Raw genomic sequence first — 109,567 nt, 5'->3', positions numbered from 1 at the left:
CTTTGTGCGGTTTGAAAATAATTCCTGCAGAAAGCACGCGAAAGTGCGTCTGATTGCGCGGTTTCGAGCAAGTTTGATCTGAAACCGCACGAGTTTGTCCCTGCGCGCTATCCAGCAAAACCATATCGCCTATGATGCAGACCTCGCCTGTCCTGCATGCCGCGGAGCGTTTCAGTGTTTGTCCATGTCGAAACCCGCCGTCGTCGGCATGTGCAATGGGCAACCGTGCTCGTTGTGGTCGTGTGCGTGATCAGTTTTGTCGGCCTGGCCTTGATGCCGGGGCCGCAGCGCATGTCGATGTGGTTGGAATGGGGAACCGTGCCGGCGAACATCTTCGATCCCAAGGCCCCGCTGCTGCCGCAACTGCACGATCCTTCGCTGCTGCGCCTGTTCACCGCACTGTTCATCCATCTGGCCTGGCTGCATCTGCTGGGCAATCTGCTGTTCCTGGTGATCTTTGGCTTGCCCGCGGAGCGAGCACTCGGATCACTGCGTTTCCTGCTGCTGTTCGTACTGGGTGGCATCGTGGCGAACCTGGTGGGTGCGCTCTCGCTGACCGGTGTGCGCTCGCCGATCATTGGTTGCAGTGGCGCGGTGTCGGCCGTACTCGGCACCTATATCGCGCTGTTTCCGCGCGCGCGTCTGGGTCTGGTGCTGCCGCTGGGCCTCTATCTTGAGTTCGTGCGTGTCCCTGCCTTCCTGCTGATTGGCATCTGGGTCCTGCTGCAGTTGCTCTTCAGCTACGCCGGCCCGAGCTATGGCGCGGTGGTGTGGTGGACGCACATCGCGGGCTTCCTGTTCGGGGTGGCGTTCGCGCTGTTCTCGCGGGATGCGATCGCGCGGCGTTTGCGCGGATAATCGGCCTCATGCGTAACAAGAAACTCTACAAAGTCACCTTCCTGCACCTGGGCAAGTGCTACGAGCTCTATGCCCGCCATGTGGCGTCCAGCAGCCTGTGGGGTTTCACCGAAGTCGGTGAACTCGTGTTCGAACCCGTCGGCGAAGGCCTGCTGGTGGATCCCACCGAGGAGAAGCTGCGTGATGAGTTCAAGGACACGCGCGTGCTGCACCTGCCGATGCAATCGGTGGTACGGGTCGAGGAAGTGGAGAGCAAGGGTGCGCTGGTGATCCGCGATGCCAGCGATGGCCAGAAGATCACCCCGTTCCCGATGCCGCCGCGCGGGCGCTGAACCGTCGGCTAGACGTGGCGGATGAACGCGATCACGATTTCCACGGCGATCAGCAGGATGATGGCCAGCTCCATCAGCTCGCCGCGCTTGCTTGAGGCTTCGTCGTACAACGCCGCGTAGCTGTCGCGGATGATGGCCAGCTTGCGATCCACGGCCTTGCTGACATGAGGTACGCGGAACAGCTCAAGGGCTGCCGCGTAGACGCGCGCGAGATAGACGTCTTCGGTCACCTGCAAGGCGTTGTCCACCTTCTCGGTAATCTCGGTGACCTCCGCCACCAGCGTATACAGATGCCGTGCGAGATCCGCGTAGCGCCGCGCTGCGAAAGGGTTGGCGACGTTGTGCGTCGCTTCGACCAGGTCGTACATGCGAGGCAGTTCGGCGTCGAGCCATTCGTCGTAGTAGCGCAACTCCAATAGCTGAGCATTGGCCACTTCGAGGATGTCGACCACATCGGACTCGCCACGCGGTTCATAGATGAAGGCACGATCCCAGGTGACCACGGCCAGGTCATCGGTGTAATACGAAAAGCGCTGCCGCAGCAGCTCCTGTCGCGCCGATTCCGAGAGTGGTCGCGATTCGCCCGCAAGCAAGGGCACCAGATCGAGTTCGTCATGCAGCGTCGCCGTACTCTCGACGCCCTCGAGCGCATGCACCAGGCCGAGCAGATAGTCTTCATGCAGGATGGAGGGACTCGGGCGCTGCAGCGCGGGTCCCACGATGTCCGTGATCTGCGCGAGCAGGCGCGTCCAGGCGTCCGAATCGGAGGCCAGGCCGAACGCGGCATCCACGGCATTCACGCGCGCGCTGAAATCGATCCAGGACAGATCATCGGCAGGCACGCTGATGGATAATGCAACGACGCCGAACTCATAGAGCCGTGCCAGCGCGGTGGCCTGCAATGCGTGGCCGCCAATCACGATGTCGAGCGGTCCCAGCGTCAACTCCACCGGCGGCACACCAAAGGTCAGTGCCTTCGTCGGCGCCGTGACCAGTCGACTGCGCGCGGTAGCGGTGCGCGCCCGTTGCGCCCACAATGACTCGGCTGCCGTCAGATCAATCGTGTCGGCGACGTCCATCAGCCGCATCGCCATGACCGATGCGCGGTGTACATGCGGTTGTCGACCCATGGTGTTCGTCCATGTGGCGGCGCCTGCTTCCTCACGTTCGCGCCGATGGACCGATTCTAGACCGTGTGCGTGACAGCCATGTCAGCCGGCGGCCAGACCGTGATGACGCGAAAACTGCCGGAACAGACGACGCGCCAGCGGGGTCGGGGCCACCTGCTTGAAGGTGTGGTGCGGATCGAAGCCTTCGCGCTTCATGTCGTGGTGTTTGCGATCGATGTAAGCGCGCATCACATCCGCATTGAATTCGGGATGGAACTGCGCGCTCATCGCGTTCTTGCCATAGCGCACGAGGTGATGCGGGTCGCGCGAGGAACTGGCCAGCACGGTGGTGTTCTTCGGCAGCTCGAGCACGCTTTGTTCATGCGTGGCATGGGCACGAAATGCCGACGGGAAACTGCCGGCCAGCGGATCGTTCTTCGCCGCGTCGAGCATGTTGATCGTTACGGTACCGATCTCGCGACCGCCTGGCAGATAGTCGACGCGTCCACCCAGCGCATGCGACATCAGCTGATGGCCGTAGCACACGCCGAACATCGGCAGTTCCAGATCCATCGCGTCACGGATCCATCCCGCCGTGCGTTCGCTCCACGCAGCGCGCTCGGTGACCATCGCGGCGGAGCCGGTGATCAGTGCGCCGGCCACTTCGCTCGGTGCAGGAAGCTCCTCGCCCGCCTCCACGTCGACCACGCGGATGCGTTCAGGCAGCAGTTGTGCGCCGAGGCGGAACCAGTGCGGGAAATCGCCGTGACGCGCGCGGATGGGAGCGGGGGCGCGACCGGTGCGGATGATCAGGACAGGCTTCATGCGATGCGATACGACGAATGCGTTGAGTGAGCGGGCAGCGTCGTCAGACGATGCCATGTTCAATGGGTGGAATCACCGTCAGCACTTCCTTGACGGTGGTGACACCGCGCGCGACTTGCGCCGCCGCGGATATGCGCAAGGGACGCATGCCTTCGGCGAGCGCGGCATGTCCGAAGTGACCCAGGTCCAGCTGCGACGAAATCAAGCCGCGCAGCCGCGATGACAGCGGTAGCATCTCGTAGATGCCGGTGCGTCCCATGAAGCCGGTATTGCGGCACTCCAGGCAACCCACCGGTTTGTAGACCTTCTCGGGCAGCGGCACATCCCAGCCGTGCGTGAGCGCGGTCCATTCGTGCGGCTCCTGCTCGGTGGCCTGCTTGCAATGGGCACACAGTGTGCGTACCAGGCGCTGCGCCACCACGCCGGTCAGGGTGGACTGGATCAGGTAATGCGGCACGCCCAGATCAAGCAGACGGGTGATCGCGCTGGGCGCATCGTTGGTGTGCAGGGTGGAGAGCACAAGGTGACCGGTGAGCGAGGCCTGCACGGCCATCTGCGCCGTCTCCAGGTCGCGGATTTCGCCGACCATGATGATGTCCGGGTCCTGTCGCAGCAGCGTGCGCACGCCCATGGCAAAGTCCAGGTCGATCGCCGCCTGCACCTGCATCTGGTTGAACTCGGGGCTCACCATTTCGATCGGGTCTTCGACCGTGCAGACGTTCAACTCCGGCGTCGCCAGATGCTTGAGCGTGGAGTAAAGCGTGGTGGTCTTGCCCGAACCGGTCGGGCCGGTCACCAGCACGATGCCGTGCGGGCGCTCCACCATGGTGCGCCAGGCCTCGCCTTCCTCGGGCGAAAAGCCCAACTGCGAGAAATCCTTGGCCACGATGTCCGGATCGAAGATACGCATCACCACCTTCTCGCCGAACGCGGTCGGCATGGTGGAGATACGCAGTTCCACTTCACGTCCCGAAGCCGAGCGTGTCTTGATGCGGCCATCCTGCGGGCGGCGCTTTTCGGCCACGTCCATGCGCGAGAGGATCTTGATGCGCGCCGTCACCGCGGTCATCACCGGGGGCGGCAGCTCGAACACCTTGTGCATCACGCCGTCGATGCGGAAACGCATCAGGCCGGCTTCGCGACGCGGCTCGAGATGGATGTCCGAGGCGCGTTGTTCGAACGCGTACTGCAGCAGCCAGTCCACGATGTGCACGACGTGGCGATCGTCGGCGCCGACTTCGCCGCCCTTGCCCAGCTCCAGCAGCTGCTCGAAGTTGAGGATGGCGGAGGAGTCGTAGCCGGTGGTCTTGGCGTCCTGCGCCAGCTGGATCGAGCGCTGTACGCCGTAGAACTCCAGCAGGTAGCGGTTGATGTCGATCGGGTTGGACACCACCCGCTTCACGTCACGCCGCAACATCTGCGAGAGATCGGCGGCCCACGCATTGTCGAACGGCTCGCAGGTGGCGAAGGTCGCTTCGCCCGGCGCCACCGCCACCGGCAGGATGCGATGGCGCTCGGCGTAGGCGCGGCTGACCACCTGGGTCACCGCGGCCACGTTGATCTTCATCGGATCGATTTTGAGATACGGCAGCTGGGCGTGGCCGGCCAGCCACTCGGTCAGCGCCTCCAGGCTCAGCGGTCGACCGGGATCGCGCTGGTTGGGCAGCTTGGCGTTGGCCACCAGCACCAGCGGATGCAATTCCACCGTGGCGCGGCCGCTGCGCGTGCCCATGCGCACCTGCTTGGCGTCTTCGGCGAGCAGATACCCGTCGACCACCAGCGTGGCGAGCATTTCATCCAGCGCCAGCCGACTGCGGCGGCCGAGCAGGGACACGGTTTGCGGCGAAGCGGCCATGCGGCGATCTCTCCGATAGGCTTTATGCGCTGGATTCCAGCGGAGAAAGCGGTCCCGGCTATACTAACCCGCTTTATTGAAGCCCACGGAAAGCCATGTCCGCGCGCACCTTCCAAGATGTGATCCAGACCCTTAACCGCTATTGGGCGGCGCAGGGTTGTGTCCTGCTGCAGCCCCTCGACACCGAGGTCGGCGCCGGCACCTTCCACCCTGCGACCTTTTTGCGTTCGCTCGGCCCCGAGCCCTGGGCGGCGGCGTACGTGCAGCCCTCGCGCCGACCCACCGACGGCCGCTACGGCGAAAACCCGAACCGCCTGCAGCATTACTACCAGTACCAGGTGGTGATGAAGCCGAACCCGGACAACATCCTGGACCTGTACATCGGTTCGCTGAAGGAGCTGGGACTGGACCCGCTGGTGCACGACCTGCGCTTCGTCGAGGACAACTGGGAATCGCCGACGCTCGGCGCCTGGGGTCTGGGCTGGGAAGTCTGGCTCAACGGCATGGAGGTGACCCAGTTCACCTACTTCCAGCAGGCCGGCGGCCTGGAATGCCGTCCCGTGACCGGTGAGATCACCTACGGTCTGGAGCGCCTGGCCATGTACCTGCAGAACGTGGACAACGTCTACGACCTGGTCTGGACCGATGGCCCGCGCGGCACCGTCACCTATGGCGATGTGTTCCACCAGAACGAAGTGGAACAGAGCACGTACAACTTCGAACACGCCAACGTGCCCGAATTGCTGCGCTGGTTCGATGTGTGCGAAGGCGAGGCCAACAAGCTGATCGCCGCCAACCTGCCGCTGCCTGCCTACGAGCAGGTGATGAAGGCCAGCCACACCTTCAACCTGCTCGACGCGCGCCGCGCCATCAGCGTCACCGAGCGCCAGCGTTACATCCTGCGCGTGCGCACGCTGGCCCGCGCGGTGGCCGAGACCTATGTCGCGCAACGTGAAAAGCTCGGTTTTCCGGGCCTGAAGAAGAACGTGAAGGAGCAGGCTGCATGAGCGCCGCCACCAAGCCGCTGTTGATCGAACTGGGCACGGAAGAATTGCCGCCCAAGGCGCTGGACGAACTGTCCGCGGCCTTCCTGCGCGGCATCTGCGACGGACTGGCCAAGCGCGGCGTGGATGCCGGCCTGGACGAAGCGAAGCTGTATGCTTCGCCGCGTCGTTTGGCCGTCTATATCCCGGCAGTGGCAGTCAATCAGCCGGAGCAAAACGTCGAACGTCGCGGCCCGGCCGTCAATGCGGCACTCGATGCCGAAGGCAATCCGAGCAAGGCGTTGCAAGGTTTTGCGCAGTCTTGCGGCGTGACGGTCGAGCAGTTGGAAAAGCTCGAAACCGACAAGGGTGCGTGGTTTGTGTATCGCGCGGTCAAGCCCGGCCAGCCGGTGGCGGCCTTGTTGCCCGAGATCGTGGACGAGGCACTCAAGGGTTTGCCGATTCCCAAGCCCATGCGCTGGGGCGATCACGACTACACCTTCGTGCGTCCGGTGCACTGGCTGGTGATGCTGCACGGCGCGGACATCGTCGACGGCAGCGTGCTGGGCCTGACCAGCGGCCGCAAGTCGCGCGGCCACCGTTTCATGCACGGGCAGCCCGTGCACGTGTCCGACGCCGATATCTGGCTGGACTCGATGCGCGCGGCCAAGGTGCTGGCCGATCCGACCGAGCGTCGCCAGAAAGTGCGCGATGAAGTCGCCCGTGCGGCGAAGGAAACCGGTGGCGTGCCGCAGCTCGACGACGCGCTGCTCCACGAAATCGCCAACCTCACCGAATGGCCGGTGGCGATTGCCTGCACCTTCGATCGCGAATTTCTTGCGGTGCCGCCCGAGGCGCTGGTCACCACCATGGAGACCAACCAGAAGTTCGTGCCGGTGTTCGACGCGAACGGCAAGCTCACCGAGCATTTCATCGGTGTGGCCAATATCGAGAGCAAGCAGCCGTCGGAAATCCGCAAGGGCTATGAGCGCGTGATCCGTCCGCGCTTTGCCGACGCCAAGTTCTTCTGGGACGAAGACCTCAAGACGCCGCTGGCCGGCTACCAGGATCAGCTCAAGCAGGTCACCTACCAGCAGGCGCTGGGCAGTCTGTGGGACAAGAGCGTGCGCGTGGCCGAGCTGGCCCGCATCATCGCCGGCCGCGTGGACGTGGATGCCGGCGCCGCGACGCGCGCCGCCTCACTCAGCAAGTGCGACCTGCTCACCCGCATGGTCGGCGAATTCCCCGAGCTGCAGGGCGTGATGGGTCGTTACTACGCGGCGCATCACGGTGAGGCGGCCGACGTGGCCGACGCACTGGACAGCTATTACCAGCCGCGCTTCGCGGGTGACGCCATTGCCGCCGGCAAGGTGGGCCAGGTGCTCGCCGTGGCCGATCGCTTCGATACGCTGGCCGGCATCTTCGCCGTCGGCATGAAGCCCAGTGGCAACAAGGATCCGTTTGCCTTGCGCCGTGCCGCGCTCGGTCTTGCGCGTACCCTGGTCGAAGGCGGACTGGAGCTGGATCTGCGCGGCAGTTTTGTCGAGGCGCTGGAGCTGTTGCCGGAAGCGGCGCTGGCCGCCGGCCTCAAGCCGGGCAAGGACGGCAAGGCGCCCGCGCTCGACGCCGGCAAGCGCCGTGCGGCGCTGGCGGACGAACTGGTCGAATTCGTGCTCGATCGCCTGCGCGGCTATTACGCCGAGCAGGGCTTTACCAGCGAGCAGTTTGAGGCCGTGGCAGCCGTGTCGCCGTCCAGCCTGGTGGATTTCGACCGTCGCCTGCGCGCGGTCGGCGAGTTCGGCCGCCGTCCGGAAGCCCTGAGCCTGGCGGCGGCGAACAAGCGCGTGGCCAACATCCTGCGCAAGCAGGCCGAGGAAGCCGGCGCCGCGCCGGTGGGCACCACCGTCGACCCCGCGCATTTCGAGGCGGAGGCCGAACGCTCGTTGCATGCCGCCCTCGACGCCGCCCGCGCCGATACGCATGCGCCGCTGGAAGCGGGCGATTACGCCGCGGTGCTCACGCGCCTGGCGCAGTTGCAGGCGCCGGTGGATGCGTTCTTCGACAGCGTGCTGGTCAACGCGGAAAATCCGGCGGTGCGCGCCAACCGCCTGGCCTTGCTGGGCCAGCTGAAGGCGCAATTCGGCGCCATCGCGGACATCGCCCGCCTCTAAGACCGGCGTTCGCACCCATGCAAAAACGGCAGCCCTAGGGCTGCCGTTTTTGTTTCAGGCCGTAGGCACCGGTGCGTTTACGCGGCGACCTGACGGCCGCGCTTCACGCGTTCGTGCAGGCGCTGGTTGAACGAGACCATCGCGGTGGCGTCCACGTCGGTGCCGCCCGGACCAAGGATTTCATAGAGGTCGGCCAGCATATCGGCGTTGTCGGCCAGGGTCAGGCGGCTCTCGGCCAGGTCCAGCTCCGACTGCAGGATGCGCAGCGCCGTGTTGAGGCGGTTGGGATCCATCGCCAGGCCGCTGGCATGCAGCGTGTCCGCGGCGGTACGCAGCTTGGAGCGATGACGGTTCGCCATCGTCTCCGTGTTCGTCTGGTCTTCGCCCGAGGCCATCGCGTCGGTGGTCTGGATGGTCCCTTCGCCGGCCACCAGCCACACCAGGGAAATACCCAGGGTCTTGGCCAGGGTCACGCAGCGCGCGCGCGAAGGATCGGTATTGCCGTCCCGCCAGCTACGCACGACGCCTTCAGAAAAACCGCACATCCGAGCGATCTCGGTGACGCTGCCCACGCGCTGGATCAGCACTTTTATGCGATCGGCAAAGGTGGACGAAGACTCGTTAGTCGAAAGTTTTTGCATGTTCATCGCATTTTCCTGGCGGATGGCGACTTGTAAGGGGAGCGTGGCCCGAAATTTAGAAACGTCAGCGTGAAGCAAGCGTTACGAAATCGTTGACACTCGTAAGAAAATTCTCATATGGTCGTAAGTTCATGGTAGCGGGAACTCGTGGGGAGCAACTTCTACCGAGACCAAGAACGCAACGGCTGCGAATTGGTAATCAAGAATGCGCCGGGTTGTTCAGCTGGCAGACAGCAAGTTTCGAGGTGCAACGCCTTTGGAGCCTGCCACTTGCAAGCAAGTCGGCATTTTGGCGTCGGTTGGGGCCGGCGTCTTTACTGGGGAGTAAATATGCAGTTCCGCAAGAAAGTTGACAATAAACTTACGGTTGCCGTCCGCCTGGCACTTGCCGTAGGTACCTTCGCAGTCGTGGGTCCGGCCTTTGCGCAGAATGCGGGCGGCCCGGCAGCCAGCGAAAACGAAGCGAAGAAGCTCGAAACCGTCACCGTTACCGGTACGCGCATTCCGCGCGTCGATGTGGAAACCGCCCAGCCGGTGGTGACCATCGACCGCAAGCAGATCCAGAACCAGGGCTTCACGTCGGTTGCTGACATCCTGCAGAACCTGACCGAAGTCGGTTCGCCGCCGATCAGCCGCGCCAACGCGCTGTCCTCGGGCGAAGACGTGGGCGGCTACTACGTCGACCTGCGCAACCTCGGTCCCAACCGCACGCTGATCCTGATCAACGGCAAGCGCCTGGGCGCCAACACCTCCGGCCTGCAGGATCTGGGTCAGATCCCGGTCTCGGTGATCGACCGCATCGAAGTGCTCAAGGACGGTGGTTCGTCGATCTACGGTTCGGACGCCATCGCCGGCGTGGTGAACGTGATCACGCGCAGCAACTTCACCGGCGCCGAGGCCAATGCCTACGTCGGCCAGTACGACAACAACGACGGCAAGGGCCAGAGCTACGACTTCACGCTGGGTACCGCCAACGATCGCGGTTCGATCATGGCCAGCGCGCAGTACCAGAAGGACGATCCGGTCTGGGCGAAGGACCGCGAATTCAGCGCCTACCCGTCGGGCCCGTTCCACCCCACCGCCGGCTGGAGCGGCATCAGCCAGTACGGCTCGTTCAGCGGCCCGTGCGGCCCGGGCGGCGCCAAGGCGACCTGTACCCTCAAGCCGGGCACTGACCCGCGCGATATCGCCAACTATCAGCCGCTGACCTCGGCGCGCTACGCCAACTCCAACCAGGAGATGACGCTGGCCACGGGTCAGGAGCGCACCTCGTTGTTCGTGGCAGGCAAGTACAACCTGCTCGACAACCTCGCGTTCAAGACCGACTTCCTCTACAACAAGCGCGACACCCTGCAGCAGATCGCCGGCTATCCGTACCAGTCGGCCGCGTTCGGCACGCCGATGGCGGCCACCAGCTACTTCAATCCGCTGGGCACCACGCTGAACTTCGCGCGTCGTGGCTGGGAAGTGCCCCGTACCACCAACAGCGAACTGGAAACCTATCGCTGGACCGCCGGCTTCGAAGGCTTCTTTGAGCTCGGTGGCCGCAGCTGGAACTGGGACGTTGGCGCGATGACCAATCGCAACAACATGCTCAAGACCGGTCATGGCGACTTCAACCTGATCAATACGGAAGCTGCCGTCGGCCCGTCGTACATGGGTACGGACGGCAAGGTGCATTGCGGTACCGCCGCCAAGCCGGTCGCCGGCTGCGTGGTATGGAACCCGCTGCTGCCGTACGGCCAGGCTGGCGCCGGCTCGCTCGCCGATCCGGACCTGCAGGCCTTCCTGTTCCCGGAATTCCACGACACCGGCAAGACCACCACGACCGATTACACCGCCAATATCGCGGGCACCTTCCAGGGTCTGCCGGCGGGTGACGTCGGTGTGGCCGCCGGTATCGAGCATCGCCAGGAAGACGGCCGCTTCGTGCCGGACGCCTTCAACCAGGCGGGCCTGAGCTCGGGTCTGGCCGCGACCACGACTGAAGGCAAGTACTCGGTCAACGAGGCTTACCTCGAGTTCGACGTGCCGCTCCTGCGTGACGTGGTGATGGCGCGCGAACTGTCCATCGACGTGGCCAGCCGTTACTCCGATTACGACAACTTCGGCACCACCACCAACAGCAAGGCCAGCGTGAAGTGGAAGCCGATCGACGACCTGCTCGTCCGCGGCAGCTGGGCGCAGGGCTTCCGCGCACCGACCATCTCCGACCTCTACGGCGGTATCGGCAGCAGCTTCGAGTCGTACACCGATCCGTGCGATACCAAGAGTGGTTCGGCCAAGGGCAACCCGGCGGTGGCCGCGCGTTGTACCGGCGGCTTTGGCGGCCAGGCGGCCGTGGCGGCGAACTATGTGCAGCTGGGTCAGGCGCTCAACCCGTGCACGACCTATCCGTGCCAGACCAACTATCAGTTCACCACCGGCTCCAACTCCAAGCTGACCCCGGAAACGGCGACCACCCGTACCTTCGGCGTGATCTACAGCCCGCACTACGTCGAAGGCCTCGACGTGTCGCTGGACTGGTACAAGATCGACATCAAGAACGTGATCGCGCAAGACGCCGTGCAGGACATCCTGGACGACTGCTACGTGGCCGGCATCGCCTCGCGCTGCTCGGGCTTCACGCGTGATCCGGCCAATGGCGTGATCACCAACATGTTCTACGGCCTGACCAACAAGGGCTGGCAGAAGACGGCCGGCTACGACTTCGGTGTGAACTACCGCTTCACCATCGATTCGATCGGTCAGTTCGCCACGCACTGGAACACGACCTACGTCGACTACCTCAACGTCAAGGCCGACGACAATCCGGACACCACCGTGCAGCCGCTCACCGGCTACGGCGGCAACTTCCGCACCCGTTCCAACCTGTCGCTGGACTTCACGCGTGGCCTGTTCGGCATGACCTGGACGATGCGTTACTACTCGGGCATGACGGAGCGTTGCTCCTACGTCACGCCGGCCGAGTGCAACGACATCGACCACGTCGATCCGTTCAACGGCGCACAGGCACAGCGTCACACCGGCTCCACCACCTTCAACGACGTCCAGTTCCGCTGGACCATGCCGTGGAAGGGCGTGATCTCGGTCGGCGCGAACAACGTGTTCGATAAGCAGGGTCCCATCATGTACTCGAAGCCGAACAGCTCCTTCGTGTACTACGGCGGCTTTGACATCGGTCGCTTCTACTACCTGAAGTACAGCCAGCGCTTCTAATCGGCGCGGGTGCAAAACCCAGGGGCGGCCCGGTGACGGGCCGCCTTTTTTGTTCACTGGTCGTTTAGGCGGCTATCCCTGCTTTTGCATACGCAAGCGCATGGAGCCAACTTTTACAAGCCCTTACGTTTGGGCTATGCTCAAGGGCTCCCCCGTGTAGAGTCGAGGCGTGTTGGGCGCCTGTTGGTTCTCGCGCTAAGCCCTGACTATCGATAGAGGTTTTTCACATGCGCCGTCTTGTTTGGTCGCTGATGTCGGTCGCTGCTCTGGCACTCGCCGGTTGTGGCAATTCTTCCCAGTCGCCCGAGGGCGGCGCGCAGGGCGGTGACGCCGCGCAGACGCCGGCTCAGGCCAACCAGATCACCGGCCAGGTGGCCCTGCGCGATGCGGGCACCACCGTATCGCCGGCCGCGAAGCTCGATCTGACCCTGATCGACGTGTCCACGCCGGACGCCACCCCGCTGGCCACCAAGACGATCGAGTCGGCGAACACGCTGCCGATCACCTTCCAGCTGCCGTTCAACCCGGCCGACGTAAACCCGGCCGGCCTGTACGTGCTGAAGGCCACGCTGACCGACGGCGATCGCAAGTACAACCCGCCGCTGCAGACCCAGGTGCTGACCAAGGGCATGCCTACCCAGGTGAACATCCAGCTGGTGGGCGAGCAGACCCAGGGCGAAAAGGAACTGGCTGCCTTCACCTCCGTGCAGAAGCAGATCGGCGGCATGAAGATCAGCAACGGCACCAAGCTCGAAGACAAGGTCTCGCGCGGCTGGCAGGTGTTCCGTGAAGCGGGTGAAGTGAAGTTCATCCGCGAAGAAGTCGATTACGGCGACAAGGGCTTCACCAGCACCGACTACGCCTACAAGGACGGCAAGCCGTGGGTGGTCGTGCAGCAGAAGAAGTCCAGCAAGGATTCCAAGCCCAGCTCGACCGAGCGCGCGGCCTGGGGCCAGGACGGTACGCTGGTGCTCAAGACCAACGACCAGGGCAGCAAGAGCTCGCCGCTGTCCGACGATGAAGCGGCCAGCCTGCAGAAGCAGAGTCAGTCGATCCTGAATCTGGCGACGAACGGCAAGGGCAAGTAAGCCCCTCGCCGGCTCGACGCCGCGAAAAGCCGTCCGCGCAAGCGGGCGGCTTTTTTGTTGGGCGTCGTTTGGACGTCCATCCGTCCAAAGGTGACGTTGTCACTCTCGTCGTCAATGCCCTATCCCTCACCGTCATTCCCGCGAAAGCGGGAATCCAGTGCCTTTAAGGCGTCAGAGCAAAGTCGCTGGATGACCTGCTTCGCCGTTGTACAGCGCCTCCCGCTTTCGCGGGAATGACGGTGAGGGAGAATTCGAGTCGTGTCCAAGCCAACAAAAAAGCCGCCCGCTTGCGCGGACGGCTTCGTTGCGGAATGCAGGTAAGCCTTAGAAGGCGTACTTCATCCCCAGGTTCACGCTGTTGTACTTCTGGCTGTTGTCGCCGAAGCGGCCGCTGTAGCCCACCCAGCCGCTCAGGGCCTGGCTGAACTGGGCGCTCAGGCCGATGTCGCCGGTGCCCCAGGTCTTGTCCGGCGAGAAGCCGACCAGTTCGAACGAGCCGGGCATGCCGTTGAGGCCGGCGGTGACGAAGCGCGGGTCAGCCTTGCTGTCGTAGTTGAAGGCGAGCTCGGCGTACGGCGACAGCATGGTGTTGCCAGCCTGCCAGTGGCCTTCCAGGCGCCAGCCCAGGGTGGAGACCTGCGAATCGCGCTGCTGGCTGCCGAACCACATGGCCGTGCTGTCGCTGCCGCTCTCGTTGTAGCTGTCGACCTTGACCGTCTGCCATTCGAAGTTGGCGAACGGACCGGTGCGCAGCGTGCCCAGGTCGAACCAGTAGCCGCCGTTGATGCCGCCGCCGACGTGGTTGCCGTCAGCCTTGGCCGTTTCGCTGCGCAGCATGTTGCCGAGCTGGATCTTGCGCTCGATGTCCGAGAAGTTGTCCTGGCCGAAGTCCACGTAGCCGCCCACGTAGGCGCCTTCCTGGTGCCACATCATGTAACCCAGGCCCGACACGTCCTGCAGCTTGTAGCCGCCGCCGCCGGCGTAGTCGGCGTTGTGCTGGCCGATGTTCAAGGCGATGCCGCCGGACCAGTTGTCGTTGAAGCGCACGTCGACGCCGGTGGTCAGGTTGACGTTGTCGCTGGAGGTGCGCGGCGAGCCGGAGCTGGCGTCGAAGCGCTGATCGCCGTAGTCGATGTTGGCGAACACGCGGGTGTCGCTGCCCTGGCCATCGGCCAGCATCTGGTTGCGGATCGCGCGGTTCTGCGCCTGGATCGAGGCCAGCGGTGCTTCCGCCAGCAACGAGGCATAGCCCGGTGCGCTGAGGATGGAGACCACGTACTGGCCCAGCATCACGTCAGCGGCGGTGGTCGGGTGCACGCCGTCGGCGAACAGATAGGTCTGGTTGGCGCCCGCCGGGTAGGTGTAGGGCAGGCCCGAACCGGCCGGGCCGCAGGCGACCGAGCTGGAACCCACGCCGCAAGCTTCGTTGGTGACATTGGTGAAGCCGTAGGCGCCCGGGTTGGCGATCACTTCATTGAGCAGGCTGAAGGTGTCGACCGGGATGATGCCCTTGCCCAGCTGGGCGATGCCGGCGCTGAGCGTGCCATTGAAGATCAGGCTGAGGCCGGTCAGCGACGAGGCGGCGCTGGCGCCCTGCTCGAGCGCGGACGGGGTCAGGCCGATGTTGGGCAGGTTGAACACCAGGATGTTCTTGGCGCCGGCGGCCTGCATCTGGCCGATCAGCTTCACTTCCTGCTGCGCGGCGGCGGCCACGGAAGCCTGCGCCTGTGCGGCCGTCTGGAAGCCCGACACGCCTGCGGCAGCCAGCACCTGCTGGGTCACGGCGGCGGTCACTGCCTGGGTGATCTGCGGGGTCAGCGCGGCGATCTGCGCCGGCGGCACGCCAGCGGCCTGCAGCTGGGCAATCTGCAGCTGCACGTTCTGCTGGATCAGCTGCTGCGCGGTGGCGCCAGCGCCGGCGGCGGTGGCCGAATAGAAAATGTCATTGGCGCCGCCCCACACGGAGTACAGCGCCTTGCTGTCGAACTTGCCGGCAGCGAGGTAGGCATTGACCTGGGTGGTGATGGTCGGCACGGCCGACGGCGTGCCCGGCGAGTTGGTCAGCACGCCAGCGCCGCCCCAGGCGTAATCGCTGCCGCCCGCCAGTGAGGCGGTGAGGCTGTAGCCGTAGTGGCCAGCCACGTTCTGCACCGTCACGGCACCCGGGTTGGTGGTGAATTCCAGCGGCGGCTGGATGGCCGGATTGGTGGCCAGCGAGATGTTGCCGGCGTCGCTCAGGCTGTCGCCGAACACCACCACGCTATCGAACTGGGATTTGGCGGCGAACGCCGGAGAACTGATCAGCAACGCGGCGGCAATGGCGCCGGCAATGGTGCGAGTACGAAGCATCGGTAACACTCCTTGAACCGGGGCGGCTTTGTTATGGCTGCGTTACGGTAATGCATGCCCATACGTAAGCGCATGCTGCGCCGCACCGCAACGGATTGGGGCGAGTCCAGCCCTCAATCCTGTAGGAGCGCACCCTGTGCGCGACCGGGGCGATCGATGGGGATCGCTACGCGGTTCGCGCACAGGGTGCGCTCCTACAGAGGGCGGCTCAGCGCTTTTGGGCTTTGGAGAAGGCGTCGGCAAAGGCGCTGTTGGACGGCGCGGGCGCCGGCTTGGGGGCGCCGCCACCCGGACGCGGGCCGCGGTTGTCGCGCGGGCCGCCGCGGGAGGCGTCGTTGCCGCCGGCCGGGCGGGCGCCACGGACCTGCTGGCCCGGTTCGTCGTCCAGACGCATGGACAGGCCGATGCGCTGGCGGGGCAGGTCGACCTCCATCACCTTCACCTTGACGATGTCGCCGGCCTTCACCGCATCGCGCGGGTCCTTGACGAAGGTGTGCGAGAGGGCCGAGACGTGCACCAGGCCGTCCTGGTGGACGCCGATGTCGACGAACGCACCGAACGCCGCCACGTTGGTTACACGGCCTTCCAGCACCATGCCGGGGCGCAGGTCCTTCACGTCTTCCACGCCGTCGGCGAAGCTGGGCGCCACGAATTCCGGGCGCGGATCGCGGCCGGGCTTCTCCAGCTCCTTGAGGATGTCGCGCACGGTCGGCAGGCCGAACGTCTCGTCGGTGAACTGCTCGGCCTTGAGGCCGCGCAGGAAGCCGGTGTCGCCCATGATGGAGCGCACCTCGCGGCCGCACTGGGCAATGATGCGCTCGACCACCGGATAGGCTTCCGGATGCACCGCGCTGGTATCGAGCGGATTGTCGCCGTTGGGCACGCGCAGGAAGCCCGCGCACTGTTCGTACGCCTTGTCGCCCAGGCGCGGCACCTTCAGCAGTGCCTTGCGGTTGGCGAACGGGCCGTTGGCATCGCGATGCTTCACCACGTTCTCGGCCACGCTGGCGCTCAGGCCGGCGACGCGCGAAAGCAGCGCGGCCGACGCGGTGTTTACATCCACGCCCACCGCATTCACGCAGTCTTCCACGCGTGCATCGAGTGCACGTGCCAGCTTCACCTGGTTCACGTCGTGCTGGTACTGGCCCACGCCAATGGCCTTGGGCTCGATCTTCACCAGCTCGGCCAGCGGGTCCTGCAGGCGACGCGCGATGGACACGGCGCCACGCAGGCTCACGTCGAGATCCGGGAATTCCTTGGCGGCCGTTTCCGACGCCGAATACACCGAAGCACCTGCTTCGCTCACCACGATCTTGGAGAGCTTGTGTTCCGGATGCGTCTTGGCCAGGCCCTTGATCAGTTCGCCGGCAAGCTTGTCGGTTTCGCGCGAGGCGGTGCCGTTGCCGATCGCGATCAGATCCACGCCGTGCTTCTGGCACAGCCGTGCCAGGGCAGCGAGCGATTCGTTCCACTGGCGGCGCGGCTCGTGCGGATAGATCGTATCGGTGGCGAGCAGCTTGCCGGTGGCGTCGACCACGGCCACCTTCACGCCGGTGCGGATGCCCGGGTCCAGGCCCATCACGCTCTTGGCGCCGGCAGGGGCTGCGAGCATCAGGTCCTTGAGGTTGTCGCCGAACACGCGGATCGCTTCGTCTTCCGCGCCTTCGCGCACACGGCCGAACAGGTCGAGCGTGAGATGCAGGTGCAGCTTCACGCGCCAGGTCATGCGCACCGTCTCGCGCAGCCATGCATCGGCCGCACGACCGCGATCGAGAATGCCGGCGTGCGCTGCCACGCGGCCTTCGCCTTCGACGTGACCCTGTTCCTGGTCCAGCGCCGGCGACAATTCAAGTTCGATCACGCCTTCGTTGCGCGCACGCATCAGCGCGAGCAGGCGATGCGAGGGGATCTTGCCGATCGGCTCGATGTGATCGAAGTAGTCGCGGAATTTCGCGCCTTCGTTTTCCTTGCCTGCAACCACTTTGGCGCGAATCTGGCCCTTGTCCCATAGCCACTGGCGCAGCTCGCCGACCAGGCCGGCGTCCTCGGCAATCGATTCCATCAGAATGGCGCGCGCGCCATCCAGCGCGGCGCGCACATCGGCCACGCCCTTCTCGGCATCGACATAGGACTCGGCAGCGGCTTCCGGCGACTGCGTGGGATCTTCGCGCAGGCCCAGCGCCAGCGGCTCCAGGCCGGCTTCGCGGGCGATCTGCGCCTTGGTGCGACGCTTGGGCTTGTACGGCAGGTACAAGTCCTCCAGGCGCGCCTTGGTGTCGGCCGAGAGGATGTCGTTCTTCAGCGCATCGCTGAGCTTGCCCTGTTCCTCGACGCTGGCCAGGATCGCGCTGCGCCGCTCTTCGAGTTCGCGCAGGTAGCGCAGGCGCTCTTCCAGCAGGCGCAGCTGCGTGTCGTCGAGACCGCCGGTAGCTTCCTTTCGATAGCGCGCGATAAACGGCACGGTGGCGCCGCCGTCGAGCAAATCCACCGCGGCATGAACCTGATCCGGCTTGGCGGCGATGTCCTGGGCAATACGTTGTTCGATGCTGAGCATGGGGCTAAGACGATTCCTGAGCGTTCGACAAAACAACGGACCGCCACGCGATCCGCCGGACCGTCGATCATAGCAAGACGATGCGTGTTTACAGGTTGGCGGCCGGTCCCTGCTCGGGACGCAGCATCAGAAAGCCCGCCGCGCCGAGCTCGGCAGGCGTGGCGTCGCGATCGCCCGGATATTGCGTGGCCACGCGGTGGTAGTGCGGCCAGCGGCGCACGCGCATCGGACGCAACTCCTCCTGCTCGCGTGCCACCGGCATCACCGCAAGGGCCGGTTGCGGCGTCACGCGCGGCGCGCGCCCTGCATCCGCGGGCGCATGCCACAGGCTGACCGCCGCGAGCACGGCCACGATAAGCACCAGGGTGATCGCCGCGGCCACCCAGCGAGTGGAGGGCGGCGGGGCTGGCGTTGGCGCAGGCGCCTTCGCCGTGAGGGTCGAATCATCGTTGCTTGCGACGTCGGGCAGGGGATCGTGGTCAGCGGGCAATGAGCTCGACGGTATGCGATGCACCTCGCCGATGAATCGATAGCCCAGGCTATGCACGGTGGCGATGTAGCGGGGCTGCGCTGCGCAATCGCCCAAGGCGTGCCGCAAATGCGAAATCACGCGGGTGAGTACGCCTGGAGTGACGTGTCGATGTCCCCATGCGGCATCGAGCAAGGTGTCCTTGCCGACCACCTCTCCGGCTTGCTGCAACAGGACCACCAGCACCGCGTAAGCCTTGGGCTCGACGGAAATCGGGCTGCCTGCCCGTTCGAGACGGTGTGCGCGCGGTTCGACGACGAGGTCGTCACACTGGTAAATCCAGCCGCAATCAGGATGTGACTGGGCCATGAGCTTGCCTGGTACACGGCCCCCTGTATGACAAGCATGCGCTTCTTGCGCGAATACGCGCATCCGCCATAGGTCATAACGCGCGCGGACGTGCAAGCAACGCGCAGCGAAGCGATCGGACGTCCATTTGCCGATGGGCCATGTCGCCATCGACGAGGTGGCCCATTGGCCGAGCAGATGCAATGTGCGCGTGAACGTGATGTCCCCGTAACGTCAGTGCCGCCGTGTTGCCACGGCGGAACGTCTCACGGGGAGAAAGCCCCTACGACCAAAGCCCCTACCACCAAGGTTCGGTGTATCAGGCGTTGAACGAACTGTCGCTGTTGCCTGGGTCCGTGCGGCGCGTGCTCGTGGCGACATCCTTGGCACGGCCATTGAGCACCAGCGTCTTGGCGAGCATGTCGTGCAGACCTTGTTTGCGCTGAGTCCAGGCAATCATCAGGAAGCCGAAGCAAAAGATCATGACGCTGAGGATCTTGCCGAAATAGCGGCCGGTGGCACGCATGAAATCGATGCGATGGCCATCCAGGTCGGTGACGCGGATGCCCAGCGCCAGCTTGCCCAAGGTGCCCTGCCATGCCGAGCTCTCGCACAGGCCGAAATACAGCCAGACCAGGAGCGTCTGCGCGATCACGGCTGGCCACAGCGCGTTCATGTACGTATCGAGCGCCTGCAGCACCAGGTGCGGATCGTCGCCTGCCGCGAGCTTGGCCTGCACATACGCTTCGGCTGCCTTGCTGGCGCCAAGCATGTTGCTGAGTATCGTGTTGGGGATCCACAGCACCAGCGCATCCACGATGTAAGCCGCCAGACGCTTCCAGAAGCCGGCGTAGTCCTCCAGCGCGGCCACGGCGCTGCTGCCATACGATGTCGCAGGTGCTGCCGCATAGGGCGGTGCCGGCGGCGCGGGTGAAAATGCCGGCGGCTCGGCGCGCAATTCCTCGGGGAACAGGGACGATAGCGGCGCCCAGTCCGTCATGCCTTCATACCAGCCCAGATCGTCAGGGCTGATTTCTCCGCTGCGCAGCCACTGGCGGATATCCACTTCCTTGTAGGGGCCGTGTCGCTCGCCGTCCCGTCCGATCCAAACTTCCATGGTGCGCTCCGAGATGCATCGTCAGGCCCGCATGATGCCATGCGGGCACGTGGTCTTGGTGCAGCGAAGACGCCGAATCAGGCCGCGTCGCGGCGCTTGAGGTGCACCAGCAGCAGTGAAATGGCGGCGGGCGTGACGCCGCTGATGCGCGCGGCCTGGCCGATGGTTTCCGGTTGCACGCGCTTGAGCTTCAGCAGCACTTCGGCGGACAGGCCGCGCACCTTGTCGTAGTCGAAGCTGCCCGGAATCGCGGTCTGCTCGTGGCGGCGCTGGCGCTCGATCTCTTCGCGCTGGCGCTCGAGATAACCGGCGTACTTGGTCTGCACCTCGACCTGCTCGGCCACGCTGGCGTCGTCAACGGCCGGACCGATGCCCTCCACCGTCGTGAGCGTGGCGTAGTCGAGTTCGGGACGACGCAGCAGGTCCAGCACGTTGGTCTCGCGGCTCAACGTGATGCCAAGCTGCTGCGCCACGGTGGCGCCGAGCGCATTCGCGGGCGCGGCCCAGATGGCGCCGAGTCGCTGCGTTTCGCGTTCCACCGCCTCGCGCTTGGCGCGCAGCACGTCGTAGCGAGCCTGCGGCACGACGCCCAGACGATGGCCGGTTTCGGTGAGACGCAGATCCGCGTTGTCCTCGCGCAGATGCAGGCGGTACTCCGCGCGCGAGGTGAACATGCGATACGGCTCGATGGTGCCATTGCTGGTGAGATCGTCGATCAGCACGCCGATATAGGCCTCGTCGCGGCGCGGATACCACGGCGCTTCACCCTTCACGGCCAGCGCGGCGTTGAGGCCGGCGATCAGGCCCTGTGCGGCGGCCTCTTCGTAGCCGGTGGTGCCGTTGATCTGGCCGGCGAAGTACAGGCCCGGGATGGTCTTGGTCTCCAGCGACGGATGCAGGCCGCGCGGATCGAAATAGTCGTACTCGATCGCGTAGCCCGGTCGCGTGATGTGCGCCCTCTCAAAGCCCTTGATCGAGTGCACCAGCGCCAGTTGCACGTCGTACGGCAGCGAGGTGGAGATGCCATTCGGATACACCTCGAAGGTGTCCAGGCCTTCGGGCTCGATGAAGATCTGGTGCGAGCTCTTCTCGGCGAAGCGCACCACCTTGTCTTCGATCGACGGGCAGTAGCGCGGGCCCACGCCCTCGATCTGGCCGCTGTACAGCGGCGAGCGATCGAGCGAACCGCGGATCAGCTCGTGGGTGTGCTCGCTGGTATGCGTGATCCAGCAGCTGACCTGGCGCGGATGGTCCGCGCGCGAACCCAGGTACGAGAACACCGGCGCCGGGTTGTCGCCGGGCTGCTCTTCCAGGCCGGTGAAGTCGATGCTGCGCAGGTCGATGCGCGGCGGCGTGCCCGTCTTCAGGCGATCAGCCGCCACCGGCAGTTCGCGCAGCTTCTGCGCCAACGTGCTGGCCGGCGGATCGCCGGCACGGCCACCGGCGTACTGCGCGGGACCGATATGGATCTTGCCGGCGAGGAAGGTACCGGCGGTCAGCACCACGGCGCGGGCGCGGAACGACAGGCCCATCTGGGTCACCACGCCGGTGACGCGGCCACCTTCCAGGATCAGGTCGTCCACCGCCTGCTGGAACAGCTCCAGGTTCGGCTGGGTTTCCACCATGCGGCGGATCGCCGCCTTGTACAGCGAGCGATCGGCCTGGCAGCGCGTGGCGCGCACAGCCGGCCCCTTGGAGGCGTTGAGCGTGCGCCACTGGATGCCGGCCCGGTCCGCCGCCTGCGCCATGGCGCCGCCGAGCGCATCGATTTCCTTGACCAGATGCCCCTTGCCGATGCCGCCGATGGCCGGGTTGCAGCTCATCTGGCCGATCGTTTCGATGTTGTGGCTGAGCAGCAGCGTGCGCGCGCCTGTGCGGGCCGCGGCAAGCGCAGCCTCGGTACCGGCATGGCCGCCACCGACCACAATGACGTCGTAGGAAACTGGGTGAAACATAGAAAACTGCCCCGGAAGCGCAGGTTTGGACCAAGTTGGACGCTTATGGTAACCCCGTGACGGCACTTTGACCGTTGGCACGCTTCCTGCTTTTGCTTCCATGCACTTTCCACGGGCAGAAGCTGCGCTGCATGCGCGCCGAGATCGAACGACAGGGGTTCGATCGCGTGCCGGGGAGAGGAAGCAAGACGGCGCCCCTCGGGGCGCCGTCGCCTTTTCTAAGCCTTGTAGGGTCGCAATGAGCCTGCAAGCGCTCTGGATAAGATCTGGCGCCCGGCGGTCTCAGGAACAGGGGGAATCCAGGATGACCGTGTTGCCGGGCGCCAGAAACCGAAAATTCGTCACTGGCAGCAGCAAGTTGCTGCGCGTCTTGGGGCGATATTTACCCCTTACGCGTGAACGTGGAGTGACTAAAACGCCCGTTTGTGCCGAGTCTTGGCACCTCATGACGTACAGCGTCATTCCGTGATCCAGCACCAAAATGAATGTGATGGTGATCACATCGCTGGCACGCGCATTGCTTCTGCTCTCATGCCGGACAAGGCTATGGTTTGGGGGATCAACGTCATGGAATTCAGTGTCGAACTGCAACCGGTTTATCCGCACCACGATCTGCTGATCGAACTTGGCCGCGTTGAAATGGCCATGGACTATCTGGAAGAACGCAGCGAGAACGAACGCCAGGCCCTGCACCCGCGTCTGCTCTCGCGCATGAGCCGACTGCGCGACGAGCTGGCGCAACTGGCGATCTGATCGTCGCGTTCGCGACGACCGTTGATCACGGGCGCCAGCGCGTCAGCAACACCGCAACATCAGGTTTCATCCTCTCGATTCACCTCATTACGCCCGGGTGCCCCGTCCAAGGACGGGCAGCACTCGGGTGTTTTCTTTTGAGGACTCGCCTCAGCCGTGCTGCATGCTGCGCACGATTTCGCCGAGGTTGCGCGAGAGCTGGGGCTGCGCCGCCAAGGATTCGATTGCCGCACGCGCCGCCGCATGGCGCGCGGGTTCCAGCCGCTGCCAGCCGTTGAACGCCGTGGCCAGGCGTGCAGCCACCTGCGGATTGAGCGCATCCAGCCGCTGCAGGCGCTCGGCGAGCAGCTGGTAACCGCTGCCATCGGGACGGTGGAAACCGTCGGGATTGCCGCGTGCCCACGCACCAAACAACGAGGTGACGCGATTGGGATTCTTCATGGTGAAGGCGGCATCGAGCTCCAGCGTCTGCACGCGCTCGATCACCACATCGCCAGGCAGCTGCGTCTGCACCGAGAACCACTTGTCCATCGCCAGCGGATTGTCGGCGTAGCGTTCGCGGAAATGCAGCAGCGCGGCATGCGCCTGCGTGGCATTGCCACGCACCAGCACCGACAGCGCGGCCAGTCGATCGGTCATGCTCGGTGCGTTGTCGTACTGCAGCGTGGCCAGCGTCTGCGCGCCCCACGGATCGATGGCGGCGATCAGGTCCAGCACGCGCCGCTTCAGGCGACGCTGCGCTTGGCTGACGGCGTCGAGCTGCACGTTGGTATGCGCAACCAGGGCGTCATAGCGCTGCTGCAGCACCTCACGACCGATGCGCAGCGCCAGATGTTCCTGCAGCTTCAGGCGCAGCGCGTGCACATGGGAGGGATCGACCACACGTTCGCGCTCGGCCAGTTCGATTTCGCTGGGCGGCGTCAGCAGGTCGGCCAGCAGGGCATCGTCGATGGCGCTTTCGCCGAACAAGGCGGCCAGTGCATCGCACCACGCATCCAGCGCCTGGGTGGCGTCGCCGTCGCGCAGATTGTCGAACGCGCGCGCAGCCAGTTGCTGGCCCGCTTCCCAGCGGTTGAAGCCGTCCACGTCGTGGCGCAGCAACAGCGCCAGCTCCGCGGGCGAGTAATCGCACTCCAGGATCACCGGCGCGGAAAAGCCGCGCAGCAGGGAGGGTACGGGCGCGGACGCGACCTGCTGGAACACGAACGATTGCTCGCTTCGGTCAAGCACGATCACGCGCTCGGTGGCACCGGACGCCGCGGCATCCTCGTTCGCCAGATGCAGGGGCATCATGTGGCCCTCGCGGTCGAACAGCGCCAGCTTCACCGGTATCGGCAAGGCCTGCTTGGTCGGCTGGTTGGGCGTAGGCGGCGTGTGCTGCGACAGCGTCAAGGTGAAGCTGCGATGCGCGGCATCGTAGTGGCCACGCGCCGTGACGCGCGGCGTGCCGGCTTGCGCGTACCACGCCAGATATGGCATCAGGTCGATGCCATTGGCTTCCCCTAGTGCACCGAGGAAATCCTCCAGCGTGGCGGCGCGACCGTCGTTGCGCGAGAAGTACAAGTCCATCCCGCGACGGAATCCGTCGCGGCCCAGCCGGCCGGCAACCATGCGCACCAGCTCCGAGCCTTTCTCGTAGACGGTCGCCGTGTAGAAATTATTGATCTCGCTGTACTGCGCGGGACGCACCGGATGCGCGAGCGGACCGGCATCTTCGGGAAACTGCGCGCGGCGCAGCAGGGCAACGTCCTCGATGCGCTTGAGCGGCGCCGAATTCATGTCCGCCGAGAACTGCTGTTCGCGAAAGACTGTGAGGCCTTCCTTCAGCGACAGCTGGAACCAGTCCCGGCAGGTGACGCGATTGCCGCTCCAGTTGTGGAAGTACTCGTGCGCCACCACGGCTTCCACCGCGCGGTATTCGTCGTCGGTGCTGCTGTCGGGATCGGCCAGCAGGTATTTCGCATTGAAGATGTTCAGACCCTTGTTCTCCATCGCACCCATATTGAAATCGTGGGTGGCGACGACATGGAACACGTCGAGGTCGTATTCGCGGCCGTAGGTCTCTTCGTCCCAGCGCATGGAGCGCTCCAGTGCATCCATGGCGTAACCGCACTGGCCGATCGCATCGGGCTCGGCCCAGATCACCAGCTGCACCTGGCGGCCGCTGTGGGTGACATAGTCGCGCGTGATCTTCTGCAGGCGTCCGGCCACCAGCGCAAACAGATAGCTGGGCTTGGGGTGCGGATCGACGAAGCGCGCCCAATGGCGGCCGCCTTCCAACTCGCCGTGGCCATCGGGATTGCCGCCGGCCAGCAGCACCGGGAAGCGTTCGCGATCGGCGCGCAGGGTAACGGTGTAGCTGCTCAGCACATCCGGGCGATCGGGAAAGTAGGTGATATGGCGGAAGCCTTCGGCCTCGCACTGGGTGAGCAGGAAGCCGGCCTCGCGCGAGCCGGACAGATACAAGCCTTCCAGCGCCGTATTGGCGGCTGGCTGCACGCGCACGCGCGTCTCCAGCACGCTGCCGTCGCTTGCGCCATCCACTTCGAGCACGTTGTCGGCGACACGCCAGGCGTGTTCGGGCAAGGCGTGGCCGTCCAGCGAGATGGACAGCAGTTCCAAACCTTCGCCGTCGAGCCGCAGTGGTTCGTTCTGCGCGCTGCCCTGTTGCAGATGCAGGCGTGAAGTGACCTCGGCGCTGTCGATGCCCAAGTCGAAGTCCAGCTCGATCTTCTGCACGCGCCAGGCCGGGGCGCGGTAATCGCTGAGCCGGATCACGGGGGAGGCGCTGTCGTTGCGAATGCTCATGAGGGGCCGAAACTGCGGAAGCGGGGGATGAGTCAGGCTAACATGCGGGCCTTTCCCGGCAGGACAAGACAATGGCGGAGTTTCTTGCGGAACGCGGAAAGCTGGGCGAGCACGAGATCGCCGTGCTGACCGACCCGGCACGGGGCCGCAGCGTGCGCATCGCGCGGCGCGGTGCGACCTTGCTCAGCTTCGAGGTGCCCTCGCCGCAGGGCACCCATAACATTGCCGACGGCTATCGCGACGCCGCTGAACTGGACACCCGGCCCAGCTCGCGCTTCGCCATCATGGTGCCGTTTGCCAACCGCATCGACGACGCGCGCTATGTGTTCGACGGCGAGCCCTACGACTTGCAGCCTGGCGTCGAAGGCGATGCGCGCGCGGCCCGGCATGGCTTTGTGCGCGGTGTCGACTTCGACATCACCCAGCTCGCAGCCGGCGAGCAGGGCGCACGTGTCACATTCACCACTCAGGCGATCCGACCGGGTGTGCATCCGGGTTATCCGTTTGCCATCGACCTGGCAGTGACGTACACGCTCGACGCCAGCGGCCTCACGCTGGAAGCTGCGATGCGCAACGTGGGCAAGCACGCGGCGCCGTGCTTCTTCGGCTGGCATCCGTATTTCCGGCTGTCCGATTCGCCGATCGACGGCTGGGAGCTGCAGATACCGGCAGACAGTTTCGTGCGGACCGACGAGGCGTTCATCCCGATTGCTGGCGCAGGCGCTCGGGCGTCGCTGGGGCAGGCGCCGGAACTGGATTTCCGCACGATGCAGGCAATTGGCCGGCGCGAACTCAACCATGCGTTCGCCGATCTGCGCTGCGATACCGACGGCCGTGCGCGCACGCGCCTGCGCGATCCGCAGAGCGGCATTGGCATCGCCGTATGGCAGCCGTCTGGCGTGATGCTGGCCTTCACGGCTGACACCGTGACGCGCGATGTACGTCGCTCGGTGGCGCTGGAGCCAATGGAAAGCTGGTCCGACGCCTTCAATCGCCCCGATTGCGCCCAGGCCATCCGTCTTGAACCCGGCGCCGAGCGCCGTTTCACCTGTGGTGTGGAGATCGAAAGTCCATGAGCGTTTCCCTTCATCGCGTCGCCCTGCCCACTTTTGCGCAGGTGCAGGAAGCTGCCGCACGCATTGCCCCCTATGCGGTGGTGACGCCGGTGCTGCGCAATGTGGTGCTGAACACGTTGACCGGCGCGGATCTCTACTTCAAGTGTGAAAACCTGCAGCGCGGCGGCGCCTTCAAGTTTCGCGGCGCCTGCAATGCCGTGTGGTCGATGGATGATGAGCAAGCCGCGCGCGGCGTGGTGACGCATTCTTCCGGCAATCACGGCAATGCGCTGGCCCTGGCTGCGGCGACGCGCGGGATTCCTGCGCACGTCGTGGTGCCCGACGGTGCCGTGCGCACCAAGTTGGCAGCGATCGAACGGGCTGGCGCGATTCTCCATCGTTGCGAAGCCACCCAGGCGGCACGCGAAGCCAAGGCCGCCGAGGTGCAGCGCGCGACGGGCGCCGAGCTCGTGCATCCCTTCGAAGACACGCGCGTGATGGCCGGACAGGGCACGGCCGTGCTGGAGCTGCTCGAACAAAGCGGCGGCCTGGATGTGGTTGTCACGCCGATCGGTGGCGGTGGCTTGATCGCGGGCACGTCGATCGCGGCGCACGGCATTGCGCCGCAGCTGCAGATCCATGGCGCTGAACCGATGGGCGCCGATGACGCGGCGCGCTCACTGGCGGCCGGCACGCGGGTTGGGCCGTTCGTGCCCGATACGATTTGCGATGGGTTGCGCACGCTGGTTGGTGCAGCGAATTTCGACGCGTTGCAGATGCATCGCGTCGAGGCGACCACGGTCAGCGATGCCGAGGTGATCGCGGCGATGAAGCTGCTGTGGAACGAGTTGAAGCTGGTGGTGGAGACGTCGAGCGCCACCGTGTTGGCGGCGGTGTTGAAGCGGCCGGAGCTGTTTCGGGGGAGGCGGGTGGGGTTGGTGCTTAGTGGGGGGAATGTGGATATTGAGGCGTTGCCTTGGTGACCGCTTTTTTCTCCCTCTCACCTTTGGGGAGAAGGTTGGGGTGAGGGGGCATCCTTGCCTCGGTGTCTCATACTTGCCGTCATTCCTGCGAAAGCAGGAATCCAGTGACTTTGCACTGCGATTGTCGCGATATCGCCAGCGTGCCGCCTACGCGGCGGGCGTTTCGACTGCCTGCCGGCAGCCGAGTCACTTTTCTCTTGCTGGCCCAAGAGAAAAGTAACCCAAAGAGAATGGCCTAAAACGCCCGCAGCATTGTGTTGGGACAAGCCCGAACGCTTGAGGCAGGCCGTCAGGTGACAACCTCCGAGGGTACACAGCGGGTACTGCAAAGCGCTGCGCAACGCGCNNGTCACTTTTCTTTTGCTGGCCCAAAAGAAAAGTAACCCAAAGAAAATGGCCTGATAACGCCCGCAGCATTGTGTTGGGATAAGCCCGAACGGTCGAGGCAGGCCGTCAGGGGATAACCTCCGAGGGTACACAGGGGTACCTCAATGCGCTGCGCAACGCGCCCGAGTCGCTGAGGACTTAAAGCGGGGCCTCGCTGCGCATTGGCTTTGGGCAGCACGTTGCGAATTGGATATCGCGCCTGGCGCTTGTCTGTGGGAGCGCACCCTGTGCGCGACAGCCACGCTGCGGTGTACCGCTCCGTCGGCTTGTCGCGCACAGGGTGCGCTCCCACAAATAGCCGTCCGGCAACGGTGACCCGCCATCCACAGGCCTGCATCTTCCCTTGTAGGAGCGCACCTTGTGCGCGACCGCAGCGCTGGGGTGTACCGCTCCGTAGGTTGGTCGCGCACAGGGTGCGCTCCTACAGTCGGGGTTGCGGCGAGGGGCCAGTCTGGCGCTGTTCCTCATCGGCGCCGTGGGCGCGCTACCTCAAACCTTCTTGATGAAACACGTCTTCAACACCAGGGTCGAGCGTCCATCGCGGCATTCGACTTCTTCGGGGTTGTCTTCATCCACGCGGATCGACTTGAAGACGCTGCCGCGCTTGAGTGTCTGCGAGGAGCCTTTGACCTTGAGGTCCTTGATCACTAGGACCGAGTCGCCGTCGGCGAGTACGGCGCCGTTGCTGTCTTTGACGTTCATGGGTGGTCTCCTGGTCGGCGCAAACCCGACATTTTAACTGCGCGCAGGTGGTGAGCGGCGTAGGCGCAGGCCGCTCACGGCGAGCAGGCCGAGCAGGATGAAGATGATGCCGAGGATCTCCATGCCGCTGGGCTGCTCGTGCAGGATCGCCCATGCCAGCAGCACGCTGACGATGGGCACGCCCAGGCTGGCGACGCTGGCGAGGGCCGTCGGCAGACGCTGCAGCACGATCAACCACAGGCCCCAGGCCACGCTCGAGGCCAGGACCACGCTATAGGCCAGGCCGGCGATCAGGTCCCAGGTCCATTCGAACGGACGCTGGGGGACGCAGAGCGCGACGACGATCAGCGCCAGCGCACCAAACAGCATCTGCCACGCCGTGAGGCTGAGCGGCGTGGGCTTGTGGCGAATGAACACGCGTTTGCTGAGCACCGTGCCCATCGCCCAGGCCAGGCCGGCGCAGATGGCCAGCAGGGTGCTCTGCGGGCTGCCCAGGCCGTGCCAGGGTTCGATGATGCAGGTCAGTCCGATCGCGGCCAGCCCCAGGCCCCACCAGTGGCGGCGGGTCAGACGGTCGTCGAGGATCAGCCACGCCAGCAGCACCGACCAGAACGGCATGGTGTACGCCAGCAGCGCCACGCGGCCCGCGCCGCCGGTCACCAGCGCCAGCTGGCCCAGCCCCTGGAACGCCGTGGTCTGGCACAGGCCGATGGCGAGGGTGGGCAGCAGCGGCGGCGGTCGCAGCGACTGCCGGGTCGCTGCCAGGGCGCCGAACAGCACCAGCGCACCGAGCGAATAGCGCAGCGCGGAGAAGTTGAACGGGCCGGCATGCTGCAGCACCTGCTTCATCACGATCCAGCTGTAGGCCCAGATCAGGATGGTGGCGAGCAGGGCGAGCAAGGCGCCGCGTGTGGCTGTGCTTGATGTCATGGCGTTCTGCACGTGGCATCGCGCGCGGCAGGCTGCCCTTGTCCGGCGCGCAGGGGTGGGATAGCGTCGTGGCTTTCCCGGCAGCTTACAGGGGATGGGCGTGACAGGAACCCGTGCGAGAAACGTCCTCGTGGCCTGCATCGGGCTGCTGGCCTTTGCCGGCATGCTGTTGGTGTTTCCCGATGTGCTGCAAGGCGTGCGCGCAGGCATCGCATGGCCAAAGGCGGCCCCGATGGTGCTCGGTGCGCTGCTGCTGTTGATCGCCAGCGTCGGCTTGCTGCTGCGCCGTCCGGAGCACGGCTGGATTTACGCCGTCGCGGCCATCACTCTGCTGCTGGGTTTGTTCTGGTTGCCGTCGTTGCGGCAATCCCTCTGGCCATGGCTCGCGGTGCTGGCCGCGTGTGCCGGCGCCATCATCGGTTTTCGCACGGGGCGCGGCGATCGAGCCGCGGATTGAATCATGGCGACATCCATCAAAAAGCGCTGCCCTTGGGGCAACAGCGAAGACATGCACGACTACCACGACACCGAGTGGGGCACGCCGCTGCATGACGACCAGGCGCTGTTCGAATTCCTCTGCCTGGAAGGTGCGCAGGCGGGACTGTCGTGGCGAACCATCCTGCTCAAGCGCGACAACTACCGCCGCGTCTTCCACGACTTCGACATCAAGCGTGTCGCGGCGATGAAGGAGCGAGAGCTGGAGAAGGCCTTGCTCGATGCCGGCATCGTGCGCAATCGACTCAAGGTTTATTCCACGCGCGACAACGCCATTGCGGCGCTGAAGGTGGTCGATGAGTTCGGCAGCCTCGATCGCTACCTGTGGTCGTTTGTCGACGGCAAACCCATTCGCAACAAGTGGACCGGGCAAGGCGATGTGCCAGCGAGCACGCCGCTATCCGATCGCATGAGCAAGGATTTGAAGAAGCGCGGGTTCCGCTTCGTCGGCACCACCATCTGCTACGCCTTCATGCAGGCGACGGGCATGGTGAATGACCATGTGGTGAGTTGCTTTCGGTACAAGCAGGTCTAGGCTGTGGCGGCCACTTGTGGGAGCGCACCCTGTGCGCGACTGCGGGCCGCGACATGCTGGGAAGTTTCGATATCTATGAGGCCGTCGCGCACAGGGTGCGCTCCCACAGACAACGATGACGGGGTGCCCTAGCGCCGCCGCGATCCGCGCAGGCTGTCCACCGAGAAGCTGGCCATCTCGCCGCCGCCGGCCAAGCGACGTGACTGCCCCGGCGGCGGCCCCCAGGCGTGGGCGGTGACCACTTCCCAGGTGGCGGGAATGCGGCCATCGACGCGCATGGTTTCGTAGGCCGCCAGCATGCGCTGGTAGTGGCGCTTGCCCAGCAGATGACGTTCGCGTTCGCGATCGGCGTTGGTCGCGCCGAGCCCCTGCAGTTCCTTCAGCAGTTGGCGTGGCTCGCTATAGGTGAGCGTGTAACGATCCACGTCGAGCACGGGATCGCGCAGGCCGGCGCTGATCATGGCGTCGCCCAGGTCGTGCATGTCGAGGAAGCGGCTCACGTGCGGCTGCTGGTCGGCATCGGCCCAGGCGGCGCGCAATTCCTTCAAGGTGTCGGGGCCGAAGGTGGAGAACACCAGCAGGCCGCCGGGCTTGAGCACGCGCACGCATTCGCCGAACAGCGCCGGCAGATCATCGATCCACTGGAAGCACAGGTTGGAATGCAGCACGTCCACGCTGTGGTCGGGCAGTGGCAGCGAAGTCGCTTCGGCGCACACGCGCTGGAACGGTTTCAGCCAGCTGATGTTCTTCTTGGCCGCGCGCAACATCGGCAGCGCCAGATCCATCGCGAGCAGCTGCGCCTTGGGATAGCGCTTGCGCAGCAGGGCCGTGCCGCGGCCCGGGCCGGCGCCGACGTCGATGACGCGTTCGGGCGTTTCCAGGTAGAAGCCCAGGCGATCGAGCAGCAGGGTCTGCACTTCGCGTTGCAGCGCGTCGTGCTGCTCGTAGGTCGTGGCCGCACGGCTGAAATTGCGGCGTACCTGCCGGCGGTCGAAATGCGAGTCGGTCATCGAAGGCTTTCCAGCAGCGGCGCCAGGCCATCGGCGACCTCGCTTGCATAACCAAAGAATGGTGCGTGGCCCGCGTGCGCGATTTCCACATAGCTGCCACGCGCCTGTTCGGCCGACCACGCCATCGCCGGCGGCGGCACGATGCGATCGCGGCGGCCGACGATCCAGGCACTGGGCACGCTCAGTGTGGCCAGATCGGCGCGGCGGTCGGTGGTTTCAAGGATGCGGATGCCTTCCTGCAGCACGCGCAGGTTCGGCTCGCCACGCTGGAAGATCAGACTGCGCAGGTGGCGCACTTCCGCCATGGGGTCGCGGCTGCCCATCGCTTCGAGCGCAATGAAGCGCTCGAGCGTGCCGTGGTAATCGGTCTCCAGATCGTCGGCCAGCTGGCGTACCAGCTTGGGGTCGCTGCCATGAGGCCAGCTGTCGTCGCGGGAGAATTTCGGCGTGCCATCAATGACGCCCAGTGCGCGCGCGTGCTGCGGATGTTCCAGCGCGGCAGTCATCGCGACCAGTCCGCCCAGCGACCAACCCACCCAGATGGCCGGCGGCGTCATGCGCGCAATCGCCTCGGCGACCAGCGAAGGCTCCAGGGGCAGCGTGCTGTCGCGCGAGTAGCCGTGACCGGGAAGATCGACCACGTGCAGCGTGCAGCGATCGGCGAGCGCTTCGCACAGCGGTTCCATCATGCCGCCATGCATGGCCCAGCCGTGCAGGATCACGACGGGGATCTCGCCGTGGCCGTGAGTTTCGATATGCAGACTCACCAGCCCTTCTCCCCCGCGGGGAGAAGGTGCCCCGAAGGGGCGGATGAGGGGCGGGTGCTCGCGGAGGCGTTGAGCGGAGCGCGCTCCTCTTCAGCCATGCCGCAAGATTGGCCCCTCACCCCGGCCCTCTCCCCGGAGGGGAGAGGGGGAATGGCAGCAGGCGCGAGGCTCTTGTCCACCGCGCCGCGTTCATCGAACACGAAGCACTCGCCGCGCCAGTGCGTGCCGTCGGTTTCTTCGAAGTATTTCAGGATGCCGCCTTCCAGCTGGAAGACGTTGTCCATGCCGATGTCCTGCATATGCAGCACCGCCTTCTCGCAGCGGATGCCGCCGGTGCAGTAGGAGACGACCGTCTTGTTCTCGTAGCGCGCGCGGTCGGCCGCGATGGCATCGGGAAAGGCGGTGAAGCTGCCGATGCGATAGTCCACCGCGTTCTCGAACAGGCCGACATCGGTTTCGTAGTCGTTGCGCGTGTCCAGCAGCATCACTTCGCGGCCGTCGTCGTCGTGGCCCTGCGCCAGCCAGCGTTGCAGCGTCGCAGGGGCCACCGATGGCGCGCGACCGCCTTCGGGGCGGATGGTGGGCATGCGCATGGTGATGATTTCCTTCTTCAGGCGCACGCGCATGCGGCCGAACGGCACGTCCTCGGAGATCGATTCCTTCGGCTCCAGTCCGGCGAAGCGCGGATCGGCGCGCAACCAGTCCATGAACGCATCGATGGGCTCGCGCGGGCCGGCCAGGAACAGGTTGATGCCTTCGGGTGCGAGCAGGATGGTGCCCTTGAGCGCGAGCGCCAGGCAGCGTTCCAGGATGCGCTCGCGCAGCGCGGGTAGATCGTCCAGGCCGACGAAGCGGTAAGCGGAAAGATTGATGATGGACATGGCGGGGGGGGGGTACGGCAAGACCGCCATTATACGGGGCCGGCCTGGGGGAGCCGGGACAGCGCCTCCAGCAGGCGGTCCACCTCGGTCTCCTGGTGGGCGGCCGACAAGGTGATGCGCAGGCGGGCCTTGCCCTGCGGCACGGTCGGTGGGCGGATGGCGGTGACCAGGAAACCCGCCCGCTCCAAGGCCTCAGAGGCTGCCAGGGCGGCTTGCGCATCGCCCAGCAGCAGCGGCTGGATGGCCGTGGGCGAGGGCATCAGCGGCAGGCCGAGCTGGGCGGCGCCCGTGCGGAAACGGGCGATCAGCGCGTGGAGTTTTTCGCGTCGCCAGGTTTCCGTCTGCGCCAGCCGTACCGCGGCGAGCGTCGCGGCAGCGAGCGCGGGCGGCATGGCGGTGGTGTAGATGTAAGTACGTGCGGACTGCACCAGCCCATCGATCAGGGCGGCGGAACCGGCCACAAACGCGCCGCTGCAACCAAGGGCCTTGCCCAGCGTGGCCATCAGCACGGGCACCTCGTCCTGCGTGAGGCCCGCTGCCGATGCGCTGCCTTCGCCATGCTCGCCCAGCACGCCCAGGCCGTGGGCGTCGTCGACCATCAAGGTGGCTGCTTCGTGTTGGCACAGGGCGGCCAACTCGGCGAGCGGCGCGATATCGCCATCCATGCTGAACACGCCGTCGGTGGCAAGCAGCGCAGCGGCGCCGGGCCGTGCACGCAGCTGGCGTTCGGCGCCTTCCACGTCGGCATGCGGATAACGCTTCAACTCACAGCCCGCGAGCTGCGCGCCGTCGAGCAAACAGGCGTGGTTGAGCTTGTCCTGCACGCAGACGTCGTCGCGTTCAAGCAGTGCCTGCATCACGCCGAGATTGGCCATGTAACCGGTGGAGAACAGCAGCGCGCGTTCGCGGCCGGTCCATTCGGCGAGGGCGTCTTCCAGCGCGGCATGGGCGTTGCGGTGGCCGCTGATCAGATGCGCGGAACCGCTGCCGACGCCATCGCTGTCGGCAGCGCGTTTGAGTGCATCGATCAATGAGGGATGCTGGGCCAGGCCGAGATAGTCGTTGCTGCAGAACGAGAGCAGGCGACGGCCGTTGCGTTCCAGCCACATGCCGTCGGCGTGGGTCACCGTGTGCAGGCGGCGGCGCAGGCCAGCCTGCTCGCGCTGTTGCGTGTGGGCGGCGAGGCGGGTGAGCAGATCAACGCGCATCGCGATGCGCCTCCCTGTGGGAGCGCACCCTGTGCGCGACCGCGGAGCCGCGGTGTGCCTCTGTCAACGGTGGTCGCGTCATGCAGGGAGCGCTCCGGGCCCGTCGCGCACAGGGTGCGCTCCCACAACAGATCAGGCTGCGGAGAGTTTCACCATATGCATCGCGATGCGCCTCCCTGTGGGAGCGCACCCTGTGCGCGACCGCGGAGCCGCGGTGTGCCTCGGTCATCGGTGGTCGCGTCATGCAGGGAGCGCTCCGGACCCGTCGTGCACAGGGTGCGCTCCCACAACAGATCAGGCTGCGGAGAGTTTCACCATACGCATCGCGATGCGCCTCCCTGTGCGCGACCGCGGAGCGGTGGTGTGCCTCTGTCATCGGTGGTCGCGTCATGCAGGGAGCGCTCCGGGCCGTCGCGCACAGGGTGCGCTCCCACAGGGGTTAGAGGTGGCGGATCAGGCTGCGCAGTGCTCGACGATATCCGCGTGCACCGTGCTCGATGTCTCCACCACTTCCAGCGCATGCAGGTTCAGGCGCTGGAACAGCTGGCGGTCGTGTTCCACGTCGGGGTTGCCAGTGGTGAGCAGCTTCTCGCCGTAGAAAATCGAATTGGCGCCGGCGAAGAAGCACAGCGCCTGCACGGCGTCGTCCATCTGCTGGCGGCCGGCGGAGAGGCGGACCATGGAGGCGGGCATCAGGATGCGGGCGACGGCAATGGTGCGCACGAAGTCGAACGGGTCGATCGCCTCGGTGCCGCTGAGCGGCGTGCCTTCCACCTGCACCAGCTGGTTGATCGGCACCGACTCGGGATGTTCGGGCAGGTTGGCCAGGGTCTGCAGCAGGCCGGCGCGCTGGTCGCGCGTCTCGCCCATGCCGACGATGCCGCCGCAGCAGGTCTTCAGGCCGGCTTCGCGCACGTGTTCGAGCGTGTCCAGGCGATCCTGGTACTGGCGGGTGTGGATGATCTCGCCGTAGAACTCCGGCGCGGTGTCCAGGTTGTGGTTGTAGAAATCGAGGCCGGCGCCCTTCAGGGTCTTGGCCTGCTCGCCATTGAGCATGCCCAGCGTGGCGCAGGTCTCCAGGCCCAGGCCCTTCACCGCGCGCACGATCTCGGCGACCTTCTGCACGTCGCGGTCCTTCGGGCTGCGCCAGGCGGCGCCCATGCAGAAGCGGCTGGCGCCGGCGTCCTTGGCGGCCTTGGCGCGTTCCAGCACGGCTTCCACGCTCATCAGCTTCTGCGCCTGCACGCCGGTGTCGTAGCGCGCGGCCTGGGGGCAATACGCACAGTCTTCCGGGCAGCCGCCGGTCTTGATCGAGAGCAGGGTGGACACCTGCACCGCGTTCGGATCGTGGTGTTCGCGATGCACGCTGTGGGCGCGAAACAGCAGTTCGTTGAACGGCAGCGCGAACAGCGCGGCCACGTCGGCGCGCGTCCAGTCGTGACGGATGGGTTGGGCCATGGCGACAGCTCTGGGGTTGGGGATGAGGACAAGTGTGGCAGCGCGTGTTTTCTTGTCAACTTTCAATGAAAGTCGCCGGTTGACGATGCGCGGACGTATGGCTGCCGCTACCATCGGGCCATTCACCAAGCGGGAGTGGCTGGCATGAGTGCGGGACAAGGCAGCTCGGGCAACGTGCTCGCAGCCATCTGCAGTTTCTTCATCCCCGGGCTCGGCCAGCTGGTGCAGGGGCGTTTCTGGATCGCACTGGTGATGTTCGTGCTGGCCGCCATCCTGTGGATCGTCTGGCTGGGCTGGATCATCCATCTGTGGTCAATCCTCGACGCGGCCTTGTTCAAGTCCAAAGTCTGATCGACCCTGCGCATGGACGCGCTACCACTCTGGCGACCCCTGCTCCAGTCGCTGCAACGCTTTGTGCTCCCCTACCGGTGCCTGCTGTGCGGCGCCGCCGGCGACGATGGCCTGGATCTGTGCCGCCCCTGCGCCGCCGAGCTTCCCCGTAACCAGGCCTGTTGCGCCCGCTGCGCGCTGCCCCTGCCGCAAGCGGCCGCGCTTTGCGGCCAATGCCAGCGCCATCCGCCACCGTGGGATGCGGCGTGGGTGCCATTCCGCTACGCGTGGCCACTGGACCGGCTGGAATCGCGCTTCAAATTCGGCGCCGACCTGGCCGCCGGCCGCGTGCTCTCTTCTCTGTGGCTGCGGGAATCGCCGCCCGCAGCGTTGCCGGAGTGGCTGCTGCCGGTGCCGCTGCATGTCGGCCGACTGCGCGAACGCGGCTACAACCAGGCGATCGAGCTGGCCAGACCCCTGGCGAGCCGACTTGGTCCCTTGCTGCAGATCGAAGCCTTGACCCGCTCGCGCGCCACGCCGGCCCAAACCGAGCTGGGCGCGTTGGCGCGTCGCCGCAATGTGCGCGGCGCCTTCACCGCACAACCGAGCACGAGCTGGCCGGCGCATGTGGCGCTGTTCGACGATGTGATGACCACCGGCGCCACGCTGGGCGAATGTGCGCGCGTGCTGAAGCGCGCAGGGGTGCAACAGGTGGATGTCTGGGCGCTGGCCCGCGCGCCAGCGGCGAAGCACTAGGCGGTTTCGCAGGATTCGCCCAGCCACTCCTGCAGCTTGCCGTGCCAGAGGCGGTATTTGCGGCGCTGGCGCGTGCCATTGCCTGGGCAGTGGTAGCGGGCCCAGCCCGTGCTGCTGGCCTCCACCGTACAACCCGAACTGAAACAGCTGCTGCCGAGCACGGGCGCGAGACAGCGCAGTGCGCGGCGCAGGTCGTTGACCGAGCCGCTGCCGAAATGAAACACGAAGATGGCCGAGCCGCGTTGCAGCGGAAATCGCTGCAGATCGAGAAAATCCGGATTGCAGGTGAGCAGCACCAGTTCGCGTTCCAGCGCATAAGCGACATGGGCGGACTCGGTCTGACCGAGCAGGTCGCAGTCGGCAGACGTCCAAACCTGGGCGCCGGCCGAACGCAATAATTCAACGCCCCGCGACGGAAACGATGCATCGACCAGAAATCGCGCGCGGCTTTCCACCTTGCCTTCTTCCGGCGCGGTGCTGTCCCTGGAACCTTCGAGTTCCCGCCACATGACGCTGCACATCCCCGCTTGCTGCGTTCCAAAGCACGGCCGATCAGTCCGGACGGTGCACGCAACGGCGGCACCGACGCAGCGATCAGAGGGGTTGTCGCGCGCTGTCATCCCGCGTGGCAAGCCACTGGCAGCACGACCAGCGGGATCGTGGATTCCCCCTGCGCTTTTCTAACGTTGGCATCGTTTCCAGGGCAATACGACCTTTAGACCAGGGTCGGCGAACGACAACGTTGTCAGTGCGGACTGCGCGCCTCGATCGCGATGCGGATGGCATCGGCGCTGGTGGTTGCCCCCAGTCGCTTGAGCAGGCTGGCGCGATGCATCTTCACGGTCTTTTCCTCGATGCCCAGCAAGTCGCCGATCTGCTTGTTGCGCATGCCGCGCGACATATGTTCCAGCACCTGCTTTTGCCGGGGCGTGAGCGCATCGACCAGGGCCGAGGCATGGGCGATGCGCTGGTTGTGCGCGCGATCGGGCGTGCCGGAGACGTCCATCTGCGAGCCGATGAAGTACTCCACGGTGCCATCGGCGCCGATCAGCGGCGCCACCATCACGGCATTGCGGAACGCGGTGCCGTCCTTGCGGTAATTGGTGAGCACCGTCAGCGAGGGGCGCCCATTGGCGATGGCGTCGCGCAGCAGGGCACGCTGGTCGGGCTCGCTGCCGGCGCCCTGCAGGAAGCGGCAGTTTCGGCCCAGGATTTCGCCTTCCTGGTAGCCGGTGAGCTCGCAGAACGCGGCATTGACGCAGACGATGGGGTTGTCGGGCAGACGCGGGTTGGTGACCAGGGTCGCAAGCGGAGAGAGGCCAATGGATGCGAACAAGGCGCCTTCAAACCCAGTTTGATGCATGTGCGATTTCCTCGGTCACCGGTTGGCGCTTGTGTCTGTGATTCGAACAGAACGGATCCGCAATACCAAGCCCTGCACGCGGGTTTTGCGATGTTTTTCAGACGACTTGCAAGACGCGGGCCGTCCGGCACCACACCATCGAGGTATCCATGCTGGCTTATTCACCCCGCTCATCGATCGGGCGCAGCATGAGGGTGTTGTGTCCCCAGGAGAGCCCCATGCTGAATTGGCCTGAATACCGCAAACAGCTGCTCGGCCGCATTGGCGAGATCGCCAAACTGAGCCCCGACACCGTGGCCGGCTACCAGACCCTGTCCGCCGCCGGCAGCAAGACCGGCCATCTGGACGCCAAGACGCGCGAACTGATCTCGCTGGCGGTCGCCGTCACTACGCGCTGCGACGGCTGCATCACCGTGCACACCGCCGAGGCGCTGAAGCAGGGCGCCAGCCAGGACGAAATTGCCGAGGCCCTGGGCGTGGCGGTGGCCATGAATGCCGGCGCGGCGCTGGTGTATTCAGCGCGCGTGCTCGATGCAGTGCACAGTTATCAGGCGGAACGATAGGGGACCGCTCGATACGAGTCGGCCACGACCCAGGCGCCACAGGCGATGGCGGCGGAAATCGCCAGCGCCGTCCAACCCGTGCGGTCGTGCGGCGCCGAGAACACGGTGGGCACCCAGACCAGCAAGGTGATGATCCACAGCATCACCGCTTCGAGCCGCGCCGCCAGCTGCGGCAGCACGCCGAACAGCACCGCCAGGCACGCGGCGATGCTGCAGGCGCCGGTGAAGTACGCCCAGCCGAGTGGATACGGCAGCCAGCTCGGCACCAGCGCCACGGTCTGCTCGCTGTAAACAAAATGAGACAGCCCGATCATCGGCAGCGATAGCGCAAACACCACGCGCGCCGCGCGCACGCCGCGTCGTCCGGTCAGGGGGCGCAACCAGCCACGGTATTCGCCCATGTGGCAGGCGAACAACACCCAGGCACCCGCGAAGATCACGGCGATCTCGCCAAAGCCCAGCCAGGTGGCTTCCATCGACGGCACCACGATCACGGCGGGAAGTTTGAGCAATACCGTCCACACCAGCATGAAGGCCACCAGCAACGCCGAGGCGGGCTTGGCCCACTGGCGCAGCAGCAGGCCGATGCCGGCCACCAGTTCGATCAGCGCGAACAGATAGGCGATGGGTCGCGCGCCCGGCATGTGCTCGATCGGCAGGTGCTGCCATACCAGCGCGACGTCGCCGTAGATGAAACCCAGCGCACCCAGCGACATCATGCAGAGCGCCAGCCACTGCTGGGACAGGCGTGCCTGTGCCAGGGGTTCGGCAGCGCCGTGGATCCACGCGTCGCCACCGGCCAGCGCGGTGGTTGATGCCCGATACGAACGTTCCATGCCTTGCTCCTTCACGATGAACGGACAGAGGGGGAACTGCGCTTCGATGCGAGGACGGCCGATGGGCGGCCACGGGTTCCCGTGGGAACTCGACGCGCCATTTAATCGGCAGATACGCCGGGGCGCAATGGAGTGCGATGATGGGCTGGCGCGCCGCGCTCTTCGATCACGCCCAGAGGAAGCCAAGGCCATGTATCGCCCCCGCCCCATTGTGAACCTGCCCGCCGATACCGACGCCGATGGCATCAAGGTCTACACGATTGCCGCCAGCGACGCAGCGGTCGATATCTCGCGCTATCTGCCGCGCATGGCGGCGATGAAAAGCGCGCGAGCCATCGCCTGGTCGAGCACACCGTCCTTCGCGATCTGCCACGAAGCGGCGCAGGCGCGCTATCTGGTGCTGGGCTGGTGGGGCAACGACAACGAGATGTTCATCGCGGTGGCGGTGGAAGATGCCACCGGCTGGGTCGAGGATATGTCGCGCTATTCGTTCTGCCTGTGGGACATGGAAGTGATGTGGTACGAGCGCAACGCCTTCGTCGACTGGATGTATGGCGCCGTGCCCAACCTGGATGCTTATCGGGCTGACCGGCTGTGCAAGACCTGATCGCCTTCAAGCCGCGCTGCTCGCCGCCGCACGCTGCAACAGCAACTCCCGCTCGCGCAGGTTGCGCGTGAGCGAGGCGGCGCGCTCGAATTCCTCGCGCGCTTCGCTGTGTCGCCCCAGCTTGCCGAGCAGGTCGCCGCGCACGCTGGGCAGCAGGTGATAGTGGCGCAGCAAAGGCTCGTCGCGCAGTGCGTCCACCAGGCCCAGACCTACCTCAGGACCAAATGCCTGCGCGTGCGCCACCGCACGATTGAGCGCCACCACCGGCGAGGGCAGGCGGCGTGCGAGTGTGTCGTAGAGCGCGGCAATGCGTGGCCAGTCGGTCGCTTCGACGGTGCGTGCCCGCGCATGACAGGCAGCGATCGCCGCCTGCAAGGTGTAGGGACGTTCGCTGCCGCCCAGGGCTTCGGCGCGTTGCAGCGCAGCCAGGCCACGCTGGATCAGCAGTTGATCCCAGCGCCCGCGGTTCTGCTCGCCGAGCAGGATGGGCTCGCCGTGCGGACCCTGCCGTGCGGCGGTGCGCGACGCCTGGATTTCCATCAGCGCGACCAGTCCGTGCACCTCGGCTTCGCTGGGCGCCAACCCGGCCAGTACGCGGCCCAGGCGCATGGCTTCCTCGCATAGCGCCGGACGCATCCAGTCGCTGCCCGAGGTGGCCGCGTAGCCTTCGTTGAAAATCAGATAGACCACTTCCAGCACGGAGGCCAGGCGCATCGCGAGTTCGTCGCCGCGCGGTACTTCGAACGGCACCTGCGCCTCGCTGAGCGTGCGCTTGGCGCGCACGATGCGCTGCGCCACCGTGGGCTCGGGCACCAGGAAGGCACGCGCGATCTCGCTGGTGGTCAGGCCGCCGAGCAGGCGCAGCGTCAACGCCACGCGCGCCTCGGTGGACAGCACCGGATGGCAGGCTGTGAATATCAGGCTGAGCAGATCATCACCGACCGGGTTGTCGAGCATGGCATCCGGGTCTCCCACGGATTGTTCGAGCTGGTCTTCGATCTCGCGCGTCAGTTCCCCTTCCTTGCGACGATGCAGCGCATGGCGTCGCATCTGGTCGATCGCGCGATGCTTGGCGGTGGTCATCAGCCAGGCGCCCGGATTGCGCGGCACTCCCGTCTGCGGCCACTGCTCCAGCGCCGTGACCAGCGCGTCCTGCGCCAGTTCCTCGGCCACGCCCACATCGCGGACGATGCGGGCGAGGCCGGCGATCAGGCGTGGCGATTCCATGCGCCAGACCGCTTCGATGGTGCGATGGATATCAGTGGCCGTCATGGCCGCCGATCACAACACCACGCCGGTGGCGGCGCAAGTTCGCGCGCACCATGCCGCCGGGATCAGGGCGGCGACATCACCATCCAGTGCACGCCGAAGCGATCGCGCAGCATGCCGAAGCTGGAGGCGAAGAAGGTCTTGGACAGCGGCAGGGCCACCTCGCCGCCGTCCTCCAGCAAGGCGTCGAACGAGCGCTTGGCTTCGCTGTCGTCCTTGGCGTTGATCACCAGCGAAAAGCCACGGAAATCCGGCGTGCCGCCGCATTCGCCATCGGACGCATTGACCAGCGATTCGCCGATCCGCATCGAGGCATGCATGATCTTCTCGCCATGCGGCGGGCGCGGACCGGCGGCCTGGTCGCCCGGCTGTTCGGGGCTGTCCTTGAAGCGGACCAGCGTTTGCACCTGTGCGCCCACGGCCTTGCCGTAGAAGGCGAGGGCTTCCTCGCAGCGGCCGTCGAAGAACAGATAAGGCTGGATCAGCATGGCGCCATCTCCTGGTGGGTTCAGCGTGGATCGCCCAGGCGGGCGCGCTGCTGGGCTTCCAGCTCGCGCGCTTCGGGCGTGAAGGCATCGCCGAAATCCTCCGCTTCGAACACGCGGCGGATCTCGATCTCCGAGGCGCCGTCCTCGAACGGGTTGGGTGCGCGCTTCATCCACTCGATGGCTTCTTCCAGCGAGCTCAGCTGCAGCACCCAGAAACCGGCGATCAATTCCTTGGTTTCCGTAAACGGGCCGTCGATGACGGTACGCCGGTCGCCCTCATAGCGCACGCGCGCACCGCTGCGGCTGGGATGCAGGCCTTCGCCGGCCAGCATCACGCCGGCCTTGACCAGCTCCTCGTTGAAGCGGGTCATCTCGGTCAGCAGTTTCTCGCTCGGCATCTCGCCGGCCTCGGAGGCCCGGGTGGCCCTGACCATGGCTACGAATCGCATGTGCTTGCTCCTGTGGTGGTGTGGCTCTTATGCACACGACGAACGACCCCGCGTGGAATCGACAGGGTAGGGCAGCGGAGTTGCACGGGGCGTGGACAGTCCCTGTGGGAGCGCACCCTGTGCGCGACAACCCGGCGGCGCGGCGATCGGCGATGCCGCGTCGCGCACAGGGTGCGCTCCCACAGGGGAAGAGGGGTGACGCGGCTTAGCGGAACGCCAGCGCCAGCACGATGCCGATCCACACCGCCATGCCCAGCCAGTTGTTGTTGCGGAAGGCCCACAGGCAGGCGGCGCGGTCGTGGCTGCGGATGCGCCACAGCTGCCAGCCGAACAGGCCAGCCGCCACCAGCAGGCTCAGCCAGTAGGGCCAGCCCAGCGTTGCGCGCTGGCCGACCAGCAGCATGGCCAGCAGGAAGGTGGCCATCAGGATGCCGAGAATCGGCAGATCCGCGTCGCCAAACAGGATCGCGGTGGATTTGGCGCCGGCCTTGATGTCCTCGTCGCGATCGACCATGGCGTACTGGGTGTCGTACACCACCGACCACAGGATGTTGGCGATGAACAGCAGCCAGCCCACCGGCGGCACGGTATTCATCACGGCCGCGAACGCCATCGGGATGGCCCAGCCGAATGCCGCGCCCAGCACCACCTGCGGCAGGTGCGTGTAGCGCTTGGTGAACGGGTAGATCGCCGCCAAACCGGCGCCCGCGAAGGACAGCCAGATGGTGAGCTTGTTGGTGAACAGCACCAGCACGAAGGAGAACACCAGCAGGCTGGCGAAGATGATCAAGGCCTCGCGCGGCGTCACGCGCCCCGCGGCGATGGGCCGCCCCGCGGTGCGTTCCACCTGGGGATCGAGCTTGCGGTCGGCGAAATCGTTGATGGCGCAACCGGCCGCGCGCATCGAGAACACGCCCAGCGTGAAGATCACCAGCAGCTTCAGCGGTGGGAAATCTGAGGCGGCCAGCCACAGCGCCCACCAGGTCGGCCACAGCAACAGCAGCGCGCCGATCGGGCGATCCATGCGGGTCAGCACCAGATAGTCGCGCGCCTTGCTGCGATAGGGCGCCGGCAAGCGCTGCAGCAGCCAGTCGAGTACGCGCGTGGCGCGGGAAGAACTATCCGACGGCTGCGCGGAGCGCGCCGGCTTGGGGCCCACGGCAGGACGCGGACGCGGTGTACTCGTGGTCGGCAGGTTGCGCCGCTGGCGCTTGCGGGATGTAGGAGCCATCCATCAAGTGTAGCGTGGCCCACCGTCATGGGTGGCGTGACGCAGCGCCGGTTTGCGGGGCGCGTGTTGTCGCAACACGGTCACAAAGCGGCCTACACTTTCCCTTTCCCGACCGGAGGCCAGTCCATGCCCAAAGCCCTGAGCCACGTCGCCCTGATCGTTGCCCACCCCACGCGCACGGCCCACCTGTTGACCGGCGTGTTCGAGGATGCGCGCATCCTGCGCGAGGAAGACCCGGCCGACAGCCATCCCGAAGTCATCGTCGCGCTGGCGGGCCTGGAGTTCGCCCTGATCCGCGGCAATGGGCCGGCCTCACGCAACGGCGACCACATCGCGTTTGCCGTGACCAAGCAAGAGCAGCTCGATTGCGCGCGCCGCATGGACGAGCTGGCGCTGGACTACCAGATGGCGCGCGAGGATACGGCGCTGTATTTCAGCGACTACGACAACCATGTGTTTGAGTTGGAGGTCGTGGAGTCGTGAGGGAGAGCGTCGCGCACAGGGTGCGCTCCCACAGGAGGTTCCAGCTACCTGCGGGCTCACTGTGGGAGCGCACCCTGTGCGCGACTGACGTGCCTCATTCCCTCAACAACAACCGATACGCCGGGTTCTCACTTTCGTCGCGGAACGGATAGCCGAGCGTGTCCAGAAACGCCTGAAACAGGAGGCGTTCGTCGGGCGGCACCTGGATACCCACCAGGATGCGCCCGTAATCCGCACCCTGATTGCGGTAATGGAACAGACTGATATTCCAATCCGGATGCATATGCCCCAGAAAGCGTGTGAGCGCCCCGGGCCGTTCGGGAAACTCGAAGCGGAACAGCTGCTCGTCGCGTGCCAGCGGTGAGCTGCCGCCTATCATGTGGCGCAGATGCAGTTTGGCGAGCTCGTCGTCGGTGAGATCCAGCACGCCGAAACCGTGTGCCCGGAACGCATCGATCAGGGTTTCGCGCTCGTCCCGGTGCGCCGTCTGCACGCCAACGAAGATATGCGCCTCGCTGGCATTGCCGATGCGATAGTTGAATTCGGTGATGCTGCGCTGGTCCAGCGCCTCGCAGAAGCGGCGGAAGCTGCCGCGTTCTTCGGGGATGGTCACCGCGAACACGGCTTCGCGCTGCTCGCCCACTTCCGCGCGCTCGGCCACAAAGCGCAGGCGGTCGAAGTTGAGATTGGCGCCCGAAACCACGGCAACCATGGGGTGTTCCGACGCGCCGTGCATGGCGACGTATTGCTTCAGGCCGGCCAGAGCCAGCGCGCCGGCGGGCTCGGGCACGCTGCGGGTGTCCTGGAAGACATCGCGGATGGCCGCGCAGATCGCGTCCGTATCCACCCGCAGCATGGCGTCCACATGGCGCTGGCACAGCGCGAAGGTGAGTTCGCCGACGCGCTTCACGGCCGTGCCGTCGGCGAACAGTCCGACTTCCGTCAAGGTCACCGGTGCGCCTGCCTCCAGCGATTGCACCATCGCATCGGAGTCGCAGGTCTGCACGCCGATCACCTTCACCTCCGGACGCAAGGCCTTCACATAAGCCGCCACACCCGCGAGCAGACCGCCTCCGCCCACGGGGACGAAGATCGCGTGCAGCGGCCCCGCATGCTGGCGCAGGATTTCCATGCCGACGGTGGCCTGCCCTGCGATCACCGCGGGATCGTCGAAGGGATGGACGAAGGTGTAGCCGTGGTCGTGCTGCAGTCGCGCCGCCGCGGCCTGCGCATCGCTATAGGAGTCGCCGGTCAGCACGATGTCGACCTGTTCGCCACCAAAGCGGCGCACCGCGTCCACCTTCACCTGGGGCGCCGTCACCGGCATCACGATCACGGCGTGTATGCCCAGCCGCGCCGCCGCCAGCGCTACGCCTTGCGCATGATTGCCCGCCGAAGCGGCGATTACGCCGCGTGCGCGTTGCGCCGCATCCAGCTGGCACATGCGGTTGTACGCGCCGCGCAGCTTGAACGAGAAAACCGGTTGCTGGTCTTCGCGCTTGAGCAAGACCCGCTGGCCCAGTCGCGTGGACAGCAGCGTCGCCGGCTCCAGCGCGGTTTCGCGCGCCACATCGTAGACGCGCGCACCCACCGTCTGGCGCAACAGTTCGTGTTCGCTCAGCGGGTCAGTGGTGTCGAGCGTGGCAGCGAGCGCATTCATGGCGTGGCGAGCGGGTGGCTCACTTCGATCACGTCCACCAGCTTGCGCGTCTGCTTGATGATCTGTTCGACGGTGGCGTCCGCGCCATGCAGCACCAGGGTGAGTTGCGATACGGCGGGATCTTCCGTGGCGGCGACGGTGAGCGTGTCGATATTGCAGTGACGCGCGGCGAACAGGCCGGCCACGCGCATCAGGGCGCCGGATTCGTTTTGCAGCAGGATGGAAAGGGTGTGTTTCATGATGACTCCAGAGTCGGTGTGAGTCGGTGCAAGGAGTGAGTTGAGAGGAGTGAGGAGTGAGAGAAGCGAGCCTCTCTCTTGCTTCTCACTCCTGTTCACTCACTTCTGCCCCTAAAACATGTCGCTTGCCGTCTCTTCCGTCTCAGCCGGCGCCACCCGCGACGGAATGAAATCGCCCGTAATCATCTGCGCATACGTCGCCCCCGGACCCACCATCGGATACACACCGGCATCCGGGTCGATCATGACCTCGAGAAACGCCGGGCCTTCAAAGGCAAGAAAGTCCGCGATCGTCTCGGCCAGTTCGGCTTTGTCTTCCAGCCGCTTCGCCCACTCGAACCCGTCGGCCTGCGCAGCCTTGATGAAGTCCTTCTTGTGCAGGCTCTTGTCCGACGAAGCAAAGCGCCCGCGGAAGAACAGCTTCTGCCACTGCCGCACCATGCCGTCGCCGATGTTGTTGAGCACCACCACTTTCACCGGCAGGCCATAGGTGGTGACGGTTTCCAGCTCGCCCAGGTTCATGCGGATGCTGGCATCGCCATCGATGTCGATCACCACCGCGTCGCGCCGCGCGAACTGCGCGCCGATGGCGGCGGGCAGGCCGAAGCCCATCGTGCCCATGGAGCCGGAGGTGAGCCAATGGCGGGGCTCGCGGAAATCGAAGTACTGCGCGGCCCACATCTGGTGCTGGCCCACGCCGGTGCTGATCACCGCGCGGCCCTGCGTGTGTTCGTTGATCGCCTGGATCACCGCCTGCGGCTGGATCAGCGCGCTGTCACGGTCGTAGTTCAGCGCATGCGTGTGCTTGAGCGCGGCAATATGCGCGTGCCAGTCCGCGTAGCGCCCGTCGTTCGCAAAGTGCAGGCCGTGGCGGATGCCGTACTGATGAAGGCGCGACAGCGTGGCGTCGAGGTCGCCGTGGTGATGCCAGTGCACGGTCTTCACCTTGCCGATCTCCGCCGGGTCGATGTCGATCTGCGCAATGAAGCGTGCATGCGGTGCAAAGCGCTCCGGCACGCTGGCCACGCGGTCGTCGAAACGCGCACCGAGCGCGAGCAGGAAGTCGCAGTCCTCGACCGCGTAATTCGCATAGGCCGTGCCGTGCATGCCCAGCATGTGCAAGGCGAGCGGCTCGGTGGTGTCCATCGCGCCGATGCCCATCAGGGTGGTGGTCACCGGCAGGCCGAACTGCTTGACGAAGGCGCGCAGCGTGGCAGAGGACTCGGCCGAAATGATGCCGCCGCCCGCATAGATCAGCGGCCGCTTCGCCTTGGCCAGGGCGTCGAAGAAGGCCTCGCACTGGAGGTCATCGACGCGCGCGTTCTGGATGGCGTGCTGGCGTGCGCGGTAGCCGGGAATCGGCAGCGTGCCTTCGCCGGCGAAAGTGAGCGGACTGTTCTGCACGTCCTTGGGAATATCCACCACGACCGGACCCGGCCGGCCACTGCGGGCGATCTCGAACGCCGTGCGCAGCGTCGCTTCAAGACGCGCGGGGTCGGTGAGCAGGAACACGTGCTTGGCGCACGGACTCATGATGTTGCTGACCGGCGCCTCCTGGAAGGCGTCGCTGCCGAGCGCGCCGGTAGGCACCTGGCCGCAGATCACCACCATCGGCACGGAGTCGGACATCGCATCGCGCACTGGCGTGACCATATTGGTAGCGCCGGGGCCGGAGGTGACGATCGCTACGCCCACCTTGCCCGACGCGCGCGCATAGCCGGCGGCCATGAAACCGGCGCCCTGCTCGTTGGCGGGCACGATCAAAGGCATCGGCTCGCCACCCATCGGCGACAGATGCGTGGCATTGAATCGGAAGACCGCGTCGTACACCGGCAGGATGGCGCCACCCGAATAGCCGAACAGCACGTCGACGCCTTCATCGGCCAATACCTGGACGACGACTTCTGCACCGCTCATGGTCTGGCCGGCGAGCGCATGTGTCGATGCGGGCATGTCGCGACTTTCAAGAGCACGTTGCAGTGGCACGTTCACGATGGTCGGGTTCCCCAGGATGCGCCGATGCTTCGGCGGGTCGAATTGCTTGGAAAAGTGCCCTCCCCCCAATCATCGGGGGAGGGCCAGGAAGGGTCTTGCGTGCTTGCGGGATAAGCACCCCTCTTAAGTCGAACAACAACCTTTGATGTCGCCGAAAACTCTGCTCGTCATCCCTGCGTTCACAGGAATGACGAGCCAAACATCAACCTACTTTCTTGAGCGGCTCCGCCGAAGGCTTGGGCGCATTCGCCTGCAGCCACGGCATGCGTGCACGCAGCTTGGCGCCGACCTGCTCCACCGGATGCTCCAGGTCCGCCTGCTTGAACTTCTTGTAGTTCGGCAGGCCGGCCTGGTACTCGGCGATCCAGTTGCGCGCGAAGGTGCCGTCCTGGATGTCGGTGAGCACGTCCTTCATGCGCGCCTTGGTGCCGGCATCGATCACGCGCGGACCGCTCACGTAGTCGCCGTACTGCGCCGTCTCGGAGACGAACTCCAGCATGCGAGCAATGCCGCCCTCGTAGAACAGATCCACGATCAGCTTCAATTCGTGCAGCACTTCGTAATAGGCGATTTCCGGCTGGTAGCCGGCTTCCACCAGGGTCTCGAAACCAGCCTGCACCAGCGAGCTGGCGCCGCCGCACAGCACGGCCTGTTCGCCGAACAGATCGGTCTCGGTCTCTTCCTTGAAATCGGTCTTGATCAACAGCGCGCGACCACCGCCGATGCCGTCGGCATAAGCCTTGGCTCTCGCTTCGGCGTTACCGCTGACGTCCTGGTGCACGGCCCAGATGCTGGGCACGCCACGACCGATTTCGTATTCGCGACGCACCAGTGCGCCCGGGCCCTTGGGCGCCACCAGGATCACGTCGATGTCGGCGCGCGGGTCGATCTGCTTGAAGTGCACGTTGAAGCCGTGCGCGAACAGCAGGGCTGCACCCGGCTTGATGTTCGGCTCGATGTGCTCGCGATACAGCTGCGGCTGCACCATGTCCGGTGTGAGCACGGCGACCAGGTCGGCGTCCTTCACGGCCTCGCCCGGCTCGGCCACGGTGAAGCCTTCGCCGCGGGCCTTCTCCCACGAAGGGCCACCCTTGCGCAGGCCAACCACCACGTCGAGACCGGAGTCGCGCAGGTTGAGTGCGTGGGCGCGGCCCTGGCTGCCAAAGCCCAGGACGGCGATGCGGGCCTTGGCCAGCGTGTCGTTGGTGGTATTGCTGCTCATGCGGTGACTCCTGCGGTCGTGTCTTCGTTGACGTGTCGGGAAACAGAGGCGGATGGACTGCGTGATGCGATGGGTTGCGTGGTGGCTCCCTCAGAAGCGGAGCCCACCAGTGAGACGTACTTGGCCATGGCGCCGCGCGTGACCTTGGGTGCAGGCGGTTGCCAGCTGGCGCGGCGTGAGGCGAGGTCGGCGGTGGTGCTGATCTGGCGTGATTCGGCGTCGATGCGGATGCGATCGCCCTCGTGCAGCAGCGCAATCGGGCCGCCGCGCGCGGCTTCCGGTGCGATATGGCCGACCATATAGCCGTGGGTGGCGCCGGAGAAACGGCCGTCGGTGATCAGGGCCACGTCGTCGCCCATGCCACGGCCGATCAGCGCGGCGGTGACGCCCAGCATCTCGCGCATGCCGGGGCCGCCCGCAGGTCCTTCGTTGCGGATCACGATCACGTCACCCTTCTCGATGCCGCCGCCCTGCACGGCGGCAAACGCCTGCTCTTCGCTTTCGAATACGCGGGCGCGTCCTTCGAAGTGGTTGGCGCCCTTGCCGGCGAGCTTGAGGATGCAGCCTTCCGGCGCGAGATTGCCGTAGAGGATGGAATAGCCACCGCGCGGCTTCAGCGGCTTTGACACCGGATGCACCACATCCTGCGTTTCTGCTCGGGGCGCTGCAGCCACTTCATCGAACAGGCTGCGACCGGTGACGGTGGGCGCATCGGTCAGCATGCCCGCGGCGATCAGTTCCTCCGCCACGCGTGCGCTGCCGCCGGCGCCGAACATTTCCACGGCCGTGTAACGGCCACCAGGCAGCAAGTCGGCAATCACCGGCGTGTGCTTGGAAGCCGGCTCGAAATCCTCCAGCGTCCACGGCGTGCCCGCTTCGCGCGCGATGGCGAGCAGATGAAGCACGGCGTTGGTCGAACCGGCGGTGGCGGCGACCATGCGCGCGGCATTGCGGAACGCGGTCTCGGTGAGCAGTTCGCGTGGCGTGCGGTTTTCCTTCAGGCACTCCATCACCAGCTCGCCACAGCGGCGTGCGGCCACGGCTTTGGCGGGATGCGTGGCGGGAATGTCATTGAAGCCCAGCGGTGACAGGCCCAGCGTGGATAGCACCATCGCCATCGTGTTGGCGGTGAATTGGCCACCGCATGCACCGGCACCGGGGCAGGCATCGCGTTCCACCGAAGTCAGTTCGGCATCGCTGATCTTGCCCGCGCCGTGCGCACCGACCGCCTCGAATACTTGCTGGATGGTGATCGGATGGTTGTCGTGGGTGCCGTGCGCAATCGTGCCGCCGTACATCGCGACGGCTGGGATATTGAGTCGCGCCATCGCCATCGCAGCGGCAGGAATGGTCTTGTCGCAGCCGCACAGCACCACCATCGCATCCAGGCAATGGCCATCGACGGCCAGCTCGATGGAATCGGTGATCACCTCGCGACTGATCAGCGAGGCGCGCATGCCCGGTGTACCCATGGCGATGCCGTCGGTCACGGCGATGGTGTTGAACTCCACCGGCGTGCCGCCCGCGGCGCGGATGCCGTCGGCGACATGTTCGGCCAGCTCGCGCAGATTGAGGTTGCACGGGCTGACGTTGGACCAGGTGTGCACCACCGCCACCAGCGGCTTGGCGATCGCTTCGTCGTCCAGGCCGGTGGCGCGCAGCATGGCGCGCGCGGGGGCACGGTCGGGGCCGGTCTTGATCAGGTCACTGCGCATGGGTGTTCCTTGAGGTGTGCTCGAATGACTCAGCCACAGGCGCGCCCCCAGCGAAGAAAGGCCGCCGCGTTGCAGGCGTGCTCGTCGATGGCGGCCAACACCGCCTCCAGTACCTGCTGCGTGCCGGCATCGCCGCCGATGTCGCGGGTATGCGGGCCGCGTTCCAGCACTTCGGCCACCGCCGCTTCCACCGTGCTGGCTTCTTCTTCCAGCCCCAGCGAATGACGCAGCAGCATCGCGGTGGAGAGAATCGCGCCGATGGGGTTGGCCACACCCTGGCCGGCGATATCCGGCGCGGAACCGTGGATAGGCTCATACAGTCCACCCTTGCCTTCGCCCAGCGAGGCCGAAGGCAGCAGGCCCAGCGAGCCGGCCAGCGCGGCGGCTTCGTCGGTGAGGATGTCGCCGAACAGGTTCTCGGTGACCACCACGTCGTACTTGCCCGGCTGGGTGAGCAGCAGCATGGCCATCGAATCGACCAGCTGGTGTTCCAGCTTCACGTCGGGGAACTCATTGGCGATGCGCTGCACGGTGCTGCGCCACAGGCGCGAAGTCTCCAGCACATTGGCCTTGTCCACCGAGGTGACGTGCTTGCGGCGTTCGCGCGCCAGCTGGAAGGCACGGCGCGTCACGCGCTCGACTTCCGCCACGGTGTATTTGCATTCGTCGATGGCGGTGTCGATGGTGCGCGTCTTGGCGCCGAAATACGCGCCGCCGGTGAGTTCGCGCACGAACAGCACGTCGACGTTCTTGAGCTTCTCGTTCTTGAGCGGCGACAAGTCCGCCAGTGCGGGATGCACCTGCAGCGGACGCAGGTTGGCGTACACGCCCAGCGCCGCGCGCAACGCCAGCAGGCCTTGTTCGGGGCGCACCGGTGCATTCGGATCGGACCACTTCGGTCCACCCACCGCACCGAGCAGCACGGCATCAGCGGACTTGCAGGCCTCGAGTGAGGCGGTCGGCAAGGGTTCGCCGGTCGCATCGATGGCGCAGCCGCCGATCAGGTGTTCTTCGAAATGGAAGTGATGGTCGTAGTGCGCCGCGACGGCATCGAGCACGGCCACGGCCGCTGCGGTGACTTCAGGGCCGACGCCGTCGCCGGGCAGGGTGACGATGTGCGCTCTCATGCGGCTTTCTCCGTGCGTTGTTCGTAGGCAGCGATGGCATCGCTGTGCTGTTGCAGATAACCGAGCTGGTCGACGCCGTTGAGCAGGCAGTGACGTGCGAACGCTTCGAGCTGAAAATGGATGTGGCCGCCGTCGGGCAGGGCGATCACCTGCTCCTTCACGTCGATGGACAGCTCGATGCCCGGGTGCTCCAGCAACCAGCGGTGTTCGGCTTCGTCCAGCACGATGGCGAGCAGGCCGTTCTTCAGTGCGTTGTTGCGGAAGATGTCCGCGATCTCGCTGCACAGCACCGCCTGGATGCCGTAGTCGAGCAGCGCCCACGGCGCGTGTTCGCGCGAGGAGCCGCAGCCGAAATTGCGGCCGGCAACGAGGATGGAGCAACCTCGTGCCTGCGGCTGGTTGAGCGGAAACGTCGGGTTGTCGCTGCCTTCGGCCTGGTAGCGCCAGTCGTTGAAGCACAGCTTGCCCAGGCCGGCGCGTTCGGTGGTGGTGAGGAAGCGCGCGGGAATGATGCGGTCGGTGTCGATGTTCTCGTCCGGCAGCACGGCGGTACGGGAGTGGAGGCGGGTGATAGGGCGCATCAAAAAACCTCCAAAGGACAAAATCCCTTCTCCCCTCCGGGGAGAAGGTGCCCCGAAGGGGCGGATGAGGGGCGGGTGCTCGCGGCTGCGCACATCGAAGCGCGCTCTGATATCGGACTGAGGCAAGACTGGCCCCTCACCTCGGTCCTCTCCCCGCAGGGGAGAGGAAGAAAAGCTCGCGCCTTCATGCCGCCACCTCCGTCGCATACTCACGCGGATCAGCAATGCGCCCCGCGACAGCCGATGCAGCCGCAGTGGCGGGACTAGCCAGCACCGTCCGTGCGCCCTTGCCCTGGCGCCCTTCGAAATTGCGATTGGAGGTGCTCACCACCAGCTGCCCCGGCTGTGCAAAGTCGCCATTCATGGCGATGCACATCGAGCAGCCCGGCTCACGCCACTCGGCGCCCGCGGCGGTGAAGACGTGATGCAGACCTTCATTCTCCGCATCGCGGCGCACCGCTTCGGAACCGGGCACGACCAGCATGCGCACACCGTCGGCGACGCGACGGCCGCGCAACACATGCGCGGCCTCACGCAGGTCGGACAGGCGCGAGTTCGTACAGCTGCCGACGAACACCACGTCGACCGGCGTGCCCTGCATCGGCTTGCCCGCCTCGGCCTTCATGTAATCCAGCGCGCGCTTTTCCTGCGCGTTGCGTGCTGCCGGCACGGGCTTGTCCATCGCGATGGCCATGCCCGGATGCGTGCCGTAGGTGACGGTGGGGCGCACCTTGCTCGCGTCGATGCGCACTTCGCGGTCGTATTCGGCACCATCATCGGTGCGCAGCGACTTCCAGCGTGCGACCGCTGCATCCCACGCGGCTCCCTGCGGTGCGCGGGGACGGCCTTTGAGCCAGGCGAAGGTGGTTTCGTCCGGCGCGATCATGCCAGCACGTGCGCCGGCTTCGATCGACATATTGCACACCGTCATGCGCTCTTCCATCGACAGCTGCTCGATGGCGTCGCCGCGATATTCGATGACGTAGCCGGTGCCGCCGTCCACGCCGATCTCGCCGATGATGTGCAGGATCAGGTCCTTCGCGCCCACGCCGGCGGACAGATGACCGTCCACGTGGATGGCCAGCGTCTTCGCCTTGCGCTGAAGCAGGCACTGCGTGGCCATCACATGGCCCACCTCGGTGGTGCCAATGCCGAACGCCAGCGCGCCGAACGCGCCGTGCGTGGAGGTGTGGCTGTCGCCGCAGACGATGGTCATGCCGGGCTGGGTGGCGCCCAGTTCCGGGCCGAACACATGCACGATGCCGCGGTCGCGGCTGTTCCAGCCGTGCAGCTCCACGCCGAACTCGCGGCAGTTGGTTTCCAGCTGCGATACCTGCGCCTTGGCTTCGGCGTTGGCGTAGGGTCGCTCGCCATCGGCGCCCGCGGGCAGGGTGGGCGTGGAGTGATCCAGCGTGGCGAGCATGCGGTCCGGGCGACGCAGCTTCAGGCCGCGCTCGCGCAGTTCGCTGAAGGCCTGCGGCGAGGTCACTTCATGCACCAGGTGCAGATCGATGTAGAGGATCGCAGGCGTGTCGGCGCTTTCGGCAGCGACGACATGCGCATCCCACACCTTTTCGAACAATGTCTTTGCGGTCATGCCGTCGCTCCCAACGAAGCGGGTTGTTGTTGAGGAGTGCGGCCATGGATGGCCGCTTTTTGATCTTCGTGGTCAGGGACGACCACATTGGATACAGCCGTGAGCCAGCCCCACTGGTCAGCTGTGGTGCCATCAAACAAACCAAAGAAAGCCTTCTGCAGCGCACGCGTGACATCGCCAGGGCGGCCAGCGCCGACGGGTTTGCGATCCACCGAACGCACCGGCGTGATTTCCGCGGCGGTGCCTGTCATGAAGATCTCGTCGGCGGTGTACAGCGCCTCACGCGGCAGATCGCGTTCTTCCACCACGATGCCCAATTCGCCAGCCAGCGTGATCACCGATTCGCGCGTGATGCCGGCCAGGATGCCGGCGCTGGTCGGCGGCGTGAGCAGCTTGTTGTTCTTCACCAGGAACAGGTTTTCGCCGGCGCCTTCGCTCAGCAGGCCGTTATGGCCCAGGGCGATGCCTTCGGCGTAGCCGCCGCGGCGCGCTTCGAGTGCGATCAGCTGGCTGCTGAGGTAATTGCCGCCGGCCTTGGCCCAGCTCGGAAAGGTGTTCGGCGCCGGGCGCTGCCACGAGGACACGCACACGTCGGCGCCGTGTTCCAGCGCATCGCCCAGGTATGCGCCCCATTCCAGCGCCATGATCGCCACGTCCACCGGCGAATCGGCCTTCGGCAACACGCCAAGGCCACCCGCGCCGCGGAACACGATGGGACGCACGTAGGCGGACTTCATGCGATTGGCGCGGATCACTTCCTGGCAGGCCGCGTTGATTTCCTCTTCGCTGTAGCCGATCTCGATCTCGTAGATGCGCGCCGACTCGAACAGGCGGCGGGTGTGATCGGCGAGGCGGAAATAGGCCGGGCCCTGCGGCGTGGCGTACACGCGCTCGCCTTCGAATACCGAGGAACCGTAGTGCAGCGCGTGGGTGCTGACGTGGACCGTAGCCTCGGTCCAGGGTTTGATCTGGCCGTTGTGCCAGAGGAAGGGCGTCGTCATGGGTAGCTCCTCGGTTTCACAGGCTCGCGACCGCAGCCCGTGGCGACACGGGTTGTTGTCGTTCGATGCGGTTGACGATGGCGAGCGCGGCATGCGCGGTCGCCTCGATGATGTCGGTGCTTACGCCAGAACCGCGCCAGTCGCGCTCGGCGTGGCGCGCGGTGAGTTGGGCCTGGCCTTGCGCGTCGCCGCCTTCGCTCACGGCGCGCACCTGGAACTGGGTGACATCGAGCGAAGTCCCGGTGGCGCGTTCGATCGCGCGCAACACGGCATCGACCGGGCCGTCGCCGATCGCGGCTTCGCCCACTTCATGGCCGCTGTCGTGAGTCAGCTTCACCGATGCCGACGCGCTGCCGCCCAGGTGCGAGTTGGTGTTGAGCTGCACGATGCGCCAGGGGCCGGTCGCTTCCGGGTCCATGCCCAGTGCGATCGCTTCCAGGTCCTGGTCATGCACTTCGCGCTTCTTGTCGGCCAGGGCTTTGAAGCGCGCGAAGATGTTGTCCATCGCCGCTTCGTCCACCTCGTGGCCCAGGCTCTGCAGACGCTGGCGCAGGGCATGACGGCCCGAGTGCTTGCCCAGCACCAGCCGCGTTTCGCCCATGCCCACATCCTGTGGACGCATGATCTCGTACGTGCCGCGATGCTTGAGCATGCCGTGTTGATGGATGCCGGACTCGTGCGCGAACGCGTTATCGCCCACCACGGCCTTGTTGCGCGCGACGGCTTGCCCGGTCAACTGGGTCAGCAGGCGCGAGGTCGGGTAGAGCTTGCGCGCGTCGATGCCGGTATCCACGCCGAAGTAGGCGGCGCGCACACGCAGCGCCATCACCACTTCTTCCATCGAGGCATTGCCGGCGCGCTCGCCGATGCCGTTGATGGTGCATTCCACCTGGCGCGCACCGGCCGCGACGCCGGCGAGGCTGTTGGCGACTGCCATGCCCAGATCGTCGTGGCAGTGAGTGGAAAAGATCACTTTGTCTGCCCCGCGCACGTTCCGGCGCAGGTAGGTGATGCGCTCGGCCATTTCGATGGGCGTGGTGTAGCCGACGGTATCGGGCACGTTCACCGTGGTGGCGCCGGCCGCAATGGCCGCGCTGAACACCTCGACCAGGTATTCCGGCTCGGTGCGCATGGCGTCTTCGGCGGAGAACTCCACCTCGTGGCACAGCTGCTTGGCGCGTTCGATCGCCGCGCAGGCGGTGTCGATCACCTGCTGCTTGCTCATGTTGAGCTTGTGCTCGCGATGCAGCGGACTGGTGGACAGGAACAGGTGGATGCGCCCGTGGCGCGCCGCTTCCAGCGCGCGGCCGCAGGCGTCGATGTCGTTGTCGTGGCAGCGCGCCAGGCCGCACACGGTGGGGCCGCGCAGCACGCGGGCAATCTCCGCGACCGAGGCGAAATCGTCCGGCGAGGCGCTGGGGAAGCCGGCCTCGATGATGTCCACACCCAGCGCCTCGAGCGCATGCGCCATGCGGAGTTTGGCCCGGCGATCCATCGAAAAGCCGGGGGCCTGCTCGCCGTCGCGCAGGGTCGTGTCGAAAATGCGCACGCGTTCGGCTACGTCGCCCACGTCGCTGTTCTCGCTGTTGCCGCTCTCAGGCGGTGTGTTATCGGGGGTCATCGCTTTGCTCCATGGGCACACGCCTCAGGCAACAAAAAACCCCGCATCCGTTACCGGGTGCGGGGTTCTTTGGTCGTATTCAGGTGGTCTTTCTAGTTACCTGGACACACGCCCTCAGCCCGCACCTCCGTTGGTAATAAGGAGTACGAGTACAAGGGCAAGAAGGAGGTTGGTGCGAAGTCGCAGCAGGCCGGCGACCGTCGGAGGACGGATCGGTTCGGCAATGCGGTCATGGCTGTTGCGCTGCGACATGCAGACGAACCTAATGGCCCGTCCGACGGGTTGTCAACAGTTTCTTTTGAAAATGTTTAAATCGCGTGTCGAGCTAGGCATTCGGACGTCCAGATGGCTGGACGTCCTACGCACGTGTTGCACGTGCGACACAGTGGTCGCCGCGATCAGCGCGACGCGAGTTCGCGCAGATAGAGCGAAAGTGCTTGCTGCAGCTGGTTTTGCGCGGCTTTGCGCAGGCTCGCGGGTTGCTCGCTTTCGAGTGCGACTGCGGCCTTCATGAATTGCTGCACCACCATCGCTGCCGGACGTAGCTCGCCTGCGGCAATCCCTGGCGCGTGAATGGCGACAATCTGACTCAAATAATCGCGCATGCGCTGGCGAATGGTGCGGCCCAGCATCGTAGGCAGCGAACCGGCGGCCTCGACCAGGGTGGCGAACGCCGGATGCTGCTTGCGGTAGTCGGCGAACGTGCGGATCAGCCGGGCCGCAAGTTCCTCCGTCGACCAGTGGGGCGTCTGCGCGACCAGGCTCTCCATGCGCTCGTTCAGGCCGTTGGCATGCTGGGTGATCAGCGCCTCGGCCACGGCTTCCTTGGTAGGGAAAAACTGATAGAGCGAACCAATCGAGGCCTGAGCGCGGGCGGCGATCTCGGTCATGGTGGTGGCGTCGAAACCTTTTTCGACGAAGCAGTCCGAGGCCGCCGAAAGCAGCGCCGCCACGCGTTCGTGGCCGCGGCGACGGCTGGGTGCACGCGCCCCCTGGCTTGTGTTTTGCGAGGACATCCTCATAAACTCCAATGTGAGGCTGTCCTCACATAATAATCCCTAGAGCCGGCATGTGGGCGTGGCCCGAACAGGGTCGATTGTACGTTGATGCCGGCGCAATCCCTGCCTGATCCCCGCACATCGCTGGAGTTATCCCATGGAAAAGCTTGATCCCCGCAGCACCGCGCTCGTCCTGATCGACCTGCAGAAGGGTATCGCCCCGTTCGGCGCGGGCCCGCATGCCAGCGCTGAGGTGTTTGCCCGTGCCGGTCGCCTGGCGGCGCGTTTTCGCGAGCTGAAGGCGCCCGTGGCGTTGGTGCGTGTCGGCTGGTCGGCCGATGCCGGCGACATGCTGCGTCCCCTGACGGACGAGCCGGCACGCAACTTCACCCTGCCGGACAACTGGTGGGACTACGCCGATGAGCTGGCGGTGGCCGAGGGCGACCTGCACATCACCAAGCGCCAGTGGGGCGCCTTCTATGGCACCGAACTGGAGCTGCAGCTGCGCCGTCGCGGCATCACGCAGATCGTGCTGGCCGGCATTTCCACCAATATCGGCGTGGAATCGACCGCGCGCCAGGCCTTCGAACTGGGCTTCAATCAGGTGCTGGTGGAAGACGCCATGAGCTCGGGCGATGCCGCGCACCATCGCTTCGCGGTGGAGCACATCTTCCCGCGCCTGGGTCGCGTGCGTTCCACTGAGCAGGTTCTTGCTGCTCTGGCCTGATCCGTCGCGCGGTCTGTACTCTCCGGGGCATCGACTGACGGAGAGTGCGGACATGCTGATGAAGCGAGTGGGATGGATGGCAGCCTCGCTGCTGCTTGGCTTAGCCGGATCGGCGCAGGCCACTGACGCGCACTTCGTCGCCAGCGAAGTGACCGTGGATGGCCACCGCTATCCCTTCCAGGTCTTCGTGCCCACCGGCTGGAGCGCGGATCGCGCCTGGCCGGTGGTGTTGTTCCTGCACGGCAGCGGCGAGCGCGGCAGCGACAACCAGGCCCAGCTCAAGCAGGGCCTGCCGCCGTGGCTGGAAAAACATGGCGATGCGTTTCCCGCCGTGGTGGTGGCTCCCCAGGCGCCCGACGACACGGTGTGGAGCGGCGAAGTGGAACGCGCCGCCGTGGCGGCGCTGGAGCAAAGCATCGCGACCTATCACGGCGATCGCTCGCGGCTCTACCTGACCGGCCTCTCGATGGGTGGCTACGGCGTGTGGCAGCTGGCGGTCGATCATCCGGGCATGTTCGCTGCGGCCGCGCCCGTGTGCGGCGGCATCCTCGGACTCGATGACATGCCGGAGCTGAAGGTCTACGGCGTGCCCAGCGGCGCCGATCCCTACGCCTGGGTGGCCAGTCGGGTGAAGCCGACGCCGATGTGGATCTTCCATGGCGCGATCGACGACCAGGTCCCGCCGGCCGACTCGCGCGCCATGAACAAGGCGCTGACCCACGCTGGCGACGAAGTGCGCTACACCGAATTCCCCGGCGTGAACCACGGTTCCTGGGTGCCCACCTACGACTCGCCGGCGCTGTGGCCGTGGATGTTTGCCCATCGCAAAGCTACGGCAGGCTGACGATTCGTTCACATCGATGTCTGGTTCCCTACCGAAATTTTAGCGTTCGATGTTGCGACGCCGTATGGACGACAGTCCAGGCGGCGGCGTTGCTGCGCCTCCGGGTCGCAAGTTCTTATGCTTGAAAGTTTTGCAGCGCAGCGAAAAAAGCGCGAAATGGTGGCTTTACAAGTTTCGATGAAAACGTTTACGTTCCGCCGCAGCGCCGCCGGGGAATCCCCAGCCGCCCTGTCCTAGGAGCCGATGTGACCACCAAGAAGGCCACCATCAAGGATGTGGCGCGGGAGGCGAAAGTCTCGATCGCCTCGGTATCCCGTGTGCTCAATGGCCTGGGCGGGGTCACCACGGAAACGCAGAATGCCGTGCGCAAAGCCGCCGCCCATCTGCACTACGTGCCCGATTCGGCCGCACGCAGCCTGATCACCGGCCGCACCCACACGATCGGTGCGGTGCTGCCCGACCTGTACGGCGAGTTCTTCTCCGAGCTGATCCGCGGCATCGATCTGGCGGCCCGCGCCAAGGGCCTGCATCTGCTGGTGTCCAGCTCGCACGACGGCGTGGAAGACGCTGCGGCGGCGGTGCGCACCATGCGTGGCCGGGTGGACGGCATGATCATTCTTTCCGAATTCGTCGACGGTCCGTTCCTTGACGGGAACCTGCCGTCGGACCTGCCGGCCGTGCTGCTGGACAGTCCGGTCGACCATGCGCGCTATCCGTCGATCAACATCGACAACATCGCCGGCGCCCAGGCAATGGTGAAGCACCTGCTCGATGCAGGTCACGAATCGGTGGCCTTCATCACCGGCCCGGCCGGCAACTACGATTCGCAAGAGCGCGAAAAGGGCTATCGCGCGGCGATGGCCAAGCACGCGCCCAAGGCCAAGCTCAACATCATTGCCGGCGACTTCACCGAGGAATCGGGTTATCGCGCCGGTCAGGAAATACTGGCGCAGGCCAAGCGGCCGCGTGCCGTGTTCGCTGCCAACGACATGACGGCCGTGGGCTGCCTGATGGCCTTCAAAGAGGCTGGCGTGAAAGTCCCCGAGGACATCGCGCTGGCCGGTTTCGACGACATCCTGATCGCACGGTACGTGACCCCATCGCTCAGTACCGTGGGCGTCAGCATTGCAGATTTGGGCAAGAGCGCACTGCTCCTGCTTACCGAGCTCATGGAAGGCAAGGGGCACACCGGCTCCAACAGCCGCACTTTGCGTTGCGACGTCGTCGTGCGTGAGTCGTGCGGAGCTCATCAGACCAACGTAGCAACGAAACAGCCTCCGGCGCTCGTCTGAGCGGCGGCCTTTTGTGGGAGGGGAGACACCTTATGAATAATCAACGCCAAAAAAGTAAACGTTTACTAGCTACCGCCATTGCCCTCGCGATGGCCTCTTCCGTGCCGGCAATCTCGTGGGCGCAGAGCTCGGATGCGAACATTCGCGGCCAGGCTCCCGCCGATGTCGACGTGGTGGCCAAGAACACCGCCACGGGCGCTACCCGCCGCACACATTCGGACAAGGACGGCAGCTACGCGCTGGTCGGTTTGCCGCCGGGCACCTATCAGGTGGATGCCGGTCCGGGCACCGCGCGCACGGTGACGGTGACGGTGGCTTCCACCTTCACCCTGAACCTCACGGCGCAGCAGGCCGCGGCGGCAGCGCCGGCTGAAGCCAATGCGCAGAACCTGGGCGGCGTGACGGTCTCGGCCACCACGCTGCAGGAAGTGAAGACCTCCGAAGTGGGCCAGCTGGTGTCCCTGCGCCAGATCGAAACCACGCCGGCTGCCTCGCGCAACTTCCTCGAATTCGCCGACACCGTGCCGGGCATGGTGTTCACGCGCGACGCCAACGGCAACACCAGCCTGCGCTCGGGCGCGCAGGCCAGCTCCAACATCAACGTCTATATCGACGGCGTGGGCCAGAAGAACTACGTGCTGCCCGGCGGCGTCACCGGCCAAAACAACAGCCAGGGCAATCCGTTCCCGCAGCTGGCGGTGGCCGAGTACAAGGTCATCACGTCCAACTACAAGGCTGAGTACGACCAGCTCTCCAGCGCGGCCGTGACTGCCGAAACCAAGTCGGGCACCAATGAGTTCCACGGCGACGTGTTCGGCAGCTTCACCAACACCGCCATGCGCGCAGAGACGCCTTCTGAGCAGGCGAACAACAAGAAGGTCGATTCCAAAGAGAAGGATTACGGCTTCGACATCGGCGGCCCCATCCTCAAGGATCAGGCGCATTTCTACCTCGCCTATGAAGGCAAGGAATTCAACAGCCCGATCACCGTGGTACCCACGGGCAACTCTGCCCTGTGGGCCAATCTGCCGGCGAGCGCGCAGGCCGGCATCGGCCCGGCCAACCTGCCGTTCAAGGAGAACAACTGGTTCGGCAAGGTGGACTGGGAGCCGACCGATCGCGACCGCATCGAAGTGAGCGGCAAGTACCGTGACGAAACCGCCATCAGCGGCATCGGCGGCAACAGCACGGCCAACGCCTCGCTCAATACGCGCAACACCGACAAGCGTTTCGACCTGCGTTGGGATCACAGCACCGACAGCTGGTTCAACCGCCTGCAGGCGACGTACGAAGACGCCCAGTACAACCCCACGCCCATCACCACGGGCTACGGCGCGTCGTACACCGATGCCAGCGACCAGAACTCCACGCTGCTGGTGGACGGCTCCTCGCCGCTGTCGTACCAGAACAAGGGCCAGAAGGGTCCGGCGATCTCCGACGACTTCACCCTCAACGACATCCAGTGGCATGGCGACCACGTGATCAAGATGGGCGTGAAGTTCAAGTCGGTGAAGCTGACCGCGCAGGACGCGGGCGACACCAACGCGTTGTACACCTATGCGGTGGGTCCGGATGGCACCGAGTCCATCCCGTACAAGGTGCAGTTCGGCAACCCGACGCCGGGCCAGAGCCCGGTGGCGACCAGCCGCGACAAGCAGTTCGGCACCTACATCCAGGACGACTGGCAGGTCGACGACCACTGGACGTTCAACCTGGGCGTGCGTTGGGACTACGAGAAGACGCCTTCGTACCTCGACTACCAGACGCCGGCTGGCGTGGTGTCCGCGCTCAATTCGCAGGACCCGAACGGACCGGCGGGGCAGACCTATGCACAGTCGCTCGCCATGGGCGGCGTGAACATCAACGACTACATTTCCAACGGCAGCAACCGCAAGGCGAAGAAGAACGAGATCCAGCCGCGCCTGGGCTTCTCCAACGATCTGTTCGGCGATGAGGCGCACGTGATCTTCGGCGGTTGGGGTCGTTCGTACGATCGCAACCTGTACGAATCGCTGCAGGTGGAAGAGACCAAGTCGGTGCTGTCCCAGCCCACGCTGTTCTTCAACACGCCGTCGCAGCCGTGCACGCCCAGCGCCACCTGCCTGGCCTGGAACCCGGCCTACCTGAGCATTCCTGCCTTGCAAGCGCTCGTTGCCAACAGCAACGCCGGCAAGGAAGTTGACATGATCAACAACAACCTCAAGGCGCCGTATTCCGATCAGCTGAGCATCGGCATGCGCAATCAGATCGGCGAGTGGAACACCAGCGTCGCCTTTGTGAACATCAAGAGCCACGACGGCATCGTGTACACCCTGGGCAACCGTCGTCCGGACGGCACGTTCTGGGGCGGCGGCAGCCAGCCGTGGAGCTTCGGCATCCCGGGCTACGGTACGCTGATCATTGGCAACAACGGCCTGCAGACCAAGACCAACCAGTTCCTGATCTCCGCCGAGAAGCCGTATACGGTGGATTCGCACTGGAGCGCATCGTTCGCGTACACCTACACGAACGCCGTGCAGAACAACGACAACAACGATCCGACCGACCAATACGCGTTCGACTACGAGAAGATCGGCAACTATCCGTACTCGGCCGCCCCGGGCGTTGCCAAGCATCGCCTGGTGGCTACGGGCTCGCTCGACGGTCCGTGGGGCTTCGTGTTCGGCAGCAAGCTGACCTTGGCCACGCCTGTGCCTGATCTTGGCCTGTCCTGCTACGGCGCACCCGCGCCAGGCTACGACAGCGGCTTCACCAACGGCGGCGGTTGCCTTAACTTCGCGATCCGTCCGCCGGGCGAAGGCAAGTTCCTGATCGGTGGCAAGGTGTTCGGTTACCGCGACATCGATTTCCAGGCGACCAAGAACTTCAAGATCTACGGCAACCTCAACGCCTATGTGCGCATCGACCTGCTCAATGCGTTCAACTGGAACAACTACGTCAACTACATCGAGACCATCGGCGAGAACGGTGTGCTCAACAAGCGTCAGGTGATCTACAACCCCACGGGCGATATCACGGGTTATCCGCGTACGCTCAAGGTCACTGCAGGTATCAACTTCTAAGTGGCACCCCCCCATGGCCGTCATGATGACGGCACTTCGAGGCCCGCACTTGCGGGCCTCTCTTTAAGAGCAGCGGATCATGATCAAGCCACTCCTTCGCGCCGTCCTGGTCGGCGCTCTCACGCTCGCCATCGGCACCGCCTGGGCGGCGCCTGCGTCCGATGCCGCCACCGGGCTCAAGTACAACGCGCTGCCCAAAGACCAGCGCGCCGCCATCGACGAACTGGAACAGCGTACTTTCCAGTGGTTCTGGGACAGCGCGGATCCGAAGACCGGGTTGATTCCCGATCATTGGCCGGGTGACTCGTTCGCCAGCATCGCCTCGGTGGGTTTCGGGCTAACCGCCTATGGTGTTGGCGCGGAGCGCGGCTATGTGACGCGTGAGCAGGCGGTGGATCGCACGCTGGCCACGCTGCGCTTCTTCAACGACGCCACGCAGAACGACAGCGAAGACGACGCCAGCGGCAATCACGGCTTCTTCTACCACTTCCTCGACATGAAGACCGGCAAGCGCTACGGGCGCGGCGTCGAGCTGTCGAGCGTGGACACCGCCTGGCTGATCAGCGGCGCGCTGTTCGCACAAACGTATTTCGATCGCCATACCGCCAAGGAAAAGCAGATCCGCGAGCTGGCGGACGCGATCTACAAGCGGGTCGAATGGACCTGGATGCAGCCCAAGGCACCGTTGATCAGCATGGGCTGGACGCCGGGTGGCAAGTTCATCCCGGCCAACTGGAAAGGCTACGACGAGGGCATGATGGTGTACGTGCTGGCCATGGGTTCGCCCAGCCATCCGGTGAGCGACGACGCGTGGCAGGCCTGGACCAAGACCTATCCCAAGCAGTGGGGCCAGTTCCAGGGCCGCACCTTCCTCAACTTCGCGCCGCTGTTCGGCCACCAGTACAGCCATGCGTGGGTCGACTTCCGCGGCATCCAGGACGCCTGGAGCCGAGATCACAACACCGACTACTTCCAGAACAGCCGTGAGGCGACCTACGCGCAGCGCTCCTATGCGATCGCCAATCCCAATCATTGGGAAGACTACGGCGAGAACATCTGGGGCCTCACCGCGTGCAACGGTCCGGGCGATGCCGTGGTCAAGCGCGACGACGGCAGCACGCGCGCGTTCTACGGCTATACCGCACGTGGCGCCGGGCTCGACTACATCTCCGATGACGGCACCATCGCGCCCACCGCGGCCGGCGGCTCCATCGCGTTTGCCCCGGAAATCGTGGTGCCGGCACTGCTGGAAATGAAGAAGCGCTACGGTGACGCGGTGTATGGCAAGTACGGTTTCGTGGATGCCTTCAACCCCAGTTACGATACGGGCGCCAAGCCGAGCGAAGGCCGCGTCGTGCCCAATATGGGTTGGGCGGACGACAAGCAGATCGGCATCGACCAGGGCCCCATCGTGTTGATGATAGAAAACTGGCGCAGCGGTTTCGTCTGGAACGTGATGCGCAAGAACCCTTATGTCCGCAAGGGCCTGGAGCGCGCCGGCTTCACTGGCGGCTGGCTGGAGTCCAAGCAGCGATGAGCGATGCCTGAGCTGTCCCGCCGCAGCAACGCAACGACGAGCCGGTTGGCGTGCCGCCTGCTGTCCGTCGCTGCGTTGCTGCTGGCTGGCTGCTCGTCATCGCAGGACGCCCACACGCTGACCTTCTGGACCATCGGCCGCGAAGGCGAGGCGGTGGTGAAGCTGCTGCCCGAGTTCGAGCGCGAGCATCCGGGCATCCATGTGAACGTGCAGCAGCTGCCGCTCAGCGCGGCACATCAGAAGCTGCTCACCGCGTTCGCCGGCGGCTCCACGCCGGATCTGAGCCAGCTCGGCAACACCTGGCTGCCGGAGTTCGTCGCGTTGCGGGCGCTGGCGCCGTTGCAGCAGCGCGTGGCGGCATCAACGGTGGTCAAGCCCGACGATTACTTCGACCACATCTGGTCCACCAATCTGATCGACGGCGAACTCTACGGTGTGCCGTGGTATGTCGACACGCGCCTGCTGTTCTATCGCCGCGATCTGTTGAAGGCCGCCGGCTTCGATGCACCGCCGCGCAACTGGGCCGAGTGGCGACGCATGCTCGCTGCGCTCAGCCAGCCGGGCAAAGGCACCTACGGCATCCTGCTGCCCACCAACGAATACGAGCAGCTGATGTCGCTGGCGCTGGAACAGCCCGAGGCCATGCTGCGCGACGGTGGACGCTACGGCAATTTCCGCAGCGACGGGTTCAAGCGTGCGCTGGCCTTCTACGTGGATACGTTCCGTTTGCAGCAGGCGCCGGCGATCACGGCGGTGGAGGCGGGTAACCCCTGGGAAGAATTCGGGCGCGGCGTTTACGCATTCTATTTCTCCGGCCCTTGGAACATCGGCGAATTCCGCCAGCGTCTGCCGGCCGCGCGCGAGAACGAATGGGCCACCGCGCCGTTGCCCGGGCCCGATGGCGCGGGTACTGGTGCAGCCGGCGGGTCGAGCCTGGTCGTATTCCGCCGCTCAACGCATCAGGACGAGGCCTGGGCCTTGATCGAATTCCTCTCGCGGCCCGACGTGCAGCAGCGCTTCTACGATCTGCTCGGCGACATGCCGGCACGACGCAGCGCCTGGGACGGCGGCAGTCTGCGTACCGATCCCAAGGTGCAGGCCTTCCGCGAGCAGCTCGAGCACGTGAAGGCGACGCCACCCGTGCCGGAATGGGAGCAGATCGCCAACGAGATGCAGCTGGTGGCGGCGCAGGCGGTGGCAGGCGAGTTGACCATCGATCAGGCTGCGGCCGAGATCGACCGCCGTGCCGATCGCATTCTCGAGAAGCGGCGTTGGATCCTCGACCATGCTCGCGTAGACAAGGTGGCGCCATGAATACGCAGCGTGCGGCCTGGTGGTTTCTCGCGCCGGCCTTGCTGGTGCTCGGTGTGTTCTTCCTGCTGCCGGTGGTGGCGGCACTGGGATTGAGCCTCACCGACTACGATCTCTACGCCTTGGCGGATATCCGTCATCTGCGTTTCGTGGCGCTCAATAATTACTGGGATCTGCTGCACCAGCCGAAGTTCTGGTCTGCGCTGGGACATACGCTGTATTTCGTGACTGTCGGCGTGCCCTTGTCGATCATGGTGTCGCTGGGCGCGGCTCTATTACTCAACTCGCCGTTGGTGCGCTACAAGACGCTGTTCCGCACTGCGCTGTTTGCGCCGGTCGTCACCACCGTCGTCGCGGTGGCGGTGGTTTGGCGCTACATCTTCAACACCAAGTACGGCTTGCTGAACTACGCGCTTGGTCTGGCAGGAATCCATCCGGTGGACTGGCTCGGCAATCCGCACTGGGCGATGCCGTCGATCATCGTGTTCGCCGTCTGGAAGAACTTCGGCTACAACATGATCATCTTCCTCGCCGGGCTGCAGGCGATTCCGCGGGATCTCTACGAGGCGGCGCGCATCGACGGCGCGTCCGTGCTGCAGCAGTTCCGCCATATCACCTTGCCCATGCTCGGACCCACCCTGCTGATGGTGGGCATCCTCACCGTGTCCGGCTATTTCCAGCTGTTTGCCGAGCCCTATGTGATGACCGAAGGCGGGCCGCTGCAAAGCACCACCAGCGTGCTGTACCTGATGTACAACGAAGGCTTCAAATGGTGGAACTTCGGCACCGCTTCCGCCGTGGCCTTCCTGCTGTTCGTGATCATGTTCGCCGTCACCGCGCTGATGTTGCGCGTGGGCCGGCGCGGGGAGCCGGCATGAGTCCGCGCTTCGCCCGAGCCATCATCTACGGCTTGCTGATCGGCGGCACGCTGGTGGCGGTGTTTCCGCTGCTCTGGATGTTCTCGGTATCGTTCATGCACCCGGGCGAAGCCAGCAACCTGCCGCCGCCGCTATGGCCTGCGCATGCGAGCTGGCACAACTACGAAGTGCTGTTCCTGCGTGCTGGCGTGGGCCGTTACCTGTTCAACAGTCTGGCGATCTCGGCGGCCATCACGGCCTTGTCGCTAGCGTTCAACGTGATGGCGGGCTATGCCTTCGCGAAGTTGCGTTTCGCCGGGCGCGAACGCCTGTTCCAGGTACTGCTGGGCATGCTGGTGATCCCGGCGCAAGTGGCGATGCTGCCGTTGTTCCTGATGCTCAAGTACCTGGGCATGGTGAACAGCTATGGCGCGGTGATCGTGCCGGCGATGGCCACCGCGTTCGGCATCTTCCTGGTGCGCCAATACGCGCGTGGCATTCCCGATGAATTGCTGGAAGCGGCCCGCATCGACGGCGCGGGCGAGTGGCGCATCTTCGGCCAGATCGTGCTGCCGCTGCTCAAGCCCATCATGGTGACGCTGGCCATCTTCACCTTCCTCACCGCATGGAACGATTTCATGTGGCCGCTGATCGCGCTGACCGGGCAGGAGCATTACACCCTGCCGCTGGGCCTGGCATCGCTCTCGCGCGAACACGCGCAGGACAGCGAACTGATGATGGCCGGCTCGGTGGTGACGGTGATCCCGGTGCTCGCCCTGTTCCTGGCGATGCAGCGCTACTACATCGAAGGTCTGTTGCTGGGCAGCGTGAAGGGGTGATGACCCGCTCAGGCGATACGTGCGCCGGCGAGGGGCTCGAACACATGCAGACGATCAAGCGCCAGCTCGAAATGCATCACGCTGCCAGCCTCAGGCAGCGCGCCGGGCGCTATGCGCGAGACCAGCGGCTGCTCGCCTCGACGCAGGTTGAGGAAGATCTCGTTACCGACTGGCTCGGTCACCTCAAGCACCGCGCTCAGCGTGGCGTTCGCTTCACCGGTGGGACGCAGGTCTTCGGGGCGCACGCCGATCACCACCTCGCGATCGATCCACGGCAGCAGCTCGGGCGTCTGTGCGTCGAGCGACCCCAATCGCAGCGTGCCTTGCGGCGTTTCGAGCTGCCAGCCATCGCCGTGGCGCAGCGGACCGCGCAGCAGATTCATCGCCGGCGAACCGAGAAAACCCGCCACGAACAGGTTCGCGGGCTTCTCGTAAAGCCCCATCGGCGTGTCGATCTGCTGGATCTGTCCGCCATTGAGCACCACGATGCGCTGACCCAGCGTCATCGCCTCGACCTGATCGTGGGTGACGTAAATCATGGTGGCGCCGAGCTGGCGATGCAGGCGCGCAATTTCCACGCGCATCGACAGGCGCAGCTTGGCGTCCAGGTTGGACAGCGGCTCGTCCAGCAGAAACACCTTCGGTTCGCGCACCAGTGCACGGCCCAGCGCCACGCGCTGGCGTTGGCCGCCGGACAGCGCCGCCGGCAGCGACGTCAGCCGGTGCTCGATTTCCAGCTGTTTGGCAGCCTGCGTCACGCGCTGGTCGATCTCCGCCTTGGTCTTGCCGCGCAGGCGCAGGCCGAAGGCGAGATTCTCGGCCACCGTCATATGCGGGTAGAGCGCGTAGTTCTGGAACACCATGGCGATGTCGCGATCTTTCGGCGATACATCGTTCACCACGCGCCCGCCAATGCTCAGCGTGCCGGAGGAAATCGACTCCAGGCCCGCGATCATGCGCAGCAAGGTGGTCTTGCCGCAGCCCGACGGGCCCACCAGCACGAGCAATTCGCCATCGGCGATATCGAAGCTTGCTTCGGCCACACCGATATGGCCGTTGGAGTAGACCTTGCTGACGCGATCCAGATTCACCGTTGCCATCGACGCCTGACGCTCCTTCTTTCCGGCGGCTGCGTGGCTCACCGTATACGAATGTGGATGCAACCGGTGCACATCTCGGCCGCGCTCCGCTATTCTCAGTATGTAATCGTTTACATCAAGCCGCACTGCGGCATAGGGGATTTTTTCCAATGACCCAGAGTTATCGCTTTCCCCCAGGCTTCCATTGGGGCGCCGCGACCTCGGCCTATCAGATCGAAGGCTCACCCCTGGCCGACGGCGCGGGTCCGAGCATCTGGGAACGCTTCGCGCATACGCCCGGCATGATGGCCAATGGCGACACCGGCGACATCGCCTGCGATCACTACCACCGCTACAAGGACGACGTGCAGCTGATGCGCGCGCTCGGCCTGCAGGGCTATCGCTTCAGCATCGCCTGGGCGCGTGTGTTGCCCGAGGGCACCGGCCGGATCAACCAGAAAGGTTTGGACTTCTATTCGCGCCTGGTCGACGAGTTGCTGGAGAACGGCATCGAGCCCAACGCCACGCTGTTCCACTGGGATCTGCCCGCCGCACTGGACGATCGCGGCGGCTGGCTCAATCGCGATATCGCCCACTGGTTCGCCGAGTACGCGAGCGTGATGTACAAGGCGCTGGATGGCCGCGTAAAGCGCTGGACCACGCTCAACGAGCCCTGGGTGGTCACCGATGGCGGCTACCTGCATGGCGCCCTGGCACCGGGTCATCGCAGCAAGTACGAGGCGCCGATTGCCGCGCACAACCTGATGCGCGCCAGCGGCGCCGGCATCCAGGCGTATCGGGCGGAGGGTAAGCACGAGATTGGCGTGGTCTTCAATATCGAGCCGAAATATCCGGCCTCGAACAATCCCGCCGATATCGCGGCCGCGCGCCGCGCGCATGCCTATATGAACGAGCAGTTCGCCGACCCCGCGTTGCTCGGCAGCTATCCGCCGGAGCTCAAGGAGATCTTTGGTCCGGCATGGCCGGATTTCCCGGAAGACGACTTCAAGCTCACCAAGCAGAAGGTCGATTTTGTCGGCCTCAACTACTACACCCGCGCCGTGGTGAAGCACGATCCCAACGCCTATCCGCTGAAAGCCGTGCCGGTGAAGCAGCCCAACACCACCTATACGGAAACGGGTTGGGAAGTGTACGAGCAGGGTTTCACGGACATGTTCACCTGGTTCAAGGATCGCTACGGCGATATCCCGATCTATGTCACCGAGAACGGCTCAGCCTTCTACGACGCGCCCGTGGCCGAGGGCGATATCGTGCAGGACCCGCTGCGCAGCAGCTACCTGCGCAAGCACCTCAAGGCGATGCATCACGCCATCGAGCAAGGCGTGAACGTCAAGGGTTACTACGCGTGGTCGCTGCTGGACAATTTGGAATGGTCGCTGGGTTTTGCCAAGCGCTTTGGTCTTTACCATGTGGATTTCGCCACGCAGAAGCGCACGCCGAAGGCGACGGCGAAGCTTTATGCGAGTGTGATTGAAAGCAACGGTGCCGTGCTCGACATCTGACAAGATCGTGTGGGAGCGCACCCTGTGCGCGACAGCCTGACGGAGCGGTGCCAACATGGCACCGCGTTCGCGCACAAGGTGCGCTCCTACAACAGAATCGCCGCATAGTTCTTCTGTAGGAGCGCACCCTGTGCGCGAACACCTGACGAAGCGGTGACGACATGCCGCCGCAGTCGCGCACAGGGTGCGCTCCCACAATAGAGGGGCTCGCCGGTATTTAACCTGCCGCGGCCCGCGCGCTCTCCACCCGCTCATCCAGCCAAACCTTCAACGCCTCATCACTGGCCGCCATCGGCTCCGCATGCGCCGGACGCTGCAGCATCGCCGCCAAGGCCGGCGGCACCGCCAGCTGACGGCCGATCAATGGCTCGACCACGCTGTCGAACTTGGCCGGATGCGCCGTCGCCACCACCGCCCAAGGCAGCCCCGTCGAACCCATGCCATCGAGCACGTGCATCGCCGTGGCGGTATGCGGGCAGAACACCTCGTCATGGTCGCGCGCATGCCGCACGATGGTGTCGCGGATGGCGTTGTCGTCGACGCTGCTCGCGTGCAGCTGCAGGCGCAGCTCGTGGTCGTGCGGATAGGTCCAGCGCAGCCGCTCGAAATTGCTGGGCGCGCCCACGTCCATTGCGTTGGCCAGGGTGGCGATGGCCGGACGGGGCGAGTAGGGCGAGCCGTCGAAGTAATCGCTGAGCGTGGCGTTGGCATTGCAGGCGAGGTGGATCTCGCCCACCGGCAGGCCCATGTCGCGCACCCATACACAGGCCAGGGCATTGCCCAGGTTGCCGGTGGGCACGATGAAGTTGAGCGGCGCACGATGTTGGTGCCACCAGCTCAGGGAGGCCTGCGCGTAGTAGCTCATCTGCGGCAACAGGCGGCCGAGGCTGATGCTGTTGGCCGAGGACATCGGCACGCGCTGCTGCAGCGAGCTGTCGTTGAGTGCAGCCTTCACCATGCGCTGGCAATCGTCGAACGTGCCGTCCACGCGCAGCGCCTGCACGTTGTCGCCGAAACAGCCCAGCTGATGCGCCTGCCGCGGCGACACACGGCCATCCGGGTAGAGGATCACCACGCGCACACCGGGTTGCCGATGGAACGCAGCCGCCACGGCGGCGCCAGTGTCGCCCGACGTTGCCACCAGGATGGTCAGCGGCGCTTGTGCATCACCACGCAGACGCCGGAAGCAGGCAGCCAGGAAGCGCGCGCCGACATCCTTGAAGGCGGCGCTAGGGCCGTGGAATAGCTCCAGCACCATGGCATCGTCGCGATAGGCCAGCGGTCGCAGTGGTGTATCGAAGTCGAACGCTTCGCGGCAGATCGCGGGAAGCTGGTGGGCAAGCGAGGAGCCGCGAAAAAACGGATCGAGCAAGCTGGCAGCGGTCTGCGCCAGCGACTGGCCGGCGTCGAAATCGCTGGCATCCCGTTGCGGCAACGCTTCGGGTACGTAGAGGCCGCCATCGGGGGCCAATCCTGCGGCGATGACTTCGTCGATCCGTGCAGCATGTTTTGCGCTGCGCGTACTGCGGTAATGCAACGGCTCGCTCATGCGGCCTCGTCCTCGTCGACCAGCGTGGCAGCCGGTCCATTGATGGGTGACACCAGCACGTCGCTGGCGAGGCCTGCGTCGGCAAAGGCCGCCGACATGGCCGCCGCTGCGCGCTCGGCGTCGTCGCGTCGCTCATACCAGCCAAACACGCTGGGACCGGCGCCGGAAATACTTGCGCCGAGCGCATGGTGATCCAGGGCAGCCTGTTTCACGCGCGCGAAGCCTGGGACCAGCGGCGCACGCCTTGGTTCCACCAGGACATCCTTGAGGCCCTCGCGCACCAGCTCCGCGTCGCCACGGTGAAGTCCGGTGAGCACGAGGGCAAGGTTGGCCTGTTGCGCCACCACGTCATGCAGCGAGAAACCATCGGCGAGCACGGCGCGCGCCTTGCGCGTTTCCAGCACGGCATGCGGATGGACCAGCGCGCAATGCCAGCTCTCGGGCACGGGCAGGCGCAGCAGGCGATCGCGCGTGGCCAGCACCAGGCCGCCGAGCAGCATCGGTCCCAGGTTGTCGCCGTGGCGGCTGCCGCTGGCCACGGCCTCGCCGTCCAGGGCGAAGCCATACAGCGCTTCGCGCGGCAGCGGGCGTTCGAGCAAGGCGTTGGCGGCCACCAGCGCGGCCACGCACGAGGCGGCCGAGCCACCCATGCCCGAACCCAGCGCGATGCCCTTGTGCAGCTCCACTTCAAAGCCATGGCGCAGGCCAAGCGCGCGGCGCAGCGACAGCAGCGCAGCGCCTGCCGTATTGCTGCCCGCCTCGAGCGGCAGATCGGTCACACGCCCGTGGATGGCGGCGATGCGCACGGTGGGTTCGTCGATGCGACGCACGATGGCGCGGTCACCGGCGCCGGCCACGCTATGGCCAAGAATGTCGAAGCCGACCGCGACGTTGCCGACGCTGGCATAGGCCATGGCTTGTGCGCTGAACGCGCGTTGGGGAGTGGGCATGGGATCGATCAGTTGTGCATTCATCACCGCGCCTCCAGCGTTTCGGCAATACGCAGGAGATCGGCGAATACGCCTGCCGCCGTCACTTCCGGCCCGGCACCAGGACCCTGCACCAGCATCGGGTTGTCGCGATAGCGGTGCGTGGTGAACTGTACGATGTTGTCGGTGAGCCGCGTATGGGCAAACGGATGCGAGGCGGGCAACAGCGCCAGCCGCACGCTGGCATGGCCCTTGGCATCAAGGCTGGCGACATGGCGCAGCACGCAGCCCTGCGCCTGGGCATGCGCCACCTGGCGCGCCATCGGTGCGTCGAGCAGGTGCAGCTGGTCCATCACTTCATCGGCCGCCACCTCGGCCAGCTCCGGCGGCACCAGGCTCTGCACGTCGACGTCTTCCAGCGAGAGCGACCAACCCGCTTCGCGCGCAAGAATCACCAGTTTGCGCGCCACGTCCAAGCCGGACAGATCGTCGCGCGGATCGGGCTCGGTATAGCCCAGGGCGTGGGCTTCGCGCACCAGTTCGGAATACGGGCGACTGCCGTCGTAGCGATGGCAAAGCCAGGCGAGCGTGCCGGAAAACATGCCTTCCACCGCGAGCAATTCGTCGCCGGTATCGAGCAGATCGCGCAGCGTCCGCACCACCGGCAGGCCGGCGCACACCGTGGCTTCGTAGCGGAAACGTGCACCGCTGAAGGAGGCGGCGCGGATCGCCTGCAGGCGCGCCAGCGGGCCGCTGCTCGCCAACTTGTTCGGCGTCACTACGTGCAAGCCGGCCGCGAGCCACTCGGCATAGTGCGAGGCCACCGCTTCACTGGCGCTGCAGTCGATCACCAGCGCATGGCGGCCATCGTCGCCACGCAGATGCGCGGCGAACTCGTTCAGATTGCTCGGGCGCCAGGTCTGCGCGCTGCCGTGACGGCCATTGAGCTCGGGATCGTCCGCGTCCAGCCACATGCGGCGGCTGGCGGCCACCGCGCACAAACGCAGTTCCAGTCCGGCACGCGCGAGCCGCGGCTGGGCGGTTCGCAGCTGCTCGAGCAAGGCGCTGCCGACGCGGCCGGGACCGACCAGGCCCACGGCGAGGACGCGCTGGCGCGCGGTGGTCGTCGGCAGCGCCATGGCATGTGGCGGTAACGACGGTTGTTCGAGCGAGGGTGATGCGACAGCGTTCACGATGGCCTCTCCTTGTGGATGGCCCGTGCTCGCGGAGGGGAGTCGGAGAATGCGCCGGCCCGCCTCATCGAGGGCGGGGCCGTTTGCGTCAGAAACTTATTCGCGCACGCAGCTCCACCCCGACCTGGTGGTAATAGTGGTCGTGGTGGTGGTCGTGGTGGCGAGGGTCATGGCACCGGCGAACAGCGACGCGGCCCCGGTGTGGACCGGGTGCGGGAACATGCGTGCTGGCGCAATGGACGGCGACATGGCTTGACCTTAGGCCCGATGCTGCACTGCAGTCAACAGATTCGTTTGAAACTTTTGGCGCGCTTTGGGCGAGGTCGTCGAGCCGGCGATACAAGGTGTTGCAGCGGTGTAGCAGTTCAATGCCTCACCTGCGCGAACCGCTCTTGTAGGAGCGCACCCTGTGCGCGACCCACCTACGAAGCGGCGACGCTGCCGCGCCGCGGTCGCCCACAGGGTGGGCTCCTACGAGGCTGCGTCAAGCTGGAGGCTTCTTGTAGGAGCGCACCCTGTGCGCGACCACCCTACGGAGCGATGACGACGTTACGCGGCGGTCGCCCACAGCGTGGCCTTCAACAAACGCTCAGTCCCGATCGCCCCAGCGCCAGCTCGCCGGCTCGCCCTTGAACCAGCAAACAAACAGCAGCACCGCCGTAAGCGCGAACGCATAGGCCAGGAACCAGCCCTGCGCATGCTCGGCCTTCAACCACACCGTGCCGCAGCCCATCAAGGCGATGTACCCGAACAAGACCAGCAAGCCCTGCCACGTGGTGGGAAAACCCCAACCCCAACCGTAACGTTTAGCGGGGAACCAGTAGGTCTTGTCGCCTTGCATGGCTTTGCCTCCGGGCATGCCGTGGGTGAACGCGCGGCGCAGTCTACGCCGCCGCGCGTGCGCCGCCAGTGCCTGGCTCAGTGCGACAAGTCGATCGCGTACAGCGCCGTGCCGTCGCCGTTGTCCTTGAGCTGGCGGATGTTCTTCAGCCCCGCTTCGCGTGCCACGTCCTGCTTGTTCGAGGCAGCTTTGAACACCACCTCGCCGCGCGTCTTCACCGGCACGAAATGCCACGACGTGGCGGGCAAGTCCTTGGCGGTCAGGGTCTGCTTGCGCTGCAGCCACTTGGCCAGGATTTCGCGGGCGCCGTCGGGTGCGGCCAGCACGATGTTGTTGCCGTCCAGACCCGGGAAGTTGCCGCCGCCGCTGGCGCGGTAGTTGTTGGTGGCCACCACGAATGGCTGGTCCGGCTTCACCGGCTTGCCCCTGTAGCTGAGCTTGACGATGCGCTCGCCGGCCGGCTTGGTCACGTCGATCTGGTAGCTCAGCTCGCCTTGGATCTGGTCGAAGTTGTAACCAGGCAGGCGGTCGCTGATCAGTTCCTGCACGCCGTCCTTGCTGGGGTCGATGCGGTTGAAACGCTCGGCCGCTTTTTCCAGCCAGGCCTTCAGGCCGGCACCGTCCACCTTCACCGCCGAGAGCGTGTTCGGATAGAAGTACAGATCCGCGGCGCTGCGCAGGGTGAGCGGGCCGACGGCAATGTCGGTGTAGTCATCCGGACCGCCGAAGCCGGTGCGGAACGCCGCGGCGGCCGAGAGCACCGGCAGCTTGGCCAGCTCCGGATGCGTCTTGGGCAACTCGCTTTGCACGTAGTCGCGCATGGCCGCGTTGATTGGCGCCAGCGCCGTCATATTGCCCTCGTCGGCGAAGTAGCTGCTCAGATGCACGCGCGTCTCGCCGATCGGCGTGTTGACGTATTGCACGGCCGCTTCGTGCGCCTGCTTCACCAGCGGCGCAATGGCCGGGTCCGCCGGCACGCACTCGTTCTTCTTGGGGCAGATCGGGCGCACTTCGCTGTGCGTCTGGCTGTCGTCGATCACCCAGTGGCCGTCCTTGCGCTGCAGCGCCAGGTCGATCACGCCCAGGTCCTTGCCGAAAAAGCCGCCCATCACCGCCGGCTTGCCGCGCACGAAGCCGCGTTCGGCGTCCACGTCCTTCATGCCCTTGTAGTGTGGGCCCGGGAACTCCGTGTGCGAATGGCCCATCAGCAGCACGTCGATGCCGGGTACGCCGGCCAGGTACCAGCCGCCGTTCTCCATGTCGGGCGTGTACGGCGCGGTATTGAGGCCGCCGTGCAGCACGGCGACGACGAGGTCCGGGTGCTGCGCTTCCAGCTCCGGCAGGTATTTCTGGGCGGCTTCGACCACGCCGGTGACGGTCACCTTGCCGGCCAGGTTCTGCTTGTCCCAGTCCAGGATCGGCGGCGGCGTGAAGCCGATGATGCCGACCTTGAGCGGCACTTTGCGCGTACTGCCATCCGGGCCGGTCACGGTGATGTCCTTCTGCACCACCGTCCAGGGCTTGAAGATCGGCGCGCCGTCGCGGCTGCTGAACACATTGGACAGCACCAGCGGGAAATGCGGGCCAGCGCAGTGGTTGGCGTGGCCGCCCTCCACGTTCATCGGCGTGCCGGTGACCTGGGAGAGAAAGCCCAGGCCGTAGTTGAACTCGTGGTTGCCGGCGGTGCCGCCGTCGTAGCCCATGGCGTCCATGGCGCGGTAGATGCCCAGTTCCTCGTCGCAGCCCACCGGCTTCACCAGCGACTGGTAGTCGGCCAGCACGCTGCCCTGGATGGTGTCGCCGCTGTCGAACAGGAAGCTGTTGGGGTACTGCGCCCGGGCCCGGCGGATCAGGGTGGCCACGCGCTCGTAGCCCACGGTGTCGTCCTCGCGCTGCTTGTAATAGTCGTAGCTGAGCACGTTGGAGTGGACGTCGGTGGTTTCCAGGATCGCCACCTGGGCGCGGCTGCCGTCGGGCAGGGCGGTGGAATGGCGGGTGGCCTGGCTGGCGCAGCCGGCCAGCACGGCGGCGGCGAGGGCGGCGAGGGGAAGAAGGCGGTGGGTCATCGGCCTGTCCATGGGTGGGCAACGGGGGAAACCGGGAAACCTAGCAGATCGGCATGTCCGCTTGCCGGCGCAACGGCTGCTGAACCGCATGGGGCCGCCGTTTGGCCGTTGCCGGCCATTGTGCATGTGACAGTTGCAAGTCCGTAGAATTGCGCTCGAATGACACCCGGGCCAAACAGGGGGCCTCTCGACCATGCCGCAACGAACACTAGGCTTTCTGAAGAAAACCGGACCATGGCTGGTCGCGGCAGGATTTTTCCTGTTCTGCGTCAACATGACCGCGCTGCGCGAGCCCGCCTTGTTGCAGCAGGCGTTCGTGATCGCGCTGATGGTGTGTGCGTTCGGCATGCTGCTGTCGGCGTTCGCGCGTCCGGCCACGGCCCTGGTGCTGAGCGGCGGCCTGTTCCTCGGGCTGAACTTCCTGTCCGTGATGAAGCTGCGCTACCTCGATTCGCCGCTGATGCCGGCGGACTTCGTCTATTACGCGCGCAGCAGCCTGCTCGAAACGCTGGGCCATTACCCGCACCTGTGGATGCTGTCCCTGGTGGTGTGCGTGGTGACGCCGCTGGTGCTGTGGGCGGTGTGGCATTTCGATCGTCGACTGGTGGCGCATCTCAGCCGCCGTCGTGCGTGGAGCGTGCGCCTGGGTGGCATGGCGCTGTGGGGGCTGGCGTTCTGGGTGTGCCTGCTGCCGAACGGCCCGTTCGCCGAGGTGCATGCGCGCAACGTGTGGGAGAAGCTCTCCGACGACGCGCAGATCACCAACTTCTTCGTCAACTTCAGCGACTCGGACGTGCGCATGCCGGACATGGGCGATGACGCCCAGGCCGAGCAGGAGTGGGGTTCCACGGCGTCGGGCGAACCGGCCGCGATCCCGCGCTCGCCCGAATCGTATCCGGACATCGTGCAGGTGCTGGAAGAGAGCACCTTCAACCCGTCCAACTTCACCCAGTGCAATATCCCCGAATGCCGCGTGGCGATGTTCAAGCCGGACGTGCGCACGCGCTCGACCGGCCCGATGCGCGTGCACACCTTTGGCGGTGGCACCTGGGTAAGCGAATTCGCCACGCTGACCGGCATGCCGCAGGACATCTTCGGTCCGGGCGGCATGTACGCCCCGTACGTGCTTGCCCCGCACGTGCAGGACAGCCTGCCGCGCCAGCTGCAGCGCCTAGGCTATCTCACCGTGGCGATCTATCCGACCAATGGTGCCTTCCTCAACGGACGCAACGCCTATCGTGCCTATGGCTTCGATCAGTTCTACGATGCCGGCCAGCTGGGTCTGGAAGAGTGGGAAGAGACCGACAAGCAAATGTTCGACGCGGCCAAGCGCGTCTACGACAAGGTGAAGAAGCCGGGCCAGCCCGTCTTCGTGATGATCCTGACCCTGGCGCAGCACGGCCCGCACGACACCGATCCGTTGTCGTCGCTGCCGGCGCCGTTCAACAAGGGCGTGCTCAAGGGCCTGCCGACGCGCGAGTCGCTCAACTTCAACACCTACCTGGCGAACCTGCACAACTCCGACGCGGCGATGCACGGCCTGGAACATGATTTCCTTGATCGCGCGCAGCCTACCGTCATCGTGCACTTCGGCGATCACCAGCCCTCGTTCAGCGGTTTGATCCGCGAGATGCCGCGCACGTGGCCGGATGAGTTGTCCTCGGTCAAGGACTACCTCACCTATTACATGATCAAGAGCAACTTCCAGGGTGCGAACCTGCCGCATTACCCGATGCTCGACATCGCCCTGCTGCCGAGCATGGTGCTGCAGGCTGCTGACCTGCCGACCGATCCGTATTTCTCGGCGGCGATCTCGCTGCGCACGCGCTGCAACGGGTTGTATACCGATTGCGCGCAGCCGGACCTGGTGAAGTCGTACCACGCGTGGATCTTCAATCGGTTGCACGTGTACGAGTAAGCACTGTCCGGCGATGACCCTTCGTTGTGGGAGCGCACCCTGTGCGCGACCAGCCGACAGAGCGGCGACGCCGAGCGTCGCGGTCGCCCACAAGGTGGGCTCCTACAAGGGTGCGTCAAGGTTCGATGTTTCTGTGGGAGCGCACCCTGTGCGCGACGCCCCGAGGGCGGTGTGACGTTGCGTCACACCAGTCGCCCACAGGGTGGCCTCCCACAAAGAGCCATGCATCAGGCCTCGTAACGCACGCCTGAAATCCACGTCTCCGTCACCACCAGCTTCTCGTCCATCACGGCGAAATCCGCCTGCTGCCCTGCGACGAGTCGACCATGCGTACGATCCAGTCCCAGCCACGCGGCAGGATAGGCGCTGGCCATGCGCGAGGCTTCGGCCAGCGGCAGGCCGACCATGTTGACCAGATTGCGCACGCCCGTGGCCATATCCAGCGCGGAGCCCGCGAGCACGCCGTCGTCGCTCTGGCAGATGCCGTCGCGGGCGATGATGGTCTGGCCGTTGAGCACGTACTCGGGACTGTCCGCGCCCACCGGCGGCATCGCGTCGGTGACCAGCACGCTCTTGCCCTTGGCCTTCGCAGCAATCGCCACGCGCAGCGCGACCGGATGCACGTGATGGCCGTCGACGATCAGGCCGCACCAGCTGTGCGGATCGTCCAGCGCCGCGCCGACCACGCCGGGCTCACGGCTGCCCAGCGGCGTCATCGCGTTGTACAGATGGGTGAAGCCGCACACGCCGGCATCGAGCGCGGCACGCGTGGCGTGATACGTGGCGGCAGTGTGGCCGGCGACGACGAGCACACCGGCTTCGCTGAGCTGGCGAATGGTGTCGCGCGGCACTTCTTCCACCGCCAGCGTAAGCATCACCACGCCACGGCGATTGCGCGTGATCGCGGCGATGTCGTCGGCATCGGGCAGGCGGAACAGCGAGGCATCGTGGATGCCTTTGCGCGCGGTGGCGAGAAACGGCCCTTCGAGATGGATGCCCAGCACGCCGGGCACGCCCTGGTCGATAGCAGCGTCCACCGCATCGAGCGCCTTGCGCATCACGTCCGCGGTATCGGTGATCAGGGTGGGCAGAAACCCCGTGGTGCCGAACTTGCGGTGCGCGGCGCCGATGGTCGCCAGTGCCTCCACTGTGGGTTCGGCATTGAACAGCACGCCGCCGCCGCCGTTGACCTGCACATCGATGAAGCCGGGCAGCAGCAATTGGCGCTTGAGATCGTGCTTCGTGGCATCCGCAATGCGCTTGTCGTCCTCGCGCACGATCGCTTCGATGCGCTCGCCGCGCACCAGCACAGCCAGTCCCTCGCGCGGACCGTGATCGGTCAGCAGGCGAGCATTGATGAGTGCGGTCAGTGGCGTGCCCATTACATGGTCTCCGTGACCTTGCGCAGATGCGGCGGTACGTCCGGATCGAAACCGCGCGCCAGCGACAGCGCGCTGGCGGCGCGATAGAAACTCTGCACGGCCAGCAGCGGCGTCACGATGGGCGCGATGTTGTCGGGCAGCGGCAGCTTGTCGGGATCGTGATTGCCCGGCGCCGCGATGAAGACGCGCGCGCCGCGCGCGCGGAACTCGTTAGCGACGGCGATGGTGTTGTCCTGCGTGCCGTCGTCCTGGGCGAAGAACAGCACCGGAAAGTCCGCGCCCACGATGGCCATCGGGCCGTGCTTCACTTCGGCGGCGCTGAAGGCTTCGGCATGGAGTCCGCAGGTTTCCTTGAGCTTGAGCGCTGCTTCCAACGCGGCGCCGAAACCAAAACCGCGGCCGACCACGAACAGGCTGCTCGCACCGGTGAGGCCCTTGACCATCGCGCTCCAGTCGCAGTCCCAGCCACGACGCAGATCGTCCGGCAGGCGATCGACCACCTCGTGCAGCGTGGCGTCGTTGCTCCAGTGCGCGGTGAGCTGCAGCACGGCAGCGAGCGTGGCGAGGTAGCTCTTGGTCGCGGCCACGCTCAGCTCCGGGCCGGCGCGCAGCGGCACGAAGGTGTCGGCCATCTGCGCCAGCGGGGAATCTTCCACGTTGACCAGGGCCACCACGTGGGCGCCGGCGTCCTTGGCAGCCTGCGCGCTGCGCAGCAGGTCAGGACTCTTGCCCGACTGCGAGATGGCGACGAACAAGGCGCCGTCCATATGCAAGTCGGCGTCGTAGATGGACGAGATGGACGGCGAAGCCGACGCGGTGATCAGGCCCAGGCGGGTCTCGAACACGTATTTGGCATAGGCAGCGGCGTGATCGGAGCTGCCACGCGCACAGGTGACGATGAAGCGGGGCGGTTTGGCCCGCAGCTGCTCGCCGAGCTTCTTCAGGATCGGCGCGTTCTCGCGCAGCTGGCGCTCGACCACGGCGGCCGCCTCGTGGGCCTCGCGGTACATCAGGGTCTCGCTTGCTTGTTTCATCGTCCTATCTCGGTGACATGCACGAGGCGCATGCCGCGAGGCCAAGGTGCGCGAGCGCGACCTCAGCCCTTGCGGGGCGCCGGGGTTTGCGGTGGCGCGGTGGATCCACGCACGACCAATTCGGGTACAAAACATTCGCTGTGCGGCAGTTCGACCGCGGCGCCGGATTTGCGCTGCAATTCGGCCATCAGCTGCAGCGCCGCATGGCGGCCGATGTCGCTGGTGGACTGCCGCGCGGTGGTAAGTGCGGGCCAGGCCTGCTTGGAGAACGGACTGTCCTCGAAGCCGGCGATGGACAGCCCCCACGGCACATCCACGTTGCTCGAACGGGCCGCGGCGAGCACGCCCGCGGCGATTTCATCGTTGCTGCCGAAGATCGCGGTCGGCGGATCCTTCAGCGCAAGCAGCTTGCGGGCGCCGCGGAAACCATCGTCGAACGCATAGCGGCCGGGCAGCACCAGCTTCTTGTCCAGCGGCAGGCCGTAATCGCGCAGCGCGTCGGCATAACCCTGGTAACGCTCCGGGCTGGACCGATGGTGCGGTTCGCCCCACAGGAAGCCGATGCGCTTGTGGCCCATCTGGATCAGGTGTTCGGTGATCGCGTAGGCGGCGCTGCGGTCGTCGATGTAGACGCACGGTGCGCCGTCATGGGGATCGTCGCGCGAAGAAATGATGCGCACGAAGCTGATGTCGTTGGCGATCAGCGTATTGACCAGCTCCGCCTGCTCGGACATCGGCGGCGCCAGCACAAGCCCGGCGAGTCGATTGCGTTCGACCAGCGCGCACAGTTCCGCCGCCAGATCGGGCGAGGTCGAATCGCAGGGATGGATCAGCAGACCGAAGCCACGCTCGCGGCAGGCGGACAACACGCCGTCCTGCATGCTGATCACGTAGTGCGCGTTCGGGTTGTCGTAGACCAGCCCGATCGCATAGGCATGCGTGCTGCGCAGACCGCGCGCGGAAGGATTGGGCTGGTAGCCCAGGGCCTCGATCGCGCGCTCGACCTTTTCGCGCGTATCGGCGCGAACCGAGGCCTCGTGGTTGATGACGCGCGAGACGGTCTTGAGCGAAACGCCGGAACGCTTGGCGACATCCTTGATGGTGGGGTTGCGCAACACAAGAAACTCCGGCAATCGGTAAGTAGCGGCATCGTAGCCCAGCGAAGCCTTACCTGGCGGCGCGGTAGGCGCCGATCCAGGCCTCAGCGCGCGTGCTGGCCGACGCGGTGCCCCTTAACGCCGTAGTAAAGGATGTACAGGTAGCAGGGCACCATCAGGGCCATGAATACCAGCTGGAAGTTGAAGTGCTGTTTCAGGTGCACGAACAGCTGCGGCACCAGCGCACCGCCCGCGATCGCCATGATCAGCAGCGCCGAGCCGCGCTCGGTGAGGCGGCCCAGCCCGTGGATGGCCAGCGGGAAGATTGCCGGCCACATCATGGCGTTGGCGAAACCCAGGGCGGCGACGAAACCCACCGAGGTATGGCCGGTGGTGATGTACGCGCCCAGCGTAAACAGCACGCCGAGCACGGCGGACACCGCCAGATAGCTCTGCTGCGAGATGAAGCGCGGAATCAGCACCAGACCCGCCAGGTAGCCGGCGAGCATGGCGATCAGGGTGAACGAGGTGAAGTGCTTGGTCTCATCCAGCGGCAGGCCGAAACCCTGGCCATAGGTGCCGATGGCGTCGCCCGCCATCACTTCCACGCCCACGTAGAGGAACAGGCACAGCACGCCCAGCCACAGGTGCGGGAAGCTGAAGATGCCGCCCTTGGAGTGACCGATGTCCGACTCGGCATTGGCACCGGACGGCTTGATTTCCGGCAGCGGCGAGCGGACCACCCAGATCGCCAGCACCACCAGCAGGCCGGCCATGATCATGTACGGCATGTGGATCTTGGCGGCGAACGCGTTGAGCAGGGCTTCTTTCGCCTCGGGCGAGGCCGCGGCCTTCACCTGCTGGTCAAAGGTGTCGATGCCCGATAGCACCAGCGCGCCGAACACGAACGGCGCCAGCGCACCGGCCACCTTGTTGCAGATGCCCATGAAGGCGATGCGCTGCGCGGCGCTGTCGATCGGGCCGAGAATGCTGATGTACGGATTGGAAGCGGTCTGCAGCAGGGCGAGGCCCGCGCCGATCACGAACAGGCCGGCCAGCGCCGGATAGAAGATGCGCATGCTGACGAACTGGCCGAACAGCACCGCACCGATCGCCATCACGAACAACCCCAGGCCCATGCCCTTCTTCATACCGGTGCGCCGAAGCACGCTGGAGGCGGGAATGGCCAGGAAGAAGTATGAAAAATAGAAGACCAGCGGTACGAAGAAAGCCGACACGTCATCGACGTTGAAGGCGAGCTTCACGAAGGTGATCAGCGGACCGTTGAGCCAGGTCACGAAGCCGAAGATGAAAAACAGCACGCCGATGATCAGCATCGGCACCACGCTGGAAGAGCGCGGCTCGCCGGCGGCAAGCGTAGTGGCAGACATGGATGGACTTACTCCCCGCGGTTGGCCGCTGAACGATGGACCCGTGACGGCCCGATTCCCCCTAAAGCCCTTACCCCCGCCGCCAGGCAGGGGAGAGATAAGCGTTTATCGGCGCTATGCGTAACGTTGTCAAATTCTGACACGAGTGAGTCATCCAAAGGTGCACAAGGCGGTGCCCGCCATGACCCCGCGAAAACCTCGCATGCTGCGTCGCAATAGGGGTGATTTGGCAGCAATACGACTCGTCGAATTAGTTAAAAAACCCTTTGGTTACAGTGTGTTGCAGTGCGTCATGAACTTGCGGCCAGGGCGTCATTTGCTGCGATTGCTGGACTGCGCCAAACCCTTGTTTCGCATGAAAAAACGGTCTGTTGACAACGTTGTCATCCGTGGCGAGACTCGGGCCAAAATCGGGTCGCATGTCGTGCAATGCGACACAGCAATGACGAGGGGATGACGGTGGCGCAAAGCGGCAACCACAGTCTGGAGGCACGTCGGCTGACGCTCCCTGCGGGGGCGTTTCTGGCGGCTGATGTCGGCGGCACGCATGCCCGGATCGGCCTGGTGAGCCGCGAGCCGGACGGCACGCGTCCGGTGACCGTGCTGCAGTACCACCGCTATGCCTGCGCCGACTGGCCCAGCCTTACCGCCGTGCTGCAGGACTTCGTCGGCCAGCTCGATCGCTCCGTGCACGTCGATCGCTGTGCCGTGGCCAGTGCGGGTTATGTGCTGGGCGACGCCATCGTCAACGACAACCTGCCGTGGCCGGTCTCCATCCGCGACATCCGCGACAGCCTCGGCATCGAGCAGCTCGCCGTCGTCAATGATTTCGAAGCCGTTGCCTATGCCACTCAATTCCTCAGCCAGGCCGACACCACCGCGGTGATCGAAAGCGAGGCCTCGCCCGCCGAAGGGCCGGTGCTGGTGATGGGGCCAGGCACCGGCCTGGGCTCGGCGGTGCTGTTGCCGGGCCAGCCGCACGCCACCGTGCTGGCGACCGAAGCGGGCCAGATTGCGCTGGCGCCGGGCAACGAACGCGAGATCGAGATTCTTCGCGCGCTGTCGCGCGACCGTTCCTATGTGTCCTTCGAACACGCCTTGTCGGGTCCCGGTCTGCTCAACCTGTACCGCGTGCTGTGCGAGTTGCGCGGGCAGACACCGGTACTCACCTTGCCAAGCCAGGTGACGCAGTCGGCGCTGGAGCGCAGCGACGACGCAGCAGTCGAAGCCTTGGAGGTGTTCTGCGGGCTGCTAGGCAGCTTCGCGGGCGATCTGTGCCTGCTGTATGGCGCACGCGGGGGCGTGTTCCTCGCCGGCGGCATTCTTCCGCAGATCCGCGACGTGCTGCTCGCCAGCAGTTTTCGCCAGCGCTTTTTCAACAAAGGCGTGATGCGCGCCTTTCTGCAACAGGTTCCCGTACGACTGATGGAGCACGGCCAGCACGGCGTGATCGGCGCCGCCGGGCTGTTCCTTGACTTGCAAGAACGAGAGGGCGGTTGTGCAGGCCCTCGCGCCGGGGAGAACGAAGTACTCAGATCGTCCAACTGAACCGGGCCCATGCCCAACAGCCACGCCGCAGCCAAGGTCCACACATTGGCTGTCGATTGCCTTCGAGGGGAGGACACCATGTCACAACGCAAATCATTGCTAGCCGCCAGCATCATCGCTGGACTCTGTCTGTCCGGTTCGCTACGCGCCGCCGATACCGCACCTGCCGCGCAACCGGCTTCGCCCGCTGCCGCGCAGCCCACACCGGCGGCTGCGACGCAGGACAACAGCAGTCCGCAGACCACCGCCGATCAGTCGCAGGCCAAGCAGTTGGAAACGGTGACCGTCACCGGCATCCGCGCCAGCCTGCAGCAGTCGCTGGAAACCAAGCGCAATGCCGACGCCATCGTCGATGCCATCACCGCCGAAGACATTGGCAAGTTCCCCGCCACCAACGTGGCCGAAGCGCTGGCGCAGATCCCCGGCGTCACGCTGGATCGCGCCTTCGGCGCCACGCAGCGCGTGAGCATCAACGGCATCGATCCCAGCCTGAATCTCTCTTTCCTTGACGGCCATCCCATCGCGCAGGCGATCTGGCTGTACGGCGACAGCCCGAACCGCGGCTTCAACTATTCGCTGCTGCCGCCGGAAATCCTCGGTTCGCTGGAGGTGTACAAGAGTCCCGAAGCGCGCCTGCCGGAAGGCAGCCTCGGCGGCACGGTGATCATGCACACCATCCAGCCGCTCGATGTGCCGGCAAATTCGCTCAGCGGTTCCTTCGGCATCAACTACAACGACATGGTGGACAAGAACCGTCCCAATGCATCGGTGTTCTATAGCTGGCACAACGCGGACAAGACCTTCGGCGTCGATGTTTCCGCGCAGCACTACGAACAGAAGACCGACCGCCAGGGCCAGGAAATCTTCAGCTATACGCCGGTATCGGCGATTGCGGCCGCCAATCCCGCCATTGCGGCGCAGGTGGCGGCGGGCCAGCTCAAGCCCGGCGACCAGATGCCGACCGAAATCAACTCGGCCGACTTCCAGCAGACCGAGAAGCGCAGCAGCATCCTGGTCAACCTGCAGTACAAGCCGAACGAGAACTTCGACAGCACGCTGAGCCTGCTGTACATGACCGATCGCCTCGACAACCTCAACGTGTCGATGTATCCGATCGCGGGCTTCAACTTCGCCGGCATCTCGCATCTCACCGAAGGCCCGAACGGCATCGTGGTAGCCGGTACGCAGGTGGGCACGCCGTGCTTCAACACCACCTCGTGCACCAGCACGGCCGAAACCTTCATGGATAACGACGCGCGCAGTTCGTTCATCCGTACCAAGGGCATCGACTGGCGTGGCACATACAAGGGCGACGGCTGGCGCGTCAACGGCCAGGTGGGCGTGAGCACCTCGGACAACACCATCAGCCAGGCCTTCAAGGAACTGTTCTACGGCGGCGGCTTCGACTGGAACATCAACAAGGGCTTCAACTACACCGACCTGGCCAGCGCCAACAATCCGCTGTACTGGGCGGACAACAACTTTGGCGGCAACATCGGCTACAAGCCGTACAAGGCGCGCGACGAATACGGCCAGTTCGATTTCACCTATGACTTCGGCGGCTTCTTCAACAGCCTGCAGGTCGGCGCACGCTATGCGTCGCACTGGGAAAGCCAGTCGCTGATCGTCGACAACGTCGGCGTACCCAACCAGACCCTCACCCAGGTCGGCTACGGCGGCCTGAGCAACTTGCAGGGTGCCTCCTCCATCGGCCTGTCGGGCAGCTCGGTGCGTCACGTGCAGACCTTGGGCTTCCAGTCGATCTACAACGCGGTGCTGGACGGCAATACGCTCAGCTCCAACGATCCGGTCGACTACTGGGACAACACCTTCAACGTGCAACAGCAGAACAGCGCGGGCTTTGCCCAGCTGAACTTCGGTAACGACAACGTGCACGGCAACCTCGGCGTGCGTTTCGTGCACACCAAGATCGATTCTTTCGGCTACAACGTGCCCAGCAACTGCAGCACCTGGGATTGCCCGTTCCCGCCGGGCTTCGGCTACGTGGGCAGCACCAGCACATCCAACGACTGGCTGCCGGCGCTCAATGTTGCCTGGAATATCACGCCCGACATCATCCTGCGTGGCGCCGGTTCGGAAACGATCGCCTACGCGCCGTACAACCAGTTGGCGCCGTACTTCGAAGCAAACGACACGGTGCTCACCGCCACGGCCGGCAATCCGAACCTCAAGCCGTATCGCTCGGTGAACTTCGACCTGTCGGGCGAGTGGTATTTCAACAAGGAGTCGGTGATCGCGATCTCCGGCTTCTACAAGAACGTGTTGAATTACGTGGTCAACGCGGCCACCACGCAGGGCCGCCAGAATGGTTCATGGGCGCAGCTGATCCAGGGTTCCACTGGCCAGATGCTGGTGAGCAATGGCCTGTGCACCCTGGAAGGCTTCTGTCAGTACAGCGTGTCCGCGCCGGTCAACGGCGGTCGCGCCAAGGTCAAGGGCGCGGCAATCAGCTATCAGCAGGCCTTTGGTGACAGCGGCTTCGGCGTGCGTGCCAACTTCACGTATTCCGATTCGAGCACGGCGGCCGGCGGCCCGCTGCCGTACAACTCCAAGGACTCGTACAACCTCTCGCCGTATTTCGAGAAGGGTCCGTACAGCGCCAGCATTTCGTACAACTACCGCAGCAAGTACCTCGCGGGTGGCTATGTGGCCGGTGCGCCGGATTCCTACACCGACAGCTACAAGGAACTGGACGCCTCGCTGGGTTACAAGTTCAACGACCACATGTCGGTCACGTTCGACGCACTGAACCTGCTCAACTCGACCTACAAGCAGTTCTACGGCGCCCAGATGACCGAGCTTGCCAACGAATACGCCAGCGGTCGCGAGTACATCCTCGAAGCGCACTTCAAGCTCTGATTTACCCAAACCTCCCCGGTAAGGGCCTGGCGTCTTGCCAGGCCCTCTTTTTATGCGTCGCCGGCGTGATGCTCAGTCCAGTGCGCCGGCGCCGAAGCGCGCGTCGGTGTGCTGCGTGGCAGCCACCTCCAGGGCGATGGAGAGGGCGCGCACCACGTCGTCCCTGCTCATGCTGGGCGCGTTCGGGAAGCGCGCCGCCTGCGAGGGCAGGTAGGGAATGTGGATGAAACCCGCGCGCAGCCCGCGATGCTGCCCAGCCAGATGAAGCATCAGATACGCCACGTGGTTGCACACAAACGTACCGGCCGTATTGGACACTTCAGCCGGCAGCCCTTTGGCCAGCAAGGCTTTCAGCATGGCCTTGATCGGCAGCGTGCTGAAGTACGCCGCCGGACCGTCCGCCACGATCGCCGCATCGATGGGTTGTGCACCCGCGTTGTCCGCGATGCGGGCATCCTGCACGTTGATTGCCACCCGTTCGATCGACAGACGGCTGCGTCCGCCGGCCTGGCCGACGCCCAGCAGCAGCGCGGGTTGCACCTCGTCGATGGCCAGCGCCAGTTCGCGCTGCGAATCGGCGAAGACGGTCGGCAGCAGGCGTGCAACCACGCGATGACCGCCGATGTGATGGCCGTCGAGCGCACGTACGGCTTCCCACGACGGATTGATGTCTTCATTCCCGAACGGCGTAAAGCCGGTCAGCAGGATGCGCGGTTGGCTCATGATGATATCTCAGGTCATGCGGCGTCAGCGAAACACCAGCAGCCACATGATGACGAAGGTGGCGATGAAAATGCTGGCGGCGCTCCATGCCTGGGCGCGGATCACGCCGTAGGGATTGCGCAGCTCCAGCAATGCCGCGGGCACCAGGTTGTAGTCGGCGGCCATGGGTGTGAGCAAGGTGCCGCAATAGCCGCACAGCATGCCCATGGAACCGAGGATGGCTGGATTGGCACCGTAACGCTGCACCAGCAGCGGCAGGCCGATGCCGGCCATCATCACCGGAAACGCGGCGAACGCATTGCCCATGATCACGGTGAACAACACCATGCCCAGCGAGAACACCAGCAGGCACAAGAACGCATTGCCTTCGGGCAGGATCATCTGCGCCAGCGCCGAGATCGCCGCGCCTACGCCGCTCTGCGTAAACACTTCGCCCAGCGCGGCCAGCAACAGCGGCAACAGCGCGGCCCAGCCGATCGCATCGAGCAGCCGCCGGCCCTCCGACAAGCCCTGCCGTAGCGGCGCCTGCGCCACGCGCGCCGCGGCGAACAATGCGATCGCGCAGGCCAGCGTCAGTCCGGTCAAGGTCATCTGCGGCTTGGCGAACAAGGCGTAAGCGCCAACGGAGAGATGTTCGCCGAACAAGGCCACCAGCAAGGTCACCAGTGGAATCAGCAGCGCCGGCACGAACAGCTTGTGGCCAAGGCGCTGCGCAGACGCCACGCGTGCCGACGCACTCGCCGTTTCCGGGTGCGCCTGGCGACGAAGGCGAGGCGCGAGCAGCGCGAGCGCGATCACCATGCATCCGGCGACCTGGGCAGGCAGGATGTTGCCGGCCTTCTGTTGCGCCAGCACCAGGTCGCCGCCGGCAAACAACAGGCCCAGCAGCGCCCAGAAGGTGGCGCGGGCGAGCTGTCGCTCACCCACATTGCGCCACGCCGTGTAGAACAGAAAGGCTGCGATCAGCCAGTACGCGTATTCGATGCGCAGCATGCTCAGGCTTCCGCCTCGACACGGGCGAGCGCGGCGCGCCGTTGCAGTCGACGCTGGAACAGCCACACGCGCACCGACTGGATCACGAAGGCGGCGATGGCCGTTGGCAGCGCCCAGAGCGCGATCGCCAATGGCGTGAGGTCGATGCCGTGCTGGGCGTAGAAACCCTGGATCAACAGCACCGCACCCAGTGCGATGAACACATCCTCGCCGAAGAAGCGGCCGATATTGTCCGTGGCGGCGGCGACCGCGCGCACTTCGTCGCGCTCGGCGTCGCTCAGGTCGGGCTTGATCTTCTCGGCGGCGGCCTCGCCCATCGGAGCCAGCAGCGGGCGCACCGTCTGTGCGGCGCCGGCGACGCCGGTGAGCCCGAACATGGCCAGTACTTCGCGTATGAACAGGTAACCGATCAGCAGCCGGGCCAGCGTGAAGCCGCGCATCCGGCTCATCCATTGCTGCGCGTGTTCGCGCAAGCCGGCATGTTCGAGCAGACCGATCGCGGGCAGGGTGAGCACGAACATCAACAGCATGCGCGAGGACACGAAGCTCTTGCCCAGCAGCGCCAGCAGGTCGGCGGGATGCAAGCCGGCGAGCAGGCCGCTGACCAGGGCGGCGCACACCACCACCGGAACGGCATTGAAGCGCAGGGCAGAGCCGATGACGATCACCGCGACGCCGAGCAGCGGCCAGTAATTCATGCGTGCGCCCCGCTGGCGTGCGGCGCGGCGACGCCGATGTCGGCCGCTTCCAGCGCCGCGCGCAAGCGCCGCGCGAAAGCCACGGCGTGCTCGCCATCGCCGTGCACGCACAAGGTGTCGGCCTGCAAGGCGACGATGCTGCCGTCGACGGCGCGCACCTGGCCTTCGCGTGCCATCGCCATTGCCTGGGCAATCGCCTCGTCGCCTTCCTGGATCACTGCGTCCGGTTCGCGCCGTGGTTGCAACGAACCATCGGAGCGATAGCGCCGATCGGCAAACGCTTCGGCCGCCACCGGTATGCCGGCAGCCAGCCCGGCATCGATCAGCGCCGAGTTGGCCAGGCCGAACAGACACAGCGACGGATCGAAATCGTGCACGGCCCGTGCGATCGCGGCCGCCAGCTTGGCATCGCGCGCTGCCATGTTGTACAGCGCGCCATGCGGTTTGACGTGGCGCAGCCTCGTGCCAGCCGCCTGCGCAAACGCCTGCAGCGCGCCGATCTGATAAAGCGTCATGGCATAGGCTTCGTTCGGCGTCACCGCCATCTCGCGTCGCCCGAAGCCCTGCAGGTCAGGCAGCGAGACGTGCGCGCCGATCGCCACATCGTGCTGTACCGCCATGGCGACAGTGCCGCGCATGATGTCCGGATCGCCGCCATGGAAACCGCAGGCGATATTGGCCGAGCTGACGATGGCCAGCAGCGCGGCGTCGTCGCCCATGCGCCACGCGCCGAAGGATTCGCCCAGGTCGCTGTTGATATCGATGGTCTTGGCGTTGGCGCTTTTCATGCGGATTCCAGACGTTGTTCGATGCGTTGAAGCAGATGTTGCAGCGAGGCCTCGCGCTCGGTGAGGCGTTGCAGTGCCTCGTCCAGGGTGGTCTCACGGAAGGATACGGTATCGCCCGGCCGACGCTGCGCGAGACGCGGCAGATCCACCGCCGCCAGCTGCCCGATGCGCGGATAGCCGCCGGTCACCGGCGCTTCGGCCAGCAGGGCGATGGGCTGGCCCGACGGTGGCAGCTGCAAGGTGCCGGGCAGGGTCGCTTCGGAAATCAGCTCCAGCGGGTGGCGCAACTGCAGCGGCGCGCCTTCCAGCCGATGACCGGTGCGGTTGCTGTCCTTGCTGACCATGAAGCGCTGATTGAACAGGGCGTGTTGCGAGGCATCGTCCAGCGCCTGCCAGTGATGGCCGCGCAGCAAGGCCAGCGGCTCGCGGGCATAGTCGAGCCAGGGTTGCGGATCCAGTCCCCAGCGCAGCGCCTGCATGGTGCGACCGGGGCGGAACCAGGACGCCGGTGTGTGCTCGCCAATGGCGATGACATCGCCGCTCTGCACGGCCCGGCCTACGCCCGCATGCAGATCGCTGCTGCGGCTGCCCAAGACCAGCGTGCCGTCGAACCCGCCGCGCACAGCCAGATAGCTGCGGCAGCCGTGGCGCATGCCACCGAGGCGAAGCACGCTGCCGGCGGGCACGAAGCAGCTGGTCCACGCCGGCAGCGGTTGTCCGTCCACGCGCGCTTCGATCAGGCCGCCGGTGAGCGCCACCACGGCGTCGTGCTGAAACCGCAGCGTCGGACCGGCCAGCGTGATCTCCAGGGCCGCTTCGTCGCCGTTGTTGCCGACGAGGGCATTGGCCAATCGCCGGGCAGGCTCATCCACTGCGCCGGCGCGGCCCAGCCCCAGCTGCGCATAGCCGCGGCGCCCCGCGTCCTGCAGGCTGGTGAGCAGTCCGGGCTTGATCACCTCGACGCTCATGGGCGTGCGCCCGGGTCGATGGCAAGTCGCTCGTACTCACCCTGGTCGATCGCGCGAAAACGCACATGGTCGCCGGGCGCCAGCAGGGAAGGCGATGCGGCGGCGAGGTCGAACAGGCGCATCGGCGTGCGCCCGATCAGCTGCCAGCCGCCGGGCAGGTCTTGCGGATAGATCCCGGTCTGCTGTCCACCGATGGCGACGCTGCCCGCGGGCACGCTGGTGCGCGGGCTGCTTCGGCGCGGCATGGCCAGCGCGGGATCCAGGCCCAGCAGATAGGGAAATCCGGGCGCAAAGCCGAGCATGGCGACGCGATACAGCGCGGTTGTGTGGCGCGTGGCCACTTCTTCCGTCGACATGCCCGCATGCGTGGCTACGTCGGACAGATCGACGCCGTCGTAGCAGACCGGAATGCTCACTTCGCGCGCCGGCTTATCCACCAGCGAGCGCTCGTTCCAGACGGCAGCGATCGCTGCACGCAGGCGTTCGGCAGCAAAGCGGCCGTCGTCGTCCAACCACTGCGTCACCTCGAAGCGCAGCAGCAGGCTGGCATAAGCCGGCACGCACTCCACGTGGTCCAGGCCCGCCTGCAGCTTGGCGGCTGCGGCGTGGACGCGGTCGTTCACGGCGCCATCGATGGTTTGGCCAAAGCGCAGCAGCCAGGCGTCCTCGGCCAGCGCTTCGATCTGGATGTCTGCCAGCGGGAAGGTCACGCGCACACCTTCCCGGCATCGTCTCTATCAGCACGTGTGCTGGGTGGCTTTGTGCGTATCGACATGCAGGCGAGTCGTGGGCGGAGACGGGTCGCGTGGAGTGTTGCAGAACAGGCTGTGTTTGCCGACTTGCACTGCGACAGATCAGGGCCTGGGCAAAAAGCTTGCGCTTCGTTCGCAGCACGAGAGGAAAAACCGCTTGTTTTCGCAGCTCTTTGCGATGTTTTTGGCGCAGGTTCACATCACCGACGAGTGCAGGGGATGTGAAGTTGCGTCGCGAGCTCCTGCGGCCGACGAATCTCGCAACGTTGTCAAACAAGCCCACTTTCGGCTGCCATGACAGGCGAATGGAGGCCGAAAATCCCCCCTTGTCGAGGGCGAAATGGCTGCCCTGGGTCACGCGCCAAAGCCGGCGTCATGGCGCGCTGCGAGAACATTTTCAGGCAACGCTGGAAGCTGTCAAAAAGCCATATTAAACAAGCCATTGATCGCACATGACTAACCTGGATCAGTCCTGCCAGGACGTGTGCATGCTGCCCTGCCGCATAGGACATTTTCGTATGTGCCGGATGGATTGTTGACAACGTTGTCAACCATTACCCAGACTCCGGCCAAATGAGGGTGCGTTCACAGGAACGTGACATCAGGATGACGAGGGGATCGCAAGTGGTCGAAGGGGTCAGCCACAACGCACGTGAGTTCTTGGCGCAAGAAGCCATGTTTCTCGCTGCGGACGTCGGAGGAACGCACGCTCGCATCGGACTGGTGAGCCGCGAGCCTGACGGCACGCGCCCGGTGACGGTGTTGCAGTACCACCGCTATGCCTGCGCCGACTGGCCGAGCCTCACTGCGGTGCTGCAGGACTTCGTCGGCCAGCTCGATCACAGCGTGCATGTGAACCGCTGTGCGGTGGCCAGCGCGGGCTATGTGCTGGGCGACGCCATCGTCAACGACAACCTGCCCTGGCCGGTCTCCATCCGCGATATTCGCGACAGCCTCGGCATCGAGCAGCTCGCCGTCGTCAACGACTTCGAAGCCGTGGCCTATGCCACCCAGTTCCTGCATCAGGCCGACACCACGCCGGTGATCGCCACCGACGCCGCGCCGGCCGAAGGTCCGGTGCTGGTGATGGGTCCGGGCACCGGCCTGGGCTCGGCCGTGCTGTTGCCCGGCAAGCCGCACGCCACCGTGCTGGCCACTGAAGCCGGCCAGATCGCGCTGGCGCCGGGCAACGAACGCGAGATCGAGATCCTTCGCTACCTGGCCCGTGATCGCGAGTACGTGTCGTTCGAACACGCCTTGTCCGGCCCCGGCCTGCTCAACCTGTATCGCGCGCTGTGTGCGCTGCGCGGGCAGGCCCCGCTGCTGAGCCTGCCCAGCCAGGTGACGCAGGCGGCGCTCGATCGCAGCGACGACGCAGCAGTCGAAGCGCTGGATGTGTTCTGCGGCTTGCTCGGCAGTTTCGTCGGCGATCTGTGCCTGCTGTATGGCGCGCGCGGCGGCGTGTTCCTCGCCGGCGGGATTCTTCCGCAGATCCGCGACGTGCTGCTCGCCAGCAGTTTCCGCCAGCGTTTTTTCAACAAAGGCGTGATGCGCGCCTTCCTGCAGCAGGTTCCCGTACGACTGATGGAGCACGGCCAGCACGGTGTGATCGGTGCGGCCGGCTTGTACCTGGACGGACGCACGTAAAGACCGCGGGAAAACGAAGTACCGACTTAGCACCACACCGTTGCACTGAACCGGGCACACGCCCAGACAGCCACGCCGCAGCCGGACGACCCACAACATCCGCTGCAGAAAACGCCTTCGAGGGGAGGACCACCATGTCACACCGCAAGACTCTGCTAGCCGCCAGCATCATCGCCGGACTCTGTCTGTCCGGTTCGCTCTATGCCGCCGACAACACGCCCGCGCCGCAGTCCGGCCCGGCCGCGACGGGCCAGGACAACGCACAGACCGCCGCCGAAAAGGCCAAGGCCAAAGAGCTTGGCACGGTCACCGTGGTCGGTATCCGCGATTCGGAAGCCGAGTCGCTGAACCTCAAGAAGGCCGCTGACTCGCACATCGAAGTGATCACCGCCGAAGACATCGGCAAGCTGCCGGCCAAGAACGTGGCCGACACGCTGCAGCGCCTGCCCGGCATCAACATCAGCTCGTCCAGCGCCAGCGAAGGCGGCTTCGACGAAAACGATCGGGTGAGCCTGCGCGGCACCAACCCGAGCATGACCCAGACCCTGGTCAACGGTCACACCGTGGGCACCGGCGACTGGTTCGTGCTGAGCCAGGTGCAGACCGTGGGCCGTAGCGTGAGCTACTCCCTGCTGCCGTCGGAAATCGTCAGCGAAGTCACCGTGCACAAGACTTCCGAAGCCAAGCTGCAGGAAGGCGGCAGCGCCGGTACCGTGGACATCACCACGCGCAAGCCGCTGCAGTTCGCCCAGCCCTTCACCGCACAGGCCGCCGTGGGCGGTGTGTACTCCGATCTGCCGGGTGACACCAAGCCGCAGTTCGATGGCCTGGTCAACTGGAAGAACAACGACAACACCTTCGGCGTGATGGCGCAGGGCTTCTATGAGAAGCGCAGCCTGCAGCGCGACGGCCAGGAAATCGTCGGCGGCTACAACAAGATCGCTGCCACCGATGCGATCGCCGTGGCCCATCCGGACCTGGCGAACAAGTACTACCCGAACCTGATCGGCCAGACGCTCTTCACGCAGACGCGCACCCGCAAGGGCGGCACGATCGACATCGAGTGGAAGCCGCTGGACAACCTGACGTTGAACCTCGACAGCTTCTACTCGAAGCTGGAAGCGGACAACTTCAACCGCAACTACATGCTGTGGAACAGCCAGTACGTACCCAGCGGCGTGGGCCTGCAGAGCTATGCCGTCAAGGGCAACGTGCTGACCAACGCGGTGTTCGCGCCGCAGCCGGGCAGCACTACGCCGTATGGCGTGTACGACCAGATCTCCCGTCCGGGCGCTTCGTCCTCTTCCGCGTTCACCACGCTCGATGCCGAATGGCGCGCCACCGACCACCTGACCTTCACCGGCCAGGTCGGTACCACCCAGGGCAAGGGCAACAGCGACGAGCAGAACGTCAGCGAACTGGGCTTCGGCGCCGGCGCCGGCGCGAGCTGGGGCATGCGTGGCACCGGCAATCCGACCAACTGGTCGATCGGCGGCGACAACACCACGCCGTCGGGCATCATTCCGTCGGCTGGCTGGATCTTCGGCGACCAGAACATCCACGTGAAGGACAAGGAAAACTTCTTCCAGGCCGACGGCGAATACGCCTTCGACAGCTCGCCGATCGCGCTGACCACGCTCGACTTCGGCGTGCGTTACTCCGATCACACCCGCGAGAACAAGACCGACATCGGTCAGGGTCCGACCGGCGACTGGCAGAATCCGGCCAACTATCCGACCAGCTGGAAGAACTATCCGGGCAGCTTCAACAGCGACCTGGGCGTCAATGGCCCCGGTCCGGCCTGGTATTACAGCGAGGGTGACCTCGCCGCGTTCGATGCCAAGTTCGCCAACCGCGATCCGGTGACGCGCTTCAACTGGCAGAACATCTACAAGGTCAACGAGAAGGACACGGCTGCCTACCTGCAGGCGAACTTCTCCGGCGAACGCTGGAGCGCCAATGCGGGCTTCCGTTACGTCTATACCAAGGAAGACATCAACTACAACTCCAGCGCAGTGTCCGCATACACCGTGGACGGCCCGATCACCGGTTCGGCGTTTGGCGACTACTACAAGAACACCTACAAGCACAGCTACGACAAGCTGCTGCCGAGCTTCAACTTCAAGTTCAACCTGACGGACGACCTGCTGGCCCGCTTCGCCGCCTCGCAGACCATGACCCGTCCGGATTACTCGGCACTGGCCGGTTCTTACTCGCTGGACGACCTCACGCACACCGGCACCGGCGGCAACCCGCAGCTGAAGCCGCTGATCTCGACCAACTTCGACGCAGCGCTGGAGTGGTACTTCGCTCCGCGTGGCCTCGTGTCGGCCGGCGTGTATGACATGCAGCTGAGCGACTACATCAACTTCGGCAACCAGAACATCCAGTTCAAGGACCAGCAGGCCAGCAATACGGCCGGCCGCGATGTGTTCGCGACGTACCAGGTCAGCGTGCCGACCAACGTCGACGGTCACGTCAAGGGCGTGGAGTTGAACTACATCCAGCCGATCGGCGACAACTTCGGCGTGCAGACCAACTACACCTACGCCAGTGGTTCGGCGGAGAACGGCCAGCCGTTGCAGGGCACCTCGAAGAACACGTTCAACGTCTCCGGTTACTTCGAAAACCAGATGTTCAACGCCCGCATCAGCTACACCTACCGTTCCTCGTTCTACGCCGGCGTGAGCCGTACCGATACGTTCTACCAGGATGGCATCGGCAACCTGGCGGCCTCGTTCGGCTACAACATCAACTCGTGGATGTCGCTCACCCTGGACGCCATGAACCTCAACAACCCGAAGCTGAAGTACTACACGCTGAGCCCGAACTACGGCAAGCAGCCCTACGCGTTCTACGTGAACGGCCGCCAGTACTACGTGAACCTTCGCTTCAAGATCTGATTTAAGGCTTCCTCCCCGCCAACGGGCCCGGCACACTTGCCGGGCCCGATTTTTCTTCGGGGCTTCGAGTTTCACTCCAAGAACCTGCGGGAGCCGATGGCATGAAGCAACGTCTTGCGAAGGTCTTCGCGGTGCTGTTTGCGCAGGGTGCGCTGGCATCGGAGGGGAAGGTGCTGGTCGACCAGGTCGGGTACGACACCGGCGCGGTCAAGCAGGCCATCGTGATGGATGCGTCCGGCGCATCGCCGCAGACGTTCCGCGTCGTGGATGCCGACTCCGGCAAGGTGGTCACAGAAGGCACGCTGTCCGCGCCGACGGGTGTGGCGCACTGGAACGGCAGCTACGCTGTCGCCGATTTCAGCAGCGTGCGCACGCCGGGCCGCTACTACGTGGACCTCGTGCAGAACGGTCGCGACGCACGCTCTTCGACGTTTGCCATCCAGGACAACGTGCTCGAGCGCAACACGCTCTCCAACGTGGTCTATTACTTCAGGGGCCAGCGCTCCAGCGGCTTGCTGGACAAGGCCGATACCCATCTTCCGCATCCGGACGGCAGCGCCGGCACGCTCGATATCCACGGTGGCTGGTACGACGCCACGGGCGACTACGGTATCCACCTGTCGCACCAGAATCCGACCAGTTACTTCAACACCCAGCAGTTGCCGCTCGCCGCCTGGAGCCTGTTGCGCACCTGGCAGCAGCTGGAAGCGCGCAACGACAAGAATTTCCGCGAGTACAACCGTCGCCTGCTCGACGAGGGCTTGTTCGGCGCCGATTTCCTGGTGCGCGACAAGCGTCCCGACGGTTCGTTCTACCAGTCCATCGACGGTCCCGGTCCCGGCAAGCTGCCGCAGGATCGCCGCATCGGCGATCCGAACTGGCGCACGCAGATCAAGCTCAAGCCGGGCGATCACACCGAGCGCGTCGATCAGCCGGCCCATGGTCCGCACGCTTACGAAGCAAGCTTCCGCGCCGGTGGCGGCATGGCCATCGCCACGCTCGCGCTGGCCGCACGCACGGGCGTGGATGGCGATTTCACGGCGAAGGATTATCTCAAGGCCGCCGAGGATGCCTACCGGTTTCTCGACGCCCACAATCGCGAGCTGACCAACGACGGCAAGGACAACATCACCGACGACTACTGCGCCTTGCTCGCGGCGGTGGAGTTGTATCGCACGACGCATGACGAGACGTGGCGCAAGGCCGCGGACGCACGCGCGGACCGCTTGCTGGCGCGTCTGATCACGCACGGCGGCCATCGCGACTACTGGCGCGCCGACGATGGCACGCGTCCGTTCTTCCATCCCTCGGACGCCGGCCTGCCGGTGGTGGCGCTGATCGAGTACGCAGGCATCGCCGATACGAAACGCCAAGCCAGGGTGCGCGATGTCGTGAAGCGTTCGCTTGAGGCCGAGCTGGCCGTCACGGGCGAGGTCAGCAATCCGTTCGGCTATGCGCGACAGCTGGTGCGCGGCGGCGATGGTCGCGTGCGCACGGCGTTCTTCTTCCCACACGATACCGAGGCCGCGCCTTGGTGGCAGGGCGAAAATGCGCGCATCGCCTCGTTGGCCGCGGCAGCGCGCATGGCGGCGCCGCTGTACACCGGCGCGGGCGATGCGGCGTTCCGAAGCAAGCTGCAAGCCTATGCCTGGAACCAGCTGCACTGGATACTCGGCCGCAATCCGTACGACAGCAGCATGCTGATGGGCAGCGGCCACAACAACGCGCCGTACATGTTCTTCGACTCGTACGCCTATACCAATGCGCCGGGCGCCATCATCAACGGCATCACCTCGGGCTTGAACGACGACGAGGGCATCGCCTTCGACCTGGGCTATGCCCAGACCGGCAAGGACGAAGACTGGCGCTGGACCGAACAGTGGATTCCGCACGATGCGTGGTATCTGTTCGCCATCAGCCTTCCCCATGATTGACGTCACATGACGAGACGAACCATGAAGAAAACCTCCTGCGTGCTGGCCCTGGCCCTGTGTGGGCTTGCCACCTTCGCTCACGGCGCCGCGCCGGTAAACCTGATCCCGATGCCGGCACAGCTGAGCGTTAGCGGCCAGGGTTTCACGGTGACGCCGCAGACGGCCATCGTGGTCGACAGCGGCGACGCGAACGCTCGCCGCACCGCCGAGTATCTCGCCTCGCTCACCGCCCACACGCGCCATCTGCAGCTCGCGGTGAAGGCGGGTGCGGCCGGCGAGGGCGCCATTGTGCTCAAGCGTGATCCGCAGGCACCTGTCGCCAACGCGGAAGGCTATACGTTGGATGTGACGCCGCAAGGCATCCGCATCACCGCGCGCGATGAAGCCGGCCTGTTCTACGGCGCCATCACCGCATGGCAGCTGATGACGCCAGCGCAGGGCAACGGCGATGTGCGCGTGGAACCCGTGCATATCCGCGACGAACCGCGTTTCGCGTGGCGCGGCATGATGCTGGACTCGGCGCGCCATTTCTGGACGCCGGCCGAAGTGCGCTCAGTCATCGATCAAATGGCCCAGCACAAGCTCAACACGCTGCACTGGCATCTCACCGATGACCAGGGCTGGCGCATCGAGATCAAGCGCTACCCCGAGCTCACCCGCATCGGCGCGTGGCGAACCCCGCCGACGGTCGGCAAGCAGGCCCAGCCGCCTCGCTACGGCGGCTTCTATACGCAGGACGACATCAAGGCCATCGTGGCCTATGCCGCCGAGCGCCATATCACGATCGTGCCCGAGCTGGACATGCCAGGCCACGCGCAGGCAGCGGTGGCCTCGTATCCGGAACTGGGCGTCACCGGCACGCGACCGCCGGTGTCGGTGGACTGGGGCGTGAATCCCTACCTCTACAACGTCGACGATCACACCTTGCAGTTCCTGCAGAACGTGCTCGACGAAGTGATGGCCTTGTTCCCGTCCACCTACATCCACGTGGGCGGCGATGAGGCGGTCAAGGACCAGTGGAAGGCGTCCGCCGCGGTGCAGGCGCGCATGAAGGCATTGGGCATCAAGACCGAAGACGCGATGCAGAGCTGGTTCATCGACCAGATGGGCAAGTACCTCGCGGCGCATGATCGCCGCCTGATCGGCTGGGATGAAATCCTCGAAGGCGGCGTGCCCGCAAGCGCCACGGTGATGTCATGGCGTGGCACCCAAGGCGCGATCGATGCGGCCAAGCTCGGCCATGACGTGGTGTTGTCGCCGGCGCCGCAGCTGTATCTCGACCAGATGCAGAGCGATCTTGCGGATGAAACGACCGGCCGCCTGCCGTCCATGTCGCTGCAGAGCTACTACGATTTCGAGGCGGTGCCCAAGGCGCTGAGCGCCGCGCAGGCGAAACACGTGCTGGGCATGCAGGCCAATCTGTGGACCGAGCATATGCCGACCATGCGGCATGTCCAGCACAATGTGTTCCCGCGCATCGCCGCGTTGTCCGAGGCGGCGTGGACGCCAGCGAAGGAACACGACTGGCACGGTTTCCTCGAGCGCATGCCGTCCCAGTTGGCGCGCTATCGCATGCAGGACATCGCCTATGCCGACAGCGCCTTTGCTGCATCCATCGATACCGATCGCAATGCCGCCGTCAGCAGCGGCCAGGCCAGCGTGAAGCTCTCGAACCAGGCCAAGGTCGGCAGCCTGCACTACACCACCGATGGCCGCGAGCCGGATGCGTCCTCGCCGCTGTACGTGCGTCCCTTCACGGTCAAGCTGCCCACCACCATCAAGGCGGTGGCACTGGCCGCTGACGGCACGCCGCTGGCTGCCACGCGCGCACGCGTGCTCGATCTGCCCTCGCTGCGCACGCGCAGCACCGGCGAGCTGGAGAACTGTCCGGGCAGCGATTTCCGTCTGCGCGTGCAGCCCACGCCCGATGCCACCAGCATGGCGCCGACGTATCTGATCAACGTGTTCGACAACTGCCGCATGTATCGCGCGGCCAAGCTCGACGACATCGCCGCCATCCGCGTGGAGACCGCCAGCCTGCCGCGCAACTATGCGCTGGCGCATGAGGCCAAGCTGGTGAAGTCGTATCCGTCGGCCACGCCGCAGGGCGAGCTGGTGGTGCGCATGGACAGCTGCAAAGGCAAGCAGCTGGCGTCACTGCCGCTGCCCACCGATCAGCCGGCCACCTTCACCCTGAAGGGCGCTTTGGCCAGGCAGGCAGGCACGCACGACCTGTGCCTCGTGTTCACCTCTCCCATTACCGGGCCGATCTACGGCGTTGGCGCCGTGACCTTGGTGCCGGCTGACCAGCCGGTGCCATGAGGGATACGCTTCGTCGCTTAGCTTCGGTCGATGCGTTGCGCGGATGTACCGTCGCGCTGATGTTGCTGGTGAACGATCCGGGCGATTGGGATCACGTGTACTGGCCACTGGAACACGCCCAGTGGCACGGCTGCACGCCGACCGACCTGGTGTTCCCGTTCTTCCTGTTCGTGGTGGGCGTGTCCATTGCGCTCGCCATCGGACCACGCGTGGAGCAGGGGGCCGACAAGGGCGTGCTGATGCGGGCGGCGCTGCAGCGTGGCCTGCGCATCCTGCTGCTGGGCGTGGCCATCAACGTGCTGGCATGGATGATCATGCCGCAGGCGCACCTGCGCTTTCCTGGCGTGCTGCAGCGTATCGGCGTGTGCTTCGCGGGTGCGGCAGCGTTTGCGATCTATACCAGGCCGCGCGCGCAATGGATCACCATCGCCGTGCTGCTGCTGGGTTACTGGGCGCTGCTGCTCGCGGGCGGTTCACTGGAACCCTTCGTCAATATCGTCAGCCGCACCGACTTCGCCATCTTCGGTCGCACCGTCTATCTGATCGACCCGGTCAGCGGCCGCGGTCACGATCCGGAAGGACTGTTGGGCTGCCTGCCTTCGCTCGCCACCAGTCTGCTCGGCCTGCGCGCGGGCCAGTGGTTGCGCGAGCAGAACATCAAGGCGCTGACGCTGGCCGGTATCGCGTACCTGCTGCTCGGCTTCGCCTGGTCGCTGGTGTTTCCGCTCAACAAGAACCTGTGGACCTCGTCGTTCGTGCTGTGGACGGCGGGTTGGGCCACGCTCGCGCTGGTGCTGTTCCATGTGCTGATCGACCGGCGCGGCTGGCCGGCGATCGGGCGACGCTTTGGCGTGAATGCCGTGACGGCCTACGGCGGTTCCGAACTGATGCAGATCCTGCTGCTCGGCCTGGGCATACTCGATCCGCTTTATCGTCGCGCATTCGCCAGCTGGATCACGCCGATGGCCGGACCGTACGTGGCGTCGGTGGCGTTTGCCATCGCGTTCGTGGCGCTGTGGTGGTTGATCGTCTATGCCATGGATAGGAAGAAGATCTATCTCAAACTGTGAATACTGTGGGAGCGCACCCTGTGCGCGACAGGCGCCTTGTCGTCCCCGCTCCGTGAGGTTGTCGCGCACAGGGTGCGCTCCCACAAAAGTATGGCCGGAACGCCTCAGCGTGGTGAGACGGAGCTGGCGCGCTCGCCGTCCTCAGACAGATCGCTGGGCAGCGCCACGCGCACGCGGTTGCCGCCGTTTTTCTTGACCTGGTACATCGCCTCGTCGGCAGCGCGCGTGAGATCGCGCGAGGTGCGCCCGTGCAGCGGATAGGTGGCCACGCCGATGCTGGTGGATGCGTCCAGCGTGCGGTCTGCCAGCTGGAACGGCGTGTTGATCGCGGCGCGCAGTTTCTCGGCCACCGTCAGGCTATCGGCCACCGATTGCAGCCGGCACAGCAGCACCACGAACTCGTCGCCACCCATGCGGCCCACCACGTCGCCCTCGCGCAGATGGCCGCGGATGCGCTGCGCCACTTCGCACAACAGCAGGTCGCCGCAATGGTGGCCGTAGCGATCGTTGACCTGCTTGAACTTGTCCAGGTCGATATAGAGCAGCGCCAGATTGCCGCCGAAGCGCCGGACATTCTCCAGCGCCGCCTCGAACTGCTGGTGGAACAGGTCGCGATTGGCCAGGTCGGTCAGCGGATCGTGGCGCGCAATGTGATGCAGGCGCTGCTCGGCTTGCTTGCGTTCGATCGCCGCCGCGACCTGGGTGGAAACGAATTGCAGCAGTTCCTTGTCCGTTTCCGTATAGCGCGTTGCATCCGAATAACTCTGCACCACCAGCGCGCCCACCGCGGCGCCCTGCGAGCACAGCGGCACGCCCAGCCAGTGCAGCGCGTCGGTGCCGATCACCGGCAGCGATGGATCGGTCGGCGCGCCGGGCGTGACCAGCAAGGCCTGCCCGGTGCGGATCAGCTGCGCGGTCAGCGTGCCCGAGTCGATGCTTTGCGCGGGCGGCGCCTCGTCGCGCTCGTCGACGAAATAGGGAAAGCTCAGTTCGGCGTGCAAGGGATCGTACAGCGCGACGAAGAAGTTGTTCGCAGGCAACAGCGCACCGACGATGCGGTGAATCTCTTCATACAACGCCGGCAGGTTGTCCGCGGTATGCGCGGCTTCGGAAATGGCGTGCAGGGCGGCCGTCATCGATTCGGCGCGCTTGAGCGCGGTGATGTCGCGCGCCACCGCAATGCGCAGTTGGTCGGCCTGGGACCAGCGCGCCGACCACATGATGTGCACCACCGAGCCGTCCTTGCGGATATAGCGGTTCTGGAAGTGCGACTGCGGCTGGCCCGACATGATGGCGTTGGCCACCTCGATGGTGGCCTGGCGATCGTCCGGATGCACCAGCTCGATCATGCGCCTGCCGAGCACCTCCTCCGGCTTGTAGCCGAAGATGCGCTCGTAGGAGGCGCTGACGAAGACGTAGCGACCCTCCATGTCCACCACACAGATGGCATCCCACAGGAGGTCCATCATCTTGTTGAGGAAGTCGGGTTCCATGGGGCGCGTGGCAGGCTAGGGCTGGCTCGGAGCGGGCGGTATGCCACTCTCAGGCAAAGTGCGTGCCGTTGCGGTGATCATGGCGCCAACGTCCTCCTCCGTGCGCGCCGGTGCCGGACGCTAGTCGTCCAGCAGCGCGCGGCCAGCATTCCACATCGTGCGGGTCAGCGGTCGGTTCTCGTGCGGGGTCTGCAGCACCACCAGGGTGGTCGTGCTGATGCTGGCGTGGATCTTCAGCAGCCGGTCCAGCACGGTTTCCAGATGCTGGATGGACATGGCCACCACCCGCAGCAGGGCCGAGTCCTCGCCCGCCAGGCGGCGGCAGTCGAGCACCTCGGGGATATCCGCCACCAGCACGCCCACGCGGGCGCAGATGCCGCCATCGCAGCGCAGGCGGATCATGGCGTCGATCTCATAGCCCAGCTTGCGTGGATTGAGCACGGCGCGGTAACCGGCGATCACGCCGGCTTCCTCCAGCCGTTTCACCCGTTCGGCCACGGCCGGTGGGGAGAGTTTCACCTTGCGTCCCAGCTCGGCGTAGCCCAGGCGGGCATCCTGCTGGAGGGCCTCCAGCAGCAACCAATCCGTGGCGTCCCAGATCGGTTTCGATTCAAAGGTGACTGCGTTCATAGACATTTCGTTCGTTGGCGAAACATCCTCATCCTACGCTGATTCATCATTCAAGCGCAGCACGCCGGAACTTACGATGCGCAGTATTCCCCACCCGGATCAAGCCCATGCAAACCCCGGAACGCCTCGACGGGCGCGCGCTCGCTTTTATTGGTATCGCGCTGCTCACCTGGTCGTCGGCCTATGCCGCGATCGCCTATGCACTGGCTTCATTTACCCCCGGCGAAGTGGCGCTGGCGCGTCTGGCCATCGGCGCACTGTGTTTCGCGGCCCTGCTGGTGGTGAAAAAAGTGCCGATGCCTGACCGGCGCGATTGGCCGCAACTGACGCTGCTTGGCGTGATCGGCCTCACCGTGTACCACTTGTGCCTCAATACGGCCGAAACCCGCGTAGCCAGCGGCACCGCCGCCATCCTGATCTCACTTGTGCCCGCGACAACGGCGGCGTTGTCGGCGATCTGGCTGCGTGAGCGCCTGTCGCCGCGCACGCTGACTGGGCTCGGCATCGCCCTGGTGGGCGTGGTGGTGGTCGTGCTGACCAGCGGCAAGGACGTGAAGATCGAACCCATGGCGGCCCTGGTACTGGTCAGCGTGGTGGCGTGCTCGATCTTCTTCGTGTGGCAAAAGCCGCTGTTCGCGCGCAACACCATGCTTGGCGTCACCGGTTTCACTTTCTTCGTTGGCGCGCTGGCCTCGCTGCCGTTCGGCCTGCATCTGCCGCAGGCCTTGATGCATGCCCCGGCGTCGCATATCGGCGCACTGCTGTGGCTGGGCATCGCGCCCACCTTCATCGGCTATATCGCGTGGAACGCCGCCCTGCAGCGCGCACCCGCCTCGCAGGTGAGCAGCTTCATCTATTTTTCGCCGCCGATCGCCGTCCTGATCGGCTGGGTCTGGCTGGGCGAACGGCCCACGCTGCTGACCCTGCTGGGCGGCGTGATCACCGTCGGTGGCGTGGTCTTGGCCAATGCCCGCCGCCGCGCGCCGGCACGCGCGCCGGTGGTGGCCGCGCCGGCCAAGCAGCACTGAGATGGTGACGCCGATCCGTTTGCTCGACGTCGCCGCCCAGCTGCCGCATGCCTGGTCCTCAGGCGTGCTCGCCAGCTTCGGCGACGCACGCCTGAAGCTGCTGCGCATGGACGAGCAGCCGTACCCGGACGAAAGCCACGACTACGACGAAGGCCTGCTCGTGCTCGATGGCGTGATGGTGCTGCGCATCCGCGGCGAGGTGCTGCGGGTGGAAGCGGGCGAGTTGTATGTGGTTCCGGCGGGCGTGCCGCACAGTGTGGAGGGCGGCAGTCGCGGTACGCTGCTGATCATCGACACCTGATCAGCGCTGCCGGAGCCGCCGTGACCACGCTCTATATCGCCAACAAGAATTACTCCTCGTGGTCGTTGCGTCCCTGGCTCCTGATGACCCAGCTGGGCATCCCGTTCGACGAGCGGCTGCACGTGTTTGGCGAAGGCTCCAACTGGGATGCGTTCCGCCAGTTCTCACCGAACGGTCGCGTGCCCTGCCTGCATGACGGTGACACCGTGGTGTGGGATTCGCTGGCGATCATGGAATATCTCGCCGAACGCCACCCAGGCGTCTGGCCGTCCGATCCGCATGCACGCACCTGGGCACGTTGCGCCTCGGCGGAAATGCATGCGGGCTTCAGCACGTTGCGCAATGCCTGCGGCATGAGTTGCGGTGTTCGCGTGCGCCTGCATGCGGTCGATGCCGCGCTCAAGGCCGACATCGCGCGCATCAATGAAATGTGGAACGAAGGCCTGGCGCGCTTCGGTGGTCCTTTCCTCGCCGGGGACAGCTTCACCGCCGTCGATGCGTTCTATGCGCCGGTGGTGTTTCGCATCCAGAGCTATGACATTGCGATGGAAGGTGCGGCTGCAGCGTACGTGCAGCGCATGCTCGCACTGCCCGCGATGCGCCAGTGGTACGCCGCCGCCCTGGCCGAGCCATGGCGCGATCACGCGCACGAGGCGGAAACGCGTCTGTACGGCGACGTGGTCGACGACTTTCGCTTCGGCTGATCAGGCCACTTCGGCGGCAGCGTGCCGTTGCCGGCGCGCCTGCCATCGACCCACGGCCACCAGCAGCAAGGCGACCACGATGAAGGCCGCCAGCACGCCGACCGCATCGGCCAGCACCTGCACATAGCCCAGCGCGCGCACGTCGAGGAACGGATAGGGATACCAGCCGTTCACCGCGCCGCGCAGCAGCACGTAGAAGAAATACCCCGCGGGATAGCTCTGCCACACCAGCACCTGCGACCAGCGCAAGCTGCCCTTGGGTACCGCCAGCCACCAGTAGCCGACATACAGCAGCGGCATGGCGTCGTGCACGATCACGTCCGCCACCAGCAACCAGCCCGACGGACTCCACAACTGGCGCAGCATCAGGTTGTAGATCGCGCTGACGATCACGATGCTCATCGCCGCCGCCGTCTGCACGCCGGGCCGCGACAGGAACACGCCCAGCCGGCCGCGCGAGCCAGTGGCTGCTACGGTCAATACGCTGGTCACCAGCAGGTTGGAGAGAATGGTGTAGAAGCCAAGAAACAGCCACACGCCCTCCAGTACCGTGCCGCCGTTGCCCTGGGTCATGCGGATCGAGAACCACAACTGCAGCGCCAGGCCGAACCAGCCGAGCGAGGCGGCGAACAGGGCGAGCGGGCGATAGGGCTGCGTCATGGTGTGGTGTTCCATGGACACCAGCGCCGCACCGCTAGATCGCGCCGCGCAAGCATGCGGCGCAGGCCGGCCATACAGGCATGCCGGCCAAGGCAAACATCAGAACTTGTAGCCGCGGTGGATCGCGACGATGCCGTTGCTGAGATTGCGCACGTCCACGCGGCCGAAGCCCGCGCGTTCCATCATGCCCTTGAGCGTCTGCTGATCCGGATGCTTGCGGATCGATTCGGCCAGGTACTGGTAGCTGTCCGCATCGCCGGCAAACAGCTGGCCGAGCTTGGGCAGCACCTTGAAGGAGTGGAAGTCGTAGAGCTTGCTGAAGAGCTCGCTCTGCACGCGCGAGAACTCCAGCACCAGCGCACGGCCGCCCGGCTTGAGCACGCGGCAGATATCCGCCAGCGCCTTGTCCTTGTCGGTGACGTTGCGCAGGCCGAAGGCCATGGTCACCGCATCGAAGCTGTTGTCGGGAAACGGCAGGGCTTCGGCGTTGAGCTGGGTCCAGCGCAGGCCGGACACCAGGCCGCGATCCGTCATGCGGTCACGGCCCACGCCCAGCATGGCGGCGTTGATGTCGCCGACGATGATCTCGCCGTCGGCGCCCACCACCGGCTTGAGCAGCGCGGCGATGTCGCCGGTACCGCCGGCCAGATCGAGCACGCGATCGCCGCGGCGCACGCCGCTGACGGCCACGAAGTGGCGCTTCCACAGGCGATGGATGCCGAACGACATCAGGTCGTTCATCAGGTCATAGCTGCTCGCGACCGAGGTGAACACCTGGCCGACGAGCTTTTGCTTGTCGGCGACAGGGACGTCGCGGAAGCCGAAATGGGTGGTGTTGGGGGACTGGTCGGTCATGGGGGTAATGGTAGCGGATTGGGGGCGGGGCTTCGTTGTGCGCAACGCGCGCTTTTCTCCCTCTCCCCTCCGGGGAGAGGGTTGGGGTGAGGGGCCAATCTAGCCTTATCGTTAGAGGCGCCGAAGTCTTCTTTTGCTCGTCATCCCTGCGAAGGCAGGGATCCAGTGACTCTACGCATGGTTGTCGCGACCCCGCGACCTGGCCCGCCTGCCGCGGGCTTCC

The 109,567-nt window shown here is 65.4% G+C and carries 91 protein-coding genes; 36 read left to right on the top strand and 55 right to left on the bottom strand.

Annotated elements, in window-relative coordinates; all coding sequences use genetic code 11:
* Window positions 1-174 precede the first annotated feature (174 nt).
* Together Y882_RS04860 and Y882_RS04855 are read left to right on the top strand one after the other, a co-directional pair.
* The gene (locus Y882_RS04860) at window positions 175-858 is read left to right on the top strand and encodes a rhomboid family intramembrane serine protease (protein ID WP_046970762.1); all 684 of its coding nucleotides are present in this window, start codon (window positions 175-177) and stop codon (window positions 856-858) included.
* An 8-nt stretch (window positions 859-866) separates the two neighbouring features.
* Complete coding sequence (locus tag Y882_RS04855; RefSeq protein ID WP_046970761.1) at window positions 867-1,190, top strand: DUF1820 family protein; 324 nt, start codon at window positions 867-869, stop codon at window positions 1,188-1,190.
* 8 nt (window positions 1,191-1,198) lie between these two features.
* Here the strand turns inward: Y882_RS04855 and Y882_RS04850 are convergent, their stop codons facing one another.
* From Y882_RS04850 to tfpB, 3 genes are all read right to left on the bottom strand, one after another.
* Window positions 1,199-2,320 carry a hypothetical protein gene (locus Y882_RS04850; RefSeq protein WP_244466230.1) on the bottom strand — a complete coding sequence of 374 codons (1,122 nt, stop codon included), beginning with the start codon at window positions 2,318-2,320 and terminating at the stop codon, window positions 1,199-1,201.
* An 81-nt stretch (window positions 2,321-2,401) separates the two neighbouring features.
* Window positions 2,402-3,124, bottom strand: a complete 723-nt coding sequence (locus tag Y882_RS04845; RefSeq protein WP_046970771.1) for a glutamine amidotransferase — start codon at window positions 3,122-3,124, stop codon at window positions 2,402-2,404.
* Window positions 3,125-3,167: 43 nt separating this feature from the next.
* Entirely contained in the window at window positions 3,168-4,979 is a 1,812-nt protein-coding gene (tfpB, locus tag Y882_RS04840) for a type IV pilus assembly ATPase TfpB (protein ID WP_046970760.1), read from the bottom strand.
* 95 nt (window positions 4,980-5,074) lie between these two features.
* Between tfpB and glyQ the strand changes: the two genes are divergently transcribed.
* Both glyQ and glyS read left to right on the top strand, forming a co-directional pair.
* On the top strand, window positions 5,075-5,986 hold the full coding sequence (glyQ, locus tag Y882_RS04835) for a glycine--tRNA ligase subunit alpha (RefSeq protein WP_046970759.1): 912 nt from the start codon (window positions 5,075-5,077) through the stop codon (window positions 5,984-5,986).
* Window positions 5,983-8,133: a glycine--tRNA ligase subunit beta gene (gene glyS / locus Y882_RS04830; protein ID WP_046970758.1), complete on the top strand. Its 2,151-nt coding sequence runs from the start codon at window positions 5,983-5,985 to the stop codon at window positions 8,131-8,133. The genes glyQ and glyS overlap by 4 nt, the downstream gene beginning before the upstream one ends.
* A gap of 77 nt (window positions 8,134-8,210) precedes the next feature.
* On the opposite strand, the gene Y882_RS04825 is transcribed toward glyS, so the two are convergent.
* A complete protein-coding gene (locus Y882_RS04825) occupies window positions 8,211-8,780 on the bottom strand; it encodes a helix-turn-helix domain-containing protein (RefSeq protein WP_046970757.1) in 570 nt (189 codons plus the stop codon).
* A 324-nt stretch (window positions 8,781-9,104) separates the two neighbouring features.
* Between Y882_RS04825 and Y882_RS04820 the strand changes: the two genes are divergently transcribed.
* Together Y882_RS04820 and Y882_RS04815 are read left to right on the top strand one after the other, a co-directional pair.
* Entirely contained in the window at window positions 9,105-11,993 is a 2,889-nt protein-coding gene (locus Y882_RS04820; RefSeq protein WP_046970756.1) for a TonB-dependent receptor plug domain-containing protein, read from the top strand.
* A 227-nt stretch (window positions 11,994-12,220) separates the two neighbouring features.
* Window positions 12,221-13,081 (top strand): DUF1481 domain-containing protein, encoded by an 861-nt coding sequence (locus Y882_RS04815; RefSeq protein ID WP_046970755.1) that lies wholly within the window; start codon window positions 12,221-12,223, stop codon window positions 13,079-13,081.
* Window positions 13,082-13,405: 324 nt separating this feature from the next.
* Here Y882_RS04815 and Y882_RS04810 read toward each other — a convergent pair whose 3' ends face one another.
* From Y882_RS04810 to mnmG, 5 genes are all read right to left on the bottom strand, one after another.
* On the bottom strand, window positions 13,406-15,430 hold the full coding sequence (locus Y882_RS04810; RefSeq protein WP_046970754.1) for an autotransporter outer membrane beta-barrel domain-containing protein: 2,025 nt from the start codon (window positions 15,428-15,430) through the stop codon (window positions 13,406-13,408).
* A 208-nt stretch (window positions 15,431-15,638) separates the two neighbouring features.
* Window positions 15,639-17,984, bottom strand: a complete 2,346-nt coding sequence (locus tag Y882_RS04805) for a Tex family protein (RefSeq protein WP_046970753.1) — start codon at window positions 17,982-17,984, stop codon at window positions 15,639-15,641.
* An 88-nt stretch (window positions 17,985-18,072) separates the two neighbouring features.
* On the bottom strand, window positions 18,073-18,822 hold the full coding sequence (locus Y882_RS04800; protein ID WP_046970752.1) for a winged helix-turn-helix domain-containing protein: 750 nt from the start codon (window positions 18,820-18,822) through the stop codon (window positions 18,073-18,075).
* A gap of 298 nt (window positions 18,823-19,120) precedes the next feature.
* Window positions 19,121-19,918, bottom strand: a complete 798-nt coding sequence (locus Y882_RS04795) for an RDD family protein (protein WP_046970751.1) — start codon at window positions 19,916-19,918, stop codon at window positions 19,121-19,123.
* A 77-nt stretch (window positions 19,919-19,995) separates the two neighbouring features.
* Complete coding sequence (mnmG, locus tag Y882_RS04790; protein WP_046970750.1) at window positions 19,996-21,873, bottom strand: tRNA uridine-5-carboxymethylaminomethyl(34) synthesis enzyme MnmG; 1,878 nt, start codon at window positions 21,871-21,873, stop codon at window positions 19,996-19,998.
* Window positions 21,874-22,440: 567 nt separating this feature from the next.
* Between mnmG and Y882_RS04785 the strand changes: the two genes are divergently transcribed.
* Window positions 22,441-22,626 (top strand): hypothetical protein, encoded by a 186-nt coding sequence (locus Y882_RS04785; protein WP_046970749.1) that lies wholly within the window; start codon window positions 22,441-22,443, stop codon window positions 22,624-22,626.
* A gap of 150 nt (window positions 22,627-22,776) precedes the next feature.
* Here the strand turns inward: Y882_RS04785 and pepN are convergent, their stop codons facing one another.
* Window positions 22,777-25,434, bottom strand: coding sequence for an aminopeptidase N (pepN, locus tag Y882_RS04780; RefSeq protein ID WP_046970748.1), 2,658 nt, complete (start codon window positions 25,432-25,434; stop codon window positions 22,777-22,779).
* Window positions 25,435-25,505: 71 nt separating this feature from the next.
* Between pepN and Y882_RS04775 the strand changes: the two genes are divergently transcribed.
* Together Y882_RS04775 and Y882_RS04770 are read left to right on the top strand one after the other, a co-directional pair.
* Entirely contained in the window at window positions 25,506-26,510 is a 1,005-nt protein-coding gene (locus tag Y882_RS04775; protein ID WP_046970747.1) for an aldose 1-epimerase, read from the top strand.
* Window positions 26,507-27,472, top strand: a complete 966-nt coding sequence (locus Y882_RS04770; protein WP_046970746.1) for a pyridoxal-phosphate dependent enzyme — start codon at window positions 26,507-26,509, stop codon at window positions 27,470-27,472. The genes Y882_RS04775 and Y882_RS04770 overlap by 4 nt, the downstream gene beginning before the upstream one ends.
* A gap of 876 nt (window positions 27,473-28,348) precedes the next feature.
* Here the strand turns inward: Y882_RS04770 and Y882_RS04765 are convergent.
* Together Y882_RS04765 and Y882_RS04760 are read right to left on the bottom strand one after the other, a co-directional pair.
* Window positions 28,349-28,561: an alkylphosphonate utilization protein gene (locus tag Y882_RS04765; RefSeq protein ID WP_046970745.1), complete on the bottom strand. Its 213-nt coding sequence runs from the start codon at window positions 28,559-28,561 to the stop codon at window positions 28,349-28,351.
* A 33-nt stretch (window positions 28,562-28,594) separates the two neighbouring features.
* Window positions 28,595-29,491, bottom strand: coding sequence for a DMT family transporter (locus Y882_RS04760; RefSeq protein ID WP_046970744.1), 897 nt, complete (start codon window positions 29,489-29,491; stop codon window positions 28,595-28,597).
* A 100-nt stretch (window positions 29,492-29,591) separates the two neighbouring features.
* On the opposite strand from Y882_RS04760, the gene Y882_RS04755 reads away from it, so the two are divergent.
* Together Y882_RS04755 and Y882_RS04750 are read left to right on the top strand one after the other, a co-directional pair.
* The gene (locus Y882_RS04755) at window positions 29,592-29,948 is read left to right on the top strand and encodes a hypothetical protein (protein WP_162207390.1); all 357 of its coding nucleotides are present in this window, start codon (window positions 29,592-29,594) and stop codon (window positions 29,946-29,948) included.
* A gap of 3 nt (window positions 29,949-29,951) precedes the next feature.
* Window positions 29,952-30,521: a DNA-3-methyladenine glycosylase I gene (locus Y882_RS04750; protein ID WP_046970742.1), complete on the top strand. Its 570-nt coding sequence runs from the start codon at window positions 29,952-29,954 to the stop codon at window positions 30,519-30,521.
* A 128-nt stretch (window positions 30,522-30,649) separates the two neighbouring features.
* On the opposite strand, the gene bioC is transcribed toward Y882_RS04750, so the two are convergent.
* The 5 genes from bioC to bioB form a co-directional block, all read right to left on the bottom strand.
* Window positions 30,650-31,531: a malonyl-ACP O-methyltransferase BioC gene (bioC, locus tag Y882_RS04745; protein WP_046970741.1), complete on the bottom strand. Its 882-nt coding sequence runs from the start codon at window positions 31,529-31,531 to the stop codon at window positions 30,650-30,652.
* Complete coding sequence (gene bioH / locus Y882_RS04740; RefSeq protein ID WP_082120923.1) at window positions 31,528-32,298, bottom strand: pimeloyl-ACP methyl ester esterase BioH; 771 nt, start codon at window positions 32,296-32,298, stop codon at window positions 31,528-31,530. Before bioH ends, bioC begins: the two co-directional genes overlap by 4 nt.
* The gene (locus Y882_RS04735) at window positions 32,295-33,179 is read right to left on the bottom strand and encodes a sulfurtransferase (protein ID WP_046970740.1); all 885 of its coding nucleotides are present in this window, start codon (window positions 33,177-33,179) and stop codon (window positions 32,295-32,297) included. The genes bioH and Y882_RS04735 overlap by 4 nt, the downstream gene beginning before the upstream one ends.
* Before the next feature lie 29 nt (window positions 33,180-33,208).
* Window positions 33,209-34,387: an 8-amino-7-oxononanoate synthase gene (bioF, locus tag Y882_RS04730; protein ID WP_046970739.1), complete on the bottom strand. Its 1,179-nt coding sequence runs from the start codon at window positions 34,385-34,387 to the stop codon at window positions 33,209-33,211.
* 453 nt (window positions 34,388-34,840) lie between these two features.
* Window positions 34,841-35,845: a biotin synthase BioB gene (gene bioB / locus Y882_RS04725; RefSeq protein WP_046970738.1), complete on the bottom strand. Its 1,005-nt coding sequence runs from the start codon at window positions 35,843-35,845 to the stop codon at window positions 34,841-34,843.
* Window positions 35,846-35,989: 144 nt separating this feature from the next.
* On the opposite strand from bioB, the gene Y882_RS04720 reads away from it, so the two are divergent.
* Both Y882_RS04720 and Y882_RS04715 read left to right on the top strand, forming a co-directional pair.
* Window positions 35,990-36,196, top strand: coding sequence for a hypothetical protein (locus tag Y882_RS04720; protein ID WP_046970737.1), 207 nt, complete (start codon window positions 35,990-35,992; stop codon window positions 36,194-36,196).
* Window positions 36,197-36,208: 12 nt separating this feature from the next.
* Window positions 36,209-36,931 (top strand): ComF family protein, encoded by a 723-nt coding sequence (locus tag Y882_RS04715; protein WP_046970736.1) that lies wholly within the window; start codon window positions 36,209-36,211, stop codon window positions 36,929-36,931.
* On the opposite strand, the gene Y882_RS04710 is transcribed toward Y882_RS04715, so the two are convergent.
* The gene (locus Y882_RS04710; RefSeq protein WP_156171320.1) at window positions 36,928-37,440 is read right to left on the bottom strand and encodes a DUF5615 family PIN-like protein; all 513 of its coding nucleotides are present in this window, start codon (window positions 37,438-37,440) and stop codon (window positions 36,928-36,930) included. The genes Y882_RS04715 and Y882_RS04710 overlap by 4 nt on opposite strands.
* A 236-nt stretch (window positions 37,441-37,676) precedes the next feature.
* Window positions 37,677-38,294, bottom strand: coding sequence for a LuxR C-terminal-related transcriptional regulator (locus tag Y882_RS04705; RefSeq protein ID WP_046970734.1), 618 nt, complete (start codon window positions 38,292-38,294; stop codon window positions 37,677-37,679).
* A 218-nt stretch (window positions 38,295-38,512) separates the two neighbouring features.
* Between Y882_RS04705 and Y882_RS04700 the strand changes: the two genes are divergently transcribed.
* On the top strand, window positions 38,513-38,857 hold the full coding sequence (locus Y882_RS04700) for a carboxymuconolactone decarboxylase family protein (RefSeq protein WP_046970733.1): 345 nt from the start codon (window positions 38,513-38,515) through the stop codon (window positions 38,855-38,857).
* Here Y882_RS04700 and Y882_RS04695 read toward each other — a convergent pair.
* On the bottom strand, window positions 38,842-39,693 hold the full coding sequence (locus Y882_RS04695) for a DoxX family protein (RefSeq protein ID WP_211259116.1): 852 nt from the start codon (window positions 39,691-39,693) through the stop codon (window positions 38,842-38,844). The genes Y882_RS04700 and Y882_RS04695 overlap by 16 nt on opposite strands.
* A gap of 190 nt (window positions 39,694-39,883) precedes the next feature.
* Between Y882_RS04695 and Y882_RS04690 the strand changes: the two genes are divergently transcribed.
* Window positions 39,884-40,300, top strand: coding sequence for a hypothetical protein (locus tag Y882_RS04690; RefSeq protein ID WP_046970732.1), 417 nt, complete (start codon window positions 39,884-39,886; stop codon window positions 40,298-40,300).
* Between the two features lie 6 nt (window positions 40,301-40,306).
* On the opposite strand, the gene Y882_RS04685 is transcribed toward Y882_RS04690, so the two are convergent.
* From Y882_RS04685 to ubiA, 4 genes are all read right to left on the bottom strand, one after another.
* Complete coding sequence (locus tag Y882_RS04685; protein ID WP_046970731.1) at window positions 40,307-41,572, bottom strand: RNA polymerase sigma factor; 1,266 nt, start codon at window positions 41,570-41,572, stop codon at window positions 40,307-40,309.
* Window positions 41,573-41,634: 62 nt separating this feature from the next.
* Window positions 41,635-42,057, bottom strand: a complete 423-nt coding sequence (locus Y882_RS04680) for a VOC family protein (RefSeq protein ID WP_046970730.1) — start codon at window positions 42,055-42,057, stop codon at window positions 41,635-41,637.
* A gap of 20 nt (window positions 42,058-42,077) precedes the next feature.
* On the bottom strand, window positions 42,078-42,506 hold the full coding sequence (locus Y882_RS04675; RefSeq protein ID WP_046970729.1) for a YciI family protein: 429 nt from the start codon (window positions 42,504-42,506) through the stop codon (window positions 42,078-42,080).
* 205 nt (window positions 42,507-42,711) lie between these two features.
* A complete protein-coding gene (gene ubiA, locus Y882_RS04670) occupies window positions 42,712-43,737 on the bottom strand; it encodes a 4-hydroxybenzoate octaprenyltransferase (protein ID WP_244466228.1) in 1,026 nt (341 codons plus the stop codon).
* A 126-nt stretch (window positions 43,738-43,863) separates the two neighbouring features.
* On the opposite strand from ubiA, the gene Y882_RS04665 reads away from it, so the two are divergent.
* A complete protein-coding gene (locus Y882_RS04665; RefSeq protein WP_156171319.1) occupies window positions 43,864-44,220 on the top strand; it encodes a VOC family protein in 357 nt (118 codons plus the stop codon).
* Window positions 44,221-44,314: 94 nt separating this feature from the next.
* Here the strand turns inward: Y882_RS04665 and ilvA are convergent, their stop codons facing one another.
* The 11 genes from ilvA to Y882_RS18755 form a co-directional block, all read right to left on the bottom strand.
* Window positions 44,315-45,880, bottom strand: coding sequence for a threonine ammonia-lyase, biosynthetic (gene ilvA, locus Y882_RS04660; protein ID WP_046970726.1), 1,566 nt, complete (start codon window positions 45,878-45,880; stop codon window positions 44,315-44,317).
* Window positions 45,877-46,119 (bottom strand): acetolactate synthase small subunit, encoded by a 243-nt coding sequence (gene ilvN, locus Y882_RS04655; protein ID WP_046970725.1) that lies wholly within the window; start codon window positions 46,117-46,119, stop codon window positions 45,877-45,879. Before ilvN ends, ilvA begins: the two co-directional genes overlap by 4 nt.
* A 111-nt stretch (window positions 46,120-46,230) precedes the next feature.
* Entirely contained in the window at window positions 46,231-48,072 is a 1,842-nt protein-coding gene (gene ilvB, locus Y882_RS04650; RefSeq protein ID WP_046970724.1) for a biosynthetic-type acetolactate synthase large subunit, read from the bottom strand.
* Between the two features lie 244 nt (window positions 48,073-48,316).
* Entirely contained in the window at window positions 48,317-49,336 is a 1,020-nt protein-coding gene (gene ilvC, locus Y882_RS04645; protein ID WP_046970723.1) for a ketol-acid reductoisomerase, read from the bottom strand.
* A complete protein-coding gene (gene ilvD, locus Y882_RS04640; RefSeq protein WP_046970722.1) occupies window positions 49,333-51,051 on the bottom strand; it encodes a dihydroxy-acid dehydratase in 1,719 nt (572 codons plus the stop codon). The genes ilvC and ilvD overlap by 4 nt, the downstream gene beginning before the upstream one ends.
* A gap of 29 nt (window positions 51,052-51,080) precedes the next feature.
* Window positions 51,081-52,178 carry a 3-isopropylmalate dehydrogenase gene (gene leuB, locus Y882_RS04635; protein ID WP_046970721.1) on the bottom strand — a complete coding sequence of 366 codons (1,098 nt, stop codon included), beginning with the start codon at window positions 52,176-52,178 and terminating at the stop codon, window positions 51,081-51,083.
* Window positions 52,175-52,759: a 3-isopropylmalate dehydratase small subunit gene (gene leuD / locus Y882_RS04630; RefSeq protein ID WP_046970720.1), complete on the bottom strand. Its 585-nt coding sequence runs from the start codon at window positions 52,757-52,759 to the stop codon at window positions 52,175-52,177. The genes leuB and leuD overlap by 4 nt, the downstream gene beginning before the upstream one ends.
* Window positions 52,760-52,943: 184 nt before the next feature.
* Window positions 52,944-54,356: a 3-isopropylmalate dehydratase large subunit gene (gene leuC / locus Y882_RS04625; RefSeq protein WP_046970719.1), complete on the bottom strand. Its 1,413-nt coding sequence runs from the start codon at window positions 54,354-54,356 to the stop codon at window positions 52,944-52,946.
* On the bottom strand, window positions 54,353-55,357 hold the full coding sequence (locus tag Y882_RS04620; RefSeq protein ID WP_046970718.1) for a branched-chain amino acid transaminase: 1,005 nt from the start codon (window positions 55,355-55,357) through the stop codon (window positions 54,353-54,355). Before Y882_RS04620 ends, leuC begins: the two co-directional genes overlap by 4 nt.
* Window positions 55,358-55,373: 16 nt before the next feature.
* A complete protein-coding gene (locus tag Y882_RS04615; RefSeq protein WP_046970717.1) occupies window positions 55,374-56,978 on the bottom strand; it encodes a 2-isopropylmalate synthase in 1,605 nt (534 codons plus the stop codon).
* Between the two features lie 398 nt (window positions 56,979-57,376).
* Window positions 57,377-57,931, bottom strand: coding sequence for a TetR/AcrR family transcriptional regulator (locus tag Y882_RS18755; RefSeq protein WP_162207389.1), 555 nt, complete (start codon window positions 57,929-57,931; stop codon window positions 57,377-57,379).
* Between the two features lie 202 nt (window positions 57,932-58,133).
* On the opposite strand from Y882_RS18755, the gene Y882_RS04605 reads away from it, so the two are divergent.
* The 8 genes from Y882_RS04605 to Y882_RS04570 all read left to right on the top strand — a co-directional run bounded on the left by Y882_RS04605 (window position 58,134) and on the right by Y882_RS04570 (window position 68,445).
* Window positions 58,134-58,703 (top strand): hydrolase, encoded by a 570-nt coding sequence (locus Y882_RS04605; RefSeq protein ID WP_046970716.1) that lies wholly within the window; start codon window positions 58,134-58,136, stop codon window positions 58,701-58,703.
* Between the two features lie 52 nt (window positions 58,704-58,755).
* On the top strand, window positions 58,756-59,547 hold the full coding sequence (locus tag Y882_RS04600) for a carboxylesterase family protein (protein ID WP_046970715.1): 792 nt from the start codon (window positions 58,756-58,758) through the stop codon (window positions 59,545-59,547).
* Between the two features lie 245 nt (window positions 59,548-59,792).
* Window positions 59,793-60,839: a LacI family DNA-binding transcriptional regulator gene (locus Y882_RS04595; protein ID WP_046970714.1), complete on the top strand. Its 1,047-nt coding sequence runs from the start codon at window positions 59,793-59,795 to the stop codon at window positions 60,837-60,839.
* Window positions 60,840-60,871: 32 nt separating this feature from the next.
* Entirely contained in the window at window positions 60,872-63,901 is a 3,030-nt protein-coding gene (locus tag Y882_RS04590) for a TonB-dependent receptor (RefSeq protein ID WP_046970713.1), read from the top strand.
* Between the two features lie 79 nt (window positions 63,902-63,980).
* Window positions 63,981-65,438: a glucoamylase family protein gene (locus Y882_RS04585; RefSeq protein ID WP_046970712.1), complete on the top strand. Its 1,458-nt coding sequence runs from the start codon at window positions 63,981-63,983 to the stop codon at window positions 65,436-65,438.
* A gap of 3 nt (window positions 65,439-65,441) precedes the next feature.
* Window positions 65,442-66,752 (top strand): sugar ABC transporter substrate-binding protein, encoded by a 1,311-nt coding sequence (locus Y882_RS04580; RefSeq protein ID WP_046970711.1) that lies wholly within the window; start codon window positions 65,442-65,444, stop codon window positions 66,750-66,752.
* A complete protein-coding gene (locus Y882_RS04575; RefSeq protein WP_046970710.1) occupies window positions 66,749-67,627 on the top strand; it encodes a carbohydrate ABC transporter permease in 879 nt (292 codons plus the stop codon). Before Y882_RS04580 ends, Y882_RS04575 begins: the two co-directional genes overlap by 4 nt.
* Complete coding sequence (locus tag Y882_RS04570; protein WP_046970709.1) at window positions 67,624-68,445, top strand: carbohydrate ABC transporter permease; 822 nt, start codon at window positions 67,624-67,626, stop codon at window positions 68,443-68,445. Before Y882_RS04575 ends, Y882_RS04570 begins: the two co-directional genes overlap by 4 nt.
* An 8-nt stretch (window positions 68,446-68,453) precedes the next feature.
* Here Y882_RS04570 and Y882_RS04565 read toward each other — a convergent pair whose 3' ends face one another.
* The gene (locus Y882_RS04565) at window positions 68,454-69,545 is read right to left on the bottom strand and encodes an ABC transporter ATP-binding protein (RefSeq protein ID WP_046970708.1); all 1,092 of its coding nucleotides are present in this window, start codon (window positions 69,543-69,545) and stop codon (window positions 68,454-68,456) included.
* 149 nt (window positions 69,546-69,694) lie between these two features.
* Here Y882_RS04565 and Y882_RS04560 point away from each other — a divergent pair, with 149 nt between their 5' ends.
* Window positions 69,695-71,047: a GH1 family beta-glucosidase gene (locus Y882_RS04560; RefSeq protein WP_046970707.1), complete on the top strand. Its 1,353-nt coding sequence runs from the start codon at window positions 69,695-69,697 to the stop codon at window positions 71,045-71,047.
* A gap of 217 nt (window positions 71,048-71,264) precedes the next feature.
* Here Y882_RS04560 and thrC read toward each other — a convergent pair whose 3' ends face one another.
* The 5 genes from thrC to Y882_RS04530 all read right to left on the bottom strand — a co-directional run bounded on the left by thrC (window position 71,265) and on the right by Y882_RS04530 (window position 77,625).
* Entirely contained in the window at window positions 71,265-72,596 is a 1,332-nt protein-coding gene (gene thrC / locus Y882_RS04555; RefSeq protein WP_082120920.1) for a threonine synthase, read from the bottom strand.
* The gene (locus Y882_RS04550) at window positions 72,593-73,570 is read right to left on the bottom strand and encodes a homoserine kinase (protein WP_046970706.1); all 978 of its coding nucleotides are present in this window, start codon (window positions 73,568-73,570) and stop codon (window positions 72,593-72,595) included. Before Y882_RS04550 ends, thrC begins: the two co-directional genes overlap by 4 nt.
* On the bottom strand, window positions 73,570-74,664 hold the full coding sequence (locus tag Y882_RS04545; protein WP_082120919.1) for a homoserine dehydrogenase family protein: 1,095 nt from the start codon (window positions 74,662-74,664) through the stop codon (window positions 73,570-73,572). Before Y882_RS04545 ends, Y882_RS04550 begins: the two co-directional genes overlap by 1 nt.
* A 643-nt stretch (window positions 74,665-75,307) precedes the next feature.
* Window positions 75,308-75,559, bottom strand: coding sequence for a hypothetical protein (locus tag Y882_RS04535; protein ID WP_046970703.1), 252 nt, complete (start codon window positions 75,557-75,559; stop codon window positions 75,308-75,310).
* Window positions 75,560-75,636: 77 nt separating this feature from the next.
* Window positions 75,637-77,625, bottom strand: coding sequence for a bifunctional 2',3'-cyclic-nucleotide 2'-phosphodiesterase/3'-nucleotidase (locus tag Y882_RS04530; protein WP_046970702.1), 1,989 nt, complete (start codon window positions 77,623-77,625; stop codon window positions 75,637-75,639).
* A 193-nt stretch (window positions 77,626-77,818) separates the two neighbouring features.
* Here Y882_RS04530 and Y882_RS04525 point away from each other — a divergent pair, with 193 nt between their 5' ends.
* Window positions 77,819-79,543, top strand: coding sequence for an LTA synthase family protein (locus Y882_RS04525; RefSeq protein WP_046970701.1), 1,725 nt, complete (start codon window positions 77,819-77,821; stop codon window positions 79,541-79,543).
* Between the two features lie 227 nt (window positions 79,544-79,770).
* On the opposite strand, the gene nagA is transcribed toward Y882_RS04525, so the two are convergent.
* From nagA to Y882_RS04505, 4 genes are all read right to left on the bottom strand, one after another.
* Window positions 79,771-80,925, bottom strand: a complete 1,155-nt coding sequence (gene nagA, locus Y882_RS04520) for an N-acetylglucosamine-6-phosphate deacetylase (RefSeq protein ID WP_046970700.1) — start codon at window positions 80,923-80,925, stop codon at window positions 79,771-79,773.
* Window positions 80,925-81,959, bottom strand: a complete 1,035-nt coding sequence (locus tag Y882_RS04515; protein ID WP_046970699.1) for an SIS domain-containing protein — start codon at window positions 81,957-81,959, stop codon at window positions 80,925-80,927. Before Y882_RS04515 ends, nagA begins: the two co-directional genes overlap by 1 nt.
* A 62-nt stretch (window positions 81,960-82,021) precedes the next feature.
* Window positions 82,022-83,074, bottom strand: coding sequence for a LacI family DNA-binding transcriptional regulator (locus Y882_RS04510; RefSeq protein ID WP_046970766.1), 1,053 nt, complete (start codon window positions 83,072-83,074; stop codon window positions 82,022-82,024).
* A gap of 86 nt (window positions 83,075-83,160) precedes the next feature.
* Window positions 83,161-84,447 (bottom strand): sugar MFS transporter, encoded by a 1,287-nt coding sequence (locus Y882_RS04505; RefSeq protein WP_046970698.1) that lies wholly within the window; start codon window positions 84,445-84,447, stop codon window positions 83,161-83,163.
* 453 nt (window positions 84,448-84,900) lie between these two features.
* Here Y882_RS04505 and glk (Y882_RS04500) point away from each other — a divergent pair, with 453 nt between their 5' ends.
* Together glk (Y882_RS04500) and Y882_RS04495 are read left to right on the top strand one after the other, a co-directional pair.
* The gene (glk, locus tag Y882_RS04500; RefSeq protein ID WP_211259118.1) at window positions 84,901-85,995 is read left to right on the top strand and encodes a glucokinase; all 1,095 of its coding nucleotides are present in this window, start codon (window positions 84,901-84,903) and stop codon (window positions 85,993-85,995) included.
* A 78-nt stretch (window positions 85,996-86,073) separates the two neighbouring features.
* Entirely contained in the window at window positions 86,074-88,875 is a 2,802-nt protein-coding gene (locus Y882_RS04495) for a TonB-dependent receptor (protein WP_046970697.1), read from the top strand.
* Window positions 88,876-88,947: 72 nt separating this feature from the next.
* Here the strand turns inward: Y882_RS04495 and pcp are convergent, their stop codons facing one another.
* Genes pcp through pxpB form a run of 6 tightly spaced genes read right to left on the bottom strand, consistent with a single transcriptional unit; the run spans window position 88,948 to window position 93,755 of the window.
* Window positions 88,948-89,598 carry a pyroglutamyl-peptidase I gene (gene pcp, locus Y882_RS04490; protein WP_046970696.1) on the bottom strand — a complete coding sequence of 217 codons (651 nt, stop codon included), beginning with the start codon at window positions 89,596-89,598 and terminating at the stop codon, window positions 88,948-88,950.
* 24 nt (window positions 89,599-89,622) lie between these two features.
* Complete coding sequence (locus Y882_RS04485) at window positions 89,623-90,591, bottom strand: 5-oxoproline transporter, DUF979 family subunit (RefSeq protein WP_046970695.1); 969 nt, start codon at window positions 90,589-90,591, stop codon at window positions 89,623-89,625.
* Between the two features lie 2 nt (window positions 90,592-90,593).
* A complete protein-coding gene (locus Y882_RS04480) occupies window positions 90,594-91,289 on the bottom strand; it encodes a DUF969 domain-containing protein (RefSeq protein ID WP_046970694.1) in 696 nt (231 codons plus the stop codon).
* Window positions 91,286-92,077, bottom strand: coding sequence for a LamB/YcsF family protein (locus Y882_RS04475; RefSeq protein WP_046970693.1), 792 nt, complete (start codon window positions 92,075-92,077; stop codon window positions 91,286-91,288). Before Y882_RS04475 ends, Y882_RS04480 begins: the two co-directional genes overlap by 4 nt.
* Window positions 92,074-93,045, bottom strand: coding sequence for a 5-oxoprolinase subunit C family protein (locus Y882_RS04470; RefSeq protein ID WP_046970692.1), 972 nt, complete (start codon window positions 93,043-93,045; stop codon window positions 92,074-92,076). Before Y882_RS04470 ends, Y882_RS04475 begins: the two co-directional genes overlap by 4 nt.
* A complete protein-coding gene (gene pxpB / locus Y882_RS04465; protein WP_052949681.1) occupies window positions 93,042-93,755 on the bottom strand; it encodes a 5-oxoprolinase subunit PxpB in 714 nt (237 codons plus the stop codon). Before pxpB ends, Y882_RS04470 begins: the two co-directional genes overlap by 4 nt.
* A gap of 615 nt (window positions 93,756-94,370) precedes the next feature.
* Between pxpB and glk (Y882_RS04460) the strand changes: the two genes are divergently transcribed.
* From glk (Y882_RS04460) to Y882_RS04440, 5 genes are all read left to right on the top strand, one after another.
* The gene (glk, locus tag Y882_RS04460; protein WP_082120917.1) at window positions 94,371-95,444 is read left to right on the top strand and encodes a glucokinase; all 1,074 of its coding nucleotides are present in this window, start codon (window positions 94,371-94,373) and stop codon (window positions 95,442-95,444) included.
* A gap of 134 nt (window positions 95,445-95,578) precedes the next feature.
* On the top strand, window positions 95,579-98,347 hold the full coding sequence (locus Y882_RS04455) for a TonB-dependent receptor (RefSeq protein WP_046970690.1): 2,769 nt from the start codon (window positions 95,579-95,581) through the stop codon (window positions 98,345-98,347).
* 101 nt (window positions 98,348-98,448) lie between these two features.
* Window positions 98,449-100,281 (top strand): glycoside hydrolase family 9 protein, encoded by a 1,833-nt coding sequence (locus Y882_RS04450; protein ID WP_046970689.1) that lies wholly within the window; start codon window positions 98,449-98,451, stop codon window positions 100,279-100,281.
* A gap of 21 nt (window positions 100,282-100,302) precedes the next feature.
* On the top strand, window positions 100,303-102,603 hold the full coding sequence (locus Y882_RS04445) for a family 20 glycosylhydrolase (RefSeq protein ID WP_082120916.1): 2,301 nt from the start codon (window positions 100,303-100,305) through the stop codon (window positions 102,601-102,603).
* The gene (locus Y882_RS04440) at window positions 102,600-103,673 is read left to right on the top strand and encodes an acyltransferase family protein (protein WP_046970687.1); all 1,074 of its coding nucleotides are present in this window, start codon (window positions 102,600-102,602) and stop codon (window positions 103,671-103,673) included. The genes Y882_RS04445 and Y882_RS04440 overlap by 4 nt, the downstream gene beginning before the upstream one ends.
* Before the next feature lie 104 nt (window positions 103,674-103,777).
* On the opposite strand, the gene Y882_RS04435 is transcribed toward Y882_RS04440, so the two are convergent.
* Window positions 103,778-105,166 (bottom strand): sensor domain-containing protein, encoded by a 1,389-nt coding sequence (locus Y882_RS04435; protein WP_046970686.1) that lies wholly within the window; start codon window positions 105,164-105,166, stop codon window positions 103,778-103,780.
* A 120-nt stretch (window positions 105,167-105,286) separates the two neighbouring features.
* Window positions 105,287-105,796, bottom strand: coding sequence for an Lrp/AsnC family transcriptional regulator (locus Y882_RS04430; protein WP_046970685.1), 510 nt, complete (start codon window positions 105,794-105,796; stop codon window positions 105,287-105,289).
* A 107-nt stretch (window positions 105,797-105,903) separates the two neighbouring features.
* Here Y882_RS04430 and Y882_RS04425 point away from each other — a divergent pair, with 107 nt between their 5' ends.
* The 3 genes from Y882_RS04425 to Y882_RS04415 are packed head-to-tail and all read left to right on the top strand — an operon-like array spanning window position 105,904 to window position 107,829.
* On the top strand, window positions 105,904-106,824 hold the full coding sequence (locus Y882_RS04425; RefSeq protein ID WP_046970684.1) for a DMT family transporter: 921 nt from the start codon (window positions 105,904-105,906) through the stop codon (window positions 106,822-106,824).
* 1 nt (window position 106,825) lies between these two features.
* A complete protein-coding gene (locus tag Y882_RS04420; RefSeq protein WP_082120915.1) occupies window positions 106,826-107,125 on the top strand; it encodes a cupin domain-containing protein in 300 nt (99 codons plus the stop codon).
* A gap of 20 nt (window positions 107,126-107,145) precedes the next feature.
* On the top strand, window positions 107,146-107,829 hold the full coding sequence (locus tag Y882_RS04415) for a glutathione S-transferase family protein (protein ID WP_046970683.1): 684 nt from the start codon (window positions 107,146-107,148) through the stop codon (window positions 107,827-107,829).
* Here the strand turns inward: Y882_RS04415 and Y882_RS04410 are convergent, their stop codons facing one another.
* Together Y882_RS04410 and ubiE are read right to left on the bottom strand one after the other, a co-directional pair.
* Window positions 107,830-108,504 (bottom strand): Pr6Pr family membrane protein, encoded by a 675-nt coding sequence (locus tag Y882_RS04410; RefSeq protein WP_244466224.1) that lies wholly within the window; start codon window positions 108,502-108,504, stop codon window positions 107,830-107,832. It lies immediately after the preceding gene.
* Window positions 108,505-108,588: 84 nt separating this feature from the next.
* Window positions 108,589-109,344 (bottom strand): bifunctional demethylmenaquinone methyltransferase/2-methoxy-6-polyprenyl-1,4-benzoquinol methylase UbiE, encoded by a 756-nt coding sequence (gene ubiE, locus Y882_RS04405; protein ID WP_046970681.1) that lies wholly within the window; start codon window positions 109,342-109,344, stop codon window positions 108,589-108,591.
* Window positions 109,345-109,567 lie beyond the last annotated feature (223 nt).

It is taken from the genome of Dyella japonica DSM 16301, from assembly GCF_001010355.1.
Lineage (GTDB): Bacteria > Pseudomonadota > Gammaproteobacteria > Xanthomonadales > Rhodanobacteraceae > Dyella > Dyella japonica.
This window is presented reverse-complemented; position numbering and strand designations above follow the sequence as displayed.

Coding starts and splice junctions, on each gene's coding strand:
- Y882_RS04855 (WP_046970761.1), top strand. CDS start 867: ATGCGTAACAAGAAACTCTACAAAGTCACCTTCCTGCACCTGGGCAAG.
- Y882_RS04850 (WP_244466230.1), bottom strand. CDS start 2,320: ATGGGTCGACAACCGCATGTACACCGCGCATCGGTCATGGCGATGCGG.
- Y882_RS04845 (WP_046970771.1), bottom strand. CDS start 3,124: ATGAAGCCTGTCCTGATCATCCGCACCGGTCGCGCCCCCGCTCCCATC.
- tfpB (WP_046970760.1), bottom strand. CDS start 4,979: ATGGCCGCTTCGCCGCAAACCGTGTCCCTGCTCGGCCGCCGCAGTCGG.
- glyQ (WP_046970759.1), top strand. CDS start 5,075: ATGTCCGCGCGCACCTTCCAAGATGTGATCCAGACCCTTAACCGCTAT.
- glyS (WP_046970758.1), top strand. CDS start 5,983: ATGAGCGCCGCCACCAAGCCGCTGTTGATCGAACTGGGCACGGAAGAA.
- Y882_RS04825 (WP_046970757.1), bottom strand. CDS start 8,780: ATGAACATGCAAAAACTTTCGACTAACGAGTCTTCGTCCACCTTTGCC.
- Y882_RS04820 (WP_046970756.1), top strand. CDS start 9,105: ATGCAGTTCCGCAAGAAAGTTGACAATAAACTTACGGTTGCCGTCCGC.
- Y882_RS04815 (WP_046970755.1), top strand. CDS start 12,221: ATGCGCCGTCTTGTTTGGTCGCTGATGTCGGTCGCTGCTCTGGCACTC.
- Y882_RS04810 (WP_046970754.1), bottom strand. CDS start 15,430: ATGCTTCGTACTCGCACCATTGCCGGCGCCATTGCCGCCGCGTTGCTG.
- Y882_RS04805 (WP_046970753.1), bottom strand. CDS start 17,984: ATGCTCAGCATCGAACAACGTATTGCCCAGGACATCGCCGCCAAGCCG.
- Y882_RS04800 (WP_046970752.1), bottom strand. CDS start 18,822: ATGGCCCAGTCACATCCTGATTGCGGCTGGATTTACCAGTGTGACGAC.
- Y882_RS04795 (WP_046970751.1), bottom strand. CDS start 19,918: ATGGAAGTTTGGATCGGACGGGACGGCGAGCGACACGGCCCCTACAAG.
- mnmG (WP_046970750.1), bottom strand. CDS start 21,873: ATGTTTCACCCAGTTTCCTACGACGTCATTGTGGTCGGTGGCGGCCAT.
- Y882_RS04785 (WP_046970749.1), top strand. CDS start 22,441: ATGGAATTCAGTGTCGAACTGCAACCGGTTTATCCGCACCACGATCTG.
- pepN (WP_046970748.1), bottom strand. CDS start 25,434: ATGAGCATTCGCAACGACAGCGCCTCCCCCGTGATCCGGCTCAGCGAT.
- Y882_RS04775 (WP_046970747.1), top strand. CDS start 25,506: ATGGCGGAGTTTCTTGCGGAACGCGGAAAGCTGGGCGAGCACGAGATC.
- Y882_RS04770 (WP_046970746.1), top strand. CDS start 26,507: ATGAGCGTTTCCCTTCATCGCGTCGCCCTGCCCACTTTTGCGCAGGTG.
- Y882_RS04765 (WP_046970745.1), bottom strand. CDS start 28,561: ATGAACGTCAAAGACAGCAACGGCGCCGTACTCGCCGACGGCGACTCG.
- Y882_RS04760 (WP_046970744.1), bottom strand. CDS start 29,491: ATGACATCAAGCACAGCCACACGCGGCGCCTTGCTCGCCCTGCTCGCC.
- Y882_RS04750 (WP_046970742.1), top strand. CDS start 29,952: ATGGCGACATCCATCAAAAAGCGCTGCCCTTGGGGCAACAGCGAAGAC.
- bioC (WP_046970741.1), bottom strand. CDS start 31,531: ATGACCGACTCGCATTTCGACCGCCGGCAGGTACGCCGCAATTTCAGC.
- Y882_RS04735 (WP_046970740.1), bottom strand. CDS start 33,179: ATGTCCATCATCAATCTTTCCGCTTACCGCTTCGTCGGCCTGGACGAT.
- bioF (WP_046970739.1), bottom strand. CDS start 34,387: ATGCGCGTTGATCTGCTCACCCGCCTCGCCGCCCACACGCAACAGCGC.
- bioB (WP_046970738.1), bottom strand. CDS start 35,845: ATGGCCCAACCCATCCGTCACGACTGGACGCGCGCCGACGTGGCCGCG.
- Y882_RS04720 (WP_046970737.1), top strand. CDS start 35,990: ATGAGTGCGGGACAAGGCAGCTCGGGCAACGTGCTCGCAGCCATCTGC.
- Y882_RS04715 (WP_046970736.1), top strand. CDS start 36,209: ATGGACGCGCTACCACTCTGGCGACCCCTGCTCCAGTCGCTGCAACGC.
- Y882_RS04710 (WP_156171320.1), bottom strand. CDS start 37,440: ATGTGGCGGGAACTCGAAGGTTCCAGGGACAGCACCGCGCCGGAAGAA.
- Y882_RS04705 (WP_046970734.1), bottom strand. CDS start 38,294: ATGCATCAAACTGGGTTTGAAGGCGCCTTGTTCGCATCCATTGGCCTC.
- Y882_RS04700 (WP_046970733.1), top strand. CDS start 38,513: ATGCTGAATTGGCCTGAATACCGCAAACAGCTGCTCGGCCGCATTGGC.
- Y882_RS04695 (WP_211259116.1), bottom strand. CDS start 39,693: ATGGAACGTTCGTATCGGGCATCAACCACCGCGCTGGCCGGTGGCGAC.
- Y882_RS04690 (WP_046970732.1), top strand. CDS start 39,884: ATGTATCGCCCCCGCCCCATTGTGAACCTGCCCGCCGATACCGACGCC.
- Y882_RS04685 (WP_046970731.1), bottom strand. CDS start 41,572: ATGACGGCCACTGATATCCATCGCACCATCGAAGCGGTCTGGCGCATG.
- Y882_RS04680 (WP_046970730.1), bottom strand. CDS start 42,057: ATGCTGATCCAGCCTTATCTGTTCTTCGACGGCCGCTGCGAGGAAGCC.
- Y882_RS04675 (WP_046970729.1), bottom strand. CDS start 42,506: ATGCGATTCGTAGCCATGGTCAGGGCCACCCGGGCCTCCGAGGCCGGC.
- ubiA (WP_244466228.1), bottom strand. CDS start 43,737: ATGGCTCCTACATCCCGCAAGCGCCAGCGGCGCAACCTGCCGACCACG.
- Y882_RS04665 (WP_156171319.1), top strand. CDS start 43,864: ATGCCCAAAGCCCTGAGCCACGTCGCCCTGATCGTTGCCCACCCCACG.
- ilvA (WP_046970726.1), bottom strand. CDS start 45,880: ATGAATGCGCTCGCTGCCACGCTCGACACCACTGACCCGCTGAGCGAA.
- ilvN (WP_046970725.1), bottom strand. CDS start 46,119: ATGAAACACACCCTTTCCATCCTGCTGCAAAACGAATCCGGCGCCCTG.
- ilvB (WP_046970724.1), bottom strand. CDS start 48,072: ATGCCCGCATCGACACATGCGCTCGCCGGCCAGACCATGAGCGGTGCA.
- ilvC (WP_046970723.1), bottom strand. CDS start 49,336: ATGAGCAGCAATACCACCAACGACACGCTGGCCAAGGCCCGCATCGCC.
- ilvD (WP_046970722.1), bottom strand. CDS start 51,051: ATGCGCAGTGACCTGATCAAGACCGGCCCCGACCGTGCCCCCGCGCGC.
- leuB (WP_046970721.1), bottom strand. CDS start 52,178: ATGAGAGCGCACATCGTCACCCTGCCCGGCGACGGCGTCGGCCCTGAA.
- leuD (WP_046970720.1), bottom strand. CDS start 52,759: ATGCGCCCTATCACCCGCCTCCACTCCCGTACCGCCGTGCTGCCGGAC.
- leuC (WP_046970719.1), bottom strand. CDS start 54,356: ATGACCGCAAAGACATTGTTCGAAAAGGTGTGGGATGCGCATGTCGTC.
- Y882_RS04620 (WP_046970718.1), bottom strand. CDS start 55,357: ATGACGACGCCCTTCCTCTGGCACAACGGCCAGATCAAACCCTGGACC.
- Y882_RS04615 (WP_046970717.1), bottom strand. CDS start 56,978: ATGACCCCCGATAACACACCGCCTGAGAGCGGCAACAGCGAGAACAGC.
- Y882_RS04605 (WP_046970716.1), top strand. CDS start 58,134: ATGGAAAAGCTTGATCCCCGCAGCACCGCGCTCGTCCTGATCGACCTG.
- Y882_RS04600 (WP_046970715.1), top strand. CDS start 58,756: ATGCTGATGAAGCGAGTGGGATGGATGGCAGCCTCGCTGCTGCTTGGC.
- Y882_RS04590 (WP_046970713.1), top strand. CDS start 60,872: ATGAATAATCAACGCCAAAAAAGTAAACGTTTACTAGCTACCGCCATT.
- Y882_RS04585 (WP_046970712.1), top strand. CDS start 63,981: ATGATCAAGCCACTCCTTCGCGCCGTCCTGGTCGGCGCTCTCACGCTC.
- Y882_RS04580 (WP_046970711.1), top strand. CDS start 65,442: ATGCCTGAGCTGTCCCGCCGCAGCAACGCAACGACGAGCCGGTTGGCG.
- Y882_RS04575 (WP_046970710.1), top strand. CDS start 66,749: ATGAATACGCAGCGTGCGGCCTGGTGGTTTCTCGCGCCGGCCTTGCTG.
- Y882_RS04570 (WP_046970709.1), top strand. CDS start 67,624: ATGAGTCCGCGCTTCGCCCGAGCCATCATCTACGGCTTGCTGATCGGC.
- Y882_RS04565 (WP_046970708.1), bottom strand. CDS start 69,545: ATGGCAACGGTGAATCTGGATCGCGTCAGCAAGGTCTACTCCAACGGC.
- Y882_RS04560 (WP_046970707.1), top strand. CDS start 69,695: ATGACCCAGAGTTATCGCTTTCCCCCAGGCTTCCATTGGGGCGCCGCG.
- thrC (WP_082120920.1), bottom strand. CDS start 72,596: ATGAGCGAGCCGTTGCATTACCGCAGTACGCGCAGCGCAAAACATGCT.
- Y882_RS04550 (WP_046970706.1), bottom strand. CDS start 73,570: ATGAATGCACAACTGATCGATCCCATGCCCACTCCCCAACGCGCGTTC.
- Y882_RS04545 (WP_082120919.1), bottom strand. CDS start 74,664: ATGGCGCTGCCGACGACCACCGCGCGCCAGCGCGTCCTCGCCGTGGGC.
- Y882_RS04535 (WP_046970703.1), bottom strand. CDS start 75,559: ATGCAAGGCGACAAGACCTACTGGTTCCCCGCTAAACGTTACGGTTGG.
- Y882_RS04530 (WP_046970702.1), bottom strand. CDS start 77,625: ATGACCCACCGCCTTCTTCCCCTCGCCGCCCTCGCCGCCGCCGTGCTG.
- Y882_RS04525 (WP_046970701.1), top strand. CDS start 77,819: ATGCCGCAACGAACACTAGGCTTTCTGAAGAAAACCGGACCATGGCTG.
- nagA (WP_046970700.1), bottom strand. CDS start 80,925: ATGGGCACGCCACTGACCGCACTCATCAATGCTCGCCTGCTGACCGAT.
- Y882_RS04515 (WP_046970699.1), bottom strand. CDS start 81,959: ATGAAACAAGCAAGCGAGACCCTGATGTACCGCGAGGCCCACGAGGCG.
- Y882_RS04505 (WP_046970698.1), bottom strand. CDS start 84,447: ATGTCTGCCACTACGCTTGCCGCCGGCGAGCCGCGCTCTTCCAGCGTG.
- glk (WP_211259118.1), top strand. CDS start 84,901: ATGACGGTGGCGCAAAGCGGCAACCACAGTCTGGAGGCACGTCGGCTG.
- Y882_RS04495 (WP_046970697.1), top strand. CDS start 86,074: ATGTCACAACGCAAATCATTGCTAGCCGCCAGCATCATCGCTGGACTC.
- pcp (WP_046970696.1), bottom strand. CDS start 89,598: ATGAGCCAACCGCGCATCCTGCTGACCGGCTTTACGCCGTTCGGGAAT.
- Y882_RS04485 (WP_046970695.1), bottom strand. CDS start 90,591: ATGCTGCGCATCGAATACGCGTACTGGCTGATCGCAGCCTTTCTGTTC.
- Y882_RS04480 (WP_046970694.1), bottom strand. CDS start 91,289: ATGAATTACTGGCCGCTGCTCGGCGTCGCGGTGATCGTCATCGGCTCT.
- Y882_RS04475 (WP_046970693.1), bottom strand. CDS start 92,077: ATGAAAAGCGCCAACGCCAAGACCATCGATATCAACAGCGACCTGGGC.
- Y882_RS04470 (WP_046970692.1), bottom strand. CDS start 93,045: ATGAGCGTCGAGGTGATCAAGCCCGGACTGCTCACCAGCCTGCAGGAC.
- glk (WP_082120917.1), top strand. CDS start 94,371: ATGAGGGTGCGTTCACAGGAACGTGACATCAGGATGACGAGGGGATCG.
- Y882_RS04455 (WP_046970690.1), top strand. CDS start 95,579: ATGTCACACCGCAAGACTCTGCTAGCCGCCAGCATCATCGCCGGACTC.
- Y882_RS04450 (WP_046970689.1), top strand. CDS start 98,449: ATGAAGCAACGTCTTGCGAAGGTCTTCGCGGTGCTGTTTGCGCAGGGT.
- Y882_RS04445 (WP_082120916.1), top strand. CDS start 100,303: ATGAAGAAAACCTCCTGCGTGCTGGCCCTGGCCCTGTGTGGGCTTGCC.
- Y882_RS04440 (WP_046970687.1), top strand. CDS start 102,600: ATGAGGGATACGCTTCGTCGCTTAGCTTCGGTCGATGCGTTGCGCGGA.
- Y882_RS04435 (WP_046970686.1), bottom strand. CDS start 105,166: ATGGAACCCGACTTCCTCAACAAGATGATGGACCTCCTGTGGGATGCC.
- Y882_RS04430 (WP_046970685.1), bottom strand. CDS start 105,796: ATGAACGCAGTCACCTTTGAATCGAAACCGATCTGGGACGCCACGGAT.
- Y882_RS04425 (WP_046970684.1), top strand. CDS start 105,904: ATGCAAACCCCGGAACGCCTCGACGGGCGCGCGCTCGCTTTTATTGGT.
- Y882_RS04420 (WP_082120915.1), top strand. CDS start 106,826: ATGGTGACGCCGATCCGTTTGCTCGACGTCGCCGCCCAGCTGCCGCAT.
- Y882_RS04410 (WP_244466224.1), bottom strand. CDS start 108,504: ATGGAACACCACACCATGACGCAGCCCTATCGCCCGCTCGCCCTGTTC.
- ubiE (WP_046970681.1), bottom strand. CDS start 109,344: ATGACCGACCAGTCCCCCAACACCACCCATTTCGGCTTCCGCGACGTC.